The organism is Pukyongiella litopenaei (assembly GCF_003008555.2).
GTDB lineage: Bacteria > Pseudomonadota > Alphaproteobacteria > Rhodobacterales > Rhodobacteraceae > Pukyongiella > Pukyongiella litopenaei.
In genome coordinates this window covers 671,399-780,879 of record NZ_CP027665.1, presented here as the reverse complement: position 1 = coordinate 780,879, position 109,481 = coordinate 671,399, and the positions used below count along the sequence as shown (strand labels likewise).

The window sequence follows — 109,481 nt, the reverse complement described above, 5'->3', positions numbered from 1 at the left end:
CGGCGGACGCCGGGCGCTGACCGGCGCGTCATGTCCTTGCGACACCGGTCACGCCGTCGCCTGTTGGCGGTGGTTCAATCGAACTTGGCGAGGAAGGCCTCGGTGACGGCCAGGCAGCTTTCCTTCTCCTCGACATGCGGCATATGGCTGGAATCGGGAAAGACATGGCCGACCACGTCGGGGATCAGGTCGAGGAACGGCTGCACACATTCTTCCGTCGCTTCGTCATGGAAGCCGCGGAACGCGAGCGTGGGGGCGGCGATGTTCGGCAGGCGGTTGATAACGGACCATGTTTTCATCGTCCCGACAACGTGGAATTCGTTCGGCCCGTTCATGGTGTGATACACTGTGGGGTCCTCTTCCATGGCGTCAAAGGTGCGCTGCACCTCGGGCGGCATCGGAACCACACGGCAGACATGCCTTTCGTTGAAGACCTTCTCGGCGGCCTTGTAGTCCGGGTGATCGGTCGTGCCGTTGGCCTCGTGCGTGTCGAGCGCAGCCTGCACCTCGGGCGGCAGCTCCGCCCGGAGCTTGGCGGCTCCGGCCAGCCACAGTTCCATCGAGGCGGGTGAATTGGCGATCACCAGGGCCTTGAGCCCGGCCGGACGGCGCACCCCGTGTTCCGCACCCAGCATCCCGCCCCAGCTCTGGCCGAGATAGGCATAGCGGTTGCGGATGCCCAGATGGTCGAGCAACGCGTCAAGCTCGCCGAGGAAGAAGTCGACCGTCCAGAAATCGGCCCCCTTGTCGGGCAGGTGGGTCGATTTTCCATTGCCGATCTGGTCGTAATGGATCACCGGGCGGCCGGTTTCCGCCAAGTCCTTGAAACTGTCCACATAGTCATGGGTGCATCCGGGTCCGCCATGCGCCACGACCAGCGGCAGCTTGTCGGAGTCGAGCGAACCGCAGATGCGGTACCAGGTTTCGTATCCCTGATACGGTGAAACCCCTGTCGTGACGTCATAGGCGCACATGTTGATCTCCCGGTCCCTGTCTCATGGCTTGTCAGCAAGAGGCTAGCAGCGGCGCGCCGGTCGGTGACAGCTAGGGAATCTTATAGGGTACCAGCCCGGGCCACGGCTCAGGCGTCGGGTTCAAGCAGGCGATAATGCGCGGCGAGCGCCAGCGCATGGGCCCGGTTCCGCGCGCCCAGCTTGTTCGCGGCAGAGGTCAGGTGCAGCGTGACCGTCGGGATAGAGCGATCGATTTCATGTGCGATCTGCTTGGTCGTCAGTCCTTGGGCGCAGAGCATCATGCATTGCCGTTCCCGCGGCGTGAACCGGACGTGAGAGGTGCGAAGATCATCGCCCGAGAAACCGGCGCGCACCGCGTCATGCAGGACATATCCTAGGTGGCCGACGGTCGAGAGATGCTCCTCCAGGTCCGCGTCGTCGGCATTGCCGATCCGAATCGCGCTGAATGTCGCCAACGCGCCGCCCGGCCCCCGGACCGGGACGGTGATGCCGCTGCGCATCCCGCTGTCCAGGAGATATTCCACGACGGGCCGGTGCCTGTCTCCCAGGATGTTGCGCATGACCAGGCTCTGCCGGCCGTGATGCGACCACGCGAAGGGCCGGGTCACCTGCCGCGCGGCATCCATCACCGGATCGCGGCTGTAATAGCCGTTCGCGCACCACAGATGTTCCATGTCGCCCGGCGTGCCGCGCATGCTGAGAACCGTGGGCAGGATGAATTGGCCGTCATGGGTCAGCGGAACGGGCGAGAAATCGTAGGTGACGATATCGAACCCGGCGGGCTGCAGGATCTCGCGCGCGAGATCCATCGCGTCGTCGAGGTCGAGGCCCGGATAGAACGCGCCTTTCTTTTCAGCCAGAGTCTGCAACATGAAGATGATGATTGCACACCTGCGGTGCATGTCAATTCTGGCCGTCGGAATGGGGCGTTCCCGGTGCGTCCCTGCGTGTCTGCCGACCGGAAAACCGGCGCCAGTGCCGTGTTTCGATCCCGAATCCGCTCAGACCTATAACAATCAATAGCTATACAGGCCGAAAGTCCCACCGCTACGCTTCCATATGTCACGCGATTTCCGGGGGCGCTTGCTGTCCTTGCCGGAATCGTCTGTCGGCGGGATGTTTCCGTCCCGCAATGACAAAGCCAATCGCGCGCAATCGCGCAAATCAACAAGGGAATGGTAATGACGTACAGATCCTCACTTGCCGCCCTGATGTCCGGCATTGCGCTGGCCGCTGTCACGGCTGCCACCCCCGCCGCGGCTCAGGGGTCGCCCGGTGGCACGCTGCGCCTTCTGGCCAAGGCGGCCGCGGGCACGATCGACCCGCATATCAACTACACGCTGCAGTATTTCCAGATCAACTACATGCTCTATGACGGTCTGGTGACTTTCAGAAAAGCCGGCGACGAAACCGGGTTTGACGTGGTCGCGGATCTGGCCGAGGCGCTGCCGGAGCCGGAAAACGACGGCAGGACCTATACCTTCAAGCTTCGCGACGGGATCAAGTTCTCGGACGGGTCGGATCTGACGGCCGCCGACGTGCTCGCGTCGTTCCAGCGGATATTCAAGGTGTCCGGACCCACCGCCGGTACGTTCTACAACGGGATCGTCGGTGCTGATGCGTGTATCGCTGCACCTGCCGACTGCACGCTGGACGGGGGTGTCGTAATCGATGAGGCGGCCGGGACCGTCACCATCAACCTGACCGCACCCGATGGCGAGTTTCTGCAGAAGATCGCCATTCCCCATGCAGCGATCCTGCCTGCCGAGACGCCGATCAAGGACATGGGCACCGATCCGGTTCCCGGCAGCGGCCCATACATGATCGAGAGCTACAATCCGAACGAGCGGCTCAAGATGGTGCGCAACCCCCATTTCGAGGAATGGAGCGCCGAGGCCCAGCCCGCCGGTTTCCCCGACGAGATCGACTATGATTTCGGCCTGACCGAAGAGGCCGCGGTCACCGCGATCCAGAACGGCCAGGCCGACTGGATGTTCGATCCGCCGCCGCCGGACCGTCTGGCCGAGATCGGCACCAAATATGCCGACCAGGCATTCGTGCACCCGCTGACGGCCATGTGGTATGCGCCGATGAACACCAATCTCGCTCCGTTTGACGATGTGAGGGTGCGCCAGGCCGTGAACTACGCCATCGACCGTTCGGCCATCGTCAAGCTCTTTGGCGGTTCGAGCCTTGCGCAACCGGCTTGCCAGATCCTGCCGCCCGGCTTCCCTTCCTACGAACCATACTGCCCCTATACCGTGGGGGAAGGTGGCAGCTGGTCCGCTCCTGACATGGCGAAGGCGCGGGCACTGGTCGAGGAATCCGGCACCGCCGGCCAGGAAGTCACGATCATCGCCGAGGACAACACCGTCTCGCGTGCGATCGGGGTCTATCTGCAGGACGTGCTGACCGAGCTGGGCTACAAGGCGAAGGTCCAGGCGATCTCGCAGAATATCCAGTTCACCTACATCCAGAACACCAACAACAACGTGCAGATCTCGATATCCCAGTGGTTCCAGGACTACCCGTCGCCCTCGAACTTCCTGCAAGTGCTGTTTGGTTGCGCCTCTTTCACGCCGGGCTCCGATGCATCGGTGAACATCTCCGGGTTCTGCGACGAGGCGATCGATGCGAAGATGGCCGAGGCGGTATCGTTGACCCTGTCCGATCCCGAGGCCTCGGCGGCGCTGTGGACCGAAGTGGACCGTGACGTGACCGACGCGGCGCCTGCCGCGGTGCTGTTCACGCCGAAACGGGTGGATTTTGTTTCGTCCCGGGTGAAGAATTTCATGTTCTCACCCCAGTTCTACTGGATTATCAACCAGTCCTGGGTCGAATAGGCGCCACGCAGATCCGTTGAACGGCGGTTCCCGGCAGGGTGCCGCCGTTCCCCTTGAGGCAGAGATAGATGAACTCCACCGAAACCGGCAGGCCCGAGGCCCGGACGGGACAGGCGAATGCGACGGAAGGTCCCTGGGCCACGGCGCTGCGCAAACTGCGGTGCGACCGGGCGGCGATGACGGCGCTGGTGGTGCTGGTTCTGATCGTCGCGGTCTGTCTGCTGGCCCCGTTCTATGCCCGCCATGTCGCCGTGACCGATCCCTTCGTGACCAATCTCAACGGAACCGTCGTCATCGATGGCGAGGAACGTCCGGTCCTGGAGCCGTCGACCACCGGCCTGGGCCTGGGCCTCACGCCCATCGGGCCGACATGGCGCTTTGGTCCGTTCATGCTGGGGGCTGACAACCAGGGGCGCGATGTCGCGGCGCGGATGCTCTATGGCGGACGGAACTCGCTCTTCATTGCGGCCGCCTCGACTACGCTGTGCCTCGTGCTGGCGACGATCGTGGGCACGACGGCGGGGTTCTTCGGAGGCGTACCCGACACGATCCTGTCGCGCATCCTCGATGTGCTCTGGGCGTTTCCGATCTTCCTGCTGGCCATTTCCCTTTCCATCGTGCTGCTCAACCAGACGCTGTCCATAGGGCCGTTGCGGGTCACATCGGGCTCGCTGGCGCTGCCGATCTTCATCATCGGCATCGTCTACGTCCCCTATGTCGCCCGACCCATTCGCGGTCATGTCCAGACCCTCATGGGCGCCGAGTTCGTCACCGCCGCGGTCGGGCTGGGGGCCTCGCCCTGGCGCATCCTCATCAAGGACATCCTGCCCAATGTGGTGCCCCGGATCGTCGTTTTCCTGCCGTTGATCCTGGCGCTGTCGATGATCATCGAATCGGCGCTGTCCTTCCTCTCGATCGGCGTTCAGCCGCCGGATGCGAGCTGGGGCACGATCATTCAGGACGGTCAGGGATTGCTCTATTCCCGTCCCGTGGTCGCGCTGGCCCCGGGTATCGCCATCGCGGTGACGGTGCTGGCGCTCAACATCTTCGGCGACGGGGTGCGTGACGCGCTCGACCCGAAATCGACCGTGAGGATCGGCTGATGGCCTATGCTCTCGCCGCCCGGATCGGCCAGATGGCGCTGGTCATGTTCGGCATCTCCATCGTCGTCTTCCTGATCTTCTTCGCCACCCCCGGTTCCGATCCCTCGGCACGGATCGCCGGACGCAACGCCAGCCAGGAAACACTGCAGCAGGTGCGTCACGATTTCGGCCTCGACCGTCCGCTGCCGGTGCAATACGGGCTGATGATGAAGAAGCTCTTCGTCACCCGTGACTTGACATCGTTCGTCAACCGCGGCCAGCAGGTCATTCCCACCGTCACCCGCGCCATCCCGATCACCCTGTCGCTCGTTCTCGGCGCCGCAGTCCTGTGGCTGGCCGGCGGGCTGCTGGTCGGGCTGCTCGCCGGGGCGACCAGGGGCAGCTGGGTCGACCGGGGTCTGATGATGATTTCGCTCGCCGGTGTCTCGATGCCTGTCTTCTGGCTGGCCGAGGTTGCCAACCTGGTCAGCCAGAGCCGGTTTCACGACACATGGGCGTTTTCCTGGGTGCCGGCGCTCGGATATGTCCCTTTGGCCGAAGACCCCTTGGGCTGGTTCAAGGCGCTGGTGATCCCGTGGACCGTGCTCGCCACGCTTTATGTCGGTCTGTATGGCCGGGTTCTGCGCGCCAGCCTGATCGAGACGATGCAGGAGGATTTCATCCGCACCGCCCGCGCCAAGGGTATCGGCGAACGCAACGTGCTGCTGCGGCACGGGCTGCGCACTTCGCTGGTGGCGTTCGTGACCATGTTCGGGCTGGATTTCGGCGCGCTCGTGGGCGGCGGGGCGCTGCTGACCGAAGTCGTCTTTGGCCTGCAGGGGGTGGGCAAGCTCACCTATGACGCGATGCAGACGCTCGATCTGCCGATGATCATGGCGACCGTGATCTACGCCTCCTTCTTCGTGGTGATGGCAAATTTCATCGTCGACGTGGTGCATATGTTCCTGGACCCGAGGGTGCGCGATGCCTTCTGAACCGCTGCTCGAGGTCACGGACCTGACCGTGCAATTCCGTTCCGAAGAGGGGCTGGTCGAAGCTGTGCGCGGGGTCTCCTTCTCCGTTGGCCGCAAGGAGATTCTTGGGCTGGTCGGCGAGAGCGGCTCGGGCAAGAGCCAGACGCTGCTGGCGATCATGGGCCTGGTCGACAGTCCCAACGCGGTCCTGAGCGGGTCGATACGGTTCCAGGGGCAGGAGCTCATGGGCCTGTCCCGGCGCGCGCTGGACCGCATCCGTGGCAAGAAGATCGGAATGATCTTTCAGGACCCGATGACTTCGTTGACGCCGGTTCACACCGTCGGCGCGCAGATCGTCGAGACGCTGCGCGCCCATGAGCCGCTGTCGCGCCGTGCCGCGCATGACCGTGCGGTGGAACTGATCGACGCGGTCGGCATTCCGGTCCCGCGCGCCGTGGCCGACCGGTACCCGCACCAGCTCTCGGGCGGGATGCGGCAGCGGGCGGTGATCGCCATGGCGGTGGCCTGCAACCCGGCGCTGCTGCTGGCCGATGAGCCCACGACGGCGCTCGATGTGACCATACAGGCGCAGATCCTCGATCTGATCGGCCGTCTGAGAGAGGATTTCGGATCGTCGGTTATCCTCGTGACCCACGATCTCGGCGTGGTGGCTGAGACATCGGACCGGGTGAACGTGATGTATGCCGGCCGGATCGTCGAGGAGGGGCCGAAGGCGGCCGTGTTTCGCCGGCCGGCGCATCCGTATGCCTGGGGGCTCTTCGGATCGATCCCGCCCTTTGACGGGCCGCGCCCGGCCCGGTTGCAGGCCATTCCCGGGGCGCCGCCGAAGCTGTCGGCGCTGCCCGAGGGCTGCGCCTTTCGACCGCGTTGTCCCCATGCGCATGAAGCCTGCCTGATCGAACCGGGGCTATCAGGTCGCGCCGGTCACCGCAGCGCCTGTGTCCTGCCGGAGGAAACCCGCGCCACCCTGATGCCCGCCCGGGAGGTTGAACGAGGATGACAGATATTGCCGCCACCCCGCTGCTGAAGGCGACGAAACTGTCCAAGGTCTACCGGATCGGCCGCTCGCTGCTGCCATCGCGTCGGCAGCAGGTCCATGCGGTCAACGAGGTTTCGCTCGAGGTCATGCCGGGCGAGACGCTCGGCATCGTGGGTGAATCCGGCTGTGGCAAATCCTCGCTTGGACGATGTCTGATGCGGTTGCAGGACATCACTTCGGGGCAGCTGGAATTCGACGGTCGCGACATTACCCATCTGAGCCCGCGGCGCATTCGCCCGCTCCGGCGCGAGATGCAGATGGTGTTTCAGGATCCTGCCGCATCGCTCAACGCGCGGCGGCGGGTGGGCGATCTTCTGGCCGAACCCTACCGGATTCACGGTATCGGCTCGGGATCGGACATCGACGATAGGGTGAGCGAATTGCTGCGCCGGGTCGGCCTGCGTCCCGAACATGCGTTGCGCTTTCCGCATGAATTCTCGGGCGGCCAGAAACAGCGTATCGGCATCGCGCGGGCGCTCGCGCTCAATCCACGGCTGCTGGTGGCGGATGAACCGGTTTCGGCACTCGATGTCTCGATCCAGGCCCAGATCATCAACCTGCTTGCCGACCTGCGTGAAGAGCTTGGGCTGACCTATATCTTCGTCGCCCACGATCTGGCCGTCGTCCGCCAGATTTCCAATCGCGTGGCCGTCATGTACCTCGGCGCGATTGTCGAAATCGGCGATGCCGACGATGTATTTTCGCGGCCGCGCCATCCCTATACCCGTGTCCTGCGCGACGCCATGCCCCGGCCCAGCCTGTATCCGCCCCGGCGTGCCCGCACCGGTATCGCGGGCGACCTGCCAAGCCCGTTCGCCCTGCCGTCGGGCTGCCCCTATCGCACCAGATGCGCCTTCGCGCAGCCGAAATGCGCCGCGGAGCGGCCAGCATTGACCACCGGTGCCGATGGCCGGGGCGTGGCCTGCCACTTCCCCTTGCGGGACGAGGTGACAGCCGACCCGTAAGGACCGCGCCTGGTCCGGCGCCGGTCAGCGATAGGTGCGGTCCTCCATCGGCGTTGTCTCGATTGCCTCTAGCAGCGCCGTCAGCAGCAGGTCCTCGGCCCGGTTCTTGACCGCCTTGCTGTTCCAGACGACATGGACATCGATGGCGGGCAGGTCGTCATAGGGCGGGAGCTGCCAGAGCAGGCCGTCACGCAGTTCGCGGGCGGCCACATGCACCGGCAGCGGGCCGATGCCGAGCCCGGCGATGATCATGCGCCTGACCTCTTCGAGATGGGTGGACAGGCCGGTGATCCGCTGTCCCAGCTCCGCCTGAGCGCGCATCAGGGTCACCGGCCTGAGCACGTCCTGAAGGCGGTCGGTTTCGAAACTGACCGAGCCGTGCCCGGCAAGATCCGCGAGCGTCAGGTCGTCGCGCCCGAACAGCGGATGCTCGGGGCCGCAGAACAGACCGAAATATTCGCGGTAGAGGCGGCGGTATTCGAGCTTGGGATTGTGGTCGCGCACCAGGCAGACGGCGAATGATGCCCGCTTGGCCATGACCTCGGCAATCGCATCGGCGCTGGAACGCACCTCGAGCGACAGGCGCGCGCGCGGATGTGCACGGTGAAAATCGGCCAGAGCCCGGTCGAACAGCGGGCAGACCACATGGCTGGCCAGTTCGATCTTGACCAGCCCCTGAACCTCGTCGGTCAGTTCGCGCATCAGGGTCGACAGCCGCAGCACCGACCCGTTGATCTCGACCGCCTCGCGATACAGCAGGCGCCCGGCATCGGTCAGGGCGAAATGCCCCGGCGACCGGTTGACCAGCTTGCGGCCGACCCGGTCCTCCAGCCGTTGCAGGGCCGCCGAGACCGAGGGCTGTTTCAGCCGCAACCGCTCTGCCGCTTCGGTGATCGACCGGCTGTCGGCGAGCACCACGAAGGTGCGCAGGAGGTTCCAGTCGAGCTCGCGCGCGATGCGTTCGGGTTCGTAGATCGGGTCGAAATCGGGGTCACGTCCGTCCATAGCTGTCATCTATAGTCGTAATTCTCATTATCTATTTGATCTATGATGGACCGCTTCGCATTGTGCGCGCAAGTCCCGTCAACGCGAGGAAACACATGTCCGTCGAGGCCAGAGAGGCACGCCAGCCCTGGATCCTGCTGTCCCCGGCGCTGGGTGCGGTGATACTGCTGCTTTTCGTGCCGCTGCTCTTCATCGTGGTCTACAGCTTCTGGCTGCGCACGGCGACCGGGGCGGACCAGATCGGGTTCTATCTCGACAACTGGCACGAGGCGCTGACCGACCGGTTCTATCGCGACATCCTGTTCAGCACGCTGCGGATCGCCGCGATCACGACGGTGGTCTGTGCGCTGATGGGGTATCCTGCCGCCTATTTCATCGCCAGATCAAGCGGCAACAAGGTGATCCTGCTGCTGTTGCTGATGCTGCCGTTCTGGATCAGCTACATCATCCGCACGATGAGCTGGATCAACATTCTCGGCGTTTCCGGCGCGTTCAACACGTTTCTGATGTCGATCGGCGTGATCGGCGAGCCGCTGAACATGCTCTACAACGAAACCACGGTGATCCTCGGGCTGGTTCATTTCCTGCTGCCGTTCATGGTGCTCAACGTCTTTGTCAGCCTCGACGGCATCGACACCAATCTCGAGGATGCGGCCAATTCGCTTGGCGCCACCAGGTGGCAGGCGTTTCTGCAGGTGACGCTGCCGCTGTCGCTGCCCGGCCTGGCCGCGGGCGGGCTCTTGTGTTTCGTGCTGGGCGCGGGGACCTATATCACCCCGCTCGTGCTGGGCGGGCCAACCGACGCGATGTTCGCCAACCTGGTGTTCGAGGCGATCATCACCCAGCTGAACTGGCCGCTCGGATCGGCGCTGAGCCTGATGCTGCTGTTCGTTCTCGGCGTGCTGGTGATGATCTACAACCGCTATCTCGGCATGGCGCAACTGATGAAGGGGCTGGGCTGATGGGCTGGGGCTGGCCGCTGATCCGCCTCTGGACCGTGCTGGTCTATGGGTTCATGTTCCTGCCGGTGGCGGTGGTGGTGTTGCTCAGCTTCAACGCCAGCCAGTTCGGCAGCTTCCCGATGACCGGCTTTTCGTTCCGCTGGTTCGTGGAACTGGCGCAAAACGATGCCATCATGCGGGCGTTTCGCACCTCGATCGTGCTGGGGCTGCTGACCGCGCTGATCTCGACGACGCTCGGTGTATTGGCGAGCCTTGCGCTGGTGCGCTACCGGGTGCCGGGGGCCAACGCGATCTCGACCCTGCTGATCGCGCCGATCCTGGTGCCAGAGGTGGTGCTGGCGGTGGCGCTGTTGCTGTTCCTCAACTTCCTCGGGCTGCACAAAAGCTTTGCGCTGCTGCTGTTCGGCCATGTGATCTTTACCCTGCCCTTCGTGATCCTGGTGGTCCAGGCACGGCTGATCGCGATCCGGCGCGATGTCGAGGAGGCGGCGATGAGCCTCGGCGCGAGCCCGGTCCAGACCTTTTTCCAGATCACCCTGCCGCTGATGCTGCCGGCGGTGCTGGCCGGGGCGCTGTTCGCCTTTACCATCAGCTTCGATGACATCACCGGCACGCTGTTCTGGAAACCCGGCGGGGTCGAAACCGTTCCCACCCAGATTTTCGCGATGCTGCGCAATTCGATCAGCCCCGAGATCAATGCGCTTGGCACCGTGATGATCGTCATGACCGTGGGCCTGCCTCTGCTTGGGGCGGCGATCGCACGGCAACTCGCCCGCAAGAGCGGCAGCTAGAACCGCCGGCATACACCACTCAACAAGGAGACCAGGAAATGACACGCAAGATCGACAACACCACGCGCTACGAGAGGTTGCGCGACCGCTACATGAACGGCGATCTGGATCGCCGCAGCTTTCTCGGGCTGGTTGGCGCGGCGGGCGCGGCCTACGGTCTCGTGACGCCGTTCCGGGCGATGGCCCAGGACGTGAAACAGGTGCGGTTCGACGGCTGGGGCGGCGTGGTATCGGAAGCGTTGCGCGCCAATGCCTTCGACCCTTTCACCGCGGCCACCGGGATCGAGGTCGTGGATGGCACCTTTGGCGGCGGCGACGAATACCTGTCGCGGGTCAAGGCCAGCCAGCCCGGCGAATACAACATCGCCCATCTGTCGGGTGTGTTCGACTATGCCCGTTATCACGGGCTGGGGCTGACCGACGAGCTGAACGAAGACAACATACCCAACCTGCAATATATCATCCCGAAGCTGATCGACGTGTTCCGCAAGGTGACCGACGGCAAGCTGAGTTGCGTGCCCTATGACTACGGCACCACCGGGCTGGCCTATAACCGCAAGCATATCTCGGATGACGAGATGAAGGAAAAGGGCGCCAAGATCCTCATCGACGAGGCCCACAAGGGCAAGATCGGCGGCTGGTCCGACTGGCGCACGCGGATGTGGTATGCATCGCTGCAGACCGGGCAGGACCCCAACGGCGTCACCGACGAAGAGGCCTGCTGGGACGCGGTGCGCCAGCATCGCGACCTGGCGCTGAAATACTGGACCTCGGGCGCCGAACTGATGAGCCTGCTGGCGGAAGAGGAAATCCACGTCACCGAGGGCTGGTCGGGCCGCATCTACGCCTTGCAGGAACAGGGCCATGACATCGGTTACATGGATCCGCCCAACGGGTTCGGCTGGCAGGAATGCATGTTCGTCATCAAGGGGTCGCCGATGGAGGCCTGCGAGGAGCTGCTGAACTTCATGCTGGCGCCGGAAACCGCGATCGCCGTGGCCGAGGGGCAGAACTATCCGCCCGCGCTCGATCCGCAGAAGGTCGACCTGGGCGCCAAGATCCCGACCCTGCCGGCCTTCGACCCGACCGGCACGCTCGACGGGCTGACCTTTGCCGATCCGGCCTATTGGAACGGGCACGAGGCCGAATGGTCGAAGACCTATGGCCGCGTGCAGAAGGGCTATTGATGCCAACGCCCCCTCCCGTCGCGGGAGGGGGCCGCTCAGCCGGAGGATACCCCATTGAGCACCGTCATCCTGGACAATGTCGTCAAGCGGTTCGGCACGTTCACCGCCGTGCATCCGACCAGCCTGGAGATACCCGAGGGCACGTTCCTGACGCTTCTTGGCCCTTCGGGATGCGGCAAGACCACCAATCTGCGGATGATCGCGGGGCTGCTGGACCCGACCGAAGGCGAGATACGCATCGGCGGCAAGCGGATGAACGACGTGCCGATCCACAGGCGCAATCTCGGTATCGTGTTCCAGAACTACGCGCTGTTCCCGCACAAGAGCGTGGCCGATAACGTCGCCTTTGGCCTGAAATACCGCGATGTGCCGAAATCCGAGGTTGCCGGCCGGGTGCAGGCGGCGCTGGACCTGGTGCAGCTGCCCGATGTCGGATCACGTTTTCCCAGGGAACTGTCGGGCGGTCAGCAGCAGCGTATCGCGCTGGCTCGCGCCATCGTGATCGAGCCGGATGTGCTGCTGCTGGACGAACCGCTGTCGGCGCTCGACGCCAACCTGCGCGAAGACATGCGCGTCGAACTCAAGCGCATCCAGGACCAGATCGGCGTGACCACGGTCTTCGTGACCCATGACCAGTCCGAGGCGCTGGCCATGTCCGACCAGATCGTGGTGATGAGCGCGGGGCGGGTCGAACAGGTCGGCACGCCGGAGCAGGTCTATAACAGCCCGGCCAGCGAATTCGTGGCCAATTTCCTCGGCGCGTCCAACATCGTCGAAGGCCGCTGCACCGAGGCAGGACCCGACGCGGCGCAGCTCGAGGTGCCGGTGTTCGGCACGGTGTCCGTGCCCGCCGACAAGGCCCCCGGGATCGCCCGCGGCCCGGCCAAGCTGGTGCTGCGGGCCGAGAAACTGCAACTGCTGCCGCAGGGGGCCGAAACCGGCGGCCGGATCACCGCCGAGGCCGTCGTCGAAACCGTCGACTACCAGGGGCAGACCGTGCGCTATTTCATTCGCGCGGGCGACAGGCAGTTTCAGGCGATCAACATGATCGACGGCCATCCCTTTGCCGAGGGCAGCACGGTAACGGCCGCGTTCCGTCCGGTGGATTGCGCCGGCCTGCCGGGGGGCTGAGATGAGCAACCTGTTCTATCAGGGGCGCGGGCGCAAACGGGTGCTGGACCAAGCGCGCGGCGTCTATATGTGGGACAAGAACGGGCGGCGGTATCTCGACGGCTCGTCCGGTGCCATGGTCTGCAACATCGGCCATTCCAACGAAAACGTGCTGGCGGCAATGCAGCGGCAGATGGAGAAGTCGACTTTTGGCTACCGGCTGCATTTCGAAACCGAGGCATCGGAACGGCTGGCGGCGCGGCTGGCCGGAAAGATGCCCGGCGGGCTGAACCGCGTTTTTTTCGTCTCGGGCGGGTCCGAGGCGGTGGAAACCGCCATCAAGCTGGCGCGGCAACATGCGCTCGCCATCGGCGAAGGCAGCCGCTGGAAGATCATTTCGCGCGCGCCGTCCTATCATGGCTGCACGCTGGGCGCGCTGGCCACCACCGGTTACGCGCCGCTGACCGAGCCGTTCGAGCCGCTGATGCGGGTGATGCCCAAGATCCCCGCGCCGCGGGCCTATCTGGACGGGCTGGACCCGGCCGACCCCGAAACGGGGCGGCATTATGCCGACATGCTGGCGGCGCGGATCGAGGCCGAGGGCGCCGACAGCGTGCTGGGGTTCATCGTCGAACCGGTCGGGGGCGCGTCGACCGGGGCGCTGGTGCCGCCCGAAGGCTATCTCGAGCGGGTGCGCGCGATCTGCGACGATTACGGCGTGCTGATGATCATGGACGAGGTGATGACCGGGGCCGGGCGGACCGGTGCCTTTCTGGGCGGCGATCACTGGGGGGTGCGGCCCGACATCGTGGTGATGTCCAAGGGGATCGGGTCGGGCTATGCGCCGCTGGGCGCGATGATTGCCGATGACCGGCTGGTCGGCCCGGTGCTCGATGCGGGCGGGTTTGCACATGGGTTCACCTATGCCGGGAACCCGCTGGCCTGCGCCGCGGGGCTGGCGGTGCTGGAAGAGATCGACCGGCAGGACCTGTGCGGCAACGCCGCAGTGATGGGCGACAGGCTGCTGGCGCGGCTGCACGGGCTGATGCAGCGGCACGAGATCATCGGCGACGTGCGCGGCAAGGGCCTGCTCACCGCCTTCGAGTTCATGGCGGACCGGGTGACCGGGGCGCCCTTGCCCCGGGCGCTGAACGCCTATCAGCGGTTCGTCGACATCGCCTATGATCGCGGGCTGATCGTCTATTCCCGGCGGACGCGGGACGGGATCGACGGCGACCATGTGCTGGTCTGCCCGCCGCTGATCCTGAACGAGAGCCATATCGACGAGATCATCGACGGCCTGGACGGGTCGCTGACCGAATTCGCGGCCGAGATCGCGCCGGTGCTGAAGGCCGGGTGACATGTCGAAGATACTGATCACCTGCGCGATCACCGGCTCGATCCACACGCCGTCGATGTCACCCCATCTGCCGGTGACGGCCGATGACATCGCGGATCAGGCGATCGGGGCGGCCGGGGCCGGGGCGGCGATCCTGCATCTGCACGCGCGCAACCCCGACACCGGGCAACCCTCGGCCGATGCCGCCCATTTCATGGCCTTCCTGCCGCGGATCGCGGGGGCGACCGATGCCGTGCTGAACATCACCACCGGCGGCAGCGCGGTGATGACGCTGGAGGAACGGCTGGCGGCCCCGAAACGGGCCGAACCCGAGATGTGCAGCCTCAACATGGGGTCGATGAATTTCGCGCTCTACCCGGCGGCGGCGCGGATCAGCGATTGGCGACATGACTGGGAAAAACCCTTTCTCGACAACTCGGACGATCTGGTGTTCAAGAACACGCCGCGCGACATTGCCGCGATCCTGCGGATGATGGGGGCAGAACGTGGCGCGCGGTTCGAGTTCGAATGCTATGACGTGGGGCATCTCTACATGCTGCGGCATTTCGCCGACCGGGGGCTGGTCGAGCCGCCGTTCTTCATCCAGTTCGTCTTTGGCGTTCTCGGCGGGATCGGGCCCGACCCCGAGAACCTTGCCCATATGAAACGCATCGCCGACAAGCTGTTCGGGCAGGATTACCTGTTCTCGGTCCTCGCCGCCGGTCGGCACCAGATGCCGTTCGCGTCGATGGCGGCGGCCATGGGCGGGCATGTGCGCGTCGGACTGGAGGACAGCCTGATGATCGCCCGTGGCCGGCTGGCCCGGAACAATGCCGAACAGGTGACACGGATCCGCGGCATCGTCGAAGCGCTGGGTCGCGAGGTGGCGACGCCGGAAGACGCCCGCCGCATGCTCGGGCTCAAGGGCGCGGCGGGGACGGCGATCCGATGACGGCCAGCATCCGGCAGGCGGTGCGGTCCGACGCGGAACGGCTGGACGCCGCACTGGCGGCACTGGCAGGTGATCTCGGCGATCCCTATCGCGCCACCCCGGCCGGCCTCGAACGGGCCGGGTGGGGGCGGGCGCCTGCCTTTCGCGCGCAGATCGCCGAGGCCGGGACAGACTTGGCAGGGCTGGCGCTCTATTCGCCCGGCCTGTCGACGGTCATGGGCGGGCCGGGGCTCTATGTCTCGGATCTCTGGGTTGCGCCGGGGCACCGGTCGGACGGGCTCGGGCAGCGGCTGCTGGCGGCGGCCTTTGCCGATGCCGCCCATGTCTGGGGCGCGTGTTTCCTGCGGTTGCAGGTCTATGACCGTTCCCCCGCGGCCCGCCGCTTCTATGACCGGCTGGGTTTTGTTCCGTCCACCGGCCACACCGACCTGTTCTTGGACGAGGCCGGATGCGCGGCCTTGAAAGGAGAGACATGAAAGCCGTTTTCGACGATCGCCAATGGCGCCACGACCCCAAACACTTCATGGCCAACGGGGCGATACTGCCCAACCCGGAACAGCCGCGCCGGATCGAGGTGCTGCGCGCCGCCGCCGAGGCGGCGGGCTGCGTGTTCCAGCCGCCGGCGGATGCCGGCCCGGGTCCGATTGCCGCGGTTCACACCCCGGAATACCTGGCGTTCCTGGAAAACATCTACCCGCGCTGGCGCCGCATCGAGGGCGCGGGCGACGAGGTGATCCCCAACATCCACCCGGCCAACCGTGGCGACGGCTACCCGAAATCGGCGGTCGGCCAGGCGGGGTATCATCAGGCCGATACCGCCTGTCCCATCGCCGAGGGCACCTGGGACGCCGCCTATTGGTCGGCCCAGAGCGCGATCACGGGGGCCGACCTGATCGCGGAAGGGAACAGCCGCGCCGTCTATGCGCTGTCGCGGCCGCCGGGGCATCATGCCTTTGCCGATCTCGCCGGGGGGTTCTGTTTTCTCAACAATTCCGGCATCGCCGCCGAACGGCTGCGCGGCAAAGGGTTTCGCCCGGCCATTCTCGATGTGGACGTGCATCACGGCAACGGCACGCAGGGCATGTTCTATGACCGCGATGACGTGCTGACGGTATCGGTTCACGCCGACCCCGCGCGGTTCTATCCGTTCTTCTGGGGCCATGCGCAGGAACGCGGGGCGGGCCGTGGCCTCGGCTGCAACCTGAACCTGCCGCTGCCGCGCGGCACAGGCGATGCCGACTACCTCGCCACGCTGGCCACGGCGCTGGCGCGGGTGCGCAGCTTCGGGACGGATGCGCTGGTGGTCGCGCTCGGGCTCGATGCCTCGGTCGACGATCCGTTCCAGGGGCTGGCGGTGACGCAGGACGGCTTTGCCCGCATCGGCGCGGCGCTGGCCGCCACCGGGCTGCCGGTGCTCTTTGTCCAGGAGGGCGGATACCTGTCGGACACGCTGGGTGCGAACCTGACGCGGACCCTGACCGGGTTCCAGGAGGGCGCATGAGCCCTTCGGATGTCATCGTCATCGGCGGCGGTATCGCCGGGATCGGCGCGGGCGCGGAACTGGCGGCGGGGATGTCGGTCTGCGTGCTGGAGGCGGAACCCCGGCTGGGATATCACGCCACCGGCCGTTCGGCGGCGATCTTCATCCGCAATTACGGCAACGCGACGCTGCGCGCGCTCAATGCCGCCTCGGCGGGATTTCTCGAAACCCCGGAAGGGGTATCCGATCGCAGCCTGCTGACCCCGCGCGGCGAATTGCTGGTGGCGACCGAGGCGGAACTGGGCGATCTTGAAACCTATGGCGCCGGTGCCGAGGGGCTGGAATGGCTGACGGCCGCGCAGGCTGTCGACCTGGTGCCCATCCTGCGGCCCGAGATCATCGCCGCCGCCACGATCGAATGGGACGCGCAGGATATCGACGTGGACCGGATGCTCGCGGGATATGCCCGGCTGCTGAAACATCGTGGCGGGCAGATCGAAACCGGCGCGCGGGTATCGGCGATCCGACGCGAGGCGGGGCTGTGGCAGGTCACGGCGGGAGGGCGGGACTATCGCGCACCGGTGATCGTCAATGCCGCCGGTGCCTGGGCCACCGAGGTGGCGAAACTGGCCGGCGCCCGGCCGGTTCCGCTGCGCCCGCTGCGCCGTACGGCGGCGATACTGCCCGCGCCCGCGCTCCATGACGTGAGAAACTGGCCGCTGTTCTCCTCGGCGTCGGAAAGCTGGTATGCCAAGCCCGAGGCCGGCAAGCTGATGGTCAGCCCGGCGGACGAGGACCCGGTCGAGCCACAGGATGCCTGGGCGGATGACATGGTCCTGGCCGAGGGGCTGCACCGGTTTGAACAGGCGGTGACCATGCCCGTCACCCGTGTCGAACACAGCTGGGCCGGGCTGCGCAGTTTCACCCCGGATCGCAGCCCCGCCGTCGGCTTCGATCCCGGCTGCGAGGGGTTCTTCTGGCTGGCCGGGCAGGGCGGATATGGCGTCCAGACTGCGCCGGTGCTATCCCGCCTGACGATGGAGCTCGTGACCGGTGCCACGCCGGGCCTTCCCGACAGCGTGCTCGAGGCTCTGTCGCCCGACCGTTTCCACCCCTGACCGAAAGAGAGCAGCAATGACCGACATTACCCGAAGCCATACAGGCGCGCGCATGAGCCAGATCGTGACCCATGGCGATACGATCTATCTGGCCGGGCAGGTGGGCACCGCCGGCGCCAGCGTGACGCGCCAGACCGAGGAATGCCTGGAAAAGATAGACACGCTGCTGGCCGAGGCCGGCTCGGACAGGTCGCGGATCCTGCAATGCACCATCTGGCTGGCCGACATGGCGGATTTCGCCGAGATGAACGCGGTCTGGGATGCCTGGGTGCCGGCAGGACAGGCCCCCGCGCGCGCCTGCGGCGAAGCACGCCTGGCGACGCCGGACTACAAGGTCGAGTTCATCGTCGTGGCGGCCAGATCCTAGTCCCGCCCGGCCCGGATCGAAGAGAATGCGGCAGGCCCACGGGTGTTACCCCGGGCACCGCCGCATGATCGGCGGCATGATCGACCGGGCCGCAGGCCAACGGTTGTATCGCGACCGGGTGATCCGGGCTCGGAACATGACCATGTTCCCCGGCGCGCCCGTATCCTTCAGCCGCATTTCGAGTGGCCGCAGCTGGCGCAGGTCATGCAGCCTTCGATCATGCGCATTTCATACTGGCCGCAGGCGGGGCAGGGTTTGCCGCGTCCGCCGGTCATGTTGACCACCTGTGCCTGGGGGTCGGATTTCAGGCCCATGCCCTCACCTTCGATGAACCCGATCGAGATCAGGTGCCGCTCGATCACGCCGCCGATGGCCGCGAGGATCGACGGGACGTATTTGCCGCCCATCCAGGCGCCGCCGCGCGGGTCGAACACCGCCTTGAGTTCCTCGACCACGAAGGACACGTCGCCGCCGCGCCGGAACACCGCCGAGATCATCCGGGTGAGCGCCACGGTCCAGGCGAAATGCTCCATGTTCTTGGAGTTGATAAACACCTCGAACGGCCGCCGCCGCCCGCCGACGATGATGTCGTTGATGGTGATGTAGATGGCATGTTCGCTGTCGGGCCATTTCAGCTTGTAGGTATGGCCTTCGAGCGCCTGCGGCCGGTCCAGCGGTTCGGACATGTAGATGACATCGCCATGTGGGGTTTGGGGTTCGCCCTCTGAACTATTAAAGATCTCAGGTGCTTCAGTTCCAAAGACAATCCATTCCGCGGCAACCCCCAAATGGCCAGCGGCTGCTTCCGCTACCCGCAAGCTGATTTCCTTAACATCGCGTTCGATTTCGCTGATGTATGGGCCGCTAAAGCCAGCAAGATCACCCAACTCTGCAAGCGTCAGGCCCTTGGCCTTTCGAGCTTTTCTCAAACGTTCGCCGGCAGTTTTTGCGCTGTCCTCCGCCACACTCAACACGCTCCCCGTCACCTCGTTCGGCCGGTAGGTGGTGCAGCCCTTGCAGCCCGTGTCCCAGGCCTGCATGTAGACATCCTTGAAATCCTCGAAAGAGATATCTTCGGGGCAGTTGATGGTCTTGGAAATGCTCGAATCCACCCATTTCTGCGCCGCCGCCTGCATCCGCACATGCTCGGACGGGGTCAGGGTCTGGGCGTTGACGAAATGGTCGGGCAGGGCCGCGTCACCGAACCGGTCGCGCCACATCTGCACCGCGTAGTCGATCACCTCTTCCTCGGTTCTGCTGCCATCCTTCTGCAGCACCTTGCGGGTGTAGGAATAGGCAAAGACCGGCTCGATCCCGGAACTGACATTGCCCGCATAGAGGCTGATCGTCCCGGTGGGCGCGATCGAGGTCAGCAGCGCGTTGCGGATGCCGTGTTCAGCCACGGCGGCGCGCACATCGTCATCCATCGCCTGCATGGTGCCGCTGGCCAGGTATTTCCCGGCATCGAACAGCGGAAACGCCCCCTTTTCCTTCGCCAATTGCACCGACGCCAGATAGGCGGCGCGGGCGATTGCGCGCAACCAGCGTTCGGTCTGACGCGCCGCTTCCTCCGAGCCATAGCGCAGCCCGGCCATCAGCAGCGCGTCGGCCAGTCCGGTGACGCCCAGCCCGATGCGGCGCTTGGCCTGTGCCTCGGCCGCCTGTTCGGGCAGCGGAAACCGCGATATGTCGACCACGTTGTCCATCATCCGCACCGCCGTCGCGACCAGTCCGGACAGCGCGTCCTCGTCCAGCCGCGCGCCGGGGCCGAACGGGTCGGCCACCAGCCGCGCCAGGTTGACCGAGCCCAGCAGGCAGGCGCCATAGGGGGGCAGGGGCTGTTCGCCGCAGGGATTGGTGGCGGCGATGGTTTCGCAATAGGCCAGGTTGTTGGCGGCGTTGATCCGGTCGATGAAGATCACGCCCGGTTCGGCATAGTCATAGGTCGCCTGCATGATCCGGTTCCACAGGTCGCGCGCCTGCACCGTGTGATAGATCTTGCCGTCGAAATGCAGCTCCCACGCGGCGTCGGCCTTGACCGCGTCCATGAAGGCATCGCTCACCAGCACCGACATGTTGAACATGCGCAGCCGCGCCGGGTCGGATTTGGCGTCGATGAAGTCGCCGATATCGGGGTGGTCGCAGCGCATGGTGGCCATCATCGCGCCGCGCCGCGAACCGGCCGACATGATGGTGCGGCACATGGCGTCCCAGACATCCATGAACGACAGCGGGCCCGACGCATCGGCCGCGACCCCGTGCACATCCGCCCCGCGCGGCCGGATGGTCGAGAAATCATAACCGATGCCGCCGCCCTGCTGCATCGTCAGCGCGGCTTCCTTCAGCATGTCGAAAATGCCGCCCATGCTGTCGGGGACGGTGCCCATCACGAAGCAGTTGAACAGCGTCACCGACCGCGCGGTGCCCGCCCCGGCGGTGATCCGCCCGGCGGGCAGGAACCGGAAATCCTCGAGCGCCGCATAAAACGCGTTTTCCCAATGCTCGGGATCGTCCTCGATCCGGGCGAGATCGCGGGCGATGCGCCGCCAGGTATCCTCGACGCTCTGGTCGATCGGCGTGCCGTCGCTGTGCTTGAACCGGTACTTCATGTCCCAGATCTGCTCGGCAATGGGGGCGGCGAAACGGCTCATGGCGTGATTCTCTTGAGGCTTGGGCTGACAGCGGAGCGGCAGGATAGCGCGGTTGAACCGGTCTTTCCACAACAGTTTGCTTCATGCGGCCGCCTGCCTACAATATAGGCGGTGAAAGGGGCGATTCCCAATGAATGCGCAGGTCAATCTCGTCAAACTGTCCGTCGGCTCGGAAAGCGTCGAGTCGCTGGAGGCGTGGCAGCAGACCCGGCGGGCGCAGATGCTGGACGGCCTGCCGCGCCATGTCACCCGCATGTGGCCCCGGCGCGGCGCCGAAATCCTGAACGGCGGGTCGATCTACTGGGTGATCAAGGGGCTGATCCAGTGCCGCCAGCGCATCCTGCGGCTGGACGAGGCGACCGGCGAGGACGGCGTGCGCCGCTGCGCCATCGTGCTCGACCCGGACCTGCATCGCACGCAGACCGCCCAGCGCCGCCCGTTCCAGGGCTGGCGGTATCTCGACCCGGCGGACAGCCCGCCCGACCTGCCGCGCGACCGTGGCACTGACGACGACCTGCCCGAGGACATGAACCGCGCGCTGGCGGAAATCGGCGTGCTCTGAGCGCCGGGTCCGGCGATCCGCGCGATCTCTCGGAAACGGGCGGTGACCCCGGTCAGGCCGCCCGAAAACGCGCGGTGGCCGGGTCCACGGCGTAGCGCGGCACATAGAGGCCGCTGGACCGGCTCAGGTCGTTCACGCTGTCGATGATGAACCGCACCGTGTTCTCGTCCATCAGATAGCTGAAGTTCAGCCGCACCCAGCCGGGCTTGCGCATTTCCTGACCGGCGGCCAGGTCGGCATGCAGCGCCTCGGATTCCGTGCGGTCGATCCCCAGCAGGCGGTGCGCGTAGGGTCCGGCACAGGCACAGCCGCCACGCGCCTGGATGCCGTAGACATCGCTGAGCATGCGGGTGAACAGCTGCTGGTGCACCGGGTTGCCGTCACCGTCGCGCACGAGAAAGGAAAAGATCGGCAACCGGTGCGGATGGTCCGCCCCCAGCAGCGTCAGGTGCGGATTGTCGCGCCAGCCCTCCAGCGCCATCGCGTTGAACCGCGCCTCGCGCCGCGCGATGGTCTCCGCCCCCACGGCCTCCTTGACCAGAAAGGCGAGCGCGGCGCGGATGTCGCCGACGACATTCGGGGTGCCGGCCTCTTCCCGCGCGGACAGATCGTCCACATAATCATGCCGCCAGGGCGACACGAAGGACACGGTGCCGCCGCCCGGCCAGGACGGGCAGCTGCGGCGGACGGCGCACCGGTTGACGATCAGGATGCCCGAGGCTCCGGGCCCGCCGGGAAACTTGTGCGGCGACACCACGATCGCATCCTTGGGCGCATCGGTGCCATGGCCGATATCGATCGGCAGGTAGGGGCCGCCGCCGGCATAGTCCCAGACCGCGAGCGCGCCATGGGCCTTCAGCAGCCGGGTCACGGCGTCGGTGTCGGTGACGATGCCGGTGACGTTCGAGGCGGCGGAAAAGGCGCCGATCAACAGGTCCGAGCCGGCATTGGCGCGCAGTTCGCGGGCCAGCATGTCGAGGTCGGGGCCGCCTTCGGGCGCTTCGCCGATCTCGACGATCCGGGCCCGGCTTTCGCGCCAGGGCAGGATGTTCGAATGATGTTCGTAGGGGCCGATGAACACGACCGGGTCGGTGGCCTCGTTCACGCCAAAGAGGCTGACCAGCCGGTTCAGCCCCGCGGTTGCGCCCGATCCGGCAAAGATCACCGCGTCCTGTGCGCCCGCACCGGTCGCGCGGGCAATCTCGGCCCGCGCCGCGCGCCGCAGCCGGGTCATCTGCGCACCGCAATAGGAGGCCTCGGTATGGCTGTTGGCGTAATAGGGCAGCACCTGTTCGGCCACGAAATCCTCAACCTGACGCATCGCCCGGCCCGATGCGACATAATCGGCATAGACCAGCGGGATGTCGCCGTTCAGGCCGGGGATCATCACGCCTTCGCCGATCAGCCCGTCGCGCAACCTGTCGGCGCGGGCCTGCTGGCAAAGCATGTCACGAAAGGCAGAAAAGGGATCGTAGGTCATTGGGGGGCTCGTCACGGATAAACTGGTATGTCGATTATGCCTCTTCTGCCCCAAGAAGCCTCACATTTCTCAGCGTTGATTGCTGCGATGGGGTGTCATATGATCGAAGGATGAAGAAAGATGTAGATCGAATTGATCGCCTGATCCTGCGAGCGTTGCAGCAGGATGCGTCGCTGTCGCAGCGGGAGCTGGCCGAGAAGGTGGGGCTGAGCCAGAATGCCTGCTGGCGGCGGCTCAAGGCGCTGACCGCGAACGGGCTGCTGCTGGGATCGACGGCGCGGATCGACCGCCGTGCGCTTGGGCTCGACCTCGTGGTGTTCGTGATGCTGCGCACGCGGCACCATTCGGCCGACTGGCTGCGCGATTTCCGCCGTCATGTGCTGACCATTCCCGAGGTGGTGGATTTCCATCGGATCGGCGGCGACTACGATTACCAGCTCAAGGTGGTGACGCAGGACATGGCCAGCTATGACCGGGTCTATCAGCGGCTGATCGCGGGGGTCGAACTCGACAGCGTGACCTCGTATTTCACGATGGAGGCAATAGCCGAGGGCCGGCCGCTTCCGCTCTGATCGGCCAAGCCCCGCCTTGCCCCGCTGCGACCCTTGGGCTAGACCCCGCCGCGAGATCACGACCGCGAAGGACCGCCGCGATGGCCAAGACCCGCAAGCAGCCTCGCCCCAGGGCCGAAACGCCCAAGGGGTTCCGCGACTATTTCGGCGCCGATGTCGGTCAGCGCGCCGACATGCTGGGCCGGATTGCCGGGGTCTATCACCGGTACGGGTTCGAGGCGCTGGAAAGCAGCGCGGTGGAAACCGTCGAGGCGCTGGGTAAGTTCCTGCCCGACGTGGATCGCCCCAACGAAGGCGTGTTTGCCTGGCAGGAGGAAGACGGCGGCTGGCTGGCGCTGCGCTATGACCTGACCGCGCCGCTGGCGCGCGTCTATGCCCAGCACCGCAACGAATTGCCGACGCCGTATCGCCGGTTCGCCATGGGGCCGGTCTGGCGCAACGAGAAACCGGGTCCGGGGCGGTATCGCCAGTTCTATCAATGCGATGCCGATACCGTGGGCAGCGCGTCTATGGCCGCCGACGCGGAAATCTGCGCGATGCTGGCCGACACGCTCGAAGCGGTCGGCATCCCGCGCGGCGATTACCTTATCCGGGTCAATAACCGCAAGGTTCTGAACGGGGTGCTGGAGGTTGCTGGGGTGCTGAATCCATCCGATCCCGAAGAGTTTGCTCGTGAACGCGGTATTGTCCTGCGCGCGATCGACAAACTCGATCGGCTAGGTGCCAATGGCGTGCGTTTGCTTTTGGGCGAAGGGCGCAAGGATGACAGCGGCGATTTCACAGAAGGGGCGAGATTGAGTGGCGCCCAAATCGAAACAATTATGAAGTTCGTCAATGCGAAAGATGCCGTTGCTCGTCAGTTTGCCACCGAAGCCGTTGAGCTAGATAGGGATGATCCAATTGGGGCGGTTTCTGCTTTGGCATCGTCAACTGCAGCGGAATCTGGGTCGTGGGAATATCTTAGACCCCGTTCGGCGGAGATGGGCAGATGGAATAAGGCTGTCGTCGTTCATTTGCGAGATCTGGTGCATAACTCGACCATCGGTGCCGAAGGCGTGGACGAACTGGAACAGATCGCCACGCTACTTGATGCCCAGGGCTATGGCCCCGACCGGATCGTGATAGACCCTTCGGTGGTGCGTGGCCTGGGCTATTATACCGGCCCGGTCTACGAGGCGGAACTGACCTTTGAAATCCTCGACGACAAGGGCCGCAAGCGGCAGTTCGGCTCGGTCGCGGGGGGCGGGCGCTATGACGACCTGGTCAAACGCTTCACCGGTCAGGCCGTGCCCGCCACCGGTGTGTCGATCGGGGTCGACCGGCTGCTCGCCGCGCTGCGTGAAAAGGGCCGCACGGGGACGGCCGAACGCGGCCCGGTGGTGGTCACGGTGATGGACCGCGACCGCATGGCCGATTACCAGGCGATGGTGGCGGAGCTGCGCAATGCCGGCATCCGCGCCGAGGTCTATCTGGGCAATCCGAAGAATTTCGGCAACCAGCTCAAATATGCCGACCGCAGGGGCAGCCCGGCGGCGGTGATCGAGGGGGCCGACGAAAAGGCGCGCGGCGTGGTGCAGGTCAAGGATCTGGTGCTGGGCGCCCGGATCGCCGAAAACGCCACGCTGGAGGAATGGAAGGAACGCCCGAGCCAGGTCGAGGTGCCGCGCGGCGACCTGGTCGAGACGCTGCAAGAGATGCTCGCCAGCCAGGACCAGGCCTGATGCCGGATCGTGCCGATGTCATGGCCCGGGCATCCGAGCTGCGGGCCCGGTTCGAGAAGGCCGGCGCGCAGCCGGTCGAAACCCCGGTGCTGCAACCGGCCGAGACGTTGCTGGATCTCTACGGCGAAGACATCCGGGCGCGGGCCTATGTCACCTCGGACGCGCTGCGCGGCGAACAGATGCTGCGCCCCGATTTCACCGTGCCGGTGGTGCAGATGCACATGGCCAACGGGGCCGAACCCGCCCGCTATACCTATGCGGGCGAGGTGTTCCGGCGCCAGGAACACGACCCCGACCGCGCCAACGAGTATTTCCAGGTCGGCTACGAGGTGTTCGACCGCACCGATCCCGCCGGTGCCGATGCCGAGGTGTTCGCGCTGATCGCCGAAACCCTGTCCGGGCTGGAGCTGACGCCGGTCACCGGCGATATCGGCATCCTGATGGCGGCGGTGGGCGGCCTGTCCACCACCGACCGGCGCAAGGCGGCGCTGCGCCGCCATATCTGGCGGCCGCGCCGGTTCCGGGCGCTGCTCGACCGGTTCGCGGGCCATGCGCCGGTGCCGCCCAGCCGCACCGCCCTGCTGGCCGCCGCCGACCCGATCGCCGGGGCCGGTCCCGATATCGGCAAGCGCAGCCTGTCCGAAGTGGCAGAACGCATCGCCGCCCTGCGCGAGGACGCCGCGGTGCCGCCGCTGTCCGAAACCGAGCTGAGCGCGCTCGAAGCCTTGCTGTCGGTTCGCGAAACCCTGCCTTTCGCGCTGGAACAGCTGCGCGACGTGGCGGTGGACCTGCCCGCGATCACGCCCGCGCTGGACCGGCTCGAGGCGCGGATCGAGGCGCTGGCCGCGCGTGGCGTCGATGTGCGGAACCTCGGCTTCGAGGCCAGCCATGGCCGCAGTTCGATGGAATATTACGACGGTTTCGTGTTCGGGTTCCTCGCCACGTCGCGCCCCGATCTGCCGCCGGTGGCCACCGGCGGGCGCTATGACGCGCTGACCCGGCGGCTGGGCGATGGCGGTGAAATCCCGGCAGTGGGCGGGGTGCTGCGCCCGGGGGTGATGCTGGAACTGGAAGAGGCCGCGCGATGACCCTGAAACTGGGCGTGCCGTCCAAGGGACGGCTGATGGACAAGACCTTCCAGTGGTTCGACAAGCGCGGCATCGCGCTGTCGCGGGTGGGGTCCGACCGGGAATATGCGGGCCGTGTCGACGGGATCGACGGGATCGCGCTGGTGCTGCTGTCGGCGGGCGAGATCCCGCGCGAACTGGCCGCCGGGCGGCTGCATCTGGGCGTGACCGGCACCGACCTGGTGCATGAAAAGCTGCCGCTCTGGCAATCGCAGGTAGAAGAGATCGAACCGCTGGGGTTCGGCGGGGCCGACCTGGTGCTGGCGGTGCCGCGCGCCTGGGTCGACGTGGATACACTCGACGATCTCGACGGCGCGGCGGCGGCGTTCCGGGCCCGGCACGGCCATCCGTTGCGGATCGCGACCAAGTATCACCGGCTGGTGCGCGAATTCCTGCGCGATGCCGGGGTCGCCGATTATGCGCTGGTCGACAGCCAGGGCGCGACCGAGGGTACCGTCAAGAACGAAACCGCCGAGGCGATCGCCGACATCACCTCGACCGGGGAAACACTGCGCGCCAACCACCTCAAGATCCTGGGCGACGGGCTGATCCTGCGGTCGCAGGCGACGTTGTGGCGCAGCCGCGTGGCGGTGCAGGATACCGGCGACAAGGCGGTGCTGAAGGCCCTGCAGGCGCGATTGGCGTGAAGCCCGCTTTTCACCGCGCCCGCGCCCCTGTATGAGGGGCCGGACCAACGGAGCCGCCAGCATGAACCAGATCGCCCCCCAGCCCGGCATCATGGACATTGCCCTCTACCAGGGCGGTGCCGCGCATTTGCCGGGCATGGCCAACGTGGTCAAGCTGAGCTCGAATGAGAACCCGTTCGGCCCAAGCCCGCACGCGATTGCGGCGGCACAGGCGGCCCTTGCCGGGATGCACCGCTATCCCCCGACCGACCACGCCGCCCTGCGCGCGGCGATCGGCGCGGCGCATGGGCTGGACCCGGAGCGGATCATCTGCGGCGTCGGCAGCGACGAGATCATCACGTTCCTCTGCCAAGCCTATGCCGGTCCGGGCGACGAGGTGATCCACACCGAACACGGGTTCTCGATGTATCGCATCAGCACGCTGGCCGCCGGTGCCACGCCCGTCGAGGTGCCGGAACGGGACCGGGTGGTGGACGTCGACGCGATCCTGTCAGGATGCACCGACCGCACGCGGCTGGTGTTCATCGCCAACCCCGCCAACCCCACCGGCACCATGCTGGGCGGGGCCGAACTGGCGCGGCTGGCCGACGGGCTGCCCGGGCGGGTGATCCTGGTGCTGGATGGCGCCTATGCGGAATTCGTCGACGGGTTCGACGGTGGCGCGGGGCTGGCCGGAACCCGGCCCAATGTCGTGATGACGCGGACCTTTTCCAAGCTCTACGGGCTGGGCGGGATGCGGATCGGCTGGGGCTATGGCCCCGCTGCCGTCATCGACGTGCTGAACCGGGTGCGCGGACCGTTCAACCTGTCCGCCCCGGCGCTGGCGGCGGCCGAGGCGGCGATCCGCGATACCGACCATGCCGGACGCTGCCGCGCCGAAAATGCCCGGCTGCGGGTCTGGCTGGCCGACGCGCTGGCGGCGGCGGGCGTGCCGTCCGATACCTCCTGCACCAATTTCATTCTGGCCCGGTTCGCCTCGCGTGCCGAGGCCGAGGCATGCGACGCCCACCTGCAATCCCGCGGGCTGATCGTGCGCCGGGTGGCCGGCTACGGGCTGCCCGCGGCGCTGCGCATCACCGTGGGTGACGAAGCCGCCTGCCGCCGGGTTGCCGCCGCCGTGGCCGAGTTCAAGGCCGCAGCCGCATGACCGCGCCGATCTATGACCGTGTTGCCCTGATCGGGCTGGGCCTGATCGCATCGTCGATGTTCTGGGCCATGAAACGCGCGGGGCTTGCCGGCGAGGTGACCGGCTATGCGCGCAGCGCCGAAACCCGCGATACCGCGCGGCGCATCGGCCTGTGCGACCGGGTCTGCGACAGTGCGTCCGAGGCCGTCGCCGATGCCGACCTGGTGGTGCTGGCGGTGCCGGTGGGCGCGATGGCGGCGGTCGCCGCCGAGATCGCGCCGCATCTGAAACCCGGTGCCACCGTGACCGATGTCGGGTCGGTCAAGCAGAGCGTGATCGACAGTGTCGGCCCGCATATCCCCGAGGGCGTGTTCTTTGTCCCCGGCCACCCGCTGGCCGGGACCGAACATTCCGGGCCGGAAAGCGGTTTTGCCGAACTGTTCGACAATCGCTGGACGCTGCTGGTTCCGCTGCCCGACACCGCGCCAGAGCCGGTGGCGCGGCTGCGCGGATTGTGGGAAGGCATGGGCGCGCATGTGGATGAAATGGACCCGGCCCACCATGATCTGGTGCTGGCGGTGACCAGCCACACGCCGCACCTGATCGCCTATACGATGGTTGGCGTGGCCGACGACCTGCGCCGGGTCACCGACAGCGAGGTGATCAAGTATTCCGCCGCCGGTTTCCGCGACTTCACCCGGATCGCGGCGTCGGACCCGACCATGTGGCGCGACGTGTTCCTGACCAACAAGGCGGCGACGCTGGAGATCCTCGGCCGGTTCACCGAAGAGCTGTTTGCCCTGCAACGGGCGATCCGCACCGGCGACGGCGACCAACTGTTCGACTATTTCACCCATACCCGCGCCATCCGCCGAGGCATCATCGAGGCGGGGCAGGATACCGACGCGCCGGATTTCGGCCGGGTCAAGGCCGGATCATGATCGGGCGCGGGGCGGCGATCACGGCGGTGCTGGTGCTCTGGGCCGGGCTGACCGCCGCCGCTGCACCCGACAGGTCGCCTCGCCCGGCGGGCCGGCCAGCCGAGCCGCAGGTCGCCCGCGCGGTGGTGGCAGCGATTGCACCGGTGCGGCCCCATGCTCGGCCGGGCATGACCGGGCCGGTGATGGTGCCGGTGCCGGTGCAACCCGCACGGCTGCGCCCGCATGCGCGCCCGGTATCCGAACAGGTGACCCTGGCCGCCGCCCGGTCGGCAACGCCGCTGCTGGGACCGGCCGACAGCCTGCGGCCCCATATCCGCCCCGGCGACCTCGAGCATCGCGTCATGGCCCGCCGCCGCGCCCGCGCCAAGGGGGCGGTCTGCGGCGACCCCGACATCCAGGGCGAGGCGGTCGGCCGCGTTCCGGGGCGGATCAGGGGCTGCGGCATCCCGGATGCGGTCAAGGTCACGTCGGTATCGGGCGTGCGCCTGTCGCAGCCGTCGCTGATGAACTGCACCACGGCACAGGCGTTCAAGAATTGGATGGACCACGGGATAAAGCCGGCTTTCCGCCGCCGCGGCCCGGTGGTCGAACTGAAGGTCGCGGCGCATTATGCCTGCCGCACCCGAAACAGCCGCAAGGGCGCGCGGATTTCGGAGCATGGCAAGGGCAACGCCATCGACATTTCCGCCTTCACGATGATGGATGGCGAGGTGATCACCGTGCTCAGGGGCTGGGGGCAGGGCACCACGCTCAAGCCGCTGCGCAACGTGTGGAAATCCGCCTGCGGGCCGTTCGGCACCGTGCTGGGGCCGGGATCGGACGGCTATCACCGCGACCATATCCATGTCGACACCGCCCGCTACCGGAACGGCACCTACTGCCGCTAGCCGGACCGTGCAATCAGCCCGGCGCCGGGGACAGGACCGCTCCCAGCGCCATGTCGGCGACCTGCTCGGCGATCCCGTTCCGCTCGGCCTCGGTTTCGTCCGGGCGTGGGTGATACCAGAAAACCGGGGCATTCAGCATCATCAGCACCGAATTGAGCGTGATCGACAGGTTCTGTCGCCGCATGGACCCGTCTTCCATGCCCTGGGCCAGCACCTCGCGGAACATGGCGGCATAGGCATCGGTCATCTGGATCAGGTCGTCCAGGAACGCGCGTTCGGTCCCGCTGGCGCCCGAGGTCGACCCGCCCATATAGGTCTGCACCACCACCCGGTGATAGGGCCGGTTGCACATCATCGCCAGCACATGGGCGCGGGCCATCCTGCGCAGCCGGTCGCCGGGCGGGCCGGGAGCATGGAACCCCGGCGCGACCGCCATGTGCATCAGGCGGACGGAATATTTGCAGACCTCGGTCTGCAACTCGGCCTTGGACCCGAAATGGTAATAGATCTTGCCCTTGGTGGCGCCGAGTTCGGCGGCGATCTGATCGAGCGAGGTCGCCGAAACGCCACCGGCCGCAAACAACGTGGCCGCCGCCCGAAGTATCTCGCAGCGAACATCCGCAGAGGCCGGTGTCGTCATGGAAGGTCCCTTGTCCGTCATCCTGCCCAGATTAGCATGGTTTGCCGGAATATTCTCGTTTGGGGGGAATTTTGGAAAAGAATTCCCCGTCAGGTGGTTTTCAGCTGGCGAACAGGGGATTCTGCGTGCGCCGCCTGGCCGATGGCGCGCCCGCGCATGAGGCGATCATCGGGCCCCGCCCGCCATCGGTGACCCTCCGTCACGGCATCGCGGCGGCGATTGGGGTTTGTGATAGCCGGTTCGTCGCGTATCCCTAGACGGCAGGGGCTTTCCGGTGCCGCGCAGGGCCGGAGGAGAGGGCCGGAGGAGGAAGGCGGCGACGGATGAAGACGGTCCGAATCGGCGGAGCGAGCGGTTTCTGGGGTGACGCGGCACTGGCGACGCCGCAATTGCTGGCGGCGGGCGGTCTCGATTTCATCGTCTATGACTACCTCGCCGAAATCACCATGGCGATCCTGGCGCGGGCACGGGCCGGGGATGCGGCGGCGGGCTATGCCGGGGATTTCGTCACCGCCGCGATGGCGCCGAACCTGGGCGAAATCGCGCGGCAGGGCGTGCGGATCGTGTCCAACGCGGGCGGCGTCAATCCCGAAGGCTGCGCGGCCGCGCTGCGGGCCGAGATCGGCAAGCGCGGCCTGCCGCTGAAGGTGGCGGTGGTCACCGGCGACGACCTGATGGGGCGGCTGGACGAACTGGCGCGCGCCGCGCCGGCCGAGATGTTTCTGGGCACCCCCTTTCCGCCGGTCGACAAGGTGGGCAGCGTCAACGCCTATCTCGGCGCGTTTCCGATCGCGGCGGCGCTGGATCGCGGGGCGGATATCGTCATCACCGGGCGCTGCGTGGACAGCGCGGTGACGCTGGGCGCCTGCATTCATGCCTTTGGCTGGACACCGGACGGGTTCGACGCGCTGGCGGGGGGCAGCCTGGCCGGGCATATCCTGGAATGCGGCCCGCAGGCGACGGGCGGCAATTTCACCGACTGGGAACAGGTCGCCGACGGCCTCGCCACGATCGGCTACCCGATTGCCGAGATTGGCCCGGACGGCGCCTTTGAGGTGACCAAGCCCGGCGGGACCGGCGGGCTGGTGTCGCGGGGAACCGTGGCCGAACAGATGCTCTATGAGACCGGCGATCCGCAGGCCTATGTGCTGCCCGATGTGATCTGCGACTTTTCGGGCGTCCAGATTGCCGAAACCGGCCCGGTCCGCGTGCGTGTGAGCGGCGCGCGGGGCAGGGGGGCGCCCGCTACGCTGAAATGTTGCGTGACCTGGGAAAACGGCTATCGCGGCGGGCAGCTGTTCAGCTTCTACGGGATCGACGCCGAGGCCAAGGCGGGTGCCTTTGCCGAGGCCGCGCTGGTCCGCGCCCGCAGCGTGCTGCGCGGCATGAACCAGCCCGATTTCACCGAAACCAGCGTCGAGATCATCGGCGCGGAATCGCAGTTCGGTGCGCAGCGGCACTCCGGCCCCGCGCGCGAGGTCGCCGCCAAGATCGCGGTCAGGCACCCGGACCCGCGCGGCGTGGGCGTGTTCCTGAAAGAGGTCACCGGGCTGGGGCTGGCGGCGGCGCCGGGCCTGTCGGGGTTTGCCGGTACGCGGCCCCGTCCGACGCCGGTCATGGCGCTCTATTCCTTCCTGTTGCCACGGGAAGAGGTGCCGGCCACGGTCAGCGACGAGACCGGCAGCGTGGTGGTGGCCCCGCTGCCCGGCACCGAGGGCGTCCCGGCGGTGCCGCCCCCACCTCCTCCGGCGCCTGCCGTGACGGACGATGCCGTCGAGGTGCCGCTCCTGCGGCTGGCCTTCGCGCGGTCGGGGGACAAGGGCGACAACGCCAATATCGGCGTGATCGCGCGCCGCCCGGAATTCCTGCCATTCATCTGGCAGGCGCTGGACGATGCCGCGCTGCAAGCGGTGTTCGGGCATTTCGGCCCTGCGCGGTCCGAGAAATTCCTGCTGCCCGGCAGTCATTCCATCAATATCCTGCTGCACAATGTGCTGGGCGGCGGCGGCACCTCGTCGCTGCGCAACGATCCGCAGGCCAAGGGATATGCGCAGTTGCTGCTCTGTGCGCCGGTGCGGATCGACCGGCGGGTTCTGGGAGATACGCGATGACCTTCCGCTCGAAGCTCGTCACCTCCGGCGAAAGCTATGACGGCGACCGCGCCGCGATGCTGGCGCTGGTCGACCGGATGCGTGCGCTCGAGGCGCGTGCCGCCGCGAAATCGGAAGAACGCCGGCCGGTGTTCGACAGGCGCGGCCAGCTGTCGCCGCGCGAACGGCTGGCGGCGCTGCTCGATCCCGGAATGCCGTTTCTCGAACTCTACAACATGGCGTCCTGCCTGGTGGATGATCCCGACCCGGACACCACCGTGCCCGGTGCCTCGGCCATCATCGGGATCGGCTTCGTGTCGGGGGTGCGCTGTCTCGTCTTCATCGACGATTCCGGTATAAATGCCGGGTCCTCGACCGCGATGACGGTGGAAAAGGCGCTGGGCGGGCTGGCGGTGGCGCTGAAGCAGAAACTGCCCTTTGTCCATTGTGTCGAAAGCGCGGGCGCGAACCTGATGACCTACACGGTCGAACTCTGGGCGCGGGGCGGCGGGCTGTTCGGCGGGCTGGCCAAACTGTCGGCCCGCGGAATTCCGGTGATCACGGTCCTGCACGGCGCGTCGACCGCGGGCGGGGCTTATCAGCCGGGGCTGTCGGACTATGTGATCGGGGTCAAGGGCAACGGCATGGCGATGCTGGCCGGCGCGGCGCTGGTCAAGGCGGCGACCGGAGAGATCAGCGACGACACCACTCTGGGCGGGGCCGAGATGCACGCCTCGACCACCGGGCTGGTGGAATACCTGGCCGAGGATGACGCCCACGGGCTGGAAATCGCCCGCGCGGTGATCGCGGGCCTGAACTGGAACGATCATGCGCAGGTGACGCGCCGCGCCCATGCCGAACCAGTGCTGTCGCCCGACGAGATCGCCGGGCTGGTGCCGGTCGATTACCGCAAACCCTATGACATGCGCGAACTGGCGGCGCGGATCGTCGATGGCTCGGTGCTGCGGGATTTCAAACCCGGCTACGGCGCCGCGACCGTCTGCCTGCAGGCGTCGATCTACGGGCAGGCGGTGGGGATCATCGGCAACAACGGCCCGATCAACCCGGACGGCGCCACCAAGGCGACGCAGTTCCTGCAACTGATGGACCAGGCCGGCAGCCCGGTCGTGTTCCTGAACAACACCACCGGGTTCATGGTCGGGGCCGATTACGAACAGGCGGGCATGATCAAGCACGGCTCCAAGATGATCCAGGCGGTGCAGAACCTGCGCAGCCCCAAGATCAGCCTCTATGTCGGGGCTAGTTTCGGTGCCGGCAATTACGGCATGTGCGGCTATGCGTTCGAACCGGATTTCCTGTTCACCTGGCCCAATGCCCGGACCGGGGTGATGGGCGGCGAACAGGCGGCGACCACGATGGAAGAGGTCGCCCGGCGCACCGCCGAACGCAAGGGGCGGCCGGTGGACGAGGCGCGGCTGGCCGAACAGCGCGCCCGTATCACCGCCCATTTCGATCGCCAGTCGGATGCCTTCCACACCTCGGGGCGGCTGATGGACCAGGGCATGATCGACCCGCGCGACAGCCGCCGGGTGATCGGGTTCTGCCTGCAGACCTGCGCCGAGGCCCGCGCGCGCCGCCTGCGGCCCAACACTTTCGGGGTGGCGCGGCCATGACCGGTGATTTTTCCTCTGTCCTCGTCGCCAACCGGGGCGAGATCGCGTTGCGGATCATGCGGACCGCGCGGGCCGAGGGGCTGGCCTGCATCGCGGTCCATACCGATGCAGACGCCGCCGCGCCGCATGTCCGGTTTGCCGATCATGCGGTGAATATCGGCGCGGGGCCGGTCGCCGACAGCTATCTGGATGCGGACAAGGTGCTGCAGGCGGCACGGCAGTCCGGCGCGCAGGCCGTCCACCCCGGCTATGGGTTCCTGTCCGAGAATGCCGGCTTTGCCGCCGCCTGTGAAGCGGCCGGGCTGGTCTTCATCGGGCCACCCGCCAGCGCGATCGAACTGATGGGCGACAAGGCCGCCGCCAAACGCGCGATGACCGCCGCCGGCGTGCCCTGCGTGCCGGGCTATCACGGCGCGGATCAGGATGTCGCCACATTGACCGAGGAAGCCGCCCGGATGGGGTTTCCGGTGATGATCAAGGCCGCGGCCGGGGGCGGCGGGCGCGGGATGCGGCTGGTGGCCGAGGCGCGCGGTTTCGCCGATGCGCTGGCGCTGGCCCGGTCCGAGGCGATGGCGGCTTTCGGCTCGGACGAGGTGATCCTGGAACAGGCGGTGACCCGCCCCCGCCATGTCGAGATACAGGTCTTTGCGGATGCCCATGGCGCGGTGGTGCATCTGGGCGAACGCGACTGTTCGGTGCAGCGCCGCCACCAGAAGGTGATCGAGGAGGCCCCCTGTCCGGTGATGACGCCCGATCTGCGCGCGGCGATGGGCGCGGCGGCGGTTGCGGCGGCCGGGGCGATCGGCTATCGCGGCGCCGGAACGGTCGAGTTCCTGCTGGACGACAGCGGGGCGTTTCATTTCCTGGAAATGAACACCCGGCTGCAGGTGGAACATCCCGTCACCGAGATGGTCACGGGCCGCGACCTGGTCGCGCTGCAGTTCGCCGTGGCGCGTGGCGAGCGCTTGGGTTTTGCGCAGGAGGACGTGTCGCTGACCGGCCATGCCATCGAGGCGCGGCTCTATGCCGAGGACCCCGGCAACGGCTTCCTGCCCTCCGCCGGGCCGGTCCACCGCTGGCGGCCGGCCACCGGCGCTGGCATCCGCGTTGATGCGGGTATCGCCGAGGGGCAGGCGGTGTCGTCGTATTATGACCCGATGCTGGCCAAGATCGTCGCCCATGGCGCGACCCGCGACGAGGCCCGCCGCCGGTTGATCGCGGCGCTGCGCGACACCGTGCTGTTCGGCCCGGAGACGAACCGCGATTTCCTGATCGAGGCGCTCGGCAAACCCGCCTTCGCCGCGGGCGAGGCAACCACCGCCTTTGTCGGCGAGGCGTTCGGAGAGGCGACCGCGCCCGTGTCCGACTTCGCCGATATCGCCGCCGTCGCCGCGATGATCCACGGCGACGACACGCGCCGCGCGCTGGACCGGGCGGTGATCGTTTCGCCCGAACTGGCCGGTTGGGGCAGCCCCGGCGCCCTGCACAGCCGCCTGCGCCTGACCGATGGCGATGCCCGTCACGTTCTGACGATCACCCGCGGCGCGGACGGTGCTCTGACGATCGGCGACGGGGACCGCAGCGCGCGTGTCACCGCCGATCCGCTGCGGGTGGATGGCCGTCGCGTCGACCTGCGCGGGTTTCACCGCGAGGGCGATGACGTGTTTTTGGCCACCGGCGCGCGGGCGATGCGGTTCGCAATCGAGCGGGCCGGCGACATCGCCCGTGCCGGTGGCGGCGGCACCGTGACCGCGCCGATGCACGGGAACCTGTTGCAGGTCCTGGTCAGGGACGGGGACAGCGTGCAGGCCGGCGACCGGCTGGCAGTGCTCGAAGCGATGAAGATGCAGCATGAACTGATCGCCGAGGTGGCGGGCCGGGTGCGGTTTGCCGCCGCCCCGGCGCAGGTGCAGGCCGGCGATGTGCTGGTCGAGATCGAAACGGAGGACCCGTGATGCAGCAGGCCGAGGATTTCCGCGCCGAGGTCGAAACCCTCGCCGCGCTGCTGGAGCCGCTGGCCGAGGACGGGTTTGCCACGCCCACCCTGTTCAAGGGCTGGACCATCGACGACGTGATCGGGCATCTGCACATGTTCGACCATGCGGCCCTGCTGACGCTGCAAAGCGATGCGGCCTTTGCCAGTTTCTTTGGCCGCATCGCCGCCGGGCTGGCGCAGGGCCGGACGTTGCTGGAAACGCAGTATCCCTGGCTCGACGGGCTGCGCGGGCGGGCATTGTTCGACCGCTGGCGCACCACCGCCCACGCGGTCGCGGATGCCTATGGCGCGACCGACCCGAAACGGCGGGTGAAATGGGCCGGGCCCGAGATGTCGGCGCTGTCCAGCATCACCGCGCGGCAGATGGAAACCTGGGCGCACGGGCAGGAGGTGTTCGACGCGCTGGGCGCCGACCGGCAGGAAACCGACCGCATCCGCAACATCTGCCACCTGGGCGTGTCCACCTATGGCTGGACCTTTGCCAATCGCAATCTCGGGGCGCCGCAGCCCGCGCCGTTTGTCCGCCTGACCGGCCCGTCGGGTGCGGTCTGGACCTGGAACGATCCGCAGGACGAAAACGCCGTGATCGGCGCCGCGGTCGATTTTGCGCGGGTGGTGGCGCAGACACGCAACATCGCCGACACCCCGCTGGTCACGCGCGGCCGCGCCGCCGCCGACTGGATGGCGATTGCCCAGTGCTTTGCCGGTGCGCCCGAGGACCCGCCGCCGCCGGGAGCCCGTCACAAGGCCTGATCGCGGTCAGTGCAGGGTCAGGCGCGGCGCCGGGCCGAGCGGCAGGATGCCGAGCCAGACATTGCCGCCCCTGAGCGTCAGCTGCACGTCGAGCGAGTCCGATCCGCCGCTGATCCCGGCCATCAGTTCGAGCACCGATTCCACCGCCCGCCGCGCCTCGGTCGACAGGCCGCCGCCATGTTCGGCCACGCTCAGCATCTCGCGCCAGTTTTCCGCCTTGAGCGCCACCTTGCCGGTCGGCACGCCCGCCTCGTCCACGGTGACGTTGCCGGCGAGCTTGATCCGCAGCGGACCCCAGCGCAGTTCGGCCAGCGCCAGATCGACCACGCGCGGCTGCGGGCGGCTGAGTTCCAGCGCGGAGCGGTCCCACGGGCGGTCGAAGGTCACGGCCATGTCCAGCGCCAGCGTCTCGAACCCTTCGGGCAGCGTCGAGCTGCCGGCCTTGCGCACATGTTCGCCGGGGGTGAACCCGTCGGCCTGCGCGGTGATCGCGTAGCGCGCGGGATCGTCCTGCTGGACCATCGCCATGGTGATCGCATCCGCGCGCATCAGCACGCCCGCAGGGCCGGCCACCAGCCAGGGGCCGGCGGTCAGCCCCATGCGCTCCAGTTGCAGCGCCAGGCCCGGATGCAGTTTCAGGTCGGCGCGCATGTCCTGCGCTTCGAGCTGCACCGTCTGGTCGAGATAGGACAGCAGCTGCGGCGAGGGTGGGAAATTCACGACCATGTCGCCCGGCCAGATCGCCGGCGAATCGAACTCCAGCCATTCCGCGCTCCAGGCGGTGCCGGTGGCCGGGTCGGCCAGCGCGGGGCTTTGCAGGGTCGTGACATGGCGCAGCGGATAGCCGGTCGTGCCGATCTCGGCATAATCCGCCTGCCAGCCGCGCTCTTCCTGGGCCGCGAACCAGCCGCGCAGGCCTTCGCGGATGCCGTGGCCCGACAGATACCACCAGCCCGACCACGCCAGGCCCAGCACCACCACGATCCGCAGCACCCATCGCATCGCCGCTTCCCCTTTTCCTGCTTCGGCCTTTGGTGTTTACAGGCGTGAAACGACGAGGACCAGCGACATGACGATGTGGGTGTTCGGTTACGGATCGCTCTTGTGGAACCCCGGATTCGAGGTGGCCGAAAGCCGGGTGGGCACCCTGCATGGCTGGGCGCGGTCCTTCTGCATGTCGTCGATACATCACCGGGGCACCGAGGACGAACCGGGGCTGGTCCTGGCGCTGGACGCAGCCGAGGACGCCCATTGCCGGGGCATGGCGCTGGCGGTGGCGGCCGGGCGCGAAGAGGCGACCCTGGCCTACCTGCGCGAACGCGAACTGATTTCGTCGGCCTATCTCGAACGGCTGTTGCCGGTCGAACTGGCAACCGGCGAAACCGTCACCGCGGTCACCTATGTGATCGACCCGGACCATGTGCAATATTGTGGCGGGATGCCGCTGGAGGACCAGGCCCGGATCATCGCGCGGGCGCATGGCGGACGCGGACCGAACAGCGAGTATCTCCACAACACCGCCGATCACCTCGCCGAGATCGGCCTGCACGACCCCGACCTGGAATGGCTGGCGCGGCGGGTGCGGCAGCTCGTGGCATAAACCCTTGGCCCCCTGCCGGATTTCCCGGTAAGCTTGGCCGCAGAGCAGTCAAAGGTGTCAGGAATCCCGCGCATGGCGCAGCCAGACCGCAAAGCGCGGCCGCATTTTTCGCAGCCGGTCCGCCAGATCATCCTCATGCTGATCGCCCTCGGGCTGGCGTCGTTCGGGGCCTTCGTCGCGCTGCCGCGGGTGCGCCCGGTATTCGAGGCGAACCCCTATCTCAACGGGTTCATCCTGTTCGTGTTCGTGATCGGCGTGTTGGCCTGTTTCGTGCAGGTCACCCAGCTGATCGGGTCGGTGCGCTGGATCGAACGGTTCGCCGCCGGTGAACCCGAAGGCCCGCGCCGGCCGCCGCAACTGCTGGCGCCGCTGGCGTCGCTGCTGCGCGAACGCGGCGTCGACATGCGCATCTCGGCGACCTCGACCCGGTCGATCCTCGATTCGGTGACCACCCGCATCGACGAGATGCGCGAGATCACCCGCTACATCGTCAACCTGTTGATCTTCCTCGGGCTTCTGGGGACGTTCTACGGGCTGGCGACAACCGTTCCGGCGGTGGTGGACACCATCCGCAGCCTTGCCCCGCAGCAGGGCGAGGAAGGCATCGCCGTGTTCAACCGCCTGCTGACCGGGCTCGAGGAACAGCTCGGCGGCATGGGCGTGGCCTTTGCGTCGTCGCTGCTGGGGCTGGCCGGATCGCTGATCGTCGGGCTGCTGGAACTGTTCGCGGGGCATGGCCAGAACCGGTTCTACCGGGAACTCGAGGAATGGCTGTCGACCATCACCCGTGTCGGTTTCGCCAGTGGCGATGGCGACGAAGGCGCCGCCGGGGCCGGGGTCATGGGGCAGTTGGCCGACCAGATGGACCAGTTGCAGCACCTGGTCGGTCAGACCGAGGTAAGCCGAGCGGACATGGACCGGCGCATCGGGACGCTGGCCGACAATCTGGCCCGGATCGCCGACCGCATGGACCGCCCCGACAGCACCGCCGAGGCGCTCAACCGGGTCGCGGCCGGACAGGATATGCTGGTCGAGGCGCTGCGCAGCGAGGGGTTGGTAGACGGCATCGATGCCGAGAGCCGGATGCGGCTGCGGTCGATCGACACCCAGATGCAGGGCATCCGCGACGATCTGGCCACCGGGCGGCGCGAAAGCCTGGACGAGATCCGTGCCGGGGTAACCCGCCTGAGCGAACGGCTGGCACGGCCGCCGGAGGATGCCGCCCGAACGGTGGTCGCATCGCGGCCCGCGCGGCCCACGCGTCCGGGCGAACAGGGGGACGGCTGACCCATGGCCCTGTCCCGCCGCACCGGCCATCGGTTCCAGGCGTCGATCTGGCCCGGTTTCGTCGATGCGATGACCGGCCTGCTGCTGGTGCTGATGTTCGTGCTGACCATCTTCATGATGGTGCAGTTCGTGCTGCGCGAAACCATCACCGGCCAGCGGGCGCTGATAACCGGCCAGCAGGACGAGCTGTCATCCCTGTCCGCCGAGGTCGCGGCGCTGTCCGAGGCGCTGGGGCTGAAGGAGGTCGAGGCCGAGGCGCTGCAGAGCGAGGTTGGCACGCTCACCGCCACGCTGGGCGATGCCCGTGGCGACCTGGCCGCGGCGCAGGCGGCCATTGCGACATTGACCGCCGAACGCGACCGGCAGGCCGCCGAACTGGACACGGCCGCCGCGCGCATCACCGATTTCGAGGCGCAGGTTGCCGCGTTGCTGGCCGGTCAGGCCGGCGACCGGGCCGATCTCGCCACGCTGCGCGACCGCCAGGCCGACCTGCAGGCGGAACGCGACGGGTTGAGCCAGGCGCTGGCCGCGAGCCGCGACGAGATCGACGCGCAGACCGAGGCCGCCCGGCTGGCCGCCGCCCGGCGCGAGGCGCTCCAAGCGCTGGTCGCGGATCTGCGCGGGCGGCTCGATAACTCGCAGGCCGAGGCCGCGGGGCTCGGGCGCGACCTGCAGGACCTGCAGGCCCGCCTGTCCGAAGAAGAGGCGAACCGCCTGCTCGAGGCCGAGGCCGCGGCGGCGCTGCGCCAGCGGTTGCAGGCGGCCGACGCGGAACTGACCGCGATGACGCTCGCGCTCGAGGCCCGGCGCAAGGAGGCCGAGGATACGCTGACATTGCTGGCCGCCGCGCGCGCCGCACGGGAGGCTCTGGACGTGAAACTGGCCGACGCCCTTGCCCGGATCGAGGCGGCGCAGGCGCAGGCCAGCGACCGTGACGAACTGGCCGAACGGCTGACGCGGGTGCTGGCGCAGATGGATGCACAGCAGGCGCGCGAAGCCGAAACCGTTGCCGCGCTCGAGGCCGAACTGGACCGGCTGCGATCCGACACCGATACGCAGGCAAGCCGGGCGCGCGATGAATTGGCCGCGCTCCGGGCACGGGCGGAGGAGGACAAGGCGGCGCTTGCGACCGAGCTGGCGCAGGCCCGCGCCGCGCTGGCGGCGGGCGACGCGGACAAGGCCAGCGTCGAGGCGCGGCTGCTGGCGGCGCTCGATGAGCTGGAAAACGCGCAGGCACAGGCCAGCGAACAGGACCGGCTGCGCGCCCGGCTGATGGCGGCGCTGGCCGCGCAGGCCGAGGCCGAAGGCCGCGCCGAAGACCAGATGACGCTGGCCGAACAGCGGGCGGCGCTGCTGGACCAGGCCCGCGCGCAGCTGGCCGATGAGGAGGCCGGGAATGCCGAGGCGCAGCGCCGGACCGAGCTGCTGAACCAGCAGCTGGCGCAGCTGCGCGCGCAGCTCGGCAGCCTGCGGGCGCTGATCGACGACTACAAAGACCGCGACGCGGCGCAACAGGTGCAGCTGGAAACGCTGGGCGCCGACCTGAACACCGCGCTGGCCCGCGCCGCTTCGGAGGAACGCAAGCGGCGGATGCTGGAAGAAGCCGAGCGCCGTCGTCTGGCCGACGAGGCGCAGCGGCTGGAAGAGGAAACCCGGCGGCTGGAGGCCGAAGCAAAGACGTTGCAGCAATACCGGTCCGAGTTCTTTGGCCGGCTGCGTGCCGTGCTGGGCGACCGTGACGGCGTGCGGATCGAAGGCGACCGGTTCGTGTTTTCCTCCGAGGTTCTGTTCGACCCGGCCAGCGCCGACCTGTCGCCCGAGGGGCAGGAACAGATCGCCAATGTGGCGGGTATCCTGCACGCGGTGGCCGGCGACATTCCGCGCGGGATCGACTGGGTGATCCGCGTCGACGGCCACACCGACAATTCTCCGCTGGGCGGGCGCGGGCGGTATCGCGACAATTGGGAATTGTCGCAGGCGCGGGCGCTGTCGGTGGTGCGCTACATGGTCGATGACCTGGCGATCCCGCCTGACCGGCTCTCGGCCAACGGGTTCGGGGAGTTTCAGCCGATCAATCCCGCCGATACGCCCGAGGCCCGCGCCCAGAACCGCCGGATCGAACTGAAACTGACCGAGAAATAGGGCTCAGCGGATGGTCGTGCGGGTTTGCATCCGCCCGATTTCCTCCCCCTCCCGCAGCAGCCGCACGGTGCCGGTATAGAGACCCGGCGCCCAGCGGTCGGCGTTGCGCCGCTTGCCGCCGGCGCGGAAGAACCGGGCCTGTTCCCGGTCCAGAACCATCGCCTGATCGAACAGGATGCCCTGGGGCCCGTCGATGCGCAGCGTCATACGGTCGCCGGTCCGTCCGCCGAAGGCATAGCCGAACAGCACGAGCGCGTCGGCCCCGGCCGGGATCGCGGGCCTAGCGGCGGTGCCATCGCGGATCGCGTCATATCCGGGCAGGGCAGGGGCGAACCCGGCCTCGAGCATCCCGCCGGCGACATAGGCCGGCGGCGTTTGCCAGAGTGTCTGGCCGTTGCCGCCGCATCCTGAGGCGGCGGGTGCAAACGGGTCGATCACCGCACCGTTCCGGCGCAGGGTCAGATGCAGGTGCGGAAACTGGGTCAGGCCCGACATCCCGACCCGGCCCAGCCGGTCGCCGCGATCCACGGCCTGTCCGACACGGACCGCAACCGACATCCGGGCAAGGTGGCAATACTGGGTCTCGTAGCCGTCGGCATGGCTCAGGCGCACCCCGTTGCCGCATTCGCGCCCCTCGATGTCGCCCGCCGCCATGTCCGCGCCGGTATCGGCCATGCCGTCGCGGATCGCGGTCACCACGCCCGGCGCGGCGGCCAGGACATCGACGCCAGCCCGCAGGGCCGCCCGTGTCGGCAGCGCGAAATCGGTGCCCGTGTGGCCGTCATAGCTCAGCCCGCCGCAGCGGTAATCGCGTTTGCCGTCGCCGGGGTCATGGTCGACGTAATTCTGGATATGGCAGCCGTCACCGGGGGTGCAGTCGATGGGCAGCGAGAGGCCGAAACCGCCGGCACCGGCGGACAACGGCAGCACCACGCAGGCGATCCCGGCCAGCGCGGCGCGGAGACCAAAACCCGGAACCCCACCGGTCCGCACCCGCGCGGCGCGGTCTTCGCGGTGTTCCGACCCGGGCATGGGCGATCCGGTGCCGCGGGCGGTGTCGGGCACCGACCCGCAGCATCGTGGCATCAGTTGGCGGTCAGCAGCGGCGGCTTGTCGCCGGGCAGGCGCGGCTTTGCCGGGCCGTCGATCTTCAGGTCCAGCTTGCCGTCCTTGACGCCGACATGGACGACACCGCCCTTGGCCAGCTTGCCGAACAGCAGTTCCTCGGCCAGGGGCTTCTTGATGTGTTCCTGGATGACGCGGCCCAGCGGGCGGGCGCCCATCTTGTCGTCATAGCCCTTGTCGGCGATCCATTCTGCCGCCGGGCGGGTCAGGTCGATGCTGACCCCGCGGTCGAGCAGTTGCACCTCGAGCTGGAGCACGAATTTCTCGACCACCTGCAGGATCACGTCCTTGGGCAGCGTCGCAAACGAGATCACCGCGTCCAGCCGGTTGCGGAACTCCGGCGTGAAGGTCCGTTCGATCGCGGCGGTGTCTTCGCCCTCGCGCCGGTCGCGGCCGAACCCGATGGCGGATTGCGCCTGTTCGGCGGCCCCTGCATTCGAGGTCATGATCAGCACCACGTTGCGGAAACTGACGGTGCGGCCGTTGTGATCGGTCAGTTCGCCATGATCCATCACCTGCAGCAGGATGTTGTAGACATCCGGGTGCGCCTTTTCGATCTCGTCCAGCAGCAGCACGCAATGCGGGTGCTGGTCGACGCCGTCGGTCAGCATCCCGCCCTGGTCAAAGCCGACATAGCCCGGCGGTGCGCCGATCAGGCGCGACACCGCGTGTTTCTCCATGTATTCCGACATGTCGAACCGCAGCAGTTCGACGCCCAGCTGGTCGGCGAGTTGCTTGGCCACCTCGGTCTTGCCGACCCCGGTGGGACCGGCGAACAGGTAGTTGCCGATCGGTTTTTCCGGCTCGCGCAGCCCGGCGCGGGCCAGCTTGATCGCCGAGCTGAGCGCTTCGATGGCCTTGTCCTGGCCGAACACTACCCGCTTGAGCGATTTCTCCAGGTCCTTGAGCACCTCGGCATCGTCCTTGGACACGTTCTTGGGCGGGATGCGCGCGATCTTGGCGACCACGCCCTCGATTTCCTTGGTGCCGATGGTCTTGCGCCGTTTCGCGGCGATCACCAGGTGCTGCGCGGCCCCGGCCTCGTCGATCACGTCGATGGCGCTGTCGGGCAGCTTGCGGTCGTTGATGTAGCGCGCGGCCAGCTCGGCGGCGGTCTTGATCGCGTCGGCGGTGTATTTGACGCCGTGATGTTCCTCGAAATAGGGCTTCAGCCCCTTGAGGATCTTCACCGAATCCTCGACCGAGGGTTCGTTCACGTCGATCTTCTGGAACCGGCGCGACAGGGCGCGGTCCTTCTCGAAATGTTGGCGGAATTCCTTGTAGGTGGTCGAACCCATGGTGCGCAGCTTGCCGCCCTGCAGCGCGGGTTTCAGCAGGTTCGAGGCGTCCATCGCCCCGCCCGACGTGGCCCCGGCGCCGATCACGGTGTGGATCTCGTCGATGAACAGCACCGCGTCGGGATGTTCCTCGAGCTCGGTGACGACCGCCTTGAGACGTTCCTCGAAATCGCCGCGATAGCGGGTGCCGGCCAGCAGCGCCCCCATGTCGAGCGAATAGATCGTGGTGCCGAGCAGCACTTCGGGGGTTTCGCCGGCCACGATCTTGCGGGCCAGGCCCTCGGCGATGGCGGTCTTGCCGACGCCGGGGTCGCCCACCAGCAGCGGGTTGTTCTTGCGGCGCCGGCACAACACCTGGATGCAGCGTTCGACCTCGTCGTCACGGCCGATCAGCGGATCGACACCGCCCTCGCGGGCCTTGGCGTTGAGATCGACGCAATATTTGCCCAGCGCGCTTTCCTTGCGTTCGGTTTCGGGCGGGGCCGAGGTTTCCTCGTCCGCTTCGGGGGCGCCGGTGACGGGCCGCGCTTCGTCAAAGGCGGAATTCTTGGCAACCCCGTGGGCGATGAAATTCACCGCGTCGAACCGGGTCATGTCCTGTTCCTGCAGGAAATAGGCGGCGTTGCTTTCGCGTTCGGCAAAGATCGCGACCAGCACGTTGGCGCCGGTCACCTCGGTCCGGCCCGAGGATTGCACATGGATCGCAGCGCGCTGGATCACCCGCTGGAAGGCGGCGGTCGGCACCGCCTCGGATCCTTCGATGTCGGTCACCAGGTTCGACAGGTCCTCGTCGACGAACTCGGTCAGGGTGGCGCGCAGCTCGTCGATATTGACATTGCAGGCCTGCATGACGCGGGCGGCATCCGGTTCGTCCAGCAGCGCCAGCAGCAGATGTTCCAGCGTCGCGAATTCGTGGCGGCGCTCATTGGCGAGCGCGAGCGCGGCGTGAATTGCCTGTTCCAATGTGTTCGAGAATGAAGGCACGCGGGTGCTCCTTCTGTGCTGTTGGCAGGACGTATCGCCGCCAAGCATGTCTTTATTGTCTTAGAGTTTGGTTGATCGTGCTCAGGCTTCAAGGCTTTTCTTGAAATTCGTGGTCACAAATGCCGTGACCGTGACCTGAAACGCGGCGGAATCCGGGGTCAGAATCGATCCTTGCGGGCGCGGATTTCGGCAAAGACCGCCGCCGGGTCCGCGCCGTCCATGCCCAGGTTGCGCTGGATGGCGGCATCGCCCGCGCGCAGGAACGGGTTGGTGGCCAGTTCCAGCGCCAGGGTCGACGGCACGGTGGCCTCGCCGGCGGCCCGGGCGCGGGCGATTTCGGCCACGCGCGCCGCCAGCGCCGGGTTGTCGGGATCCACGGTAACGGCGAACCGCCCGTTGGTCTCGGTGTATTCATGGCCCGAACAGACCGTGGTTTCGGGGGGCAGGGCGGCGAGCTTCGACAGCGATGCCCACATCTGCGGCATGGTGCCTTCGAACACCCGCCCGCAGCCCAGCGCCATCAGGCTGTCGGCGGTGAACACCACGGCGCTGGCGGGGAAATGGAACGCGACATGGCCGACGGTGTGGCCGGACACGTCGATCACCGAACCGGTCTCGGCGCCGATCTGCATGCGGTCGCCCTCGGCCACCGCGTGGTCCAGCGGCGGCAGCCGGTGCGCGTCCGCCGCGGCGCCCGTGACCTGGGCGTCATGCACCGCCAGCAGGTCGGGCAGCCCGTCGATATGATCGTAATGGTGATGGGTCAGCAGCACCTGCGTCGCGGTCCAGCCCCGGTCGGCCAGGGCGTCGAGGATCGGTGCGGCCTCGGGCACGTCGACCACCGCCGTTTCCCCGCTGGCATCGTCATGGGCAAGGAAGGCATAATTGTCTGCAAGACACGGGATGGTGACGATCTCAAGGGGCATGGCCATTCGTCCTTTGGGTGCTAATCTACGCAAAACTCGTGGCCAGACTGACCGAACGACCGGACGACTGCAATGCATCTCGACGTGCAGGACCTGCGCAACTTCTACTATCGCAGCACTCTGGGCCGGGCGGCGCAGGCGGCGATCCGCACGCGGGTGCTGGAATTCTGGCCCGAATCCGGCTGCAAGGGGCAGACGGTGGCGGGGTTCGGGTTCGCGGTGCCGCTGCTGCGCCCCTACCTCGCGGATGCCCGCCGGATGATCGCGCTGATGCCGGGGCCGCAGGGGGTGATGCCCTGGCCGGCGGGGATGCCCAATGTCTCGGTGCTGACCGAGGAAACGATGTGGCCGGTGGATACCGGGCGCGTGGACCGGCTGCTGGTGATGCACGGGCTGGAAACCTCGGAACGCCCGTCGCGGCTGCTGCAGGAATGCTGGCGCGCGCTGGGGCCGGGCGGGCGGGTGCTGTTCATCGTGCCGAACCGGGCCGGGCTGTGGTCGCGCAGCGACGCCACGCCCTTTGGCTATGGCCAGCCCTATACGGCGGGTCAACTCGAGGCGCAGCTGCGGCGGCACGATTTCTTTCCCGAAGGCCATGGCTCGGCCCTCTACCAGCCGCCGTCGTCACGCCGGTTCTGGCTTCGGGCCGGTCCGCTGTTTGAACGGGTCGGGCGGCGCATGCCCACGGTGCTGGCCGGCGGGGTGGTGCTGGTCGAGGCGGTCAAGCGCGTGCAGCCGCGCGGAAAGCGGATCGTGAAAGAGCGCGAAACCCGTCCGGTGCGGGCGCCGGCGGGACTGGCCGAACCGGTCTGATCGCGCGGCTGAAAGCGCCCGGATTCGGTCAATCCGACAATTATGCGACGATTTTTTTGCACGGGGCGGGGCGCAAAGGGTCGCAGATGGCGTAAGGCGTTGATAACGCGAAATATCCCTTTCCAGGGGGTTTTCCCATAGCCTGTTGCGGGACCGTGAACGCTCTGCTACATCGACGCTGATTTTTGATCCCTGCCAGCAATGGCGGGGTTTCTTCACGCCCCGGAGGCCGCGGTGGGGGCCGCAAACCGGGCCCAATGTCGAAAGGGTGGACGTGTCCGAACCAGCTTCGATTTCCGCGGGGATTGCCGCGCGGTATGCCACGGCGATCTTCGAGATCGCGCAGGAAAGCAAAGGCCTCGACGGGCTGGAAACCGGAATCAACGACCTGGCCGCGGCGCTGGACGACAGCGCCGACCTGCGGTCGCTGATCGCGTCGCCGCTGGTTGCGCGGTCGGATCAGCGCGCCGCGATCACCGCGATTGCGTCCAGGATGGAGCTGGCCCCGGTGCTGCAGAACGCGCTGGCGCTGATGGCCGAGAAGCGCCGCCTGTTCGTGGTGCCGCAGCTGATCGCCGCCCTGCGCGCCAGGCTGGCCGAGGCCCGTAACGAAGTGACCGCCGAAGTGAGCTCGGCGAAGGCCCTGACCAAGGCGCAGTCGGACAAGCTGGCCAAGGTGCTGACCGCGAATGTGGGCAAGACCGTCAACATCAATGCGACCGTCGACGAAAGCCTCGTCGGCGGTCTTGTCGTCAAGGTGGGCTCGAAGATGATCGACACCTCGATCCGCTCCAAGCTCAATTCCCTCCAGAATGCAATGAAAGAGGTCGGATAAATGGGTATCCAAGCAGCAGAGATTTCTGCGATCCTGAAGGACCAGATCAAGAATTTCGGTCAGGAAGCCGAAGTGGCCGAAGTCGGCCGCGTGCTCAGCGTCGGCGACGGTATTGCCCGTGTGTATGGCCTCGACAACGTGCAGGCCGGTGAAATGGTCGAGTTTCCCGGCGGCATCATGGGGATGGCGCTGAACCTCGAATCCGACAATGTCGGCGTCGTGATCTTCGGGTCCGACCGGGACATCAAGGAAGGCGACACCGTCAAGCGGACCGCGTCGATCGTGGACGTGCCGGTGGGCGATGCGCTGCTCGGGCGCGTGGTCGACGGCCTCGGCAACCCGCTGGACGGCAAGGGCCCGATCGCGACCGAGACCCGCGGCATCGCGGACGTCAAGGCGCCCGGCATCATCCCGCGCAAATCGGTGCATGAACCGATGGCAACCGGCCTGAAATCGGTGGACGCGATGATCCCGATCGGCCGTGGCCAGCGGGAACTGATCATCGGCGACCGCCAGACCGGCAAGACCGCCGTGGCGCTCGACACGATCCTGAACCAGAAGGTCTATAACGAGGCCGCGGGCGACGACGAGAGCAAGAAGCTCTACTGCGTCTATGTCGCGGTGGGCCAGAAACGGTCGACCGTCGCGCAGCTGGTGAAGAAGCTCGAGGAAACCGGCGCGATGGAATATTCCATCGTCGTGGCCGCGACCGCGTCAGACCCGGCGCCGATGCAGTTCCTCGCCCCCTATTCGGCGACCGCGATGGCGGAGTTTTTCCGCGACAACGGCCGCCACGCGCTGATCATCTACGATGACCTGTCGAAACAGGCCGTCAGCTATCGCCAGATGTCGCTGCTGCTGCGCCGCCCGCCGGGGCGCGAAGCCTATCCGGGCGACGTTTTCTATCTGCACTCGCGCCTGCTCGAACGTTCGGCCAAGCTGAACGAGGATTTCGGCGCCGGGTCGCTGACCGCGCTGCCGATCATCGAAACCCAGGGCGGCGACGTGTCGGCCTTTATCCCGACCAACGTGATCTCGATCACCGACGGCCAGATCTTCCTTGAAACCGAACTGTTCTTCCAGGGTATCCGCCCGGCCGTGAACACCGGTCTGTCGGTGTCGCGCGTGGGCTCGTCGGCCCAGACCAATGCGATGAAATCGGTTGCCGGCTCGGTGAAGCTGGAACTGGCGCAGTATCGCGAAATGGCGGCCTTTGCCCAGTTCGGCTCGGATCTCGACGCGGCCACCCAGGCGCTGCTGAACCGTGGCGCCCGCCTGACCGAGCTGATGAAACAGCCGCAATATTCGCCGCTGACCAACGCGGAAATCGTCTGCGTCATCTTCGCCGGTATCTCTGGCTACCTGGACAAGATCGCCGTGCGCGACGTGGGCCGTTTCGAAACCGGCCTGCTGGCGCATCTGCGCGGCAAGCACCAGGATCTGCTGGACTGGATCACCAACGAAGATCCCAAGATCAAGGATGAAGCCGCAGACCGGATGAAGGCCGCGCTCGACGAATTCGCCGCCGATTTCGCCTGATATCGACTTCGCAGAAGGAGAGATAAGGCGATGCCAAGTCTCAAGGATCTAAGGAACCGGATCGAGTCGGTCAAATCGACCCGCAAGATCACCAAGGCGATGCAGATGGTGGCCGCGGCGAAACTTCGCCGCGCCCAGGAAGCCGCCGAGGACGCCCGTCCCTATGCCGAACGGTTCGGCGCGGTGATGGCCGGGCTGGCCGCCTCGATGGCCGGCAACGAAGCGGCGCCCGCGCTCCTGCGCGGCACCGGTTCGGACCAGGTGCATCTGCTGGTGGTCATGACCGCCGAGCGCGGGCTGTGCGGCGGTTTCAACACCAATATCGCCAAGCTCGCCCGCCAGCATGCGGCCGAGCTGAAGGCCAAGGGCAAGACCGTGAAGGTGCTGACCGTCGGCAAGAAGGGCCGCGATCAGCTCAAACGCGATTTCGCCGATGATTTCGTGGGTCATGTCGACCTGTCCGAGGTCAAGAAGGTCGGATATGTGAACGCGCAGGACATCGCGCGCGACGTCATCGCCCGCTTTGACGCCGGCGAATTCGACGTGGCGACGATCTTCTTTTCGCATTTCGTCAACGTGGTCACCCAGACCCCGACCGCGGTGCAGATCGTCCCCGCCGCCTTCGAGACGGACGAGGATGACGCCGGCGCGGGAACCGTGTTCGACTATGAACCTGACGAAGGCGAGATCCTGGCCGACCTGCTGCCGCGCGGCGTGGCCACCCAGATATTCAGCGCGCTGCTGGAAAACGGTGCGTCCGAACAGGGCGCGCGGATGTCCGCGATGGACAACGCCACCCGCAACGCGGGCGACATGATCGACAGGCTGACCATCGAGTTCAACCGTTCGCGCCAGGCCGTGATCACCAACGAGCTGATTGAAATCATTTCGGGCGCCGAGGCGCTCTAAGAGAACCGGAGACGAAACATGGCGAATGCAAAAGGCAAAGTCACGCAGATCATCGGGGCCGTCGTCGACGTGCAGTTCGATGATCACCTGCCCGAGATCCTGAACGCGCTGGTCACCGAGAACCAGGGCAAGAAACTGGTGCTCGAGGTTGCGCAGCACCTCGGCGAAAGCACGGTCCGGACCATCGCGATGGATGCCACCGAAGGTCTCGTGCGCGGCGCAGAAGTGTCGGATACCGGCGCGCCGATCTCGGTGCCGGTGGGCAACGCGACCCTGGGCCGTATCCTGAACGTCGTCGGCGAACCGGTCGACGAAAAGGGCCCGGTGAACGCAACGGAAACCCGCCCGATCCACGCCGAGGCACCCGAATTCGCGGAACAGTCCACGGAATCGGAAATCCTGGTCACCGGCATCAAGGTGGTCGACCTGCTCGCGCCCTATTCGAAGGGCGGCAAGATCGGCCTGTTCGGCGGCGCCGGCGTCGGCAAGACGGTTCTGATCATGGAACTGATCAACAACATCGCCAAGGTGCACTCGGGCTTCTCGGTGTTTGCCGGTGTGGGCGAACGGACCCGTGAGGGCAACGACCTTTACTGGGAAATGATCGAATCCAACGTGATCAAGCCCGACAACCTGGAAGACAGCCAGGTGGCGCTTGTATACGGCCAGATGAACGAACCTCCGGGGGCGCGGGCCCGCGTGGCGCTGACCGGCCTGACGCTGGCCGAGCAGTTCCGCGACCAGTCCGGCACCGACGTGCTGTTTTTCGTCGACAACATCTTCCGCTTTACCCAGGCCGGTTCGGAAGTGTCGGCGCTGCTGGGCCGTATTCCTTCGGCCGTGGGCTATCAGCCGACGCTGGCGACCGACATGGGCGCGCTGCAGGAACGCATCACCTCGACCAAGCAGGGCTCGATCACCTCGGTGCAGGCCATCTATGTGCCCGCGGACGACCTGACCGACCCGGCGCCGGCAACCTCGTTTGCCCACCTCGACGCCACCACGGTTCTGTCGCGTGCGATTTCCGAGCTCGGCATCTACCCGGCGGTGGACCCGCTCGATTCGACCTCGCGGATCCTCGACCCGGCGATCGTCGGCGAAGAGCATTACCAGGTGGCCCGCGACGTGCAGGGGATCCTGCAGCGCTACAAGTCGCTCCAGGACATCATCGCCATTCTCGGCATGGACGAACTGAGCGAAGAGGACAAGCTGACCGTGGCCCGCGCCCGTAAGATCCAGCGGTTCCTGTCGCAGCCCTTCGACGTGGCCGAAGTGTTCACCGGGTCGCCCGGCGTGCAGGTGCCGCTCGAGGAAACGATCGCGTCGTTCAAGGCGGTTGTGGCCGGTGAATACGACCACCTGCCCGAAGGCGCGTTCTACATGGTCGGCGGTATCGACGAGGTGATCGCCAAGGCCGAGAAGATGGCCGCAGACGCGGCCTGAGGAGAGCTGAATGGCTGACACGATGCAATTCGACCTGGTGAGCCCGGAGCGGAGCCTCGCGTCGCTCCAGGTCACCTCGGTCCGCATTCCGGGCGCCGATGGCGACATGACGGCGATGCCCGATCATGCCCCCGTCATCACCACCCTGCGCCCCGGCATCCTTCATGTGGAAAGCGCCGAAGGCACGGCGGAATATGCCGTGACCGGCGGGTTCGCGCAGATCGCATCCTCCGGCACCTCGGTGCTGGCCGAAAAGGCGATGCCGGTGGCCGAGGTGAAGGCCGAGGATCTCGACGCGATCGTCGCCGCGGCCGAGGCCGGCGTCAAGGACACCGAAGGAGCCGCCTGCGACGCAGCCGAAAAGCTGCTCGCCGATCTGGCCGCGCTGCGGGCTGCGCTGAACATCTGACGCAGCCGGCCCCGCGCAACAGAAATCCAGGCCGGTCCCGGAAACGGGGCCGGTCTTTTCCGTCGGCACCGGACCCCGCCGGACGGACCGATGCCGCCGGGACATCGCGCGCCGGAGCCGGATCGCGCCCGGTTGTGATCCGGCCAATCGACAATTTGACAATACCAACAGACGGTTGTGCAATCGCTTGATGTTCAGGATGTTGTCGCCTGGAATTGGTCTGGTCGCGCGTTGACATGCGTTCGGTCCGGGGGAACTGTGAGCCGATGAAGACACTGCAAAACCACCGTATCGGGATCGAACAGGGCGAGGTCCTGATGTTTTCCGACTTCGAGCATGGCGGCGAGATGTGGTCCGGCGACGGCCCCCGCGAATGTTGCAAGTCGGTTCGGTTCCCGACGGCGTTCCGCAATGCGCCTGCCGTGCAGGTGGCGGTTGTGTTGTGGGACGTGTCTCCGGATGCCGCGCTTCGGGCCGAACTGCGCGCGCGCGACATCACGCCCGACGGGTTCGAACTGGTGTTCAACACCTGGGGCGACACCCGCATCGCGCGTCTGCGCGTGTCTTGGATGGCCATCGGCGAGGCCGCCCATGATGATGACTGGGATCTCGGCTGAGGGTTTGCCCGGCGGCGATCAGCCCGCGCTGTAGAGAGATTCGTAGATCGGTCCGAGCGTGTCGTCGTCGAACAGCGACGAGACCGAGGTGCCGTTCCAGATGTTCAGGATCGCCTGGGTGAACAGGGGCGCGGTGGGCACGATGCGGATGTTGTCGCAGGCCCTGACAGGGGCGCTCGGCTGGATCGAATCCGTGATGACCAGCGACTTCATCACCGATTTCCCGACCCGTTCGACCGCCGGGCCGCTCATCACCCCGTGCGTGATGTAGGAATGGACCTCGTTGGCGCCGTTTTCGATCAGGACTTCGGCCGCCTTGCACAGCGTGCCGGCCGTGTCGCAGATGTCATCGACGATCAGGCAGGTCTTGCCTTTTACGTCGCCGATGACCGTCATCTCGGCGATTTCACCGGGTTTCTCGCGGCGCTTGTCCACGATCGCCAGCGGGGCGTTGATCCGCTTGGCCAGTTCGCGGGCGCGGGCGACGCCGCCGACATCGGGCGAGACCACCATCAATTCGCCCATGCGGTCGCGGAAGGCGGTCTTGATGTCCAGCGCAAAGACCGGCGAGGCATAAAGGTTGTCGACCGGGATGTCGAAGAAGCCCTGGATCTGGGCCGCGTGCAGGTCCATCGTCAGCACCCGTTCGATCCCGGCCCCGGCAATCATGTTCGCCACCAGCTTGGCCGAAATCGGCGTGCGGGCCTTGGTGCGGCGATCCTGTCGGGCATAGCCGAAATAGGGGATCACGGCGGTGGTGCGCCGGGCCGAGGACCGCCGCATCGCGTCGGCGATGATCAGCAGTTCCATGAGATTGTCATTGGCCGGGTTCGAGGTCGGCTGGATGATGAACATGTCCTCGCCGCGGACGTTTTCGTAAACCTCGACAAAGATTTCGGCATCGTTGAACCGTTCCACTCGGGCATCCACCAGCCCGGTATGCACGCCCCGGTGCATGGTCATTCGCTTGGCGATGGCCCGGGCCAGAGGCAGGTTGGCATTTCCCGAAATCAGTTTCGGTTCGGTCAGAGTCGGCATGTGCAGATTTCCCCGGCAGCTAGGGCATGTGACAGATTCGTGATGGTTGACACCGCTTAGCACGGGGCTACCGTCGCGCCAAAGCGTTTGCCGCGAGAGGAGAGCCGGATGGCCCATATCGACTACTTTTTCGCAACAATCTCGCCATTCACCTACCTCGCCGGCACGCGGCTGGAAGACATCGCCGCCCGGCACGGTGCCACCGTCACCTACAAGCCGCTGGACATCATCGCGCTGTTCGGGCGCACCGGCGGGCAGCCCCTCGGGGACCGGCACCCGTCGCGGCAGCAGTATCGCCTGCAGGAACTGCGGCGGCAGGCGCGCAAGACCGGGTTGCCGCTGAACCTGAAACCGGCGCACTGGCCCACCAACGCCGCACCCGCCGCCTATGCGCTGATCGCGGCCCAGAAGACCGGCGGCGGCGATCTGGGCGCGCTCGCACATGGGCTGACGCGGGCCTGCTGGGCCGAAGACCGCGACGTGGCCGATGATGCGGTGATCCGCGACTGCCTGGCGGCGGCGGGGTTCGACCCGTCGCTGGCCGACAGCGGCCTTCTGGTGGGGGCCGAAACCTATGCGGCCAATCTCGAGGAGGCGGTGGAGCGGGGCGTGTTCGGCGCGCCCTTCTACATCACCGGCGACGATGCGCGGTTCTGGGGGCAGGACCGGCTCGACGATCTCGATGCCCATCTCGCGGAGGTCGCGGCATGAGCGGCGGCGGCGCCATCCCGCAGCCGCTTTTCGTGCGCAGTTTCGGGCAGGGCCCGCGCCGGGCGCTGGCGCTGCATTGCACGATTGCCCATTCCGGCGCGTGGCGCGGGCTGGCGGCGCAGATGGACAGCGAACTCACGCTGGTCACACCCGACATGCTGAGCCATGGGCGCAGTCCCGACTGGGATCGCCAAGGCGATTTTCCCGACCGGATGTTCGAGGCGGTCGAGCCGCTGCTGGAGCCCGGGATGGATGTGATCGGCCACAGCTTCGGGGCCACGGTCGCGTTGCGGCTGGCGGCCAGCTTTCCCGAGCGGGTGCGCAGCCTGACGCTGCTCGAACCGGTCATGTTCTGCGTCGCGATTGCCGATGCTCCGGGCACCATCGCGTCCCACGATGCCGAGATCAGGCCGGTCTTTGAGGCGCTGGATGCCGGTGACGATGCGTTGGGCGCGCGGCTGTTCAACCGCATGTGGGGCGATACCGGCGGGCCGCGCTGGGACCAGATGCCCGAACAGATGCGGGCCGCGATGGTGCGCGGCATCCATGTCCTGCCGGCGTCCGTTTCGGCGACGAACGAGGACAGGCCCGGCATATTGCGGCCCGGCGTCCTGGATCGGCTGACGATGCCGGTGGCGATCCTGCGCGGCGGCGCCAGCCATCCCAGCATGGTGCCGATCTGCGACGGGCTGGCCGCCCGGATCGCGGGCGCGCGCAACATCGTGGTCGATGGCGCCGGGCACATGCTGCCGGTCACCCGTCCCGAGGACGCCGCGGCCCACCTGCGGGCGCTTCTGGCCGCCTCCCCGGGCTGACTCCCCGGACTGAGCGGGCCGGGGTCAGAGCAACGCCAGGAACCGGTCGATCTCGGATTGCGGGATCGACCAGTCGCAGACCAGCCGGCAGGCCAGCATTTCGGCCTCGTCCGGGCCATCCAGGTCGGCGCTGCCCCACAGGTGATACTGCGCACCCGCATCGTGCAGGCGGCGATGGGTGGCACGCGGGAAGCTGGCAAAGACGATGTTGGCCTGCGGCTTGAACAGGAACTCCGCGCCTTTCGCGCGCAGCCCTTCGGCCAGCCGGGCACAGTTCGAATTTGCCTGCCGCGCGGTGGTCAGCCACAGGTCGTCGCGCAGATAGGCCGCCATCTGCGCCGACAGGTAGCGATGCTTGGAAAACAGATGCGCGCCGCGCTTGCGGCGCAGTTCGAATTCCCAAGCCTTCGAGGGCTCGAACAGGATCACCGCCTCGACCCCCATGCAGCCATTCTTGGTCCCGCCAAGGCTGAGCGCGTCGATACCCGATTTCCAGGTCATCTCGGCCGGGCTGCAGCCCAGCGTGACCAGCGCATTGGCCATCCGGGCGCCGTCCATATGCACCGGCAGGCCGAATTCCCGCGCCACGCCGGTCAGCGCACGCAGGTCATCCAGCGCATAAACGCCGCCGCGTTCGGTGGCCTGGGTGATCGACACCGGCCCGCGTTTCGGCCCATGCACGCCGCGCGTGCCTTCGGCCGCGATCGCCGCGCGCAGCGCATCCGCGCTCATCCGGTCGCCGCCCGGCACCAGCGTCAGCTTAGCGCCGCCGGTGAAGAACTCCGGCGCGTTGCACTCGTCTTCGTGGATATGGGCGACGGGCGAACAGAACACGGTCTCGTAGGGCTGGCACAGGGTCGCCAGCGCCAGCGCATTGGCCGCCGTTCCGGTCGCGACCAGATAGACCGCCGCCTCGGGCGCCTCGAAGATATCGCGCAGGCGCGTCCGAACCTCGTCCATCAGCGCGTCATCGCCATAGGCCCAGGCATGGCCCGTGTTGGCATCGGCCAGCGCGGCCATGATGTCGGGATGCACCGGCCCGGAATTGTCGGAGGCAAAGAACATCAGAGCGGCTCCTCGATGATGTGATCGTCCCAGTCGTCTTCGTCGACCGCGAACTCGGGCACGGTCATGTTGCGCACCGAAACCCCGGCGCTGTGCACCGTTTCCGGATCGCCCGAGATCAGCGGATGCCAGTCATGGAGCGGGCGGCCCTCGTGGACCAGCCGATAGGCGCAGGTGGCGGGCATCCAATAAAGATTGTCGTCGATATTCGAGGGCGACAGCACGATGCAGTCGGGAACGAACTGGTGACGGATCTCATACTGGGCGCAGCGGCAGGTCGCGTCGTCCAGCAGGCGGCAGGCCACGCGGGTCAGCGCCACCTCGCCGGTTTCCTCGTCCTCGAGCTTGTTCAGGCAGCATTTGCCGCAGCCGTCGCACAGCGCCTCCCATTCCCGCCGGGACAGGTCGCGCAGCGGCTTGCGTTCCCAGAACCGCGGCGGCAGCCCGGTGCGGTCGATCAGGTCGCTCACAGCGCCGCCAGCAGGTCGCGGGCGCGGTCGCAATCGGCCTGCATCTGCGCGACCAGCGCGTCGAGCCCGTCGAATGTCGCTTCGGGGCGCAGGTAATCGACCAGCGCGACCGACAGGGTGGCGCCATAGAGATCGCCCGAGAAATCGAACAGGAAGGTTTCGAGATTGGGCACGTCGCCGTCGAACATCGGGCGGATGCCCAGGCTGGCCGCGCCCCGGTAGCAGCCGGCATTGGGGCCGTCGAGCACATCGACCAGCACCGCGTAAACGCCATAGGCGGGGCGGTGCAGCCCCTCGATCGAGATGTTCGCGGTCGGAAAGCCCAGTTCGCGGCCGCGCTGTTCGCCACCGACCACCTGGCCCTCGATCCGGTGCCAATGGCCCAGCATCGCCGCGGCATCACGCGGGCGGCCTTCGGTCAGCGCGGCGCGGATCGCCGACGAGGACACCACATGCGGGCCTTCTTCGAGCAAAGGCGCAACGGTGACGCCAAAGCCCAGCTCCGCGCCCAGCCGGACCAGGTCGTCGGCATTGCCGGCCCGCGCCTTGCCGAAACAGAAATCGGCGCCGACCACCACATGGCTCAGCCCCAGCCCCCCCGCCAGCACGTCACGGGCGAATGCCTCAGGCGTCAGGCCCGCCAGCGCGGCGTTGAAATTGAGCTCATACAGCCGTTCCACACCCAGTTTCTGCAACCGGTGCGCGCGGGCGTCACGGCCCATCAGCCGAAACGGCGGGGCGTCGGGGGCAAAGAACTGGCGCGGATGCGGCTCGAAGGTCAGAACCCCCAGCGGCGCCTGCGGCGCCCGGTCGCGGGCCAGCCGGATCACCGACTGGTGACCGATATGCACGCCGTCGAAATTGCCGATCGCGACGCTGGCGCCCCGGTTCGGGGGATCGACGAACTGATAGTCTCTGATGATCCGCATGACGCCTGCCTAGCCCCCCGCGCAGGCAGGTGCAAGCGTGTGCGGCGGCCCTGGAACCGGTCAGTCGAACTTGCGGCTGGGGGCCAGAACCATGGCTTCGCCGACCAGAACCTTCTTGCCGTCCACCGCGCAATGGCAGTCGAGCTTCACCCGCCGTCTGGACATGTCGATGTCGATGACCTTGACCTCGGCATAGACCATGTCGCCGGGCCGCACCGGGGCGAGGAATTTCAGCGACTGGCCCATATAGACCGTCCCGTGGCCGGGCAGCTGTTCACCGATCACCGCCGAGATCAGACCGGCGGTCAGCATCCCGTGGGCAATCCGGCCCTGGAAAATCGTGTCGCGGGCGTAGTCATCGTCCAGGTGCACCGGGTTCCGGTCGGTCGACACCTGGGCGAACATCTCGATATCCTCGTCCGTCACCACTTTGCGCAGGTGGCGCGACATGCCCATTTCGATATCTTCGATGCAGATCGTTCCACGGGGCAGATTGTCCAGCATGTCATCCTCGCGAGTCATCGGGCAAGAAATTTCCTTATACGCAGCATGGTGCGCTGGCAACTTTATTACTTTGCAGTCGCAGAAAATCAAGGGGCCAATCGCGCGAAAATGCAGATCCGGTCCTATCGATGCGTCGCAACGGGGCATCGCCGGCTGTCGACAGCAACCTGTCGGCGGGTGCGTTCCGGCATCCGGACCCGCAAGGGAGCGCCAGACAGTTTCGACCACGTCCCGGTGACATGGCTGCACCCCGGCCCAAGCGGGCAACGGGCAGGGCGGCGGCGCGAACGGCCGTCACGCGATCAGGGGGCAGTCAGCCGGTCCCGGGTCTGCCGCCGATCAGCGCAGAAACCCGATCGCATGGCGGGGCGATGTCATTTCCCGTTGCAGATACGCCTCCAGCGCCTGCGGATCGGGCTGCGATGCGGTCCTGGTTTCGGCAGCGGCCAGGCCGCCGGTGATGAACAGCGAATCGATATCCTCGCCCATCGCGCCGGCAATGTCGGTTCCGATCCCGTCGCCGATGGCCAGGATGCGCGCATCAGGCACCAGCCGGTCGATCTCGGCCAGGCGCCGGCGGGCGAGGTCGTAGATCGGCGGATGCGGTTTGCCGAAATAGAGGCTTTCGCCGCCCATCTCGGTATAGAGTCTGGCCAGCGCCCCGGCGCACCATTCCCGCACCTCGCCCCGGTCCACCACGATATCGGGATTGGCGCAGAGCAGTTTCAGCCCTTTCTGTTTCGCATAGAGGAACCGGGGCCGCATCCCGGCCGGGTCGGCCAGAGGATCGAAAGGGCCGCAGCAGACGATGCCCTCGGCCTGTTCCAGTTCGACCCGCTCGATCGGGACGGGGTCGTGAATGACGTGGATCGGTTCAAAGAACCCCGCGTCGCGTTCCCATTCGCCCATGAACCAGACCTTGTTGCCCACCGCGCCCGAGAACATCGCCGCGCGGGCGCTGTCGCCGCTCGTGGCGATGGTGTCCCAGGCATCGTCCGGCACGCCGAACTCGACCAGCTGCCGCGCCACCCCGGCACGCGGCTTGGGCGAATTGGTGACCAGCACCACGGTGCCGCCCCGCCCGCGAAAGGCCTGCAACGCCGCTACCGCGTCCGGATAGGCGGCGACGCCATTATGCACGCAGCCCCAGAGATCGACGAACAGCGCGTCGTAGCGGTCGGAGATTTCGGCAAGCGATTCGACGATCTGGGTCATGGCGACGCTCCGTTTCGATCTGCGGTTGGCGGCGGTATGGCAGGGCGCGGGCGCGTTCACAAGCTTTGGCGGGCCGGTGCAACCGGGGCAGGGGAACGATCGGGCGCTGTCCGGTGTGGGGAAACGGGGCCGCGCACGGAGATTTGCGACCCGCGCCGCCTGCGTGCCCATCCCCCCAAACGAAATCCGGGCGGTGCGTTGCCGCGACCGTCCGGGTTTTTCTGCACGACAGGGCGCCGGAACCGCGCCCCGGTTTACGAACCGCTCAGAGTTTCAGGTTCGGGATGATCTGTTTCTTGCGGCTGACCACGCCGGGCAGGACCACGGTGTCCGAGGTCGCGCTGGCGCCAAAGCTGCTGGCCGCCAGCGATTTCACCAGGTCGTTCGGCACCAGCAGGGTCGCTTCCTCGTTCAGGATGTCCACCACGAACAGCAGAACCTGATCGACGCCATCCTCGGCGGCGACGGTCTGCATGGTCTCGATCAGGCTGTCCGTGCGCGCCAGAACGGTCGCGGGCGCGGTGGTTTCCAGCACCGACACGCGGAACCTGGTGCCCTCGACCTCGTATTCCTTACTGTCCATGCGCAGCAGTTCGGCGTCCGAGAATGCCGAGACATCGGATTTCGCCGCGAACATCTCGGCGGCGTAATCGGGGATCGAGATGCCGAGCTGGCCGGCCAGCTTCTCGGCCACGGCGCGGTCGTGGTCGGTGGTGGTGGGGCTGCGGAACTCCAGCGTGTCCGACAGGATGCAGGTCAGCATCGCGCATTTGATCCGGTTCGGCATCCGGCTCATGTCGTCGCCGATCAGGTCGTGCATGATGGTGGCGGTGCAGGCGACCGGGCGGATGGTGATGTCGATCGGGCCCTTGGTTTCCAGCCCGCCCACCAGCTTGTGATGGTCGATGATCCCCTGGATGTCGGCGCCGTTGATATTGGCGGGCAGTTCGGCGGGGTTGTTGGTGTCAACGATCACGACCGGCGTACCGTCGGCCACGTCGTCGATGATCGCCGGTTTTTCCAGTTCCCAGCGCTGGAGCATGAAGGCGGCTTCGGTGTTGGGTTCGCCCAGCAGCGCCGGGGTTGCCGGGATGCCCTTTATCTCGGACAGGTACCAGGCCCAGATGATGGGCGATCCGGTAGAGTCGGTATCGGGCGACTTGTGGCCGAAAACTTGCACGGTCATGGCAGCAATCCTGTACTGGGAAGGAAAAGTCGCGCGCCTTATAGGGGCTGCCCCGGTGCTTGTCACCCGGTTTCGGTGCCGTTTGCGGCGCGCGGTCAAGGCAATCGGCACGAGGGCAAACAGCGCCAAAGCAAACGGCGCCGGCCACAGGGACCGGCGCCGCAGGCGTGGGATACGATTGCCGGATTACTTCCAGCCGGCCTCGTTGAAGATCTTCTGCGCGGCGGGGATGTTGTCGGCCACGGCCGACAGGTCCACGCTATCGGCCTTGAAGTCGCCCAGTTTCTGGACCGACTCGGCCAGGTCCACGCCCTTGACCGCCGGATATTCGTCGTTGCCGGCCGAGAAATAGACCTGCGCCTGATCGCCCGACAGGTATTCGAGGAACTTGATCGCGTTGTCGCGGTTCGGCGCATGGGCGGCCACGCCGGCGCCCGACAGGTTCATGTGCGCCCCGTTGCCGTCCTGGTCGGGAAACACCCAGCCGATCGTGTCGACACTGTCGCTGAGGCCCTTGACATCCTTGCGCAGCGCGCGGGCGAAGTAATAGGTGTTCGCCACCGCGATGTCGCATTCGCCCGACACGAGGCCGCGCAGCTGGTCGGTGTCACCGCCCTGCGGATCGCGGGCAAAGTTCGCGACCACGCCGTCGGCCCAGGATTTTGCGGCTTCTTCGCCCTCATGTTCGATGATCGCGGCCAGCAGCGTCTGCATGTAGGCGTTGGTCGAGGACCGGATGCAGACCTGCCCCTTGTATTTGGGGTCGGCCAGATCGGCATAGGTCTGCGGCGGTTCGGCCACGTCGGCCTTGTCGTAGAAGATGATCCGCGACCGCTGCGAGAACCCGAACCACTGGTTGTCCGCGTCCTGGAGATTGCCGGGGATGCGTTCCTCGAGCACCGCGCTGTCGATCGATTGCAGGATGCCGGCATCCTTGGCGCGCTTCAGCCGCGAGGTGTCCACGGTCAGCATCACATCGGCGGGGCTGTTGGCGCCCTCGGCCTCCATCCGCGCGATCAGTTCGTCGGCCTTGCCTTCGATGCGGTTGATGGTGATGCCGGTGGCCTCTTCGAAATCGGAGTAGAGTTTCTCGTCGGTGTCGTAGTGGCGGGACGAATAGAGGTTGAGCTCGCCCTCGGCGGCAGCGGCGGTTGCCAGGGTGGCGGCCAGCAGGGCGGCGAGACAGGTTGCAGGTTTGCGCATGATAACTCCCATCGATTGGTGATACGCTCATTTCCGACTAAATTCGTCAATTTAGCAAATCGGGAAAAGATGCAAGCCACAATTCGCCGTGCATGACCGGATTGCCGCCGAAACCGGGACGGCGCGCAAAGAAAAACCGCGCCCGGAGGGGCGCGGTTTTCGCATCGTTCGGTGCGGTCAGGTTCAGCCCTGGCGGGCCTTGAACCGGCGCTGCGTCTTGTTGATCACATAAACGCGGCCTTTGCGACGCACGATCCGGCAGTCGCGGTGCCGGTTCTTGAGCGAGCGGAGCGAATTCTTGACCTTCATCGCCGTTCTCCATTTCGTTGCGGCGCGGGCCAGCGCCTCGTGTTGCGGGCACCCCGAAGAACCGGAGCGGTGAATTCATGGTGGGCGGTACTGGGATCGAACCAGTGACCCCTACGATGTCAACGTAGTGCTCTACCGCTGAGCTAACCGCCCATGAATACCGCCGCGTCATCCGCCCCAAGAACGAAATGGGGCGCGGAAATCCGCGCCGGTAGCGGCGTCTATAGAAGGAGTCGCGGGTGGGATCAAGGGCTTTTGAAGGATGTTGGTTTGGCGTAAACACTGACGAGGAATGGAGCGACGATGACCGATCCCGCCTATGATCTCGCGATGCCCGCGCGGCAGCACTCCTGCGTGATTTTCGCCTCTCCGCATAGCGGGCGCGACTATCCGGCGGCGTTCCTGCGCGACAGCGTGCTGGACGAACGCGCCATTCGCAGTTCGGAAGACGCCTTTGTGGACCGGTTGTTCGATGCGGCGCCCGATTTCGGCGCCCCGCTATTGAGCGCGCGGGTTCCGCGGGCCTATGTGGATCTCAATCGCGGCGTCGACGAACTGGACCCGGCGGTGGTCGCGGGCGTGCAGCGGCGCGGGCACAACCCGCGCGTCGCCTCGGGGCTGGGCGTGATCCCGCGCGTGGTGGCCAATGGCCGGCAGATCCATCGCGGCAAGCTGTCGCGGTCGCAGGCGCAGGAGCGGCTCGACCGGTGCTGGCATCCCTATCACGCGACCCTGAAAGGGTTGCTCGCGGCGACGCACCTGCAGTTCGGCCAGGCGATTCTGGTCGATTGCCATTCGATGCCGCACGAGGCCATCGAGAACATGCTGGGCGGGGGCTGGGCCCGCCCCGAGGTGGTGCTGGGCGACCGGTTCGGGGCCGCCGCGGGTGGCGAGGTCGTGGACCGGATCGAGGCTGCCTTTTCCGCCGCCGGGCTGCGGGTGGCCCGCAACGCGCCGTTTGCCGGGGCCTATGTCGCTCAGGCCTATGGGCGTCCCGAGCGCGGCCAGCACGCGGTTCAGATCGAGATCGACAGGTCGATCTACATGGACGAACGGCAGATCGCGCCGCGTCCGGATTTCGACGCGTTCCGTGCGCTGATGCGCGGCGTGATCGCCGAAATCGCCGCCATCGGGGCCGCCGACATGCCGCTGGCCGCCGAATAGGGGTGAGCGGACGGGCGACCGGGTTTCAGCGCAGCGCCCGGCCTTTCACGATCGCATCCTTGCCGAACCGGTCGCGGATCGCGTCGGCGGCGCGTTCGGCCCCCTGCCGCCGGACCGCTCCGGGGTCGAGCAGGTCGCCGGAAAGATCGGCCTGCGCCTCGGGACAGAGGTCTGACAGGCCAACCCCGATCAGCCGGAACGGTCCCTTGCCGGCCTCGGCGTCGTAGAGCCCCCGCGCGGTGCGATAGATCCGGTCGGCCAGCTGGGTCGCGTCCCGCAGGGTCAGCCGCCGCGTCAGCAACCCGTGATCGGCGCGTTTCAGCTTGAGCGTCACGACACGGCCCGCCAGTTCGCGCGCCTTGGCCCGGTCGGACACGTTTTCCGACAGCCGCCAGATATGGCCGTCCAGGATGTCGGTGTTGCCGGTATCCTCGAAGAACGTGGTTTCGTTCGAGATCGACTTGATCGGGGCGTGGGCTGACACCCGGCGCCGGTCCTCGCCGCGGGCTAGGTGCCAGAGCCGGTCGCCCATCATGCCGAACCGGTCGTGCAGCGCCTCCCTGTTCCAGCGCAGCAGGTCCGCGAATGTCCGGATGCCGGCCCGGTCGAGCGCCTCCTGCGCCGCCGGTCCGATCCCCCAGATCAGACGCACGGGCCGGTCGTGCAGGAACCCCGCCGTTTCCGCCTTGCCGATCACCGAATAGCCGCGCGGCTTGTCCAGGTCCGACGCGACCTTGGCCAGGAACTTGTTGTGCGACAGCCCAATCGAGCCGGTGAGGCCCAGTTCGTCATGCATCCGCCGCACCAGCCGCGCCAGCATCACCGCGGGCGGAGCGCCATGCAGGCGCCTTGTGCCGGACAGGTCCATGAACGCCTCGTCCAGCGACAGCGGCTCGACCGCCGGGGTCAGGTCCGCCATCATCGCGCGGATGCGTTTCGAGATATCGGCATAGACCGACATGCGCGGCTTGATCACCACCGCGTCGGGGCAGAGTTTCAGCGCCTGGAACATCGGCATCGCCGAGCGCACGCCACGGATGCGCGCGACATAGCAGGCGGTGGAAACCACGCCGCGCCGCCCGCCGCCGATGATCACCGGGCGGTCGGCAAGGTCCGGATTGTCACGCTTTTCGACCGAGGCATAGAAGGCATCGCAATCCATATGCGCGATGGTCAGGTCGAACAGTTCGGGATGCGCGATGATGCGCGGGCTGCGGCAGGCGGGGCAGCGCCGGGCATCGTCGAACGGGGTCAGGCAGTCGCGGCACAGGGCGGGCATGACGGGGGAATCCACGATTGTTCCGTGACCCGATCCTAGCGCAGCGGCGCCGGGCCGGGAATGCGGATGCCGGGTGTTTCACGAAAGACCCCCCGCTGCATCAGCGGGGGGAGGTGACGAACCACAGGAAGAAAAAGTTCGTCGGGGGAGTGTCACGGTCCCAGTCTCGCCCAACACCCGTATCGATCACAGTCCGGTTTTCCTGACCTAAGGTAAACTTCTGCCCGCTGTGCTTTTCGAGACACATGGTATCGCGGGGTTCTCAGCGGTCCGGCAACCCCGACAGGATCGCCCGCGCGGCCGCGGCGGGATCGTCGGCCTGATAGACCGGACGGCCCACGACGATATGGTCGGCACCGGCCGCCAGGGCGCCCGCCGGCGTGGCGATGCGTTTCTGATCGCCATGTGCCGCGCCTTCGGGGCGCACGCCGGGGGTGACGATCAGCCGTCCGTCGGCCTGCGGCAGCGCGCGGATCGCGGCGGCTTCCTGCGGGCTCGAGATGACGCCATCGGCACCGGCCTCGAACGCCCGGGCCGCCCGTTCCAGCGCGATCTCGGTCAGGTCGCCCGGTTTCATCATCGCCGCGTCCAGATCGGCCCGGTCGAGCGAGGTGAGCACGGTGACGGCGAGGATCTTCAGATCCTTGCCCGCGGCGCCCTGCCTGGCGGCGCGCACCACATGCGGGTCGCCATGCACGGTCAGGAAATCGAGGTCGAACTGGGCAAGCCCGCGCACCGCGTTTTCCACGGTGTTGGAGATGTCGAACAGTTTCATGTCCAGAAAGATGCGCTTGCCGTGTTCCTGCTTGAGTTCGTTGGCCAGCGCCAGCCCGCCCCCGGTCAGCATCCCCAATCCGATCTTGTAGAACCCGACCGCATCGCCGAGCGCCTCGGCGATTTCGAGCCCCTGCAGGGCGTTGGCGACATCGAGGGCGACGATCAGGCGGTCATCGGACATGTGCGGGGCTCCGGTTCCTTGGGGGTCAGGGTTCTGTAGCGGCGGAACCGCCCGGCTGCAATTCCGGACAATGGCCATAGATCCACTCCATGTCGGGTTTTTCGGTGCAATACATATGCACCCAGATGTAACAATGCTGGAACAGCGCAACCACCAGCGCGTTCCAGGATCCCAGCGCCAGCGCAATGCCCCAGAGCCCGAGGAAGGCGACGCCGTACATCGCGTTCTGCGTGTGGCGATAGATCCCCCCGCGCACCAGCGGCAGGCGGGCGATCTCTTCGCGGAAATGGTCGCCGCCCAGGGCGCGGGTCAGGGTGAAGTGAACGAGCACCGAATGCAGCGCCCAGCCGGACAGGCCGAGCAGGGCTGCGCCAAGCAGGATTTCGGGGGCGCGATGGCCGGTGACGGGCGTGGTATCCGCCCAGCCGGTCAGCAGCACGGTCACAGGCCGCGTCAGCAACAGCGGCATGAATACAGCACGCCAGACGGCCATGTCTCGGTCGCCCAGCAGGCGGGTCAGCAGGTTGCGATGCAGTTGCAGCCGGAAACCCAGGGCCACGATGACCTGATGGACCAGCGCAAGGGCGATCGACAGATGCGCCCAGCCGGCAGAGGTCAGCCGCAGCAGGGTGGGTGCCTCGGCCGGGGCCGCGAGCAGCGACAGCGCACCTACGGTCAGCAGCACAGCCAGCCCGGCATGCTGGAGCTGGCCTTCGCAGATGTTGCCCCAGGAGGATCGGGACCGGATGTCGGCAAGACTGGCCACGGCGGCAGGATAGGGGCGGCGGGCCAGCCTGTCCAGCGGGCCGCGCGGCGGGGTCGCGGCCCATTGTCGTGATTTCATGTGCTTTTCCGTCCCCGAACCCTTGAAGCGGCGGCTGCGGTCCCCAAATCAGTTCCAAGGCTCAGCGCCGGTGTGCCGCCCAGCGGGCACCGGCAGGAACGGGCGCTTGAAAAGGAGAGAACGATGGACTTGAACAAGTTCACTGAGCGTGCACGCGGTTTCGTGCAGGCGGCGCAGACGATTGCGATGCGCGAAGGCCACCAGGCCCTGAAACCCGAACATCTGCTCAAGGCGCTGCTGGATGACGACCAGGGGCTGGCCAGCAACCTGATCGCCCGCTCGGGCGGCGTGCCCGCCCGCGTGGTCGAGGCGCTGGACCTGGCGATGGAGAAAATCCCGCAGGTCAGCGGCGATGTCGGCCAGATCTACATGGACAGCGCGACCGGCCGGGTGCTGGCCGAGGCCGAAAAGCTGGCCGACAAGGCCGGCGACAGCTTCGTACCGGTCGAACGGGTGCTGATGGCGCTCTGCATGGTGAAATCGCCCGCGAAAACCGCGCTGGAGGCGGGCAATGTCAGCGCCCAATCGCTGAACGGGGCGATCAACGATATCCGCAAGGGCCGCACCGCCGACAGCGCCACCGCCGAAGACAGCTATGAGGCGCTGAAGAAATACGCGCGCGACCTGACCCAGGCCGCCGCCGAGGGCAAGATCGACCCGATCATCGGGCGCGACGAGGAAATCCGCCGCTCGATGCAGGTGCTGAGCCGCCGGACCAAGAACAACCCGGTGCTGATCGGCGAACCCGGCGTCGGCAAGACCGCCATCGCCGAGGGCATGGCGCTGCGGATCATCAACGGCGACGTTCCCGAAAGCCTGCGCGACAAGAAACTGCTCGCGCTCGACATGGGGGCGCTGATCGCGGGCGCGAAATATCGCGGCGAATTCGAGGAACGGCTCAAGGCGGTGCTGAACGAGGTTACCGCGGCGGCCGGTGAAATCATCCTGTTCATCGACGAGATGCACACGTTGGTGGGCGCGGGCAAGGCCGATGGCGCGATGGATGCGGCCAACCTGATCAAGCCGGCGCTGGCGCGGGGCGAACTGCACTGCATCGGGGCTACCACGCTGGACGAATACCGCAAATATGTCGAAAAGGACGCGGCACTCGCCCGCCGGTTCCAGCCCGTGATCGTGCAGGAGCCGACCGAGGAGGACACGATCTCGATCCTGCGCGGCATCAAGGAGAAATACGAACTCCACCACGGGGTGCGGATCTCGGATTCGGCGCTGGTGGCGGCGGCGAACCTGTCGCATCGCTACATCACCGACCGGTTCCTGCCGGACAAGGCCATCGACCTCGTCGACGAGGCCGCCAGCCGCCTGCGCATGGAGGTGGACAGCAAACCCGAGGAACTGGACCAGCTCGACCGACAGATCCTGCAGATGCAGATCGAGGAAGAGGCGCTCAAGCGCGAGGATGACGCGGCAAGCCGCGACCGGCTGGAGACCTTGCAGAAGGACCTGGCCGGGTTGCAGGAACGCAGCGCCGGAATGACCGCGCAATGGCAGGCCGAGCGGGACAAGCTGGCCGGTGCGCGCGACCTCAAGGAACAGCTGGACAAGGCGCGTGCCGAACTGGAGATCGCCAAGCGCGAAGGCAACCTGGCCAAGGCCGGTGAGCTGTCCTACGGCATCATTCCGGGGCTGGAGAAGCAGCTGGCCGATGCCGAGGGCCGCGAGAACAGCGGGCTGATGGTCGAAGAGGCGGTGCGCCCGGAACAGATCGCCGCGGTGGTCGAGCGCTGGACCGGGATCCCGACCGCGAAGATGCTGGAAGGCGAACGCGAGAAGCTGTTGCGCATGGAGGACGAGCTGCATGCCCGCGTGATCGGGCAGAATGCCGCCGTGCGCTCGGTGGCCAACGCGGTGCGCCGGGCGCGTGCGGGGCTCAACGACGAGAACCGCCCGCTGGGGTCGTTCCTGTTCCTCGGGCCAACCGGTGTCGGCAAGACCGAACTGACCAAGGCGGTGGCGAGTTTCCTGTTCGACGACGACAACGCGATGGTGCGCATCGACATGTCCGAGTTCATGGAGAAACACAGCGTCGCCCGCCTGATCGGCGCGCCTCCAGGCTATGTCGGCTATGACGAAGGCGGCGTGCTGACCGAAGCGGTGCGGCGCAGGCCCTACCAGGTGGTGCTGTTCGACGAGGTCGAAAAGGCGCATCCGGACGTGTTCAACGTGCTGTTGCAGGTGCTCGATGACGGGGTGCTGACCGACGGGCAGGGGCGCACGGTCGATTTCAAGCAGACGCTGATCGTGCTGACCTCGAACCTGGGGGCGCAGGCGCTGAGCCAGCTGCCCGAGGGCGCCGATGCCGCCGATGCGCGGCGCGACGTGATGGATGCGGTGCGGGCCCATTTCCGTCCCGAATTCCTCAACCGGCTGGATGAAACGATCATCTTCGACCGGCTGACGCGGGCCGATATGGATGGCATCGTCGAAATCCAGATGGCGCGGCTGGCCCGCCGCCTGGCTGGGCGCAAGATCACGCTGGAGCTGGATGACGGCGCGCTCAAATGGCTGGCCGATGAAGGCTATGACCCGGTGTTCGGGGCGCGGCCGCTCAAGCGGGTGATCCAGCGGGCGCTGCAGAACCCGCTGGCCGAGATGCTGCTGGCCGGCGAGGTGCTGGACGGATCGACCGTTCCGGTGACGGCCGGTGCGGACGGGCTGATCATCGGCGACCGGGTCGGCACGTCGGACCGTCGCGCGCCGGATGATGCGGTGGTTCACTGACCGGTTGCAGCCGGATGAACGCGATGGGCCGGGCAGGGGGAAACCTCTGCCCGGTCCCTTTTGGCGGGTGCGGCACCCGAACGCGGCGGTCTATTTGCCGTAATAGTCGCGATACCAAGCGACGAAATGCGCGATGCCCTCGCGGAATTCGGTCGTCGGGGCATAGCCGGTGAGCGTCCGCAGCAGGGTCGCGTCGGCCCAGGTGGCGGGCACGTCACCGGGTTGCATGTCCATCATGTTGCGCGTGGCCTTGCGCCCCAGCTCGGCCTCGATCGCCTCGACGAAATCGAGCAGCCGCACCTTGCGCGAATTGCCGATATTGACGATGCGATAGGGCGCCACCGGCGACAGGCTGTCGCCCTCGGGGATGGCCGCGGCGGGCTCGGGGCGGTGCGGCACCGCGTCGATCAGCAGGCGGATGCCGCGCACCAGGTCGTCGACATAGGTGAAATCGCGATACATGTCGCCGTGGTTGTAGATGTCGATGGGCTGGCCGTCGAGGATCGCGCGGGTGAACTTGAAATAGGCCATGTCGGGCCGTCCCCACGGTCCGTAAACGGTGAAGAACCTGAACATGGTGGTCGGCAGGTCGTGCAGGTGGGCATAGGAATGGCCCATCGCCTCGGTCGCCTTCTTGGTCGCGGCATAGATGGTCAGGGGCAGGTCGGCCTTGTCGGTCTCGCGATAGGGGATATCGGTATTGGCGCCATAGACCGACGAGGTCGAGGCCATCAGCAGGTGTTGCACCCGTAGCTCCCGCGCGGCCTCCATCACGTTGAAAGTGCCGGTGATGTTGCTGTCGACATAGGACCGGGGCTGTTCCAGCGAATAGCGCACACCCGCCTGCGCGGCGAGATGCACGATCGCGTCGGGGGCAAAATCGCGCGCAGCCCGCATGATCGCCTCCGCGTCTTCCAGCATCGTTTCGGTGGCGGAAAAGCCCGGCTTCTGGTGCAGGATCTGGTGCCGCCGCCGTTTCAGCGTGACATCGTAGTAATCGGTCATCCCGTCGATGCCATGCACCTGCATCCCGTCGTCCAGCAGCAGCCGGGCGAGGTGGAAGCCGATGAACCCGGCGGTTCCGGTGATCAGGATACGTTTCATGCGATGACCCCCTGCCGTTGACGTGCCGCTGTTGCCAGCCGGGGCATCCTTGGCCGGATTTGGCGTCGATGCCAAGGGTTGGCGCGGCGGCTTAGTTACCCGGCTTGCAGGCGTCGGGCCGGGCGGCGTCAAAGGCGTGGTGCCGGGCGCAGGCCGCGTCGGCGGCCAGCAGGCGCGGCAGATCGTCGATCCGAACCTCCCACCGGCGCGCGTTGTAGAGCTGCGGCACGAGGCACAGATCGGCCAGCCCCGGCGTTTCCCCGCAGCAATAGGGCGCCTGTTCGAACTGCCCCAGCAGGGTTTCGAAGGCTTGCAGGCCGGGGCGGATGAACCGTTGCATCCAGCCCTTGCGCGTGGCTTCGGGATCGGTGGTGAGCGCGGCCGCATGGCTGGCCACCGACAGGTTGCAGACCGGGTGGATGTCGACCGCGATTGCGTGGGCCAGCGCCTGGACCCGCGCCCGTTCCGCCGGATCGCCGGGCAGGAGCCCCAGGTCGCGGGTGCGGTCGAGATAGTCGAGGATCGCCAGCGACTGGGTCAGCCGCAGCCCGTCGATCTCGAGCACCGGCACGAGGCCCTGCGGGTTGCGCGCCAGGTGTTCGGGCGCCCGGTGTTCGCCTTTGACAAGGTCCACCGGTACCGCACGCCAGTCGATCCCGGCGAGGTTCAGCGCGATCCGCACCCGGTAGCTGGCCGAGGACCGCCAGTAGTCGTAGAGCACCGTCTCAGGCATCGGAATAGCTCCGGGCGGTTTCCAGCAATTCGCGCAGCGCGTCCACATCGCCGATCCGGTTGGCCATCATCAGCACCAGGCGTGCGTTAAGCGCGTGGCTCGCGGCCTCGTCCAGCCCGTCATGGACCTGCATCAGCGCAGCATAGAAATCGTCATGGTCCGGGTTGAGCCGGTCCGGCGTGATCACGGGGGCGTCGGCGGTCATGCGGCGGTCTCCTCGTTGTCGTCCTGCGGCAGGTCCGCGCCCAGCGCGCGGTCGCGGGCAGTGATCACCTCGGCGGCGGTGGGCTGGTTGCCGAAAACCGCGCAGACATGGCCATCGGGGCGGAACAGGTAGGTGCGCCCGTCGCCATAGCGGCGCAGCGCGTGGCGGTTGGTGGCGATGAAACAGGGATAGTCGGCACGATGGTTGATGCCGATGCGGCGCAGCCCCGGCACGTCGGGCAGGATCACGTCGCCGAAGCCCACCAGCGTGAAGCTGCCCTGCACCTCGTCCAGCAGCCAGCTGTCGCCATCCGGGCCATGCAGCGGCGCGTCCGGCATCGCCGATCCCGGCGGCACCTGTGCGCTGCCCGGCGTCTGCAACGCCATCCCCTCGAGCGAACAGGGCAGGCTCAGCCGTCCCGAATTCAGCAGCTTGCGCGCAAAGGGCTGGTCATGGGCCAGCCGCAGCGCCTCGGCCCTGAACAGCGCCTTGATCGGCGTTTTCGGCGTCATGAAATTGGTCGACCGGGCCGAGTTCAGGATGTTCTCGGCCGAGCCGTGCGACCGTTCCTCGTCATAGGTGTCCAGCAATGCGCGCGGCGCGTCGCCGGCCAGCACGGCGGCCAGTTTCCAGCCCAGGTTGTCGATATCCTGGATGCCGCCATTGCCGCCGCGCGCCCCGAACGGGCTGACCACATGGGCGCTGTCGCCGGCAAAGATCACCCGGCCATGCACGAACCGGTCCAGCTTGATGCAGCGGAACTTGTAGACGCTGAGCCAGTCGAACCGGAACGGCTTGTCCCCCACGATTGCCTTGATCCGGGGGATCACCTTTTCCTCTTTCACCTCTTCGCCGGCGTCGGCCCCCGGATCGAGCTGCAGGTCGATGCGATAGATATTGTCGGGCTGCATGTGCAGCAGCGCCGATTTTCCGGGGTGAAAGGGCGGATCGAACCAGAACCAGCGTTCGGGAACGTCCTCGTCGCCAAAGGGGCTGTCCTCCATCTCGATATCGGCGATCAGGAACTGTTCCTCGAAGGTCTGGCCGGTGAAATCCAGCCCCATCCGGGTGCGGGTGGCCGATCCGGCGCCGTCGCAGGCAATGTAATATTCGGCCTCGATGCTGTAAGGCCCGTCGGGGGTTTCCACCTCCAGCCGCACATGGTCGCCACGGTCGTCATGGCCGACCACCTTGTTGTTGAACCGCAGGTCGATCAGGTCGGGAAATTCGCGGGCGCGGTCGACCAGGTATTGCTCGACGTGATATTGTTGCAGGTTGATGAAGGCCGGGTATTTGTGGCCTTCCTCGGGCAGCAGGTCGAAACTGTAGACCTCGTCATCGCCGTGGAAATTGCGCCCGACCCGCCAGGTCACGCCCTTGTCCAGCATTCGGGTGCCGACGCCCAGCCGGTCGAAGATTTCCAGCGCCCGCTTGGACCAGCAGATCGCGCGGCTGCCCACCGACACCACGTTGTTGTCGTCCAGCACCACCGAGGCAACCCCGCGCAGCGCGAGGTCGATGGCCATGGCCAGCCCGATCGGGCCGGCACCGACGATGGCGACCTTGTGGCGCGGTTCCGTTGCGGTCAGGCCGGGCGGCGCGACGTATTCGAAAGGGGTGTAGTCATAGGCCATGATTTTCTCCCTGTCAGTGTGACGCTGCGAAGATGTTCGCCGCCGCGCCGGGTATGCGCCATGATGCGGATCAAGGCGTGACCACCCGATATTGCTTAGCCCTGCAGTGCTTCCCACATGTCCTTGTCGCGCTGGGCGGTCCAGATGCGAGGGGTATCGATGTCGCGCGCTTCGTCATAGGCGCGGGCGACGTTGAAGGGCAGACAATGTTCGTAGATCGCGTAGTCGCTGAACTTGGGGTCGCATTCCGCGCGCACCGCGTCCCAGGCATCCTTCAGCGACCCGCCGCGCAGCGCGACGCGCGCCGCCGGACGATAGGTGGAACGGATGAAGTCGCCGGTCAGATCGAGCGCGGCATTGACCATGTCCCTGCCCACCAGCGCATCGCCGCGCCCCGGCGCGATGGCATCGAGATCGAAGCGGCGGATCGCCTCGAGCGTGCGCGGCCAGTCGTGGAAATGGCCGTCGCCGCAATAGCAGGCGCTGTGATACTCGACGATGTCGCCGGTGAACATCACGTTCTGGTCGGGCACATAGACCACGATATCTCCTGCCGTGTGGGCACGGCCCGGCTGCATCAGGTCGACGCGCCGGTTGCCCAGGTAGATCGACATGCGCCCCTCGAACGTGGTGGTGGGCCAGGTCAGGCCGGGAATTTCCTCGTGCCCCTGGAACAGCCGTGGAAAGCGGTCGAACTCGCTGTCCCAGTCCTCCTGCCCGCGCTCGACCACCATCGACCGCGCCTTTTCCGACATCACCACCTGGCTCGCGCCGAAGGCCGAGGCGCCCAGAACGCGCACCGCGTGGTAATGGGTCAGAACCACATGGCTGATCGGCTTGTCGGTGACGGAACGGACACAGTCGATCACCTTGCGCGCCAGCCGGGGGGTCGCCTGCGCCTCGACGATCATCACGCTGTCGTCGCCGATGATGACGCCGGAATTGGGATCACCCTCGGCGGTGAAGGCATAGAGACCCTCGCCGATTTCGGTGAAGCTGATTTCCTTTTCGGTCAGGTCGCCCTGGGATGCGAATGCCTTGGCCATGTGGCGCTTCCTTTTCTGACGGTTGCGCCGGGGACACCGTGCGGGAGCCTCCGGCGGGGATATTTATGGCAAGAGGAAGGCGGATCAGCGCGCGTAGGGATCATCGAGCGCGGCCAGCGCCTTGCCGGTGCAGGTGCCGAAGCCGATGGTGTAGCCGTCGCCACGCGCCGCGCCCTGCAGCGTCAGCGTGTCGCCATCCTCGACGAAGCTGCGGGTCTGACCGCCGTCCAGCGTGATCGGTTCCCTGCCGCCCCAGCTCAGTTCCAGCAGGCTGCCGCGCTCCGGTTTCGTCGGACCCGAAATGGTGCCCGACCCGAGCAGGTCGCCGGGGTTCATCGGGCAGCCCGAGGTGGAGTGATGCGCCAGTTGCTGCGCGGCGGAGTAGTACATCTCGCGGTAGTTGGTGCGCGCGATGGTGGTCTGAGCGCCGCCTTCGGGCGCGAGCGTCACCGACAGGTCGATGTCATAGAGCATCGGCCCGCAATCCTTGAGGTGATCGAGCAGTTCGAACTCGCGCGCGGGCGTGTCGCACCGGAACGGCTCCAGCGCCGCGCGGGTCACAATCCAGGGCGAAATCGAGGTGGCGGTGGCCTTGGCCTGGAACGGGCCGAGCGGCTGGTATTCCCAGGCCTGGATGTCGCGCGCCGACCAGTCGTTCAGCAGCACATAGCCAAAGATCATCGCATCCGCCTCGGCCACCGTCACCGGTCCGTCCGAGGGCTGCCCCACGACCGCGCCCATTTCCAGCTCGATGTCGAACCGGGCGCAGGGGGCGAAACGGGGCAGATCGTCGTCCGGACCCTTGATCTGGCCCCAGGGACGGCGGACCGGGGTGCCCGAAACGACCACCGACGAGGCGCGACCGTTATAGCCGATGGGAATATGCAGCCAGTTCGGCGGCAGCGCGTTTTCCGCGCCGCGGAACATGGTGCCCACGTTGAAGGCGTGATGGCGACCGGCATAGAAATCGGTGTATTCCGACACCAGGAACGGCAGGTGCATCTCGGCATCGGCCTGCGCCACCAGCAACGGCTCGGCCGCGGCCCGGTCGGCGCTGCCTTCGGACAGGATCGCGGTCAGCCGGTCGCGCAGGGCGGTCCAGATCTCGGGGCCTTCCTCCATCACCTCGTTCCAGAACGGCACGTCGAACAGCGGGCCGGTGCCCGGATCGACCAGGCCTGCATCCTCCGCGGCGGCCATGTCGAGGATCATGTCCCCGATCGCCACCCCGCAGCGCGGGTCGCTGCCCGGGGTGGAAAACACGCCATAGGGCAGGTTGTTCAGCGGAAACGGATGATCCGCCGCGTTGGCGGAGTCGACCCAGGATTTCATCAACGGCATCGGTGATCCCCTTGCTGGCGGTCGCGCGCGCCCCGCCCCTTCATCTTGCCCGAAAAACTCCGGGGGTGAATGCGCCAGAGGCGCAGAGGGGGCAGCGCCCCCTCACTCCCTGTTACTTCCTTCCGGGCGTGCCGTCGAACTTCTTGTCGATATCGGACCAGCAATCGATGTAGTCGTCCTGCAGCGGCGCCTCGTCGGCGGCAAAGGCGGTCAGGTGCTGCGGGAACCGGGTTTCGAACATGAAGGACATCGTGTTGTCGAGCTTTTCCGGTTTCAGATCGGCATTCGACGCGCCTTCAAAAGCGTTCTTGTCCGGCCCGTGCGGCAGCATCATGTTGTGCAGGCTCATGCCGCCGGGGACAAAGCCCTGCGGCTTGGCATCGTACTGGCCATAGATGTTGCCCATCAGTTCGGACATGATGTTCTTGTGATACCAGGGCGGCCGGAACGTGTCTTCCATCACCATCCAGCGTTCGCGGAACAGCACGAAATCGATATTCGCCGTGCCCGGTACGCCGGAAGGCGCGGTCAGCACGGTAAAGATCGACGGGTCGGGGTGGTCGAACAGGATCGCCCCGATCGGGCAATAGTCGCGCAGGTCGTATTTGCACGGGGCATAGTTGCCATGCCACGCCACCACATCGAGCGGCGATTGCCCGATCCCGGTGCGGTGGAACTGGCCGCACCATTTGACGGTGACGGTGGACGGTACCTCGCGATCCTCGAAGGCGGCGACCGGCGTCTTGAAGTCGCGCCGATTGGCCATGCAGTTGGCCCCGATCGGGCCGCGGCCGGGCAGTTCGTATTTCTGGCCGTAATTCTCGCAGACGAATCCGCGCGCCGGACCGTCCAGCAGCTCGACCCGATAGACCAGCCCGCGCGGGATGATCGCGATTTCCTTGGGCTCCAGGTCGATGATGCCCAGCTCGGTCGCAAACCGCAGCCGGCCTTCCTGCGGCACCACCAGCAATTCGCTGTCGGCGGAAAAGAAATAATCGTCCACCATCGATTCGGTGACCAGGTAGATATGGCTGGCCATGCCCACCTGCGTATTCACGTCCCCGGCGGTGGTCATCGTGCGCATCCCCGTGAGCCAGGTCAGCGGCCGGTCGGTCGTCGGGACCGGATCCCAGCGATACTGGCCCAGGCTGATCACGTCCGGGTCCACGTTGGGCGCCGATTTCCAGTAGGGCAGGTCGATCTTTTCGTAGCGGTGCGAATGTTTCACGCTGGGCCGGATGCGGTAGCACCAGGTGCGCTCGGTGCTTTCCGCGGTAAAGGCGGTGCCCGAGAGCTGTTCGCCGTAGAGCCCGTAATTGCATTTCTGCGGCGAGTTCATGCCCTGCGGCAGGGCGCCCGGCAGCGCCTCGGTTTCGAAATCGTTGCCAAAGCCCGGCATGTATCCCGGCGTGGTGCCCGTGGGGCTGCTGGCCTGGGTGAAGCTATGCGGATCGGTGGGGCGGTTCATCGGCGTGTCCTCCATTGCTGCGGTTGGTCTAGTAGTTGATTTTGTAACTAACAACAGCTAGAGCCAGTCCATGGACAAAAAAGATGACCTGGATCTGCAGAGTTTCCTGCCATACCTGCTGGCGCAGGCCGCCGAGGCCAGCAGCCTGTCGTTCCAGCAGGTCTACAAGGGCCGCTACGGGTTGTTGCGCACCGACTGGCGCGTGCTGTTTCATCTCGGCCAGAACGGGCGGATGACGGCCAAGGAGATCGGCGACCGGGCGCGCACCCACAAGACCAAGGTCAGCCGCGCGGTGCGGCGGCTCGAGGAGCGCCGGTTCCTGACCCGGACCCGCGACCAGAACGACCGGCGGTCCGAACACCTGGAACTGACCGCCGCGGGTGTCGCGGCCTATCGCGACCTGCGCGAGGTTGCCGCGGCCTATGAAAAGACCCTGATCCGGCAGTTTTCACCGCAGGATGTCGCGCTTCTGCGTCGGATGTTGCAGAAACTGGCCGGTGCGGGCTGAACCCGGCACTTGCGGCACCGTGCCGGTGGTCCCAACCTTGTTGCATGGAAAACGCGAGGCGCGCGGCATGATCGACCATTTCCTGCCCGAAACCCCGGATGACGACCCGGCCGCGCGGCTGAACGCATGGCTGCTGCGCGAAGGCCTGCATGGTGCCGGGCAGGAGGCGCTGCTTGAGGGCTATTGCGGCGAGCTGGTCGGTCTTGGCGTGCCGCTGATGCGGCTTCACCTGGCGCAGCGGGCGCTGCATCCCGAATTCGGCGGGATCGGGTTCGATTGGCTGCGGGGCGGCGCGGTGTCGCAGGAAACCTATGCCCATAGCGACACGCCGCGCGACCGCTGGCTGCAGAGCCCGCTGTTTGCGGTGCTGCGCGACCGGCTGCCGGAGCTGCGGATCCGCCTGGACCGGGGCGATCCACTGCCGTTTCCGATGCTGAACGATCTGCGCGACCGGGGCGGCACCGACTATTTCGCATCCGCCATGACCTTCGAGGATCCGGGCGCGGTCGGGCGGATCGACCCCCACGACCCGCCCGAGGGGTTCCTGATCTCCTGGACCACGGATGCGCCCGGCGGGTTCCGCGATGCCGACCTGACCCTGTTGCGCAGGACCTTGCCGCAGCTGGGGCTGGCGCTGAAATCGGCGGCCAACCGGCGCATGGGGCGGGACCTGCTGGGGGTCTATCTGGGCCGCGACGCCGGCCGCCGGGTGCTGACGGGCGAGATCCGCCGCGGGTCGCTGCAGCAGATTCGCGCCGTGATCTGCTATTTCGATCTGACCGGCTTTACCCGGCTGGCCGAGGAAACCGGGGGCGCGGCGCTGATCGATATGCTGAACGACTATTTCGGCATCGTGGTCGGGCTGGTTCAGGGGCAGGGCGGCCATGTCCTGAAATTCATGGGTGACGGGCTGCTGGCGATGTTCGAGGCGTCCGACCCGCAGGCCGCCGCCCGCGCGGCGCTGGACATGGCCGACCGGCTGCGCCGGGACATGGCCACGCGCAGCGCCGAGCGGCGTGCTCGGGGTGAACCAGCCACCGGGTTCACGCTGGCCCTGCATGCGGGCGACATCCTCTATGGCAATATCGGCGCCGAAACGCGGCTGGATTTCACCGCCATCGGCCCCGCTGTGAACCAGACGGCGCGGATCTCGGGAATGCACCGGGCCGTGGGACAGGACATCATCCTGTCGGAGCGCGTGATGCGCGATGCCGGCCGGACCGGCCACGACCTGGTGTCACTGGGCCGCTACATGCTGCGCGGCGTCTCCGCGCCGCAGGAACTGTTCACCCTTCACGCCCGCCCCGAAGGGGGCAACGCTCAGAAGGTGACGTGAACGCCGGGCAGGTCCAGCGCGCGGATCAGGTCGCGCAGTTCCTGCCGCGCGGCGATGTTCGACAGGCTCAGCTGCCGGACACCGGTATCGCCGAGGTCCAGCAGGGTCAGCCCGCGCGGGAACAACTCGCGAAAGACCACCCGTTCACTGAAACCGGGGGCGACACGGAACCCGATCCGGCGTGACAGGTTGGCCACCGCCTTTTCCATCCGGTCCTTGTTCAGCATCCGCTGGCTGCCGACGCGGTTGCGCAGGACGATCCAGTCGATCGGCCGCCCGCCCGCTTGTGCGCGGCGCTGGCGCGCGGTCCAGACCATTTCCGAATAGACCGACGGCCCCAGCACCTTTTCGCCCGACGGATCGATCCGCGCCAGCAGGTCGAAATCCACGAAACTGTCATTGAGCGGTGTCACCAGCGTGTCGGCCAGCGCATGGGCGGCCTGCGCCAGCGGCGTATGCGCGCCGGGGCAGTCGATCAGGACAAAGTCGTTACCGGGCTCCAGCGCGGCCACCGCCTGTTGCAGCAGCGGTGCGGCGTCTTCATCCGCCGGCGGGGTGCCGTTCACGCCCGGCAGGCTGCCGGCGGTCGCGCTGGGCAGCGCCAGGCCCTCGGCACGAATGAAGGCATCGCGGTTCTCGACATAGCGGGCCAGGCTGCGCTGGCGCAGGTCCAGGTCGATGGTGCCGACCCGATGGCCCAGCCGGGCGAGCGCGGTGGCCACATGCATCGACACGGTGGATTTGCCTGCGCCGCCCTTTTCGTTCCCAACAACGATGATATGCGCCATGACCGCCCCCATTGCCCGGTCCCGCGCTGCGTCGCGGGTTCGCCGGTTTCATAGGAGGCGCCGCGCGGGATGAAAAGCACCGGCGTGCGAAATCCGCATGACAACCGCACGAAAAAGGCCGCCCGAAGGCGGCCTTTGCCGTTAGATCCGAAGGGGTGGGATCAGAAGCCCAGGCCTTCGTATTTCTTCTTGAACTTCGACACGCGGCCGCCGGTGTCCATCAGGCGGGTGCCGCCACCGGTCCAGGCCGGGTGCACGCTGGGGTCGATGTCCAGCGACAGCTGGTCGCCCTCGGCGCCCCAGGTCGATTTCATCTGCACCACGGTGCCATCGGTCATCTTGACGTCGATGAGGTGGTAATCGGGATGGATGTCTTTTTTCATCGCTGTGGTTCCTTACGCTTCGGCGCCCGTGGATTTCGGCTTGTAGTGGCTGTCCTCCGCGATCCGGGCGGATTTGCCGCGGCGCGAGCGCAGGTAGTAGAGTTTCGCCCGGCGCACGCGACCACGGCGGACAACGGTGATGCTGTCGATGTTGGTCGAGTAGAGCGGGAACACGCGTTCCACGCCTTCGCCGAAGGAAATCTTGCGGACGGTGAAGGAACCGGCAATGCCGTCGCCGTTCTTGCGCGCGATGCAGACGCCTTCGTAGTTCTGCACCCGCGACCGCGACCCTTCGGTCACCTTGTAGCCGACGCGCACGGTGTCACCGGCCTTGAAATCGGGGATATCCTTCCCCAGCGAGGCGATCTGTTCCGCCTCGAGCTGTGCGATCAGGTCCATCGCGTTTCTCCTGGTTTGCTCGTGGTTGATCCACGAAGGTCTGTGGTCGTCCCGAGAGCTCTTGGTCTTCGTCCGGGTCCACCCCAGGGTGCCCGCCAGAGATCAGGTCGTTCGTTTCTTTCCCGAACCGGTTTGCGTCACGTCGCCGCGCGGAAGAAGGCGGGCAGGGGCGCAACAGGTTTCAGGCCCGGCGCCGCCTCTGCGATTCCGAACCAGCGGTCGTTTAGGCAATTTCCGCTCCGGGATCAAGGCCCGGCCACGGCACGGGGGCGTGAAACCGCCGGAATTTCACCCCGCCGCGCGGCGGGGGCTGGTGCCCGGCGATTTTGCCCGCTAGAGGCGAACCGGCAGGTTTCGGCAGGAGGTTCCATGCGCATTGTCACCATTTTCATCGTCGCCATGCTCGTGATGGTGTCCTGCAGCCGCCGCGCCCCCGCGCCGGACCCGGTCGCGCCGGCCTCGGGCGACGCGGTGCGCGAGGTTCTGATGGGCGAGTTGGTGACCTATCCGAAATTCGGTGACGCCGATCCGCACCCGTGGGACGGCCGGCGGCCGCAATCCTACCCGATCCACGGCATCGACGTGTCGCGCTGGCAGGGCGATATCGACTGGCACACGGCGCGGGCTGCCGGCGTGTCCTTTGCCTATATGAAGGCCACCGAGGGCGGCGATCTCCACGATCCGAAATTCGACGATCACCGTCGCGGGGCGCGCGCGGCGGGCGTGCCCTGGGGCGCGTATCACTATTATTACTTCTGCCGGCCGGCCGAGGAACAGGCGCGCTGGTTCATCCGCCATGTGCCGCGCGACGCGATGGCCCTGCCGCATGTGCTGGACATGGAATGGACGCCCTATTCCAAGACCTGCACGCTGCGCCCGGACGGCGACACCATTCGCCGCGAGGCGAGCAAGTTCCTGGCCATGCTCGAAGCGCATTACGGCCGCCGCCCGATCGTCTACACGACGGTGGATTTCTTCCGCGAAACCGGGATCGGCCGGCTGCATGGCACCGAGTTCTGGCTGCGCTCGGTCGCCGGGCACCCGCGAACGGTCTATCCCGGCGCCTACTGGACGCTCTGGCAATATACCGGCACCGGCCTGGTTCCCGGTATCAAGGGCAAGGTCGACATCAACGTGTTCCGCGGCTCGCCCGAGGCCTGGGTGCGCTGGTCCAGGGGCATCTGACGCCTGGGCCGCGTTCAATCCCGCTTGCGCGTATAGGCCTCCCACAGGTCGGGGCGGCGCTCGCGGGTGATCGCCTCGGCCTGTTCGCGGCGCCAGTCCGCGACCCGGCCATGATGGCCGGACATCAGCACCTCGGGGATGGCGCGGCCCTGCCATTCGGCGGGGCGGGTATACTGCGGGTGTTCCAGCAACCCGTTGGCAAAGCTTTCTTCTTCCGCCGAAGCCGCGTTGCCCAGCACGCCGGGCAGCAGCCGGACGGTGGCGTCGATCAACGCTTGGGCGGCAATCTCGCCCCCGGTCATCACGAAATCGCCCAGGCTGACCTCGTCGATGGCGTAATGCTCCAGCACCCGTTCGTCGACACCCTCGAACCGGCCGCAGATCAGCGTCACGCCGCCCGCCCGCGCCAGTTGCCGCATCAGCGCCTGGTCCATCCGCCGTCCGCGCGGCGACAGGTAGATCAGCGGCGCGCCGGGGATGGCGGTTTCGCGGGTGGCCTCGATCGCCGCGCCCAGCACATCGGCGCGCAGCACCATGCCGGCGCCGCCGCCGGCAGGGGTATCGTCGACATTGCGGTGCCGCCCGATGCCGAAACCGCGCAGATCGTGGGTTTCCAGCCGCCACAGGCCCTCCTGCAGCGCCTTGCCGGTCAGGCTCTCGCCCAGCACGCCGGGGAAGGCGCCGGGAAACAGGGTGATCACCTGCGCCGACCACGCGCCCTTCAGCTCGGGTGTCGGCGTGATCAGCTCGCGCGGCGTCAGCGTCGGGCGGATGGTCTTGCGGCCCAGCGCACGGGCGGGGCGGGGAGTGTCAGTCACGGGCGGTCACCTTTCCTGCGCATGGGCCAGGATCGCGCGTTTCGCGGCCCTCAGCGCGTCCGGGTCGGCGTGATCGCGGTTGGCGGCCAGAAGCGCAAGCAGAATCGCCGGGTCATGGCGGCGATTGGCGGCGGGCTGCGGCGCCAGCCTGTCGCGGACGGGATCGGGCAGGCCGCAGAGGTCGAGCAGCGGGGCCAGCGGGCCGAGCGCCTGCCCGGCGCTGTCCTCGAGCGCACGGCGCAGCACCGGGGCGGGCGCGACCGCCTGCGCAACCGCGTCGATCACCGCATCGAGACCGGCCGAGGCGCGGTAGCGATCGGCATAGGTCTCGGCATCCAGCACCATGCGCACGGCGCGCAAATGCTGCGCATGGCAGCTGGCCAGCCACGGCGCGGGCGCGCGGGTGGAAAAGAAGAACCGGATATCGGCACCGGGATGGATCTGCGCCACCGTCTCGGCCAGCGCCTTCATCAGGGCCGGGGTCGCGTCATAGGCAGTCAGCCCGCGCCGCCCCGGCATGTGGCCAGCGAGGTCTTCGGAGGCCAGCAGCACCGGGCGCGCATCGCGCCGGCTCCAGCCCTGGGCCAGTTCGGCCAGTTCATACCGGAAAAGCGCCATGTCCAGCGCCCCGTGTGACACCGACCACGCGCGGGCCGCCTCGCAGAGCGCGACCATGCGCGGGCGCAGGAAGACACGCAGATGCGGTTTCAGGACCGGGGCATTGGCGCGCAGGGTTTTCTGCACCGTCGTGGTGCCGGTCTTGTGAAACCCGGCATGGACGACGAGGCGCAGCATCTCAGAACAGGCCGTCAGGCGGATCGGCGACGATCCGGCCCGCGCCCAGATCCACCGTGGGCACCGCTGCGCGGGTGAACGGCAGCAGCACCGTGGTCGAGCGCCCCGGCGCCTGCAATTCGAGCAGGTCGCCCGCGCCGTGGTTGAGCACCGCCTTGACCCGGCCCAGCGTCGCGCCGCCGGTATCGACGACCTCGAGCCCGATCAGGTCGGCATGGTAGAATTCATCGTCGGGCAGCGCCGGAAGCCGGTGGCGCGGAACATAGAGCCTGGTGCCGCGCAGCGCATCGGCCTGTTCCTTGGTCGCAACCCCGCCCAGCCGCGCGGCATACCCGTTCTTGACCGGCCGGGTGAGGGTCAGCGCAAAGCTCTGGCCGCCGTCCCCGGTGGACAGCGGGCCGTATGTGGCGATGTCGGACGGCTCGGCGGTAAAGCTCTTCAGCCGCACCTCGCCGCGCACCCCGAAGGCGCCCGCGATGACGCCGACACAGACCGGTTCGTCGCTCATTCCCTTGCCCCGATACACAGGCCGTTCCGCAGTGCGCCGCCCGCGTCGAGACAGCGGTCGCCCTGGTTCGACCGTTCCCAGAATATGCCCGCGGCAAAGGCCAGCGCAAGCAGCAGCGCGGTCCGCACCGGGCGCAGCAGCAGCCCCATCGGGGCGGCTCAGGCACGGCCCCGGCGCGCGTGGCGCCGGGATCGGGCGGTCGTGCAATGGTCGGCGCGGATCGCCATCGCCGGGATTATTCCCCGGCTGCGGCCTCTGCGGCCTCTGTGGCCTCTGCGGGCGCTTCGGTTGCCGCGCTGGCCTTGGCGGCCTTTTCCTCGGCGCGATCCTTGGCCTTCTGGCCCGGCTCGCCCTTCTTGGGGTTGCTGCGCGTGGCTTTTTCGCGCAGGCCGGCCGCCTCGAGGAAACGGGCCACCCGGTCGGTCGGCTGGGCGCCGAGGTCGAGCCAGTGCTGGATGCGCTCCACGTCCATCTTCACCCGCTCTTCGCTGTCTTTCGGCAGCAGCGGGTTGTAGGTGCCCAGCTTCTCGATGAAGCGGCCGTCGCGCGGCATGCGGCTGTCGGCGGCCACGATGCGGTAGAAGGGGCGTTTCTTGGACCCGCCACGGGCCAGTCGGATCTTCATTGCCATTGGTTCATCTCCTTTGAATGGCGTCGGTGCGGTGGGGTGAAACCCCACCCTACGTTCTCGTTACGATTGGTGCCTGCGATGGTGCTGGATGACTTCAGCGATGATGAAGTTCAGGAACTTCTTGGCGAAATCCGGGTCGAGATCGGCCTGGTTCGCCAGGTCTTCGAGCCGTGCGATCTGATGCGCTTCGCGCGCCGGATCGGACGGGGGAAGGTCGTGCCGGGCCTTGAGCCGGCCCACCGCCTGGGTGTGCTTGAACCGCTCGCCCAGCGTGTAGACGAGGATCGCGTCGAGCCTGTCGATGCTCTCGCGGTGTTCCTTCAGCAGTTCGGCAGCGCGCGCGGCAGCGTCATTCGCGTCATTCACGTCAGTCAAGGGCCCAGCCTTTCGGTTTGAACAAGGGGTCGGCGTAATGCGCGATTTCCATCTCGATCCCATGCGCCAGCTGCGATCCGGCGAGCTGATCGGGGGACGGATGGCGATAGACCGCATCATTGCCGTCGATGGTGGGGGCGGTCCTGTCCCTGGCCGCGCCCAGCCGCTCGGCCAGCCGGATGCTGTCTAGGTTCTTGGGGTCGATATAGCTGACCGCCCCGTCCCAGCCGAGTTCGGAATAGAAATGGCGCCGCGCCGCGTCCACCGCCTCGAGCGCGTAGCCCTTGCCGGCCGCGTCGGGCCAGATCACCCAGGCCAGTTCCTTTTCCGGCCATTTCGCGGGCATCCAGCCGCCTGCCATGCCCAGTGTGGCGTCGGTGGCGCGGTCATGGATCATCCACATGCCATAGCCGCGGATCTGCCAGTGACCGATCTCGGCGGCATAGAGCATCCAGGTCTCGTAGGCGTTCAGCGGCCCGCCCATGAACCGGGCGCGGTAGCTGGTGAAGGTGGATCTGAAATTCGGATAGTCGCCGGGTTCCGGGCCGCGCAGGACCAGCCGCCGGGTTTCGAGCGTGGGAATGGGCCGGGTCATGCCGCGCTGCCCTGCCGGGGATGGCGCCAGACCTGGCAGGGGTGGCCGGCCACCTCGCCGTCGCGCTCGATACTGGCGCCCAGCCGCCGGGCCAGCGCGACAGAGCGGGTATTGGCCGGGTCGATATAGGAAATCACCCCGTCAAGACCGAGATGTTCGGCGGCGAAGGCGCGGGCGGCGCTGGCGCCCTCGAAGGCCAGCCCCTTGCCCTCGAACCCGCCGAAGATGTGCCAGCCCAGTTCCGGCTCGTCCCATCCGTCGTTGAAGATCATGCCGATCCGCCCCGCTGCCTGCCCGCTGGCGCGGTGTTCGACCACCCACATGCCGTAACCGCGCAGCGCCCAGTGACCGTAGGTGGCCAGGAACGCCCCCCAGCTGCGCAGGCGCGGATAGGGGCCGCCGACGAATTTCGCCCGCTCCGACGCGCCGAAGGCGGCGAAGGCCTCGAAATCGGATTCGCGCGGGCCGCGCAGGATCAGGCGTTCGGTTTCGATGACGGGAATCGCGAGGCCGGTCATGCATAGGCCTCCATGCCGCCATCGGCGAGCCTGTCCGCGCCCGGATGGCGGTAGACAAGGCAGGGGGCATCGCCCGGCGCCGCGGCCTGCGGATCGCGGACGGCACCCAGCCGTTCGGCCAGCGCGATCGACCGCGCATTCGCCGGATCGATATAGCTGACCGCCGTATCCCAGCCCAGCACGTCATAGGCATAGCCGCGCGCGGCGGTGGCCGCCTCGAACGCGAAGCCCTTGCCCTCGGCCTGCGGCGTCCAGACCGACCAGCCGATTTCCCGTTCGGGCCAGCCTTCGGGGAACCACGGGCCGGCCATGCCCAGCGCGGTGTCGTCGCCGCGCGCGGTGAACACGAAATTGCCCCATTCGCGCAGCACCCAATGGCCGATCACATGGCCAAAGGCGCGCCACGCCTTGCCGTCGTCCATGTCGCCGCTGCGGATATACCGCGACCGGTCCGACGCCATCATCGCCCGCCATGCGGGCCAGTCCTGCGGGCCGGGGGCACGCAGGATCAGGCGTTCGGTTTCCAGAACCGGGGTATCGGCGAGACGGGGGGTCATGCGCTGGGTGCCATCACTTCTTCTTGCCGAGGCCGCTCAGGCCGGGGGGCAGGGGCATCCCGCCGCCGCCGAGGCCGGGCAGGCCGCCGCCGGGCAGCTTGCCGCCCATCTGCCGGGCCGCCGCTTCCAGCGCCTTGGGGTCCATGCCGGCCCCCATATCCGCGGGCAGGCCGCCCTTGCCGAACAGCCCCTTCATGGCCTGTTTCAGCATGCCGCCTTTGCCCATCCGGCCCATTTTCTTCATCATGTCGCCCATCTGGCGGTGCATCTTCAGCAGCTTGTTGAGGTCGGACACATCCATGCCCGCGCCGGCGGCGATGCGTTTCTTGCGGCTGGCCTGCAGCAGCTTGGGGTTGGCGCGTTCCTTCTTGGTCATCGACTGGATCAGCGCGATCTGGCGTTTCAGCACCTTGTCGTCGAACCCGGCCTCCTGCACCTGTTTCGACATCTTGGCCATGCCGGGCATCATGCCCATCACGCCTTCCATGCCGCCCATCTGCTGCATCTGTTCCAGCTGCATCTTCAGGTCGTTCATGTTGAACTGGCCCTTGGCCATGCGGCGCATCATCTTTTCGGCCTGTTCGGCCTCGATGGTTTCCTGCGCCTTCTCGACCAGCGCCACGATGTCGCCCATGCCGAGGATCCGGCCCGCGATGCGGTCCGGCTCGAAGGTCTCGATGGCGTCCATCTTCTCGCCCAGGCCGACAAAGCGGATCGGTTTGCCGGTGACCGCGCGCATCGACAGGGCGGCGCCGCCGCGCCCGTCGCCGTCCATCCGGGTCAGCACCACGCCCGAGATGCCGATCTTGGCGTCGAATTCCTCGGCCACCTCGACCGCGACCTGGCCGGTCAGCCCGTCGACCACCAGCAGCGTTTCGCGCGGATGGACCACGTCGCGGACATCCTCGACCTCCTGCATCAGGACTTCGTCGATCTGCAGGCGGCCGGCGGTGTCCAGCATGTAGACATCGTAGCCGCCCAGGGATGCCTGCTGCTTGGCCCGCCGCGCGATGTCCACCGGTTTCTGGCCCGGCACGATCGGCAGCGTATCGACGCCGATCTGAACGCCCAGAACCGCCAGTTGGTCCATCGCCGCCGGGCGATAGACGTCGAGCGAGGCCATCAGGACCTTCTTGCCCTCTTTTTCCTTCAGCCGCTTGGCGAGCTTGCCGGTGGTGGTGGTCTTGCCGCCACCCTGCAGGCCGACCATCAGGATCGGCGCGGGCGGGTTGTCGATCTTGAGCTTGCCCGGATCCTCGTCGCCGCGCAGCACGTCGACCAGCGCGTCATGCACGATCTTGACCACCTGCTGGCCCGGCGTGACCGATTTGGTCACCGCCTGCCCGGTGGCCTGTTCCTGCACCTTCTTCACGAAATCGCGCGCCACCGGCAGCGAAACATCCGCCTCGAGCAGCGCCACGCGCACCTCGCGCAGGGCGGTCTTGACGTCCTCGTCGGACAGGGCGCCCTGCTTGGTCAGCCGGTCGAAGACGCCAGAGAGGCGTTCGGAAAGATTTTCAAACATGGCCCTGGCTCCTTTCGCCGGTTTCATCCCTGACGCACCCTATCTAGGGCGCACCGTCTCAATGCACAAACGCCCCCACGGGCGCAACGCGCTGGTGGGGGGCGATCCCTGCCCGCGGCAAGGGACCGGAAGGCTGGCGCTTCCGGGTATCGGGGCGCTGTTAGGGCGTTCGCAGGGCAGAGTCAAGGCGGGGCCGGCGGCCGCCCCGCCCGCTGGTCACGTTCAGGCCGCGAGCCGTTCGACCGCCTCCTGCGCCGAGCGCAGGCTGGCATCCGCATCGGTCGCGAGGCTGTCGGCGGCGACGAACTCGACACTGTCCATCCCGACAAAGCCGAGCATGAAGCGCAGGTAGCGCGCGGCGAAATCGGCGTCCGATCCCTCCGTGGTGCCGCCCGAGGCCATCGCCACGATCACGCGCTTGCCGGTCAGCAGGCCGCGCGGGCCGTTTTCGGTATACTGAAAGGTAACTCCGGCGCGGGCGATCAGGTCGATCCAGGCCTTGAGCCCGGCGGGCACCGAGAAGTTGTAGACCGGCAGGCCGATCACGATGGTGTCGGCGGCGGCCAGTTCGGCCACCAGGTCGTCGGACAGGGCGAGCGTTGCCCGCTGGGCCTCGCTGCGTGCATCCGCGGGGGTGAAATTGGCGCTCACCCAGGCGTCGTCGATCAGCGGCAGCGGGGCCGCGCCCAGGTCGCGATAGAGAACGCGTGCGGCGTCCAGGCGCTCGACGATGCGGGCGGTCAGCCCGCGCGTGGCCGAGCCGTCCCGGCGCACCGAGGCGTCGATATGAAGAAGTGTCTTGGTCATGGTTTGGGGTCCTGAAGTGTCTCTGGTCAGTTCGGTGGTGAGAGACAGATTTGGTTGTTGCATCAATGAACACAACTTGGCATTTTCAACATTATCTGTTCTTCAGTGCACAAAGTGGGAATCATGGACAACTGGGACGAGGTTCGCACCGCCTATCAGGTGGCCCGGATCGGCACCGTGAGCGGCGCGGCCGAGGTGCTGGGGGTGCATCACGCCACCGTCATCCGCCATATCGACGCGCTCGAGACGCGGCTGGGCGTCAAGCTGTTCCAGCGCCACGCGCGCGGCTATACCCCGACCGAGGCCGGCGCCGACCTTTTGCGGGTGGCGCAGGCGACCGATGACCAGCTCAACCAGCTTGCCGGCCGGCTCAAGGGACACGGCGACGAGGTGGGCGGCGAACTGGTGGTGACATCGCTCGGGTCGCTGTCGCCGCTGGTGGTCCCGGTTCTGGCCGCGTTCCAGAAACAGCATCCCGATGTCATCCTGCGCTTTCTGACCGGCGACCGGCTGTTCCGGCTGGAATATGGCGAGGCCCATGTGGCGATCCGGGCCGGGTCGGCGCCCGACCAGCCGGACAACGTGGTCCAGCCCTTCATGAAGCTCAACGTGGGGCTCTACGCCAGCACCGCCTATGTCGAGGCGCATGGCCTGCCCGAGGATGTCGACCAGTTCCGCAACCACCGCTTTGTCGCGCAGGACGACCAGAACAGCCGGGCGCCGTTCAGCGAATGGATGCGCACGCATGTGCCGCTCGGGTCGGCCACGTTCCGCAGCACCAACGGGCTGGCGCTGGAAGAGGCGATCCTGGCCGGGGCGGGCATCGGGTTTCTGGCCGAATGGAAGGCGGCGCAACGGGACGGGCTGGTCCAGGTGATGCCGCCGCAGCCGGAATGGGCGACCTCGCTGTGGCTGGTGACGCATGTGGACCTGCACCGGACCACCAAGGTGCAGGCCTTTACCCGGTTTCTCAAGACCTGTGCCGGAGACTGGGACCTGTGACACCGCAGGCGCAGGGGCATCTGGCGATGCTGGCCTTTTCGGCGCTGGTGGCGGGGTCGTTCTCGCTGGGCGCGCTGATCGCCAACGAGATATCGCCGACCGCGCTGACCGCGGCGCGGTTTGCCATTGCCACCGTGGTGATCGGGGTGGCGGCCGCGATGACCACCGGCCTGCCGCGCAGCGCGGCGCGGGCGCCCTGGCGCTACCTGGTGCTGGGCGGGCTGTTCGCGATCTATTTCGTGCTGATGTTCGAGGGGCTGAAGACGGCGGCCCCGGTCAGCGCCGCCGCGGTGTTCACGCTGACGCCGATGCTGGCCGCCGGGTTCGGCTGGGTCCTGCTGCGCCAGGTCACAACCGCGCGCATGGCGCTGGCGCTGGCCATCGGCGCCGCCGGGGCGCTGTGGGTCATCTTCCGTGCCGATATGGCCGCGCTGCGGGCGTTTTCCATCGGGCAGGGCGAGGTGATCTATTTCTGGGGCTGCGTGGCACATGCGCTCTACACGCCGATGGTGGCGCGGCTGAACCGGGGTGAACCGGCGGTGGTGTTCACCTTCGGCATGTTGCTCGCCGGCTGTGCCGTGCTGGTCGTCTGGGGCTGGTCCGACATTCTCGCCACCGATTGGCTGGCGCTGCCGGCGATCGTCTGGATCGGGCTGCTCTATGTGGCGATCTGCGCGTCGTCGATGACCTTCGTCCTGTTGCAATTCGCGACGCTGCGGCTGCCCTCGGCCAAGGTGATGGCCTATACCTACCTGACGCCCAGCTGGGTGATCCTGTGGGAAATCGCGCTGGGCAACGGCGCCCCGCGCGGGCTGGTGCTGGCCGGGATCGTGCTGACCGTGGTGGCGCTGGTGATGCTGCTGCGCGATGACGGCTGACGGCATTGCGGAACTTGCCGCGATGTTGCTAGAGATTGCTCGGGGACGCGCAGTTTGCCCGTCGAGATGAAAGGATCCGAAATGGCTTTGAAATCCGTTGCGGTTGCCGCGCTGGCATCGGCCTTGCCGCTGGCAGCGATGGCGCAGGACGTTCCGGCGCCCAAGGTGCTGGTGATCACCATGTTCGGCGGCGAGACCAAACCATGGCTGGAAAACCGGTCGCTGAGCCAAGAGATCGCGATCCCCGGCCTGCCCGAAAGCGCGCCCGCGCTGTCCTGCGATGACGACCTGTGCGTGATGACCACGACGATGGGCTTTGGCAATGCCGCCAGTTCCGTCGCGGCGGTGGCGCTGAGCGACAGGGTGGACCTGCGTCAAAGCTATGTCCTGATCGCGGGCATCGCGGGGGTGGACCCCGAACATGGCACGCTGGGATCGGCGCATTGGGCGCGGTATGCGGTCGATGGCGGGTTGCGTCACCAGATCGACCCGCGCGAGATACCGCAGGGCTGGGACACCGGGGCGCTGACCTTGGGGACCTCCGAGCCGGGCGCCGAGGGCGGCTGGACCGCCGGCACCGAGATGTTCGCGCTGAACCCCGACCTGGCACAGCAGGCGCTGAAGCTGACCGAGGCGACCGAACTGGCCGACAGCGATCGGGCGGCGGAATACCGGGCGCAATATACCGAGGCGGCGGCGCAGGCCGCGCCCGCGGTCAGCCTGTGCGACACCGTATCTGCGGACACCTACTGGCACGGCCGCATCATCGCGCAGGAAATGGAGAGCCGGGTTGCCGCCCTGACCGATGGCAAAGGCGTCTATTGCACCTCGCAGATGGAAGACAATGCGACGCTCACCGCGCTTCAGCGCGCCGCCCGGGCAGGGCGGGTGGATTTCGACCGTATCGCCGTTCTGCGCACCGCGTCGAATTTCGACCGGCAGGCGGACGGGCAGGGCGCGGCGGACTCGCTGGGCGCGGACTCGGGCGGGTTCGGCCCGGCCACCGAGAACGCGTTCCGGGTCGGCAACGGTCTCGCCCAGGCGATCATCGAAAACTGGGACAGCTGGAAAGACGGGGTGCCCGCCACCGAATAGGGCCGTCATCCCCGTCTCAACGCAATTCCGGGGCGGCCATCGCCCCGGACAAAGGCATCCATACCGGCCGCGATGAGGCGGCAGGCCGATCCTGCCCGAAGGGGCGGTCCGGCTATTGCGAAAGCTGGTCCCGGATCGCCGCCAGCCCGGTTTCGTAGATCCCGGCTATCAGGGCTTCTGACTGCGGATCATCCGAGGAAAACCGGCCCGACCAGGTGATCGTCGAGCTGTCTCCCCGCGTGATCGAAAGCGTTGCGGTATATTTCTCGACCGGAAGCGGCGAATCCGTGATCCGGTAGGTGTAGGAATGCCCCGGCTCGGACGCGACGCGCTTTTCGACCAGCTTTGCGCCGTCGGTCGTGGCAAGGATGCGGTGCAGCGCGCCGTCAATGACCTTGAGTTCGCAGGTGCTGACCGCCGGGTGCCAGTCATCGATATCGCAGAAGTCACCGATCAGGTTCCAGGCCGCGTCCGGCGACGACGTGATTTGCAGCGACCGCTCGACCGCGTATTGCTCGGCCCATGCGGCCAGAGGTGAAACCGCGGCCAGCGCCGCGAGGGTGATTTTCAGAACCGTTATCATAAATTTACCCCGCCTTTGACTCAATCGAATGCAGCTATGCAGGGTGGCATGTTACCATGAGCGCCGTGTTTGCCCTAAACAGGGCGGGTTCGGGCGGTCAGTCTTCCGGGGCTGGTTCGTTCCCGTCTTTCGATTCGACCGCCAGCAATTCGACCGCCAGGAACCGCTCGAACGCGTCGAGATGCACCGGTTCGAACTGCCCGAACCCCTGCATCCAGACGCTGGCCTCGCGCAGCGCATCCGGTTCCAGCTTGCACCATTTCACCCGGCCGCGTTTCTCCTGGCTGATCAGCCCGGCCGCGGCCAGAATGCCCAGATGCTTGGAAATGGCTGCCAGGCTCATGTCGAACGGCGCGGCCACGTCGGTGACGGCCATGTCATCCTCGAGCAGCATCGCCAGTATCTCGCGCCGCGTCGGATCGGACAAGGCAGAGAACACGGTGTCGAGAGGGGTGATCATGCAAGGGCCCGGCTGGCTGCTTCGGTCGGTTCGGGCGGCCGGGAACGAGGGCGGCACCCGGTTGAGTGCCGGTGTAGAAGGCGCCGGGGCGGATCGTCAACCGTTCGGTTGAATATGCCGCGGGGCTGCTATCGGGCGACGGATCATGCTGATTCCATAAATTATCACGGTAATTTAGTGAGTTACAGATCATTCCTGATCTGTTTCGCCGCCATTGACTCTTGCCGCCCCTGCAACTAGCACCATCCCCGAATAAGCGTGAGGGATCCGCAGGTGAGCGACGAGGACCGAAAGCAGCGCATGGCGCAGCTTGAGGAGCGGCTCGCCGGGCTTCGCAAGGGCGAGGACGCGAAATCCCACACCGACAAACATTATTCCCAGGCGCATCTAGCCTGGCGGATGGTGATCGAGCTTGTGGTCGGTCTGGGGATCGGCTTTGGCATCGGGTACGGGCTGGACAGCCTGTTCGGGACGCTCCCGATATTCCTGGTGCTGTTCACGTTGTTCGGCCTCGCCGCCGGCATCAAGACGATGCTGCGCAGCGCGCGAGAGATCGAGGCAGAGAAACAGGCGGGGCCGGGGCAATCCGGTAACGCCGGAGACGGAAACGAGAGGGGCTGACAGTGGCGAGCGAAGCGCAAGCGGCAGAACACGCTGCAGAAGAGGGCGGGCTGGTCTTCCACCCGATGGACCAGTTCATCGTGAAGCCGCTGTTCGGTGGCGACACCATCGCCTGGTACACGCCCACCAACGTGACCCTGTGGATGGGTATCGCGGTCCTGGCGATCCTCGTGCTGCTGGTGCTGGCCACCTCGAAGCGGGCCATCGTGCCGTCGCGCGGCCAGTCGATCGCCGAACTGGCCTATGGTTTCGTCTACAAGATGGTCGAGGACGTGGCCGGCAAGGACGGGGTGAAATACTTCCCCTACATCATGACCCTGTTCATGTTCATCGTCTGCGCCAACTTCCTGGGCCTGATCCCGATGTCGTTCACCACCACCAGCCACATCGCCGTGACCGCGGTGATGGCGGTTGCGGTGTTCCTGGCGGTGACGATCCTCGGTTTCGTGCTGCACGGGTTCAGCTTTCTGAAACTGTTCTGGATCAGCTCGGCGCCGCTGCCGCTGCGGCCGATCCTGGCGATCATCGAGGTGATTTCCTACTTTGTCCGCCCGGTTAGCCACTCGATCCGACTTGCCGGCAACATGATGGCCGGTCACGCGGTGATCAAGGTGTTCGCGGCCTTTGCCGCCGTCACCGCGATTGCGCCGCTGTCGATTGCCGCGATCACCGCGATCTACGCTCTGGAAACGCTGGTGTCGTTCATCCAGGCCTATGTTTTCGCGATCCTGACCTGCGTCTACCTGAAGGATGCCCTGCATCCGCACCACTAGGGGCGGTCAAACACATGTCATGGCGTGCCGGACCGGCGCGTCCCGAAAATCGAACCATTCCATCGTAAGGAGAGAAATCATGGAAGGCGATATCGTACAAATGGGTGCTTACATCGGCGCGGGTCTGGCCTGTACGGGCATGGGCGGTGCAGCGGTCGGTGTGGGCCACGTCGTGGGCAACTTCCTGTCCGGCGCCCTGCGCAACCCGTCGGCAGCCGGCGGCCAGACCGCGACCATGTTCATCGGTATCGCGTTCTCCGAAGCCCTGGGGATCTTCTCGTTCCTCGTGGCGCTGCTGCTGATGTTCGCCGTCTAAGACAAGACGGACCTTCATCCTTACGGCCGGGCGGGGCGCGATCGACGCGTGCTGCCCGGTGCAGGCAACAGATACCCGGAGGACCGAGATGGCAAACGAATCGCACACCGCCACCGGCGAAGGCCTGGCCGATGCCATCGGCGTGGACGCCCACGCCGCTGCCGACGCGGCGCCGGGCATGCCGCAGCTCGATTTCTCGAGCTTTCCGAACCAGATCTTCTGGCTCGTGGTCACGCTGGTCGTGATCTACCTGATCCTGTCGCGGGTCGCGCTGCCGCGCATTGCCGGCATCCTCGCCGACCGCCAGGGCACCATCACCAATGACATCGCCACCGCCGAGGATCTCAAGGCCCGGGCGGCCGAGGCGGAAACGGCCTATGAAAAGGCGCTGGCCGATGCCCGCGTCGAAGCGGCCCGCATCGTCGCCGAGGCACGTGCCGAGATCCAGGGCGAACTGGACGACGCCATCGCCAAGGCCGATGCCGAGATCGCCGCGAAGTCGGCCGAATCTGAAAAGGCAATCGCGGCAATCCGCGCCGGCGCGATCGAAAGCGTGCGTTCGGTGGCGGGCGATACCGCCGGGGCGCTGGTTTCGGCGCTGGGCGGCAAGGCGGATGCCGACGCGATCGCGGCCGCCGTCGACACGCGGATGAAAGGATGAGACCGATGCGCAAACTTGCCCTTGTCCTGACCCCGTCGCTGCTGGCCACCGGCCCGGCGCTGGCCGCAAGCGGGCCGTTCGTCTCGCTGTCCAACACCAACTTCGTGGTTCTGCTAGCCTTCCTGCTCTTTATCGGCGTGCTGCTCTACTTCAAGGTGCCGTCGTTGCTGGGTGGCATGCTCGACAAGCGCGCCGCAGGCATCCAGTCCGAACTGGACGAGGCCCGCACCCTGCGCGAAGAGGCGCAGAGCCTGCTGGCCTCCTACGAGCGCAAGCAGAAGGAAGTGCAGGCGCAGGCCGACCGGATCGTCGCGACCGCCCGCGAAGAGGCCTCGATCGCGGCGGAACAGGCCAAGCAGGACCTGGACTCGTCGATCGCGCGCCGTCTGCAGGCGGCAGAGGACCAGATCGCCTCGGCCGAAGCCGCCGCGGTCAAGGACGTGCGCGACCAGGCGATCAGCATCGCCGTGGCGACCGCGCGCGAAGTGATCGCCGGGCAGATGACCGCCGATGACAGCAACCGCCTGATCGAAGAGTCGATCAAGGACGTGGAAGCCAAGCTTCACTGATCGGTATTCACCGATCAGGTTTCGCTGACACAGCTTTGATGGAACGGGGGTGACCCGAACCATCCGAACCCGGCCCCCGCGGCCGGGTTCTTCGTTTCCGGCATGATGAATCGCCGCCATTCCTGACGGTTCAGTCCCGGCGCGGGCCGGTTTCCTGTTCCAGCCGCTGGCGGGCGATGGCCTCGTTGCGCTCGGCGCTGCGCTGATCGCGCAGTGCGGCGGCGACGAAATCCAGATGCGCCTCGACCGCCGCGCGCGCGGCTTCGGGGGCGCGGGCCTGCAGGGCGGTGTTGATGGCCTGATGCTGGGCCAGCAACGCGTCGCGCGCGGCAGGCTGGTGGAACATGGCGGACCGGTTGTAGAAAACACCCTGCCGCAACAGGTCGAACATCGACCGCATCATGTGCAGCATCACCACGTTGTGGCCCGCCTCGATGATCGCGGAATGGAACTGCGCGTCCAGCCGCGCCTGTTCTTCTTCGGAGCCGCTGGCCTGGGCGGCTACCATCTTGTCCATGATCGCGCCGATCACCGCCAGGTCGCTGTCCGAGCCCAGCCGGGCCGCGCGTTCGGCGGCCAGGGCTTCGATATCGCGGCGGAAGGACAGGTAGTCGAACACCGCTTCGTCATGGGTGCCAAAGAGCCGGATCAGCGCCGGGGAAAAGGCCGACCCCAGCACATCGGCCACATAGACCCCGGCGCCGGCCCGGCTGGTCAGCAGCCCCTGGTCCTGCAATTCGGCCAGCGCCGCGCGCAGCGACGGGCGCGAGACGCCCAGCCGTTCGGACAGGTCGCGTTCGGGCGGCAGCCGTTCGCCGGGGCGCAGGATGCCGCGCAGGATCAGCAGTTCGATCTGCCGGATCACGGCGGATGACAGCTTTTCGGGCTGGATCTTCTGGAAGGGCATCGGCGGTCCGGGCATGTGGCGGTAATTGGTCAAATGATATGACCGCATTCCGGGGGCTGCAACCGGCAGGACGTTAACGCGATGCTAACGGCCGGGGTGGCAGCATCGGGCCATGTGGCGCGGTCTGATCATCCTGTCGCTTCTGGTCGGCGCCTGTTCTGCGCCGGGCCGGTATTTCGCCGATGCGCCGGTCAGGCGGCTCGACGTGGCCGGGTCCGTCTTTGACGTGCGGATTGCACACGGGCTGGCCGAAGCGGTTCGGGTGAACCCGCAATACGCCCCGCGCATGGGCGAGTTGCGAACCCGCGCGGCATTTGCCATCGAAAAGGCCAGCGGTTGCGACGTGGTGCAGCTGGGCGGCGATCAGGCGGTGATCCTGGGGCGGCTCGATTGCGGCGACGGCGCGGCGGTGCCGCCGCTGCCGGGGGCCGTGTCCTATTCCTGCCTGGAGCTGAATTCCTGGGTCACGAGCGCCGATGGCTGGTCCTATTCCGAGTTCGACTGCGACGCCTATTGAACAAGCGGCCACGGCGCGGATTCGCGCGCTGCGCAGGCGATTCCGGCCAAACCGGTTGTGTAATTGTACCCCCAATTCCCACTATCCTTGCGAAATGCGCCGATATCTTGTGGAAAACCCGGCCATCCTTACCAGATGCAGCGGCAACGCCGTTGACTCGGGGTGGGGCGAGGCGGCACACTCGGTCCGAGCAGTAAAGAAACGAGGCCGCGATTGCGCTTCACCAAACTCAGGCTGACCGGGTTCAAGAGCTTTGTCGACCCCACCGAACTGATCATCGCCGATGGTCTGACCGGGGTGGTGGGGCCGAACGGCTGCGGCAAGTCCAACCTGCTCGAGGCGCTGCGCTGGGTGATGGGCGAAAACCGCCCCACCGCGATGCGCGGCGGCGGCATGGAGGACGTGATCTTTGCCGGCGCGGCGACGCGGCCCGCCCGCAATTTCGCCGAGGTGTCGCTGCATATCGACAATACCGAACGGCTGGCCCCGGCGGGGTTCAACGACAGTGACCTGCTCGAAATCGTGCGCCGCATCACCCGCGACGTGGGCAGCGCATACAAGGCCAACGCCAAGGACGTGCGCGCGCGCGATGTCCAGATGCTGTTTGCCGATGCCTCGACCGGGGCCCATTCCCCGGCGCTGGTGCGGCAGGGTCAGATCTCGGAACTGATCAACGCCAAGCCCAAGGCGCGGCGGCGGATCCTCGAGGAAGCGGCGGGTATCTCCGGGCTCTACCAGCGCCGGCACGAGGCCGAGCTGAAGCTGAAGGCGGCCGAAGCCAACCTCACCCGCGTCGATGACGTGATCGAACAGCTTGCGGCGCAGCTGTCGCAACTGGCGCGGCAGGCCCGGCAGGCGGCGCGGTACCGCGCCATCGGCGAGTCGCTGCGCCAGGCCGAGGGCATGCTGCTGTTTCGCCGCTGGGCCGAGGCGGACGAGGCGCGGTCCCGCGCGGATGTGGCGCTGCGCGACCGGGTCACCGCCGCGGCGCAGGCCGAAACCGCGGCGCGGCAGGCGGCCGGCGCACGGGCCGAGGCGGACGAGGCGGTGCCGCCGCTCAGGGAAGAGGAAACCATCGCCGCGGCGGTGTTGCAGCGCCTGCAGGTGCAGCGCGACCGGCTGAGCGACGAGGAAGCCCGCGCCCGCGAGGCGATCGAAACGCTCGAGGCGCGCATCGGCCAGCTCGGACATGACATCGAACGCGAAACCGGGCTGAACCGGGATGCGGGCGAAACCATCGAACGCCTGGACTGGGAGGCGCGCGAACTGGCCAAGGCGGGCGAGGGCCATGACGACCGGCTCGCGCAGGCCGCGGCCGAGGCCCACGACGCCGCCGCCGTTCTGCAGGATCGCGAAGAAACCCTGTCGCAGGAAACCGAGGACGTGGCGCGGCTGGCCGCCCGGCACCAGTCGGCGCAGCGGCTGGTCGAGGACAACCGCAAGACGCTGGACCGTTCCGAGGCCGAGGCCGACAAGGCCCGCTCGGCCATGGACGAGGCCCGCGCCGCGCTGGAGGCCGCCGCCGCCGCGCAGGAGGCGGCGCAGCGGGCCGAGGCCGAGGCGACCGAGGCCGCCGGCAGGGCCGAGGCCGATCTGGCCGCCGCCGACGAGGCCCGATCAGAGGCGCAATCGCGCGAGGCCGAGGCCCGCGCCCAGCGGTCCGAGGCCGAGGGCGAGGCCGGGGCGCTGCGGGCCGAGGTGACGGCGCTGGCCAAGCTGGTCGCCCGCGACACCGCCGAAGGCGGTCAGGTGCTCGACCTGATGAAGGTGGCGCCGGGCTATGAAAAGGCGCTGGGCGCGGCGCTGGCCGACGATCTGCGCGCGCCCGTGGTGGAAACCGACGGGCCGTCGGGCTGGGTGCAGATGGCGGGCTATGACCAGCACCAGGCGTTGCCCGACGGGGTCGAACCGCTGGCCCTGCATGTGGCCGGCCCGGACCGGCTGACCCGGCGCATCACCCAGATCGGGGTGATCCGGTCGCATGATGGCCCGCGCCTGCAGCCGCAGTTGCGGCCCGGCCAGCGCCTGGTCACGCGCGAGGGCGATCTGTGGCGCTGGGACGGGTTCCGCGCCTGGGCCGAGGACGCGCCGAGCGCGGCCGCGCTGCGGCTGGAACAGCTGAACCGGCTGGAGGCGCTGAAACAGGAGTTCGAGGCGGTCAGCGCCCGCGCCGACGGGGCCCGCGCCGCCCATGACATGCTGAGCCGCCAGCTCGCGGACTGCACCGAGGCCGATCGTGCGGCCCGCGAGGCGCGGCGCAACGCCGACCGCGCCGCCGCCGATGCCGCCCGCGCCCTGAGCCGGGCCGAGGCCGACCGCAACCTGGCCGACGGCAAGCTGGAAACGCTGGGTCTCGCGGTGACGCGGCACAAGGACGAGGCGATGGCGGCGCGCACGCGGCTGCGCGAAGCCGAGGCCGCGCTGCAGGGGCTGGGCGATCTCGATCAGGCCCGCGCCCGCGTCGAGGACATCAAGCAGACGGTCGAGGCCGCGCGGATCACGATGCTGACCCGCCGGTCGGCCCATGACGAGATCCGCCGTGAAGGCGAGAACCGCACCCGCCGGTCGCAGCAGGTCACCAAGGAGATCAGCGGCTGGCGCCACCGCCTGGAGACGGCCGAGAAACGCATCGGGGAACTGGCCGACCGCAAGGCCGCCTCGGAGGCGGAACTGGACAGCGCCCGCGCCGCGCCCGAGGAACTGCTGGCGCAGCGCGAGGCGCTGGGCCACGAGATGGGCCGGGCCGAGGCGCGCAAGGTGGATGCCGCCGACAAGCTGGCCGCCGCCGAGGCCGCGCAGCGCGCGGCGGTGGTGGCCGAACGCGATGCCGAACGCGCGGCGTCCGAGGCCCGCGAGGCACGCGCCCATGCGGAAGCCCGCGCCGAAGCCGCCCGCGAAACCGTCGAGGCCGCCTCCGAGCGCATCGCCGAGGAACATCAGGCAACCCCGAACCAGCTGCTGAACAGCCTCGATGCCGATGCCGGGTCGATGCCGGATGCCGACACGCTCGAGGCCGAGGTGAACCGTCACAAACGCCAGCGCGACGCGCTGGGCGCGGTCAACCTGCGCGCCGAGGAAGACGCCGGCGAGGTGCAGGCCGAGCATGACATGCTCGCCACCGAAAAGGCCGATCTGGAAGAGGCGATCCGCACCCTGCGCAGCGGCATCGCCAGCCTGAACCGCGAGGGGCGGGAACGGTTGCTGACGGCGTTCGAGCAGGTCAACAGCAATTTCTCGCAGCTGTTCAGGCACCTGTTCGGCGGCGGAGAGGCGAACCTGGTGATGGTCGAGAGCGACGACCCGCTCGAAGCGGGGCTGGAGATCATGTGCCAGCCGCCGGGCAAGAAGCTGGCCACCCTGTCGCTGCTGTCGGGGGGCGAACAGACCCTGACCGCGATGGCGCTGATCTTTGCCGTGTTCCAGGCCAACCCGGCGCCGATCTGCGTGCTGGACGAGGTGGACGCGCCGCTGGACGACGCCAACGTGACCCGGTTCTGCGACCTGCTGGACGAAATGTGCCGGCAGACCGAGACCCGGTTCCTGATCATCACCCACCACGCGGTGACGATGGCGCGGATGGACCGGCTGTTCGGCGTGACCATGGCCGAAAAGGGCGTCAGCCAGCTGGTGTCGGTCGACCTGAAAAAGGCGGAAACGCTGGTCGCCTGATCGGTGTTCAGACGGCCGCCGCCGCGATGCCCAGGCCCGCCACCATCGCCAGCGTCAGCGCCCAGACCCGCCACAGGACCGTCACCGCGGCGTCGATGTCATCGGCGCCGATCTCTTGCCGGGCCGCCCCGTTGACCCAGGCCAGGTCGCGCATCTGCCCGTCATAGCTGCGCGGTCCGGCCAGCGCCACGTTCAGCGCCCGCGCCATCGCAGCCTCGGGCCATCCGGCATTGGGCGACCGATGCGCGCGGGCATCCGTGACGATATCGCTCCAGTGTCGCAACCCGCCCGACAGCGTGGCGATCATCAGGCCGGTCAGACGGGCCGGCAGCAGGTTCAGCAGGTCGTCGCTGCGGGCCGCGGCCCAGCCGAAATCACGGTAGCGGTCCGTGCGATAGCCGATCATGCTGTCGGCGGTGTTGACGGCCTTGTAGACCAGCAGGCCCGGCAGGCCGGCGATCAGGAACCAGAAGGCCGGCGCGATCACCCCGTCCGAGAGGTTCTCCGCCGCGCTTTCTATCGCCGCGCGGGCAATGCGCGGGGCGTCCATGTCGCGGCAGTCGCGGCCGACGATCATCGCCACCGCGCGGCGGGCCTCGGGCAGCGACTGCCGCAGCGCATTCGCAACCGCCCGCACATGCTGGACCAGCGATTTCTGCGCCAGCAGAACCGCCGCGATCGCGATCTCGACGGCCGGCCCGGCCAGCTGCAGCCCCGCGCCCAGCAGGCCCGCGCCACCGGCCAGCAGGACCAGCGCCAGCACACCCGCCAGCCGTCTATGTGCCCCGCGATTGAGCGTCCGGTCCAGCCGGCCCACCGCACGGCCCATCAGCACCGCCGGATGCGGTAGCCGCGACCAGAGCCAGCCCGGTTCCCCGGCCAGCGCGTCCAGAATCAGCGCGGCGGCCAGCAGCATCGCATGGGTCACGGGGCCGCTCCGGGGCGATGCGGGGCGGGCTGGCCGGGTATCGGGGACGGGTCGGGTGTCGGGCTCTGCATGGGCATATTTGTGTCAAATCGGCGAAAACCTGCTTTTGCATCAAGCGGAAATTCGCCGGATAAACAAGGCGTGACCCGGCCCCGAACCCGCGCTCCGATTCCTTAACCTTTTGTTAAAGGATTGGGCGGATCACCGGATTCAGGGAAGGGCACAGCTGTAAACTTAACCCGTGCCCCAGGTTAAAAGATGAATGTGTTAATTGTTGAAAGCAGGCCGGAGCTGGGCAGGCTCTGGCAGCGGCACCTTGAACGTCAGGGTGCGCAGGTCACCCTTGTTCACAGCCAGGAAAGCGCCATCCTGTCGCTCTACAGCGCGGATTTCGAGATCATCGTGCTGGACCTGGTGCTCGAGGGCGGCAGCGCGCTCGCGGTTGCGGATTTCGCCAGCTATCGCCGCCCGGACGCGCGCGTGATCTTCGTCACCAATACCAGCTTCTTCTCGGATGGGTCGATCTTTGCGCACAGCCCCAATGCCTGCGCCTATTTCCAGAGCGAGGCGCCGCCCGAGGATCTCGCCGCGATGGTCGAACACTACGCCGCCCCGCGCTAGGGCTGTCGCGGGTCACGCCCGCCCCCGCGGGTCCGACAGGTCGAATTCCGGCCGCACCGGCACGATCCGGTGCGGGTGATGCTGTCGTGCCCGTCGCCCGCTATTGCAGGTCGGCGAAGGCATCGCGCAGGCGGTTGCAGGCCTCCTGCACGCGCGCGCGCTGGGTGCCGAGGTTGAAGCGCAGGAAGCTTTCGCCGCCCCGTCCAAAGGTGGGGCCGTGATTGACCGCGATCCTGGCATCCTGCTCCACGCGGGCGGTGAACTCGGCCCGGTCCATGCCGGTTCCGTCGAAATCGACCCAGGCCAGGAAGGTCGATTCCAGCCGCATCGAGGCCAGCCCCGGGATCCCGGCAATCGCATCGTCGAACAATTTGCGGTTGCCGTCGAGATAGGTCATCAGCGCATCGGTCCAGGCGGCGCCTTCGGGCGAATAGGCGGCTGTCAGCGCGAACTGGCCCAGCGAATTGGGCGCGAGGCTGAGCGCGGCCGCCCGCGCGGCGAACCGGGCGCGCAGGGTCTCGTCCTCGATGATGACGTTGCCGGTGTGCAGGCCAGCGACGTTGAAGGTCTTGGAGGGCGCGGTCAGCATGACCAGCCGGTCGGTCACGCCGCGGTCGACGAGCGGCATCGGCACATGGGTATGGCCGGGATAGACGATGTCGTGATGGATCTCGTCCGAGATGATCAGCAGGTCATGGCGGCGCGCGAAATCGGCCGCCTGTTGCAGTTCCCCGCGGCTCCAGACCCGGCCGCCGGGATTGTGCGGCGAACACAGGATCAGCAGCTTCTCGCCCCCGGTCAGCATCGTGTCCCAGTGGTCGAAATCCATCTCGTAACGGCCGTCGGCATTGATCAGCGGACATTCGGTCACCGGCCGGCCGGCGGCGCGGGCCACCTTGGCAAAGCTGTGATAGATCGGCGTGAACAGCACCACGCCGTCGCCGGGATCGGTGAAGGCGTCGAGGCACATGCCCACCGCATTCACGAGCCCGGTGGTGGTGAAGATCCAGGAGGGATCGACATGCCAGCCATGGCGTTCCCGCATCCACCAGCCGATGGCCCGGGTATAGTCCGGTTCCGGGTCGACATAGGCAAAAGCGCCGTGTTCCACCGCCTCGCGCAGCCTGTCACGGACGCAGGGCGGGCTCTTGAAATCCATGTCGGCGACCCACATGGCCAGCCCGTCATCGGACGAGACGCCGTAATAGCGTTCCATCCGGTCCCATTTGACGCTGTGGGTTCCGCGGCGTTCGAACGGCTGGTCGAACAGCGACATGTGAAGATCGAGGCTCATCGGCGATTTCCTTCTTTGCGGCGCAACCTATCGTGCCTGCGGCCCGGCGCAAGGGGGCGTTGCGGCGGGGCGGGGGATCGCCTAAATCGAGACCATGAAACGCCCGATCCTGATCCATCCCGACCCGCGGCTGAAAAAGCTCTGCGCGCCCGTAGCCGACCTGTCGGACGAGCTGCGCATCCTGGCCGACGACATGCTGGAAACCATGTATGACGCGCCAGGCATCGGGCTGGCCGCGCCGCAGGTGGGCGTGTTGCAGCGGTTGATCGTGCTGGATTGCGTCAAGGAAGACGGCGCCGCGCCGCGCCCGCTGGTGATGTTCAATCCCGAGGTCGTGTCCCGGTCAGAGGCGCTGAACACCTATGAGGAGGGATGCCTGTCGATCCCCGACCAATATGCCGAGGTGACCCGCCCGGCCGAGGTCGAGGTGGCCTGGATCGACCGGGACGGCAAGGCGCGGCAACAGGGGTTCGACGGGCTCTGGGCCACCTGCGTGCAACACGAGATCGACCATCTGGACGGCAAGCTGTTCATCGACTACCTGAAGCCGCTGAAGCGGCAGCTGATCACGCGCAAGATGGTCAAGCTGAAACGCGAACGGGCGCGGGCCTGACATGGCGGTGCTGCCGCTGGTCCTGTGGCCCGATCCCGGTCTGCAGACGGTCTGCGATCCTGTCGCGGGGGGCGATGCCGCCGGGTTGGTGCGCGATCTGTTCGATACGCTTTATGCCTCAGGAGGGCGCGGGCTGGCCGCGCCGCAGGTGGGCGTCACGCGGCGGGTGTTCGTGATGGACACGGGCTGGAAGGACGGCGCCGCCGAGCCACGGGCCTTTGTCGATCCGGTGATCCGGGCGGTGTCGGACCGGATCGCGACCGGCCCCGAGGGGTGCCTGTCGATCCCCGGCATCACGGTCGAGGTGGCGCGGCCCGACTGGGTCGATCTCGGCTGGACCGATCTGGACGGAGCGGCGCGGGGCGCCCGGTTCGACGGGATCGCGGCGGTATGCGTGCAACATGAGGTCGACCATCTCGATGGCATCGTCACGCTGGACCGGCTGGACCCGGCGGCGCGGGCCGGGGCCGAGGCCGCCTATGGGGGGATGCGGGCATGAGCGTGCGGCCCTTCGTGCCCTGGCCCGACAGGCGGCTGCGCAGTCCGGCGGCGCCGGTCGCGGCCGTGACCGACGAGATCCGCGCGATCTGGGACGACATGGTCGAAACCATGTATGCGATGCCCGGTGTCGGCCTGGCCGCGCCGCAGATCGGCGTGATGCTGCGGCTCGCGGTGGTTGACGGTTCAGGGGGGGCGGGGGGCCGGGGGGTGATCCGGCTGGCCAATCCGGAGATCCTGCACAGTTCGGTCAAGCTGCGCGCCCATGAGGAGGCCAGCCCGAACCTGCCCGGCGTGTCGGCCCGGCTGTCGCGTCCGCGCGCGGTGACGGTGCGCTATCTCGACGAGACCGGCGCGCAGGTCGATGGCGAATTCGTCGGGCTGGAGGCGACCAGCGTTCAGCACCAGATCGACCACCTGAACGGCCGGATGTATTTCGACCGCCTGTCCAAGGTGAAACGCGACATGTTGCTGCGCCGGGCGCGCAAGCTGGGGGGCTGAGGGATGCGGATCGTGTTCATGGGGAGCCCGGAATTCTCGGTGCCGGTCTTGGAGGCGCTGGTGGATGCCGGGCACGAGCTGGCCGCCGTCTATTGCCAGCCGCCCCGGCCCGCCGGGCGCGGCAAGCACCCCAGGCCCGGCCCGGTTCACGCGCGCGCCGAGGCGCTGGGCCTGCCGGTGCGCCATCCGGAGACGCTGCGGAGCGACGCGGCGCAGGCCGGGTTCGCGGCGCTGGAGGCCGAGGTGGCGGTGGTGGTCGCCTATGGGCTGATCCTGCCGCAGGCGGTGCTGGATGCGCCCGCGCGCGGCTGCCTGAACATCCATGCCAGCCTGCTGCCGCGCTGGCGCGGCGCGGCCCCGATCCACCGCGCGATCATGGCCGGCGACGCGGAAACCGGGGTCTGCATCATGCAGATGGAGGCGGGGCTGGACACCGGGCCGGTGCTGATGCGCCAGTCCACGCCGATCGGCGCGGATGACACCACCGCCGACCTGCACGACCGGCTGTCGGCCATGGGCGCGCGGCTGATCGTGGAGGCGCTGGCGCGGCTGGACGGTTTGGTGCCAGAGCCGCAGCCCGAGGAGGGCGTCACCTATGCGGCCAAGATCGACAAGGGCGAGGCGCGGGTGGACTGGACCCGGCCCGCCGGGGAGATCGGCCGCCTGGTCCGGGGGCTGTCGCCCTTTCCCGGCGCCTGGTGCGAGATCGGCGGTCAGCGCGTGAAACTGCTGGGCGCGGAGCCGGTATCGGGCGAGGGCCTGCCCGGCGAGGTGCTGGACGGGGGCGCCGGCGGGGCGCCGGTCATTGCCTGCGGGCACGGGGCCCTGCGCCTGACCCGGTTGCAGAGAGCGGGGAAATCGGCGCAGGATGGGGCGAGTTTTCTGCGCGGCTTTCCGGTGCCGCGCGGAACCCGACTGTGAGGCGCGCGCGATGTTTCCGACCCTGATAGGCACCGTGGTGATCGCCGGGATCGTCGGCTATCTGTCCGAGCGCAGCGGGTTCACGCGGAACGGCATCGTGTCTTCGATCATCATCTGTGTCGGCGGCGCGTTCCTGTTCTATTTCCTGCGCGTGATGTTCGGGATCGGGTTCGGCTCGCCGGGGATGGACGCGGTCCTGTCGTCGATCGGGGCGCTGATCATCGTGCCGTTTCACTGGCGCCGCCGGTAGGGGCCGCTCATCCGCCCTGACGGGCGACTTCGCTGGGCGCGCGGAACAGGACAAGGGGAGCGAGTGAAACGGTATGGGCGTGGTTGCACTGATCATCGTGGGCGCGGCGGCCGGGTTCCTGGCGACGCGGCTGATGCGGATCGAGGCCGATATTCCCACCACCATGTTCGTGGGGATCGTGGGTGCGCTGCTGGGCGGGCTGATCCTGAGGTTTCTGATCGCGGTGACGGGTGTCTTGGCGGGGTTTGTCGGCGCGGTTCTGGGCGCGTTGCTGGTGCTGTGGCTCTGGCAGCGCTGGCGCCGCCGCTAGATCCGGTAGGGCCGAGGTCGGTTTTGCCCTGTTTTGGGTCGGAACGATTTTGCGCCTGGCCGCCGGCTTGGGCATAAATCCCGGCAGGCGGAACCAATCAGGGAGCGGGACGGATGAAAACCCATGTCAAGGCGCTGGTCGTCGGCGGTGGCGCGGTCGGAACGTCGATAGCCTATCACCTTGCGCGGGCGGGCTGGCAGGACGTGATGCTGCTGGAGCGCGACGAACTGACCAGCGGGTCGACCTGGCATGCGGCCGGGTTGCTGCCGCTGTTCAACATGTCCTACGCGACCACCCATATCCATCAGTATTCGGTCGAGTTCTACAAGACGCTGGAAGAGGAAACCGGGCTTGATGCCGGGTTCTTCATCGTCGGCAACCTGCGCATGGCACAGAGCCGCGCGCGGATGGACGAGTTCCAGCTCTATGCCGCGACCGCCGAAACCTGCGGCGTTCCCCATGAATTCCTGACGCCCGACGAGATCAGGGCCCGCTGGCCGCTGGTGCGTACCGAGGATCTGCAGGGCGCGCTGTTCCATCCGACGGACGGGTATATCAACCCCGCCGATGTCACCATGGCGATGGCCAGGGGCGCGCGCCAGCGCGGGGTGGCGATCGAGCGCAGATGGCAGGTGGACGGGTATCACTGGACCGGCAGCGACTGGCATGTGACCTGCTCGAAGATGGTCGAGAAGGGCGGCAACCTGGTGCCGTCCGGCGAACAGGTGGTGATCACCGCCGAACATGTGGTCACCGCCACCGGCAACCATGCCCAGCGCACCGCGCGCCTGCTGGGGATCAGGATCCCGGCGATCCCGGTCGAACATCAATATATCGTCACCGAACCGGACCCCGCGCTGGCCGCGTATCGCGAGGCGGGCCATCCCGAGCATCCGGTCCTGCGCGACGCCGATGCCAAATGGTATGTGCGCGAGGAGCGCGGCGGCTGGATCCTGGGGCCCTATGAACGGAACGCGCCGGCGCGGTTCCTCCACGATGTTCCGGACAGTTTCCGCGCCGATCTCTTTCCGCTCGACCTGGAGCGGATCGAAGCGGAATACATGTCGATGATCCACCGGATCCCGTCGTCGGAGACCGTGGGGCTCAAGGACGATTTCAACGGTCCGATCTGCTATACGCCTGACGGCAATCCGTTGGTGGGACCGGCGCCGGGGCTGCGCAACATGTGGCTGGCCGAGGGGTTCAGCTTTGGCATCACCGCGGCGGGCGGCACCGGGCATTACCTGGCGCAGATGATGGTCGGGGGCGAGGCCGAGATCGACATGGCCAGCCTCGATCCCAAGCGCTACGGGCCGTGGATGACCACCGAATATGCCGCGCGCAAGAACGAGGAATGTTACGAACACGTCTATATCCTGCACCACCCGGACGAGGAACGCGAAGCCTGCCGGCCGCTGCGCACCGCGCCCGCCTATGACCGGCAGAAGGCGCTGGGCGCGCAGTTCGGACAGGTGAACGGGTGGGAGCGGCCGAACTATTACGGCCCGCCGGATGCGCCGGACAGTTTCGACCATGACGCGCGCAGTTTCCGCCGTGGCGGCTGGTGGCAATATGCGGTCGACGAGGCACGGGCGATCCGCCAGGGCGTCGGCCTGATCGACGCCACCGCCTTTGCCAAGCACCGCGTGTTTGGCGCGGGGGCGACGGCCTTTCTGGAATGGTTCACCTGCAACCGCCTGCCGAAGGTGGGGCGGATAAACCTGACCTATGCGCTGACCGCCGCGGGCACCACGCGGACCGAATACACCATCGTGCGCGAAGCCGAGGATGAGTACTATCTGGTATCCGCGGGCGCCTGGGCGGCATATGATCAGGATTACCTGCTCAAGGCGATCGAAGACTGGAGCACGGGCAGTTCCGGCGATTGGGTCGGGGTTCACGATGTAACCACGCAAAGGGGCGTTTTCGCCATCGCCGGGCCGAAAACCCGCGAGGTCCTGAACGAACTGGTGAAGGATGCCGACCCCGCCACGGTGCTGTCGAACAAGCGGTTCCCGTGGCTGTCGATGCGCGACATCGAACTGGGCATGTGCCCGGTGCGTGCCATCCGCGTGGCCTATACCGGCGAACTGGGCTGGGAACTGCATCACTCGATCGAGATGCAGAACTACCTGTGGGACCAGTTGATGGCCGCCGGCGAAAAGCACGGGCTGAAACCGGTGGGGGCGCGGGCGCAGAACTGGCTGCGGATGGAAAAATCCTATCGCGCCTTCGGCACGGAACTGGGCCGCGATGCCACCCCGCTCGAGGCCGATCTGCCGCGATTCGTGGACCTGTCCAAGCCGTTTCACGGCAAGGCTGCGATGGAGGCCAAGGGCATCCGGTCGACATGCGTCACCCTGCTGATCGACGGGCCAGACGATGCCGACCCGTGGGGCCGCGAGGCGCTCTATGACGGTTACACCCGCGTCGGGCGGCTAACCTCGGGCGGCTATTCGGTCCATTTCGGCAAGTCGATCGGGATGGGCTATGTCCGTCCGGACCTGGCCGTGCCGGGCACGCGGCTGAAGGTCCAGATGCAGGGCCGGCTGTGGGAGGCCGAGATCGTGCCCGACAGCCCCTATGACCCCGAAAACGCGGCGATCCGCAAGGACGGCTGACGCCCTGATCGGTTCCGGCGATCAGTGAAGGATCGCCGGAACCGGTTCGGATATCTGCGCTCTGAGCGCGATGCGTTTGAGCGCGAGGCCGAAATCGCCGGCCCGCGAGACCAGCCCCGGCGCCGCATCGGGGCGCACCAGCAGCGTGGCCAGCAACAAGGCGTCCTCGCGCTGGTTGTCGACCGCGGCAGCCACCAGGTGGGCGAAACAGCATTCATC

Annotated in this window: 112 protein-coding genes and 1 tRNA gene (2 of these 113 running past the window's edge); 63 read left to right on the top strand and 50 right to left on the bottom strand. The window is 67.1% G+C overall.

The genetic code is table 11. The features are described from left to right. Positions 1–20 carry the 3' end of an FAD-dependent monooxygenase gene (locus C6Y53_RS03910; RefSeq protein WP_106471229.1) on the top strand. Its footprint begins 1,909 nt before the window's first position, so the window shows 20 of its 1,929 coding nt (coding positions 1,910–1,929); its start codon lies beyond the left edge, outside the window; the stop codon is at positions 18–20. A gap of 54 nt (positions 21–74) precedes the next feature. Here the strand turns inward: C6Y53_RS03910 and C6Y53_RS03905 are convergent, their stop codons facing one another. Together C6Y53_RS03905 and C6Y53_RS03900 are read right to left on the bottom strand one after the other, a co-directional pair. Continuing rightward, complete coding sequence (locus C6Y53_RS03905; protein WP_106471228.1) at positions 75–974, bottom strand: proline iminopeptidase-family hydrolase; 900 nt, start codon at positions 972–974, stop codon at positions 75–77. Between the two features lie 107 nt (positions 975–1,081). Beyond that, positions 1,082–1,846, bottom strand: a complete 765-nt coding sequence (locus tag C6Y53_RS03900) for a LuxR family transcriptional regulator (protein WP_106473951.1) — start codon at positions 1,844–1,846, stop codon at positions 1,082–1,084. A gap of 309 nt (positions 1,847–2,155) precedes the next feature. On the opposite strand from C6Y53_RS03900, the gene C6Y53_RS03895 reads away from it, so the two are divergent. From C6Y53_RS03895 to C6Y53_RS03875, 5 genes are all read left to right on the top strand, one after another. Continuing rightward, positions 2,156–3,817, top strand: coding sequence for an ABC transporter substrate-binding protein (locus C6Y53_RS03895; protein ID WP_244614934.1), 1,662 nt, complete (start codon positions 2,156–2,158; stop codon positions 3,815–3,817). A gap of 68 nt (positions 3,818–3,885) precedes the next feature. Continuing rightward, on the top strand, positions 3,886–4,920 hold the full coding sequence (locus C6Y53_RS03890) for an ABC transporter permease (protein WP_106471226.1): 1,035 nt from the start codon (positions 3,886–3,888) through the stop codon (positions 4,918–4,920). Continuing rightward, entirely contained in the window at positions 4,920–5,894 is a 975-nt protein-coding gene (locus tag C6Y53_RS03885; protein WP_106471225.1) for an ABC transporter permease, read from the top strand. The genes C6Y53_RS03890 and C6Y53_RS03885 overlap by 1 nt, the downstream gene beginning before the upstream one ends. Continuing rightward, on the top strand, positions 5,884–6,894 hold the full coding sequence (locus C6Y53_RS03880) for an ABC transporter ATP-binding protein (RefSeq protein WP_106471224.1): 1,011 nt from the start codon (positions 5,884–5,886) through the stop codon (positions 6,892–6,894). Before C6Y53_RS03885 ends, C6Y53_RS03880 begins: the two co-directional genes overlap by 11 nt. After that, positions 6,891–7,898: an ABC transporter ATP-binding protein gene (locus tag C6Y53_RS03875; protein ID WP_106471223.1), complete on the top strand. Its 1,008-nt coding sequence runs from the start codon at positions 6,891–6,893 to the stop codon at positions 7,896–7,898. Before C6Y53_RS03880 ends, C6Y53_RS03875 begins: the two co-directional genes overlap by 4 nt. Before the next feature lie 24 nt (positions 7,899–7,922). On the opposite strand, the gene C6Y53_RS03870 is transcribed toward C6Y53_RS03875, so the two are convergent. Further along, positions 7,923–8,903: a LysR family transcriptional regulator gene (locus C6Y53_RS03870; protein WP_106471222.1), complete on the bottom strand. Its 981-nt coding sequence runs from the start codon at positions 8,901–8,903 to the stop codon at positions 7,923–7,925. A 95-nt stretch (positions 8,904–8,998) separates the two neighbouring features. On the opposite strand from C6Y53_RS03870, the gene C6Y53_RS03865 reads away from it, so the two are divergent. From C6Y53_RS03865 to C6Y53_RS03820, 10 genes are read left to right on the top strand one after another with little or no spacing between them, the layout of a single operon-like run. Continuing rightward, complete coding sequence (locus tag C6Y53_RS03865) at positions 8,999–9,865, top strand: ABC transporter permease (RefSeq protein ID WP_106471221.1); 867 nt, start codon at positions 8,999–9,001, stop codon at positions 9,863–9,865. Beyond that, entirely contained in the window at positions 9,865–10,656 is a 792-nt protein-coding gene (locus C6Y53_RS03860) for an ABC transporter permease (RefSeq protein WP_106471220.1), read from the top strand. Before C6Y53_RS03865 ends, C6Y53_RS03860 begins: the two co-directional genes overlap by 1 nt. 38 nt (positions 10,657–10,694) lie before the next feature. Further along, a complete protein-coding gene (locus C6Y53_RS03855; protein ID WP_244614933.1) occupies positions 10,695–11,843 on the top strand; it encodes an ABC transporter substrate-binding protein in 1,149 nt (382 codons plus the stop codon). A 54-nt stretch (positions 11,844–11,897) separates the two neighbouring features. Further along, positions 11,898–12,974, top strand: coding sequence for an ABC transporter ATP-binding protein (locus C6Y53_RS03850; RefSeq protein ID WP_106471219.1), 1,077 nt, complete (start codon positions 11,898–11,900; stop codon positions 12,972–12,974). A 1-nt stretch (position 12,975) separates the two neighbouring features. Continuing rightward, complete coding sequence (locus tag C6Y53_RS03845; protein ID WP_106471218.1) at positions 12,976–14,313, top strand: aminotransferase family protein; 1,338 nt, start codon at positions 12,976–12,978, stop codon at positions 14,311–14,313. A 1-nt stretch (position 14,314) separates the two neighbouring features. Further along, positions 14,315–15,244 carry a 3,5-dioxohexanoate:acetyl-CoA acetone transferase gene (gene kce, locus C6Y53_RS03840; protein ID WP_106471217.1) on the top strand — a complete coding sequence of 310 codons (930 nt, stop codon included), beginning with the start codon at positions 14,315–14,317 and terminating at the stop codon, positions 15,242–15,244. Next, positions 15,241–15,720, top strand: a complete 480-nt coding sequence (locus tag C6Y53_RS03835; RefSeq protein WP_106471216.1) for a GNAT family N-acetyltransferase — start codon at positions 15,241–15,243, stop codon at positions 15,718–15,720. The genes kce and C6Y53_RS03835 overlap by 4 nt, the downstream gene beginning before the upstream one ends. After that, a complete protein-coding gene (locus tag C6Y53_RS03830; protein WP_106471215.1) occupies positions 15,717–16,745 on the top strand; it encodes a histone deacetylase family protein in 1,029 nt (342 codons plus the stop codon). The genes C6Y53_RS03835 and C6Y53_RS03830 overlap by 4 nt, the downstream gene beginning before the upstream one ends. Next, on the top strand, positions 16,742–17,842 hold the full coding sequence (locus C6Y53_RS03825; RefSeq protein ID WP_106471214.1) for an NAD(P)/FAD-dependent oxidoreductase: 1,101 nt from the start codon (positions 16,742–16,744) through the stop codon (positions 17,840–17,842). Before C6Y53_RS03830 ends, C6Y53_RS03825 begins: the two co-directional genes overlap by 4 nt. Positions 17,843–17,858: 16 nt before the next feature. Then, positions 17,859–18,209: a RidA family protein gene (locus C6Y53_RS03820; protein ID WP_106471213.1), complete on the top strand. Its 351-nt coding sequence runs from the start codon at positions 17,859–17,861 to the stop codon at positions 18,207–18,209. A gap of 167 nt (positions 18,210–18,376) precedes the next feature. Here the strand turns inward: C6Y53_RS03820 and C6Y53_RS03815 are convergent, their stop codons facing one another. Beyond that, positions 18,377–20,860 (bottom strand): adenosylcobalamin-dependent ribonucleoside-diphosphate reductase, encoded by a 2,484-nt coding sequence (locus C6Y53_RS03815; RefSeq protein WP_106471212.1) that lies wholly within the window; start codon positions 20,858–20,860, stop codon positions 18,377–18,379. Positions 20,861–20,990: 130 nt separating this feature from the next. Here C6Y53_RS03815 and C6Y53_RS03810 point away from each other — a divergent pair, with 130 nt between their 5' ends. After that, the gene (locus tag C6Y53_RS03810; protein ID WP_106471211.1) at positions 20,991–21,422 is read left to right on the top strand and encodes a DUF1489 family protein; all 432 of its coding nucleotides are present in this window, start codon (positions 20,991–20,993) and stop codon (positions 21,420–21,422) included. 52 nt (positions 21,423–21,474) lie between these two features. Here the strand turns inward: C6Y53_RS03810 and C6Y53_RS03805 are convergent, their stop codons facing one another. After that, positions 21,475–22,902, bottom strand: coding sequence for an aminotransferase class V-fold PLP-dependent enzyme (locus C6Y53_RS03805; RefSeq protein ID WP_106471210.1), 1,428 nt, complete (start codon positions 22,900–22,902; stop codon positions 21,475–21,477). 110 nt (positions 22,903–23,012) lie between these two features. Between C6Y53_RS03805 and C6Y53_RS03800 the strand changes: the two genes are divergently transcribed. The 7 genes from C6Y53_RS03800 to C6Y53_RS03770 all read left to right on the top strand — a co-directional run bounded on the left by C6Y53_RS03800 (position 23,013) and on the right by C6Y53_RS03770 (position 29,923). Continuing rightward, entirely contained in the window at positions 23,013–23,474 is a 462-nt protein-coding gene (locus C6Y53_RS03800; RefSeq protein WP_106471209.1) for an Lrp/AsnC family transcriptional regulator, read from the top strand. 80 nt (positions 23,475–23,554) lie between these two features. Beyond that, on the top strand, positions 23,555–25,195 hold the full coding sequence (gene hisS, locus C6Y53_RS03795) for a histidine--tRNA ligase (protein WP_106471208.1): 1,641 nt from the start codon (positions 23,555–23,557) through the stop codon (positions 25,193–25,195). Continuing rightward, positions 25,195–26,283: an ATP phosphoribosyltransferase regulatory subunit gene (locus tag C6Y53_RS03790; RefSeq protein ID WP_106471207.1), complete on the top strand. Its 1,089-nt coding sequence runs from the start codon at positions 25,195–25,197 to the stop codon at positions 26,281–26,283. Before hisS ends, C6Y53_RS03790 begins: the two co-directional genes overlap by 1 nt. After that, positions 26,280–26,969 (top strand): ATP phosphoribosyltransferase, encoded by a 690-nt coding sequence (gene hisG / locus C6Y53_RS03785; RefSeq protein ID WP_106471206.1) that lies wholly within the window; start codon positions 26,280–26,282, stop codon positions 26,967–26,969. The genes C6Y53_RS03790 and hisG overlap by 4 nt, the downstream gene beginning before the upstream one ends. Positions 26,970–27,030: 61 nt before the next feature. Then, positions 27,031–28,116 carry a histidinol-phosphate transaminase gene (hisC, locus tag C6Y53_RS03780; protein WP_106471205.1) on the top strand — a complete coding sequence of 362 codons (1,086 nt, stop codon included), beginning with the start codon at positions 27,031–27,033 and terminating at the stop codon, positions 28,114–28,116. Then, positions 28,113–29,036, top strand: coding sequence for a prephenate/arogenate dehydrogenase family protein (locus C6Y53_RS03775; RefSeq protein WP_106471204.1), 924 nt, complete (start codon positions 28,113–28,115; stop codon positions 29,034–29,036). The genes hisC and C6Y53_RS03775 overlap by 4 nt, the downstream gene beginning before the upstream one ends. Further along, complete coding sequence (locus C6Y53_RS03770; RefSeq protein ID WP_106471203.1) at positions 29,033–29,923, top strand: extensin-like domain-containing protein; 891 nt, start codon at positions 29,033–29,035, stop codon at positions 29,921–29,923. Before C6Y53_RS03775 ends, C6Y53_RS03770 begins: the two co-directional genes overlap by 4 nt. Before the next feature lie 13 nt (positions 29,924–29,936). On the opposite strand, the gene C6Y53_RS03765 is transcribed toward C6Y53_RS03770, so the two are convergent. Next, positions 29,937–30,563, bottom strand: a complete 627-nt coding sequence (locus C6Y53_RS03765; RefSeq protein ID WP_211299451.1) for a TetR-type transcription factor C-terminal domain-containing protein — start codon at positions 30,561–30,563, stop codon at positions 29,937–29,939. Positions 30,564–30,886: 323 nt separating this feature from the next. Between C6Y53_RS03765 and C6Y53_RS03760 the strand changes: the two genes are divergently transcribed. The 4 genes from C6Y53_RS03760 to C6Y53_RS03745 are packed head-to-tail and all read left to right on the top strand — an operon-like array spanning position 30,887 to position 37,036. Beyond that, positions 30,887–32,674: an acyclic terpene utilization AtuA family protein gene (locus C6Y53_RS03760; RefSeq protein WP_106471201.1), complete on the top strand. Its 1,788-nt coding sequence runs from the start codon at positions 30,887–30,889 to the stop codon at positions 32,672–32,674. Further along, the gene (locus tag C6Y53_RS03755) at positions 32,671–34,287 is read left to right on the top strand and encodes an acyl-CoA carboxylase subunit beta (RefSeq protein ID WP_106471200.1); all 1,617 of its coding nucleotides are present in this window, start codon (positions 32,671–32,673) and stop codon (positions 34,285–34,287) included. The genes C6Y53_RS03760 and C6Y53_RS03755 overlap by 4 nt, the downstream gene beginning before the upstream one ends. Next, entirely contained in the window at positions 34,284–36,242 is a 1,959-nt protein-coding gene (locus tag C6Y53_RS03750; RefSeq protein WP_106471199.1) for an acetyl/propionyl/methylcrotonyl-CoA carboxylase subunit alpha, read from the top strand. Before C6Y53_RS03755 ends, C6Y53_RS03750 begins: the two co-directional genes overlap by 4 nt. Further along, positions 36,242–37,036, top strand: a complete 795-nt coding sequence (locus C6Y53_RS03745) for a TIGR03084 family metal-binding protein (protein ID WP_106471198.1) — start codon at positions 36,242–36,244, stop codon at positions 37,034–37,036. The genes C6Y53_RS03750 and C6Y53_RS03745 overlap by 1 nt, the downstream gene beginning before the upstream one ends. Before the next feature lie 6 nt (positions 37,037–37,042). Here the strand turns inward: C6Y53_RS03745 and C6Y53_RS03740 are convergent, their stop codons facing one another. Continuing rightward, the gene (locus C6Y53_RS03740; protein ID WP_106471197.1) at positions 37,043–38,038 is read right to left on the bottom strand and encodes a DUF2125 domain-containing protein; all 996 of its coding nucleotides are present in this window, start codon (positions 38,036–38,038) and stop codon (positions 37,043–37,045) included. A 67-nt stretch (positions 38,039–38,105) separates the two neighbouring features. On the opposite strand from C6Y53_RS03740, the gene C6Y53_RS03735 reads away from it, so the two are divergent. The 3 genes from C6Y53_RS03735 (at position 38,106) to C6Y53_RS03725 (ending at position 42,065) form a co-directional block, all read left to right on the top strand. Next, positions 38,106–38,636 carry a gamma-glutamylcyclotransferase gene (locus tag C6Y53_RS03735; protein WP_106471196.1) on the top strand — a complete coding sequence of 177 codons (531 nt, stop codon included), beginning with the start codon at positions 38,106–38,108 and terminating at the stop codon, positions 38,634–38,636. 72 nt (positions 38,637–38,708) lie between these two features. After that, on the top strand, positions 38,709–39,923 hold the full coding sequence (locus C6Y53_RS03730; RefSeq protein WP_106471195.1) for a biopolymer transporter ExbB: 1,215 nt from the start codon (positions 38,709–38,711) through the stop codon (positions 39,921–39,923). Between the two features lie 3 nt (positions 39,924–39,926). After that, complete coding sequence (locus tag C6Y53_RS03725) at positions 39,927–42,065, top strand: peptidoglycan -binding protein (protein WP_106471194.1); 2,139 nt, start codon at positions 39,927–39,929, stop codon at positions 42,063–42,065. A 3-nt stretch (positions 42,066–42,068) separates the two neighbouring features. Here the strand turns inward: C6Y53_RS03725 and C6Y53_RS03720 are convergent, their stop codons facing one another. From C6Y53_RS03720 to gloB, 3 genes are all read right to left on the bottom strand, one after another. Beyond that, positions 42,069–43,097 carry a M23 family metallopeptidase gene (locus C6Y53_RS03720; RefSeq protein ID WP_106473949.1) on the bottom strand — a complete coding sequence of 343 codons (1,029 nt, stop codon included), beginning with the start codon at positions 43,095–43,097 and terminating at the stop codon, positions 42,069–42,071. A gap of 53 nt (positions 43,098–43,150) precedes the next feature. Continuing rightward, on the bottom strand, positions 43,151–45,472 hold the full coding sequence (gene clpA / locus C6Y53_RS03715; protein ID WP_106471193.1) for an ATP-dependent Clp protease ATP-binding subunit ClpA: 2,322 nt from the start codon (positions 45,470–45,472) through the stop codon (positions 43,151–43,153). Positions 45,473–45,630: 158 nt separating this feature from the next. Continuing rightward, on the bottom strand, positions 45,631–46,398 hold the full coding sequence (gene gloB, locus C6Y53_RS03710; protein ID WP_106473948.1) for a hydroxyacylglutathione hydrolase: 768 nt from the start codon (positions 46,396–46,398) through the stop codon (positions 45,631–45,633). 72 nt (positions 46,399–46,470) lie between these two features. Between gloB and C6Y53_RS03705 the strand changes: the two genes are divergently transcribed. The 7 genes from C6Y53_RS03705 (at position 46,471) to C6Y53_RS03675 (ending at position 52,963) form a co-directional block, all read left to right on the top strand. Continuing rightward, a complete protein-coding gene (locus tag C6Y53_RS03705) occupies positions 46,471–47,211 on the top strand; it encodes a methyltransferase domain-containing protein (RefSeq protein WP_106471192.1) in 741 nt (246 codons plus the stop codon). A 274-nt stretch (positions 47,212–47,485) separates the two neighbouring features. Next, positions 47,486–48,046: a F0F1 ATP synthase subunit delta gene (locus C6Y53_RS03700; protein WP_106473947.1), complete on the top strand. Its 561-nt coding sequence runs from the start codon at positions 47,486–47,488 to the stop codon at positions 48,044–48,046. Further along, positions 48,047–49,585, top strand: a complete 1,539-nt coding sequence (gene atpA, locus C6Y53_RS03695; RefSeq protein WP_106471191.1) for a F0F1 ATP synthase subunit alpha — start codon at positions 48,047–48,049, stop codon at positions 49,583–49,585. Between the two features lie 30 nt (positions 49,586–49,615). Then, positions 49,616–50,494, top strand: coding sequence for a F0F1 ATP synthase subunit gamma (locus tag C6Y53_RS03690; RefSeq protein ID WP_106471190.1), 879 nt, complete (start codon positions 49,616–49,618; stop codon positions 50,492–50,494). A gap of 18 nt (positions 50,495–50,512) precedes the next feature. Continuing rightward, entirely contained in the window at positions 50,513–51,937 is a 1,425-nt protein-coding gene (gene atpD, locus C6Y53_RS03685) for a F0F1 ATP synthase subunit beta (protein WP_106471189.1), read from the top strand. Between the two features lie 10 nt (positions 51,938–51,947). After that, positions 51,948–52,346, top strand: coding sequence for a F0F1 ATP synthase subunit epsilon (locus C6Y53_RS03680; protein WP_106471188.1), 399 nt, complete (start codon positions 51,948–51,950; stop codon positions 52,344–52,346). Between the two features lie 266 nt (positions 52,347–52,612). Then, positions 52,613–52,963, top strand: coding sequence for an H-type lectin domain-containing protein (locus tag C6Y53_RS03675; RefSeq protein WP_106471187.1), 351 nt, complete (start codon positions 52,613–52,615; stop codon positions 52,961–52,963). Between the two features lie 18 nt (positions 52,964–52,981). Here the strand turns inward: C6Y53_RS03675 and C6Y53_RS03670 are convergent, their stop codons facing one another. Next, the gene (locus C6Y53_RS03670) at positions 52,982–54,001 is read right to left on the bottom strand and encodes a ribose-phosphate pyrophosphokinase (RefSeq protein WP_106471186.1); all 1,020 of its coding nucleotides are present in this window, start codon (positions 53,999–54,001) and stop codon (positions 52,982–52,984) included. Between the two features lie 108 nt (positions 54,002–54,109). Between C6Y53_RS03670 and C6Y53_RS03665 the strand changes: the two genes are divergently transcribed. Next, positions 54,110–54,712, top strand: coding sequence for a 2-hydroxychromene-2-carboxylate isomerase (locus C6Y53_RS03665; protein WP_106471185.1), 603 nt, complete (start codon positions 54,110–54,112; stop codon positions 54,710–54,712). Further along, positions 54,709–55,527, top strand: a complete 819-nt coding sequence (locus C6Y53_RS03660) for an alpha/beta fold hydrolase (RefSeq protein ID WP_106471184.1) — start codon at positions 54,709–54,711, stop codon at positions 55,525–55,527. The genes C6Y53_RS03665 and C6Y53_RS03660 overlap by 4 nt, the downstream gene beginning before the upstream one ends. A 24-nt stretch (positions 55,528–55,551) precedes the next feature. Here the strand turns inward: C6Y53_RS03660 and C6Y53_RS03655 are convergent, their stop codons facing one another. The 9 genes from C6Y53_RS03655 to C6Y53_RS03615 all read right to left on the bottom strand — a co-directional run bounded on the left by C6Y53_RS03655 (position 55,552) and on the right by C6Y53_RS03615 (position 62,561). Beyond that, entirely contained in the window at positions 55,552–56,592 is a 1,041-nt protein-coding gene (locus C6Y53_RS03655; protein WP_106471183.1) for a threonine aldolase family protein, read from the bottom strand. Continuing rightward, entirely contained in the window at positions 56,592–57,062 is a 471-nt protein-coding gene (locus C6Y53_RS03650; RefSeq protein WP_106471182.1) for a YcgN family cysteine cluster protein, read from the bottom strand. Before C6Y53_RS03650 ends, C6Y53_RS03655 begins: the two co-directional genes overlap by 1 nt. Beyond that, positions 57,059–57,991 carry a bifunctional riboflavin kinase/FAD synthetase gene (locus tag C6Y53_RS03645; protein ID WP_106471181.1) on the bottom strand — a complete coding sequence of 311 codons (933 nt, stop codon included), beginning with the start codon at positions 57,989–57,991 and terminating at the stop codon, positions 57,059–57,061. The genes C6Y53_RS03650 and C6Y53_RS03645 overlap by 4 nt, the downstream gene beginning before the upstream one ends. A gap of 60 nt (positions 57,992–58,051) precedes the next feature. Next, positions 58,052–58,495, bottom strand: coding sequence for a MaoC family dehydratase (locus C6Y53_RS03640; RefSeq protein ID WP_106471180.1), 444 nt, complete (start codon positions 58,493–58,495; stop codon positions 58,052–58,054). A gap of 339 nt (positions 58,496–58,834) precedes the next feature. Beyond that, positions 58,835–59,710 (bottom strand): TIGR01459 family HAD-type hydrolase, encoded by an 876-nt coding sequence (locus tag C6Y53_RS03635; protein ID WP_106473946.1) that lies wholly within the window; start codon positions 59,708–59,710, stop codon positions 58,835–58,837. Between the two features lie 265 nt (positions 59,711–59,975). Further along, positions 59,976–60,896, bottom strand: coding sequence for a manganese-dependent inorganic pyrophosphatase (locus C6Y53_RS03630; protein WP_106471179.1), 921 nt, complete (start codon positions 60,894–60,896; stop codon positions 59,976–59,978). Positions 60,897–61,082: 186 nt separating this feature from the next. Further along, the gene (locus C6Y53_RS03625; protein ID WP_106471178.1) at positions 61,083–62,099 is read right to left on the bottom strand and encodes a Fe(3+) ABC transporter substrate-binding protein; all 1,017 of its coding nucleotides are present in this window, start codon (positions 62,097–62,099) and stop codon (positions 61,083–61,085) included. A 183-nt stretch (positions 62,100–62,282) separates the two neighbouring features. Further along, positions 62,283–62,408, bottom strand: a complete 126-nt coding sequence (ykgO, locus tag C6Y53_RS03620) for a type B 50S ribosomal protein L36 (RefSeq protein ID WP_054004448.1) — start codon at positions 62,406–62,408, stop codon at positions 62,283–62,285. A 78-nt stretch (positions 62,409–62,486) separates the two neighbouring features. Then, positions 62,487–62,561: transfer RNA gene (locus C6Y53_RS03615), tRNA-Val, on the bottom strand. 150 nt (positions 62,562–62,711) lie between these two features. On the opposite strand from C6Y53_RS03615, the gene C6Y53_RS03610 reads away from it, so the two are divergent. After that, positions 62,712–63,572, top strand: coding sequence for an N-formylglutamate amidohydrolase (locus C6Y53_RS03610; RefSeq protein ID WP_106471177.1), 861 nt, complete (start codon positions 62,712–62,714; stop codon positions 63,570–63,572). A gap of 25 nt (positions 63,573–63,597) precedes the next feature. On the opposite strand, the gene C6Y53_RS03605 is transcribed toward C6Y53_RS03610, so the two are convergent. From C6Y53_RS03605 to C6Y53_RS03595, 3 genes are all read right to left on the bottom strand, one after another. Next, on the bottom strand, positions 63,598–64,851 hold the full coding sequence (locus C6Y53_RS03605) for a DNA polymerase IV (RefSeq protein ID WP_106471176.1): 1,254 nt from the start codon (positions 64,849–64,851) through the stop codon (positions 63,598–63,600). A 262-nt stretch (positions 64,852–65,113) separates the two neighbouring features. Next, complete coding sequence (gene pyrF / locus C6Y53_RS03600) at positions 65,114–65,809, bottom strand: orotidine-5'-phosphate decarboxylase (RefSeq protein ID WP_106471175.1); 696 nt, start codon at positions 65,807–65,809, stop codon at positions 65,114–65,116. Positions 65,810–65,834: 25 nt separating this feature from the next. Further along, complete coding sequence (locus C6Y53_RS03595) at positions 65,835–66,653, bottom strand: methyltransferase (RefSeq protein WP_106471174.1); 819 nt, start codon at positions 66,651–66,653, stop codon at positions 65,835–65,837. Positions 66,654–66,776: 123 nt separating this feature from the next. Between C6Y53_RS03595 and clpB the strand changes: the two genes are divergently transcribed. Continuing rightward, positions 66,777–69,395: an ATP-dependent chaperone ClpB gene (gene clpB / locus C6Y53_RS03590; RefSeq protein ID WP_106471173.1), complete on the top strand. Its 2,619-nt coding sequence runs from the start codon at positions 66,777–66,779 to the stop codon at positions 69,393–69,395. A 90-nt stretch (positions 69,396–69,485) separates the two neighbouring features. Here clpB and C6Y53_RS03585 read toward each other — a convergent pair whose 3' ends face one another. The 7 genes from C6Y53_RS03585 to hmgA form a co-directional block, all read right to left on the bottom strand. Then, positions 69,486–70,499 (bottom strand): GDP-mannose 4,6-dehydratase, encoded by a 1,014-nt coding sequence (locus C6Y53_RS03585; RefSeq protein WP_106471172.1) that lies wholly within the window; start codon positions 70,497–70,499, stop codon positions 69,486–69,488. Between the two features lie 91 nt (positions 70,500–70,590). Continuing rightward, the gene (maiA, locus tag C6Y53_RS03580) at positions 70,591–71,232 is read right to left on the bottom strand and encodes a maleylacetoacetate isomerase (RefSeq protein ID WP_106471171.1); all 642 of its coding nucleotides are present in this window, start codon (positions 71,230–71,232) and stop codon (positions 70,591–70,593) included. Continuing rightward, positions 71,225–71,437 carry a DUF2783 domain-containing protein gene (locus C6Y53_RS03575; RefSeq protein ID WP_106471170.1) on the bottom strand — a complete coding sequence of 71 codons (213 nt, stop codon included), beginning with the start codon at positions 71,435–71,437 and terminating at the stop codon, positions 71,225–71,227. The genes maiA and C6Y53_RS03575 overlap by 8 nt, the downstream gene beginning before the upstream one ends. Then, entirely contained in the window at positions 71,434–73,071 is a 1,638-nt protein-coding gene (locus C6Y53_RS03570) for an FAD-dependent oxidoreductase (protein WP_106471169.1), read from the bottom strand. The genes C6Y53_RS03575 and C6Y53_RS03570 overlap by 4 nt, the downstream gene beginning before the upstream one ends. Positions 73,072–73,166: 95 nt before the next feature. Next, positions 73,167–74,117 (bottom strand): MBL fold metallo-hydrolase, encoded by a 951-nt coding sequence (locus C6Y53_RS03565; RefSeq protein ID WP_106471168.1) that lies wholly within the window; start codon positions 74,115–74,117, stop codon positions 73,167–73,169. 84 nt (positions 74,118–74,201) lie between these two features. Then, entirely contained in the window at positions 74,202–75,458 is a 1,257-nt protein-coding gene (fahA, locus tag C6Y53_RS03560) for a fumarylacetoacetase (RefSeq protein WP_106471167.1), read from the bottom strand. Positions 75,459–75,570: 112 nt separating this feature from the next. Further along, positions 75,571–76,926 carry a homogentisate 1,2-dioxygenase gene (hmgA, locus tag C6Y53_RS03555; protein ID WP_106473945.1) on the bottom strand — a complete coding sequence of 452 codons (1,356 nt, stop codon included), beginning with the start codon at positions 76,924–76,926 and terminating at the stop codon, positions 75,571–75,573. 70 nt (positions 76,927–76,996) lie between these two features. On the opposite strand from hmgA, the gene C6Y53_RS03550 reads away from it, so the two are divergent. Together C6Y53_RS03550 and C6Y53_RS03545 are read left to right on the top strand one after the other, a co-directional pair. Beyond that, the gene (locus C6Y53_RS03550) at positions 76,997–77,434 is read left to right on the top strand and encodes a MarR family winged helix-turn-helix transcriptional regulator (RefSeq protein ID WP_106471166.1); all 438 of its coding nucleotides are present in this window, start codon (positions 76,997–76,999) and stop codon (positions 77,432–77,434) included. A gap of 67 nt (positions 77,435–77,501) precedes the next feature. Then, the gene (locus tag C6Y53_RS03545; protein ID WP_106471165.1) at positions 77,502–78,770 is read left to right on the top strand and encodes an adenylate/guanylate cyclase domain-containing protein; all 1,269 of its coding nucleotides are present in this window, start codon (positions 77,502–77,504) and stop codon (positions 78,768–78,770) included. Here the strand turns inward: C6Y53_RS03545 and C6Y53_RS03540 are convergent. The 3 genes from C6Y53_RS03540 to rplS form a co-directional block, all read right to left on the bottom strand. Continuing rightward, positions 78,755–79,558 (bottom strand): division plane positioning ATPase MipZ, encoded by an 804-nt coding sequence (locus C6Y53_RS03540; RefSeq protein WP_106471164.1) that lies wholly within the window; start codon positions 79,556–79,558, stop codon positions 78,755–78,757. The two genes, C6Y53_RS03545 and C6Y53_RS03540, sit on opposite strands and share 16 nt — an antisense overlap. 161 nt (positions 79,559–79,719) lie before the next feature. Beyond that, entirely contained in the window at positions 79,720–79,941 is a 222-nt protein-coding gene (gene rpmE, locus C6Y53_RS03535; protein ID WP_106471163.1) for a 50S ribosomal protein L31, read from the bottom strand. Between the two features lie 12 nt (positions 79,942–79,953). Beyond that, positions 79,954–80,340: a 50S ribosomal protein L19 gene (gene rplS, locus C6Y53_RS03530; RefSeq protein ID WP_106471162.1), complete on the bottom strand. Its 387-nt coding sequence runs from the start codon at positions 80,338–80,340 to the stop codon at positions 79,954–79,956. Positions 80,341–80,709: 369 nt separating this feature from the next. Between rplS and C6Y53_RS03525 the strand changes: the two genes are divergently transcribed. Beyond that, positions 80,710–81,525, top strand: coding sequence for a glycoside hydrolase family 25 protein (locus C6Y53_RS03525; protein ID WP_106471161.1), 816 nt, complete (start codon positions 80,710–80,712; stop codon positions 81,523–81,525). A 14-nt stretch (positions 81,526–81,539) separates the two neighbouring features. On the opposite strand, the gene trmD is transcribed toward C6Y53_RS03525, so the two are convergent. The 11 genes from trmD to C6Y53_RS03475 form a co-directional block, all read right to left on the bottom strand. Next, a complete protein-coding gene (gene trmD, locus C6Y53_RS03520; RefSeq protein WP_106471160.1) occupies positions 81,540–82,343 on the bottom strand; it encodes a tRNA (guanosine(37)-N1)-methyltransferase TrmD in 804 nt (267 codons plus the stop codon). 6 nt (positions 82,344–82,349) lie between these two features. Then, positions 82,350–83,138, bottom strand: a complete 789-nt coding sequence (locus tag C6Y53_RS03515) for a hypothetical protein (protein WP_106471159.1) — start codon at positions 83,136–83,138, stop codon at positions 82,350–82,352. Between the two features lies 1 nt (position 83,139). Beyond that, positions 83,140–83,646 carry a ribosome maturation factor RimM gene (rimM, locus tag C6Y53_RS03510; protein ID WP_106471158.1) on the bottom strand — a complete coding sequence of 169 codons (507 nt, stop codon included), beginning with the start codon at positions 83,644–83,646 and terminating at the stop codon, positions 83,140–83,142. After that, positions 83,643–83,795, bottom strand: a complete 153-nt coding sequence (locus tag C6Y53_RS20925) for a hypothetical protein (protein ID WP_211299450.1) — start codon at positions 83,793–83,795, stop codon at positions 83,643–83,645. Before C6Y53_RS20925 ends, rimM begins: the two co-directional genes overlap by 4 nt. Before the next feature lie 86 nt (positions 83,796–83,881). Next, positions 83,882–84,277 (bottom strand): 30S ribosomal protein S16, encoded by a 396-nt coding sequence (gene rpsP / locus C6Y53_RS03505; protein WP_106471157.1) that lies wholly within the window; start codon positions 84,275–84,277, stop codon positions 83,882–83,884. Positions 84,278–84,337: 60 nt separating this feature from the next. Beyond that, the gene (locus C6Y53_RS03500) at positions 84,338–84,643 is read right to left on the bottom strand and encodes a chorismate mutase (RefSeq protein WP_106471156.1); all 306 of its coding nucleotides are present in this window, start codon (positions 84,641–84,643) and stop codon (positions 84,338–84,340) included. Between the two features lies 1 nt (position 84,644). Continuing rightward, entirely contained in the window at positions 84,645–85,247 is a 603-nt protein-coding gene (locus C6Y53_RS03495; RefSeq protein WP_106471155.1) for a GNAT family N-acetyltransferase, read from the bottom strand. Further along, complete coding sequence (locus tag C6Y53_RS03490; protein ID WP_106471154.1) at positions 85,244–85,765, bottom strand: GNAT family N-acetyltransferase; 522 nt, start codon at positions 85,763–85,765, stop codon at positions 85,244–85,246. The genes C6Y53_RS03495 and C6Y53_RS03490 overlap by 4 nt, the downstream gene beginning before the upstream one ends. Beyond that, on the bottom strand, positions 85,762–86,322 hold the full coding sequence (locus C6Y53_RS03485) for a GNAT family N-acetyltransferase (protein ID WP_106471153.1): 561 nt from the start codon (positions 86,320–86,322) through the stop codon (positions 85,762–85,764). Before C6Y53_RS03485 ends, C6Y53_RS03490 begins: the two co-directional genes overlap by 4 nt. Before the next feature lie 13 nt (positions 86,323–86,335). After that, on the bottom strand, positions 86,336–87,847 hold the full coding sequence (ffh, locus tag C6Y53_RS03480) for a signal recognition particle protein (RefSeq protein ID WP_106471152.1): 1,512 nt from the start codon (positions 87,845–87,847) through the stop codon (positions 86,336–86,338). A 222-nt stretch (positions 87,848–88,069) separates the two neighbouring features. Continuing rightward, the gene (locus tag C6Y53_RS03475; RefSeq protein WP_106471151.1) at positions 88,070–88,654 is read right to left on the bottom strand and encodes an FMN-dependent NADH-azoreductase; all 585 of its coding nucleotides are present in this window, start codon (positions 88,652–88,654) and stop codon (positions 88,070–88,072) included. 123 nt (positions 88,655–88,777) lie between these two features. Between C6Y53_RS03475 and C6Y53_RS03470 the strand changes: the two genes are divergently transcribed. The 3 genes from C6Y53_RS03470 to C6Y53_RS03460 all read left to right on the top strand — a co-directional run bounded on the left by C6Y53_RS03470 (position 88,778) and on the right by C6Y53_RS03460 (position 91,629). Beyond that, on the top strand, positions 88,778–89,656 hold the full coding sequence (locus C6Y53_RS03470) for a LysR family transcriptional regulator (protein WP_106471150.1): 879 nt from the start codon (positions 88,778–88,780) through the stop codon (positions 89,654–89,656). A 26-nt stretch (positions 89,657–89,682) separates the two neighbouring features. Continuing rightward, positions 89,683–90,534, top strand: coding sequence for a DMT family transporter (locus tag C6Y53_RS03465; RefSeq protein ID WP_425300357.1), 852 nt, complete (start codon positions 89,683–89,685; stop codon positions 90,532–90,534). 81 nt (positions 90,535–90,615) lie between these two features. Beyond that, a complete protein-coding gene (locus tag C6Y53_RS03460; protein ID WP_211299449.1) occupies positions 90,616–91,629 on the top strand; it encodes a purine-nucleoside phosphorylase in 1,014 nt (337 codons plus the stop codon). Between the two features lie 112 nt (positions 91,630–91,741). Here the strand turns inward: C6Y53_RS03460 and C6Y53_RS03455 are convergent, their stop codons facing one another. Further along, positions 91,742–92,212, bottom strand: coding sequence for an SRPBCC family protein (locus C6Y53_RS03455; RefSeq protein WP_106471147.1), 471 nt, complete (start codon positions 92,210–92,212; stop codon positions 91,742–91,744). A gap of 97 nt (positions 92,213–92,309) precedes the next feature. Beyond that, positions 92,310–92,672 (bottom strand): ArsR/SmtB family transcription factor, encoded by a 363-nt coding sequence (locus tag C6Y53_RS03450; protein ID WP_106471146.1) that lies wholly within the window; start codon positions 92,670–92,672, stop codon positions 92,310–92,312. Between the two features lie 273 nt (positions 92,673–92,945). On the opposite strand from C6Y53_RS03450, the gene C6Y53_RS03445 reads away from it, so the two are divergent. From C6Y53_RS03445 to C6Y53_RS03425, 5 genes are all read left to right on the top strand, one after another. After that, a complete protein-coding gene (locus C6Y53_RS03445; RefSeq protein WP_106473944.1) occupies positions 92,946–93,293 on the top strand; it encodes an AtpZ/AtpI family protein in 348 nt (115 codons plus the stop codon). Between the two features lie 65 nt (positions 93,294–93,358). Further along, positions 93,359–94,066 carry a F0F1 ATP synthase subunit A gene (locus C6Y53_RS03440; protein ID WP_106471145.1) on the top strand — a complete coding sequence of 236 codons (708 nt, stop codon included), beginning with the start codon at positions 93,359–93,361 and terminating at the stop codon, positions 94,064–94,066. Positions 94,067–94,145: 79 nt separating this feature from the next. Then, entirely contained in the window at positions 94,146–94,382 is a 237-nt protein-coding gene (locus tag C6Y53_RS03435) for a F0F1 ATP synthase subunit C (RefSeq protein WP_106471144.1), read from the top strand. Positions 94,383–94,470: 88 nt separating this feature from the next. Beyond that, the gene (locus C6Y53_RS03430) at positions 94,471–95,043 is read left to right on the top strand and encodes a F0F1 ATP synthase subunit B' (protein WP_106471143.1); all 573 of its coding nucleotides are present in this window, start codon (positions 94,471–94,473) and stop codon (positions 95,041–95,043) included. Positions 95,044–95,048: 5 nt separating this feature from the next. After that, complete coding sequence (locus tag C6Y53_RS03425; protein ID WP_106471142.1) at positions 95,049–95,612, top strand: F0F1 ATP synthase subunit B; 564 nt, start codon at positions 95,049–95,051, stop codon at positions 95,610–95,612. Between the two features lie 130 nt (positions 95,613–95,742). Here the strand turns inward: C6Y53_RS03425 and C6Y53_RS03420 are convergent, their stop codons facing one another. Beyond that, positions 95,743–96,519, bottom strand: coding sequence for a FadR/GntR family transcriptional regulator (locus C6Y53_RS03420; RefSeq protein WP_106473943.1), 777 nt, complete (start codon positions 96,517–96,519; stop codon positions 95,743–95,745). 112 nt (positions 96,520–96,631) lie between these two features. Between C6Y53_RS03420 and C6Y53_RS03415 the strand changes: the two genes are divergently transcribed. Then, positions 96,632–97,036 (top strand): hypothetical protein, encoded by a 405-nt coding sequence (locus tag C6Y53_RS03415; protein ID WP_106471141.1) that lies wholly within the window; start codon positions 96,632–96,634, stop codon positions 97,034–97,036. Positions 97,037–97,249: 213 nt separating this feature from the next. After that, positions 97,250–100,705, top strand: a complete 3,456-nt coding sequence (locus tag C6Y53_RS03410) for a chromosome segregation SMC family protein (RefSeq protein ID WP_106471140.1) — start codon at positions 97,250–97,252, stop codon at positions 100,703–100,705. 7 nt (positions 100,706–100,712) lie between these two features. Here the strand turns inward: C6Y53_RS03410 and cbiB are convergent, their stop codons facing one another. Next, positions 100,713–101,633 carry an adenosylcobinamide-phosphate synthase CbiB gene (cbiB, locus tag C6Y53_RS03405; protein WP_106471139.1) on the bottom strand — a complete coding sequence of 307 codons (921 nt, stop codon included), beginning with the start codon at positions 101,631–101,633 and terminating at the stop codon, positions 100,713–100,715. Between the two features lie 258 nt (positions 101,634–101,891). Between cbiB and C6Y53_RS03400 the strand changes: the two genes are divergently transcribed. Beyond that, positions 101,892–102,254: a response regulator transcription factor gene (locus C6Y53_RS03400; protein ID WP_106471138.1), complete on the top strand. Its 363-nt coding sequence runs from the start codon at positions 101,892–101,894 to the stop codon at positions 102,252–102,254. A 100-nt stretch (positions 102,255–102,354) separates the two neighbouring features. Here the strand turns inward: C6Y53_RS03400 and C6Y53_RS03395 are convergent, their stop codons facing one another. Further along, complete coding sequence (locus tag C6Y53_RS03395; protein ID WP_244614931.1) at positions 102,355–103,548, bottom strand: MalY/PatB family protein; 1,194 nt, start codon at positions 103,546–103,548, stop codon at positions 102,355–102,357. A gap of 94 nt (positions 103,549–103,642) precedes the next feature. Here C6Y53_RS03395 and def (C6Y53_RS03390) point away from each other — a divergent pair, with 94 nt between their 5' ends. From def (C6Y53_RS03390) to C6Y53_RS03360, 7 genes are all read left to right on the top strand, one after another. Beyond that, positions 103,643–104,161 (top strand): peptide deformylase, encoded by a 519-nt coding sequence (def, locus tag C6Y53_RS03390; protein WP_106471136.1) that lies wholly within the window; start codon positions 103,643–103,645, stop codon positions 104,159–104,161. Position 104,162: 1 nt separating this feature from the next. Next, entirely contained in the window at positions 104,163–104,660 is a 498-nt protein-coding gene (gene def / locus C6Y53_RS03385) for a peptide deformylase (RefSeq protein WP_106471135.1), read from the top strand. Next, entirely contained in the window at positions 104,657–105,160 is a 504-nt protein-coding gene (gene def, locus C6Y53_RS03380) for a peptide deformylase (protein ID WP_106471134.1), read from the top strand. The genes def (C6Y53_RS03385) and def (C6Y53_RS03380) overlap by 4 nt, the downstream gene beginning before the upstream one ends. A 3-nt stretch (positions 105,161–105,163) precedes the next feature. After that, positions 105,164–106,081, top strand: a complete 918-nt coding sequence (fmt, locus tag C6Y53_RS03375; RefSeq protein WP_106471133.1) for a methionyl-tRNA formyltransferase — start codon at positions 105,164–105,166, stop codon at positions 106,079–106,081. A 10-nt stretch (positions 106,082–106,091) separates the two neighbouring features. Then, entirely contained in the window at positions 106,092–106,331 is a 240-nt protein-coding gene (locus C6Y53_RS03370) for a hypothetical protein (protein ID WP_106471132.1), read from the top strand. A 73-nt stretch (positions 106,332–106,404) separates the two neighbouring features. Next, positions 106,405–106,641, top strand: coding sequence for a GlsB/YeaQ/YmgE family stress response membrane protein (locus C6Y53_RS03365; protein WP_106471131.1), 237 nt, complete (start codon positions 106,405–106,407; stop codon positions 106,639–106,641). Between the two features lie 113 nt (positions 106,642–106,754). After that, positions 106,755–109,262 (top strand): GcvT family protein, encoded by a 2,508-nt coding sequence (locus C6Y53_RS03360; RefSeq protein ID WP_106471130.1) that lies wholly within the window; start codon positions 106,755–106,757, stop codon positions 109,260–109,262. Positions 109,263–109,283: 21 nt separating this feature from the next. Here the strand turns inward: C6Y53_RS03360 and C6Y53_RS03355 are convergent, their stop codons facing one another. Continuing rightward, positions 109,284–109,481: the end of a hypothetical protein gene (locus C6Y53_RS03355; RefSeq protein WP_106471129.1), read on the bottom strand. It continues 270 nt past the right edge of the window; 198 of the gene's 468 nt are visible here — the last part of the coding sequence; the start codon falls outside the window, past its right edge; its stop codon occupies positions 109,284–109,286.

What these genes read in the sequence shown, in the direction of transcription:
- C6Y53_RS03905 (WP_106471228.1), bottom strand. Translation starts at nt 974, where the DNA reads ATGTGCGCCTATGACGTCACGACAGGGGTTTCACCGTATCAGGGATAC.
- C6Y53_RS03900 (WP_106473951.1), bottom strand. Translation starts at nt 1,846, where the DNA reads ATGTTGCAGACTCTGGCTGAAAAGAAAGGCGCGTTCTATCCGGGCCTC.
- C6Y53_RS03895 (WP_244614934.1), top strand. Translation starts at nt 2,156, where the DNA reads ATGACGTACAGATCCTCACTTGCCGCCCTGATGTCCGGCATTGCGCTG.
- C6Y53_RS03890 (WP_106471226.1), top strand. Translation starts at nt 3,886, where the DNA reads ATGAACTCCACCGAAACCGGCAGGCCCGAGGCCCGGACGGGACAGGCG.
- C6Y53_RS03885 (WP_106471225.1), top strand. Translation starts at nt 4,920, where the DNA reads ATGGCCTATGCTCTCGCCGCCCGGATCGGCCAGATGGCGCTGGTCATG.
- C6Y53_RS03880 (WP_106471224.1), top strand. Translation starts at nt 5,884, where the DNA reads ATGCCTTCTGAACCGCTGCTCGAGGTCACGGACCTGACCGTGCAATTC.
- C6Y53_RS03875 (WP_106471223.1), top strand. Translation starts at nt 6,891, where the DNA reads ATGACAGATATTGCCGCCACCCCGCTGCTGAAGGCGACGAAACTGTCC.
- C6Y53_RS03870 (WP_106471222.1), bottom strand. Translation starts at nt 8,903, where the DNA reads ATGGACGGACGTGACCCCGATTTCGACCCGATCTACGAACCCGAACGC.
- C6Y53_RS03865 (WP_106471221.1), top strand. Translation starts at nt 8,999, where the DNA reads ATGTCCGTCGAGGCCAGAGAGGCACGCCAGCCCTGGATCCTGCTGTCC.
- C6Y53_RS03860 (WP_106471220.1), top strand. Translation starts at nt 9,865, where the DNA reads ATGGGCTGGGGCTGGCCGCTGATCCGCCTCTGGACCGTGCTGGTCTAT.
- C6Y53_RS03855 (WP_244614933.1), top strand. Translation starts at nt 10,695, where the DNA reads ATGACACGCAAGATCGACAACACCACGCGCTACGAGAGGTTGCGCGAC.
- C6Y53_RS03845 (WP_106471218.1), top strand. Translation starts at nt 12,976, where the DNA reads ATGAGCAACCTGTTCTATCAGGGGCGCGGGCGCAAACGGGTGCTGGAC.
- kce (WP_106471217.1), top strand. Translation starts at nt 14,315, where the DNA reads ATGTCGAAGATACTGATCACCTGCGCGATCACCGGCTCGATCCACACG.
- C6Y53_RS03835 (WP_106471216.1), top strand. Translation starts at nt 15,241, where the DNA reads ATGACGGCCAGCATCCGGCAGGCGGTGCGGTCCGACGCGGAACGGCTG.
- C6Y53_RS03830 (WP_106471215.1), top strand. Translation starts at nt 15,717, where the DNA reads ATGAAAGCCGTTTTCGACGATCGCCAATGGCGCCACGACCCCAAACAC.
- C6Y53_RS03825 (WP_106471214.1), top strand. Translation starts at nt 16,742, where the DNA reads ATGAGCCCTTCGGATGTCATCGTCATCGGCGGCGGTATCGCCGGGATC.
- C6Y53_RS03820 (WP_106471213.1), top strand. Translation starts at nt 17,859, where the DNA reads ATGACCGACATTACCCGAAGCCATACAGGCGCGCGCATGAGCCAGATC.
- C6Y53_RS03815 (WP_106471212.1), bottom strand. Translation starts at nt 20,860, where the DNA reads ATGAGCCGTTTCGCCGCCCCCATTGCCGAGCAGATCTGGGACATGAAG.
- C6Y53_RS03810 (WP_106471211.1), top strand. Translation starts at nt 20,991, where the DNA reads ATGAATGCGCAGGTCAATCTCGTCAAACTGTCCGTCGGCTCGGAAAGC.
- C6Y53_RS03805 (WP_106471210.1), bottom strand. Translation starts at nt 22,902, where the DNA reads ATGACCTACGATCCCTTTTCTGCCTTTCGTGACATGCTTTGCCAGCAG.
- C6Y53_RS03800 (WP_106471209.1), top strand. Translation starts at nt 23,013, where the DNA reads ATGAAGAAAGATGTAGATCGAATTGATCGCCTGATCCTGCGAGCGTTG.
- hisS (WP_106471208.1), top strand. Translation starts at nt 23,555, where the DNA reads ATGGCCAAGACCCGCAAGCAGCCTCGCCCCAGGGCCGAAACGCCCAAG.
- C6Y53_RS03790 (WP_106471207.1), top strand. Translation starts at nt 25,195, where the DNA reads ATGCCGGATCGTGCCGATGTCATGGCCCGGGCATCCGAGCTGCGGGCC.
- hisG (WP_106471206.1), top strand. Translation starts at nt 26,280, where the DNA reads ATGACCCTGAAACTGGGCGTGCCGTCCAAGGGACGGCTGATGGACAAG.
- hisC (WP_106471205.1), top strand. Translation starts at nt 27,031, where the DNA reads ATGAACCAGATCGCCCCCCAGCCCGGCATCATGGACATTGCCCTCTAC.
- C6Y53_RS03775 (WP_106471204.1), top strand. Translation starts at nt 28,113, where the DNA reads ATGACCGCGCCGATCTATGACCGTGTTGCCCTGATCGGGCTGGGCCTG.
- C6Y53_RS03770 (WP_106471203.1), top strand. Translation starts at nt 29,033, where the DNA reads ATGATCGGGCGCGGGGCGGCGATCACGGCGGTGCTGGTGCTCTGGGCC.
- C6Y53_RS03765 (WP_211299451.1), bottom strand. Translation starts at nt 30,563, where the DNA reads ATGACGACACCGGCCTCTGCGGATGTTCGCTGCGAGATACTTCGGGCG.
- C6Y53_RS03760 (WP_106471201.1), top strand. Translation starts at nt 30,887, where the DNA reads ATGAAGACGGTCCGAATCGGCGGAGCGAGCGGTTTCTGGGGTGACGCG.
- C6Y53_RS03755 (WP_106471200.1), top strand. Translation starts at nt 32,671, where the DNA reads ATGACCTTCCGCTCGAAGCTCGTCACCTCCGGCGAAAGCTATGACGGC.
- C6Y53_RS03750 (WP_106471199.1), top strand. Translation starts at nt 34,284, where the DNA reads ATGACCGGTGATTTTTCCTCTGTCCTCGTCGCCAACCGGGGCGAGATC.
- C6Y53_RS03745 (WP_106471198.1), top strand. Translation starts at nt 36,242, where the DNA reads ATGCAGCAGGCCGAGGATTTCCGCGCCGAGGTCGAAACCCTCGCCGCG.
- C6Y53_RS03740 (WP_106471197.1), bottom strand. Translation starts at nt 38,038, where the DNA reads ATGCGATGGGTGCTGCGGATCGTGGTGGTGCTGGGCCTGGCGTGGTCG.
- C6Y53_RS03735 (WP_106471196.1), top strand. Translation starts at nt 38,106, where the DNA reads ATGACGATGTGGGTGTTCGGTTACGGATCGCTCTTGTGGAACCCCGGA.
- C6Y53_RS03730 (WP_106471195.1), top strand. Translation starts at nt 38,709, where the DNA reads ATGGCGCAGCCAGACCGCAAAGCGCGGCCGCATTTTTCGCAGCCGGTC.
- C6Y53_RS03725 (WP_106471194.1), top strand. Translation starts at nt 39,927, where the DNA reads ATGGCCCTGTCCCGCCGCACCGGCCATCGGTTCCAGGCGTCGATCTGG.
- C6Y53_RS03720 (WP_106473949.1), bottom strand. Translation starts at nt 43,097, where the DNA reads ATGCCCGGGTCGGAACACCGCGAAGACCGCGCCGCGCGGGTGCGGACC.
- gloB (WP_106473948.1), bottom strand. Translation starts at nt 46,398, where the DNA reads ATGCCCCTTGAGATCGTCACCATCCCGTGTCTTGCAGACAATTATGCC.
- C6Y53_RS03705 (WP_106471192.1), top strand. Translation starts at nt 46,471, where the DNA reads ATGCATCTCGACGTGCAGGACCTGCGCAACTTCTACTATCGCAGCACT.
- atpA (WP_106471191.1), top strand. Translation starts at nt 48,047, where the DNA reads ATGGGTATCCAAGCAGCAGAGATTTCTGCGATCCTGAAGGACCAGATC.
- C6Y53_RS03690 (WP_106471190.1), top strand. Translation starts at nt 49,616, where the DNA reads ATGCCAAGTCTCAAGGATCTAAGGAACCGGATCGAGTCGGTCAAATCG.
- atpD (WP_106471189.1), top strand. Translation starts at nt 50,513, where the DNA reads ATGGCGAATGCAAAAGGCAAAGTCACGCAGATCATCGGGGCCGTCGTC.
- C6Y53_RS03680 (WP_106471188.1), top strand. Translation starts at nt 51,948, where the DNA reads ATGGCTGACACGATGCAATTCGACCTGGTGAGCCCGGAGCGGAGCCTC.
- C6Y53_RS03675 (WP_106471187.1), top strand. Translation starts at nt 52,613, where the DNA reads ATGAAGACACTGCAAAACCACCGTATCGGGATCGAACAGGGCGAGGTC.
- C6Y53_RS03670 (WP_106471186.1), bottom strand. Translation starts at nt 54,001, where the DNA reads ATGCCGACTCTGACCGAACCGAAACTGATTTCGGGAAATGCCAACCTG.
- C6Y53_RS03665 (WP_106471185.1), top strand. Translation starts at nt 54,110, where the DNA reads ATGGCCCATATCGACTACTTTTTCGCAACAATCTCGCCATTCACCTAC.
- C6Y53_RS03660 (WP_106471184.1), top strand. Translation starts at nt 54,709, where the DNA reads ATGAGCGGCGGCGGCGCCATCCCGCAGCCGCTTTTCGTGCGCAGTTTC.
- C6Y53_RS03655 (WP_106471183.1), bottom strand. Translation starts at nt 56,592, where the DNA reads ATGTTCTTTGCCTCCGACAATTCCGGGCCGGTGCATCCCGACATCATG.
- C6Y53_RS03645 (WP_106471181.1), bottom strand. Translation starts at nt 57,991, where the DNA reads ATGCGGATCATCAGAGACTATCAGTTCGTCGATCCCCCGAACCGGGGC.
- C6Y53_RS03640 (WP_106471180.1), bottom strand. Translation starts at nt 58,495, where the DNA reads ATGCTGGACAATCTGCCCCGTGGAACGATCTGCATCGAAGATATCGAA.
- C6Y53_RS03635 (WP_106473946.1), bottom strand. Translation starts at nt 59,710, where the DNA reads ATGACCCAGATCGTCGAATCGCTTGCCGAAATCTCCGACCGCTACGAC.
- C6Y53_RS03630 (WP_106471179.1), bottom strand. Translation starts at nt 60,896, where the DNA reads ATGACCGTGCAAGTTTTCGGCCACAAGTCGCCCGATACCGACTCTACC.
- C6Y53_RS03625 (WP_106471178.1), bottom strand. Translation starts at nt 62,099, where the DNA reads ATGCGCAAACCTGCAACCTGTCTCGCCGCCCTGCTGGCCGCCACCCTG.
- ykgO (WP_054004448.1), bottom strand. Translation starts at nt 62,408, where the DNA reads ATGAAGGTCAAGAATTCGCTCCGCTCGCTCAAGAACCGGCACCGCGAC.
- C6Y53_RS03610 (WP_106471177.1), top strand. Translation starts at nt 62,712, where the DNA reads ATGACCGATCCCGCCTATGATCTCGCGATGCCCGCGCGGCAGCACTCC.
- C6Y53_RS03605 (WP_106471176.1), bottom strand. Translation starts at nt 64,851, where the DNA reads ATGCCCGCCCTGTGCCGCGACTGCCTGACCCCGTTCGACGATGCCCGG.
- pyrF (WP_106471175.1), bottom strand. Translation starts at nt 65,809, where the DNA reads ATGTCCGATGACCGCCTGATCGTCGCCCTCGATGTCGCCAACGCCCTG.
- C6Y53_RS03595 (WP_106471174.1), bottom strand. Translation starts at nt 66,653, where the DNA reads ATGAAATCACGACAATGGGCCGCGACCCCGCCGCGCGGCCCGCTGGAC.
- clpB (WP_106471173.1), top strand. Translation starts at nt 66,777, where the DNA reads ATGGACTTGAACAAGTTCACTGAGCGTGCACGCGGTTTCGTGCAGGCG.
- C6Y53_RS03585 (WP_106471172.1), bottom strand. Translation starts at nt 70,499, where the DNA reads ATGAAACGTATCCTGATCACCGGAACCGCCGGGTTCATCGGCTTCCAC.
- maiA (WP_106471171.1), bottom strand. Translation starts at nt 71,232, where the DNA reads ATGCCTGAGACGGTGCTCTACGACTACTGGCGGTCCTCGGCCAGCTAC.
- C6Y53_RS03575 (WP_106471170.1), bottom strand. Translation starts at nt 71,437, where the DNA reads ATGACCGCCGACGCCCCCGTGATCACGCCGGACCGGCTCAACCCGGAC.
- C6Y53_RS03570 (WP_106471169.1), bottom strand. Translation starts at nt 73,071, where the DNA reads ATGGCCTATGACTACACCCCTTTCGAATACGTCGCGCCGCCCGGCCTG.
- C6Y53_RS03565 (WP_106471168.1), bottom strand. Translation starts at nt 74,117, where the DNA reads ATGGCCAAGGCATTCGCATCCCAGGGCGACCTGACCGAAAAGGAAATC.
- fahA (WP_106471167.1), bottom strand. Translation starts at nt 75,458, where the DNA reads ATGCCGTTGATGAAATCCTGGGTCGACTCCGCCAACGCGGCGGATCAT.
- hmgA (WP_106473945.1), bottom strand. Translation starts at nt 76,926, where the DNA reads ATGAACCGCCCCACCGATCCGCATAGCTTCACCCAGGCCAGCAGCCCC.
- C6Y53_RS03550 (WP_106471166.1), top strand. Translation starts at nt 76,997, where the DNA reads ATGGACAAAAAAGATGACCTGGATCTGCAGAGTTTCCTGCCATACCTG.
- C6Y53_RS03545 (WP_106471165.1), top strand. Translation starts at nt 77,502, where the DNA reads ATGATCGACCATTTCCTGCCCGAAACCCCGGATGACGACCCGGCCGCG.
- C6Y53_RS03540 (WP_106471164.1), bottom strand. Translation starts at nt 79,558, where the DNA reads ATGGCGCATATCATCGTTGTTGGGAACGAAAAGGGCGGCGCAGGCAAA.
- rpmE (WP_106471163.1), bottom strand. Translation starts at nt 79,941, where the DNA reads ATGAAAAAAGACATCCATCCCGATTACCACCTCATCGACGTCAAGATG.
- rplS (WP_106471162.1), bottom strand. Translation starts at nt 80,340, where the DNA reads ATGGACCTGATCGCACAGCTCGAGGCGGAACAGATCGCCTCGCTGGGG.
- C6Y53_RS03525 (WP_106471161.1), top strand. Translation starts at nt 80,710, where the DNA reads ATGCGCATTGTCACCATTTTCATCGTCGCCATGCTCGTGATGGTGTCC.
- C6Y53_RS03515 (WP_106471159.1), bottom strand. Translation starts at nt 83,138, where the DNA reads ATGCTGCGCCTCGTCGTCCATGCCGGGTTTCACAAGACCGGCACCACG.
- rimM (WP_106471158.1), bottom strand. Translation starts at nt 83,646, where the DNA reads ATGAGCGACGAACCGGTCTGTGTCGGCGTCATCGCGGGCGCCTTCGGG.
- C6Y53_RS20925 (WP_211299450.1), bottom strand. Translation starts at nt 83,795, where the DNA reads ATGGGGCTGCTGCTGCGCCCGGTGCGGACCGCGCTGCTGCTTGCGCTG.
- rpsP (WP_106471157.1), bottom strand. Translation starts at nt 84,277, where the DNA reads ATGGCAATGAAGATCCGACTGGCCCGTGGCGGGTCCAAGAAACGCCCC.
- C6Y53_RS03495 (WP_106471155.1), bottom strand. Translation starts at nt 85,247, where the DNA reads ATGACCCGGCCCATTCCCACGCTCGAAACCCGGCGGCTGGTCCTGCGC.
- C6Y53_RS03490 (WP_106471154.1), bottom strand. Translation starts at nt 85,765, where the DNA reads ATGACCGGCCTCGCGATTCCCGTCATCGAAACCGAACGCCTGATCCTG.
- C6Y53_RS03485 (WP_106471153.1), bottom strand. Translation starts at nt 86,322, where the DNA reads ATGACCCCCCGTCTCGCCGATACCCCGGTTCTGGAAACCGAACGCCTG.
- ffh (WP_106471152.1), bottom strand. Translation starts at nt 87,847, where the DNA reads ATGTTTGAAAATCTTTCCGAACGCCTCTCTGGCGTCTTCGACCGGCTG.
- C6Y53_RS03475 (WP_106471151.1), bottom strand. Translation starts at nt 88,654, where the DNA reads ATGACCAAGACACTTCTTCATATCGACGCCTCGGTGCGCCGGGACGGC.
- C6Y53_RS03470 (WP_106471150.1), top strand. Translation starts at nt 88,778, where the DNA reads ATGGACAACTGGGACGAGGTTCGCACCGCCTATCAGGTGGCCCGGATC.
- C6Y53_RS03465 (WP_425300357.1), top strand. Translation starts at nt 89,683, where the DNA reads ATGCTGGCCTTTTCGGCGCTGGTGGCGGGGTCGTTCTCGCTGGGCGCG.
- C6Y53_RS03460 (WP_211299449.1), top strand. Translation starts at nt 90,616, where the DNA reads ATGGCTTTGAAATCCGTTGCGGTTGCCGCGCTGGCATCGGCCTTGCCG.
- C6Y53_RS03455 (WP_106471147.1), bottom strand. Translation starts at nt 92,212, where the DNA reads ATGATAACGGTTCTGAAAATCACCCTCGCGGCGCTGGCCGCGGTTTCA.
- C6Y53_RS03450 (WP_106471146.1), bottom strand. Translation starts at nt 92,672, where the DNA reads ATGATCACCCCTCTCGACACCGTGTTCTCTGCCTTGTCCGATCCGACG.
- C6Y53_RS03440 (WP_106471145.1), top strand. Translation starts at nt 93,359, where the DNA reads ATGGACCAGTTCATCGTGAAGCCGCTGTTCGGTGGCGACACCATCGCC.
- C6Y53_RS03435 (WP_106471144.1), top strand. Translation starts at nt 94,146, where the DNA reads ATGGAAGGCGATATCGTACAAATGGGTGCTTACATCGGCGCGGGTCTG.
- C6Y53_RS03430 (WP_106471143.1), top strand. Translation starts at nt 94,471, where the DNA reads ATGGCAAACGAATCGCACACCGCCACCGGCGAAGGCCTGGCCGATGCC.
- C6Y53_RS03425 (WP_106471142.1), top strand. Translation starts at nt 95,049, where the DNA reads ATGCGCAAACTTGCCCTTGTCCTGACCCCGTCGCTGCTGGCCACCGGC.
- C6Y53_RS03420 (WP_106473943.1), bottom strand. Translation starts at nt 96,519, where the DNA reads ATGCCCTTCCAGAAGATCCAGCCCGAAAAGCTGTCATCCGCCGTGATC.
- C6Y53_RS03415 (WP_106471141.1), top strand. Translation starts at nt 96,632, where the DNA reads ATGTGGCGCGGTCTGATCATCCTGTCGCTTCTGGTCGGCGCCTGTTCT.
- C6Y53_RS03400 (WP_106471138.1), top strand. Translation starts at nt 101,892, where the DNA reads ATGAATGTGTTAATTGTTGAAAGCAGGCCGGAGCTGGGCAGGCTCTGG.
- C6Y53_RS03395 (WP_244614931.1), bottom strand. Translation starts at nt 103,548, where the DNA reads ATGAGCCTCGATCTTCACATGTCGCTGTTCGACCAGCCGTTCGAACGC.
- def (WP_106471136.1), top strand. Translation starts at nt 103,643, where the DNA reads ATGAAACGCCCGATCCTGATCCATCCCGACCCGCGGCTGAAAAAGCTC.
- def (WP_106471135.1), top strand. Translation starts at nt 104,163, where the DNA reads ATGGCGGTGCTGCCGCTGGTCCTGTGGCCCGATCCCGGTCTGCAGACG.
- def (WP_106471134.1), top strand. Translation starts at nt 104,657, where the DNA reads ATGAGCGTGCGGCCCTTCGTGCCCTGGCCCGACAGGCGGCTGCGCAGT.
- fmt (WP_106471133.1), top strand. Translation starts at nt 105,164, where the DNA reads ATGCGGATCGTGTTCATGGGGAGCCCGGAATTCTCGGTGCCGGTCTTG.
- C6Y53_RS03370 (WP_106471132.1), top strand. Translation starts at nt 106,092, where the DNA reads ATGTTTCCGACCCTGATAGGCACCGTGGTGATCGCCGGGATCGTCGGC.
- C6Y53_RS03365 (WP_106471131.1), top strand. Translation starts at nt 106,405, where the DNA reads ATGGGCGTGGTTGCACTGATCATCGTGGGCGCGGCGGCCGGGTTCCTG.
- C6Y53_RS03360 (WP_106471130.1), top strand. Translation starts at nt 106,755, where the DNA reads ATGAAAACCCATGTCAAGGCGCTGGTCGTCGGCGGTGGCGCGGTCGGA.